This is a genomic window from Fulvivirga ligni (assembly GCF_021389935.1).
GTDB classification, from domain to species: domain Bacteria; phylum Bacteroidota; class Bacteroidia; order Cytophagales; family Cyclobacteriaceae; genus Fulvivirga; species Fulvivirga ligni.
The window spans coordinates 530,344-645,686 of record NZ_CP089979.1; the positions used below are offsets into that span (position 1 = coordinate 530,344).

General features: G+C 38.7%; 106 protein-coding genes and 2 tRNA genes (2 of these 108 only partly in view). 39 read left to right on the forward strand and 69 right to left on the reverse strand.

What is annotated here, in order from left to right; translation table 11 throughout:
- Positions 1–41, reverse strand: partial view of a TonB-dependent receptor gene (locus LVD16_RS02320; protein ID WP_233771973.1) — the start only. 2,707 nt of this gene lie to the left of the window's left edge; 41 of the gene's 2,748 nt are visible here — the first part of the coding sequence; its start codon is at positions 39–41; its stop codon lies beyond the left edge, outside the window.
- Between the two features lie 190 nt (positions 42–231).
- A complete protein-coding gene (locus LVD16_RS02325) occupies positions 232–1,224 on the reverse strand; it encodes an AAA family ATPase (RefSeq protein WP_233771974.1) in 993 nt (330 codons plus the stop codon).
- A gap of 142 nt (positions 1,225–1,366) precedes the next feature.
- Between LVD16_RS02325 and LVD16_RS02330 the strand changes: the two genes are divergently transcribed.
- Positions 1,367–2,059 (forward strand): metallophosphoesterase, encoded by a 693-nt coding sequence (locus LVD16_RS02330; protein WP_233771975.1) that lies wholly within the window; start codon positions 1,367–1,369, stop codon positions 2,057–2,059.
- On the opposite strand, the gene LVD16_RS02335 is transcribed toward LVD16_RS02330, so the two are convergent.
- Complete coding sequence (locus LVD16_RS02335; RefSeq protein ID WP_233771976.1) at positions 2,056–3,426, reverse strand: exonuclease domain-containing protein; 1,371 nt, start codon at positions 3,424–3,426, stop codon at positions 2,056–2,058. The two genes, LVD16_RS02330 and LVD16_RS02335, sit on opposite strands and share 4 nt — an antisense overlap.
- A 153-nt stretch (positions 3,427–3,579) precedes the next feature.
- Between LVD16_RS02335 and LVD16_RS02340 the strand changes: the two genes are divergently transcribed.
- From LVD16_RS02340 to LVD16_RS02360, 5 genes are all read left to right on the forward strand, one after another.
- The gene (locus LVD16_RS02340; protein WP_233771977.1) at positions 3,580–4,113 is read left to right on the forward strand and encodes a YkvA family protein; all 534 of its coding nucleotides are present in this window, start codon (positions 3,580–3,582) and stop codon (positions 4,111–4,113) included.
- Between the two features lie 11 nt (positions 4,114–4,124).
- Positions 4,125–4,334, forward strand: a complete 210-nt coding sequence (locus LVD16_RS02345; RefSeq protein WP_233771978.1) for a YtxH domain-containing protein — start codon at positions 4,125–4,127, stop codon at positions 4,332–4,334.
- Positions 4,334–4,678 (forward strand): phage holin family protein, encoded by a 345-nt coding sequence (locus LVD16_RS02350; protein WP_233771979.1) that lies wholly within the window; start codon positions 4,334–4,336, stop codon positions 4,676–4,678. Before LVD16_RS02345 ends, LVD16_RS02350 begins: the two co-directional genes overlap by 1 nt.
- Before the next feature lie 98 nt (positions 4,679–4,776).
- Positions 4,777–4,849, forward strand: a tRNA-Gly gene (locus LVD16_RS02355).
- 68 nt (positions 4,850–4,917) lie between these two features.
- Positions 4,918–5,002, forward strand: a tRNA-Leu gene (locus LVD16_RS02360).
- Between the two features lie 52 nt (positions 5,003–5,054).
- Here LVD16_RS02360 and LVD16_RS02365 read toward each other — a convergent pair.
- From LVD16_RS02365 to LVD16_RS02405, 9 genes are all read right to left on the reverse strand, one after another.
- On the reverse strand, positions 5,055–5,738 hold the full coding sequence (locus tag LVD16_RS02365) for a 3'-5' exonuclease (protein WP_233771980.1): 684 nt from the start codon (positions 5,736–5,738) through the stop codon (positions 5,055–5,057).
- Positions 5,739–7,631: a DUF294 nucleotidyltransferase-like domain-containing protein gene (locus LVD16_RS02370; RefSeq protein WP_233771981.1), complete on the reverse strand. Its 1,893-nt coding sequence runs from the start codon at positions 7,629–7,631 to the stop codon at positions 5,739–5,741.
- Positions 7,632–7,634: 3 nt separating this feature from the next.
- Complete coding sequence (locus LVD16_RS02375; RefSeq protein ID WP_233771982.1) at positions 7,635–7,994, reverse strand: response regulator transcription factor; 360 nt, start codon at positions 7,992–7,994, stop codon at positions 7,635–7,637.
- 6 nt (positions 7,995–8,000) lie between these two features.
- Complete coding sequence (locus LVD16_RS02380; protein WP_233771983.1) at positions 8,001–10,703, reverse strand: ATP-binding protein; 2,703 nt, start codon at positions 10,701–10,703, stop codon at positions 8,001–8,003.
- Entirely contained in the window at positions 10,690–10,902 is a 213-nt protein-coding gene (locus tag LVD16_RS02385) for a hypothetical protein (RefSeq protein WP_233771984.1), read from the reverse strand. Before LVD16_RS02385 ends, LVD16_RS02380 begins: the two co-directional genes overlap by 14 nt.
- A 101-nt stretch (positions 10,903–11,003) precedes the next feature.
- On the reverse strand, positions 11,004–12,698 hold the full coding sequence (locus LVD16_RS02390; RefSeq protein ID WP_233771985.1) for a sodium:solute symporter family protein: 1,695 nt from the start codon (positions 12,696–12,698) through the stop codon (positions 11,004–11,006).
- Positions 12,699–12,700: 2 nt separating this feature from the next.
- The gene (locus tag LVD16_RS02395; RefSeq protein ID WP_233771986.1) at positions 12,701–12,964 is read right to left on the reverse strand and encodes a DUF4212 domain-containing protein; all 264 of its coding nucleotides are present in this window, start codon (positions 12,962–12,964) and stop codon (positions 12,701–12,703) included.
- A 12-nt stretch (positions 12,965–12,976) separates the two neighbouring features.
- Positions 12,977–14,248, reverse strand: a complete 1,272-nt coding sequence (locus LVD16_RS02400; protein WP_233771987.1) for a porin — start codon at positions 14,246–14,248, stop codon at positions 12,977–12,979.
- A gap of 127 nt (positions 14,249–14,375) precedes the next feature.
- Positions 14,376–14,795 carry an IS1/IS1595 family N-terminal zinc-binding domain-containing protein gene (locus LVD16_RS02405; protein ID WP_233771988.1) on the reverse strand — a complete coding sequence of 140 codons (420 nt, stop codon included), beginning with the start codon at positions 14,793–14,795 and terminating at the stop codon, positions 14,376–14,378.
- 149 nt (positions 14,796–14,944) lie between these two features.
- On the opposite strand from LVD16_RS02405, the gene LVD16_RS02410 reads away from it, so the two are divergent.
- Entirely contained in the window at positions 14,945–15,925 is a 981-nt protein-coding gene (locus LVD16_RS02410; RefSeq protein ID WP_233771989.1) for a GlxA family transcriptional regulator, read from the forward strand.
- Here the strand turns inward: LVD16_RS02410 and LVD16_RS02415 are convergent.
- The 7 genes from LVD16_RS02415 to mutS all read right to left on the reverse strand — a co-directional run bounded on the left by LVD16_RS02415 (position 15,922) and on the right by mutS (position 24,212).
- Positions 15,922–16,575 carry a hypothetical protein gene (locus LVD16_RS02415; protein WP_233771990.1) on the reverse strand — a complete coding sequence of 218 codons (654 nt, stop codon included), beginning with the start codon at positions 16,573–16,575 and terminating at the stop codon, positions 15,922–15,924. The genes LVD16_RS02410 and LVD16_RS02415 overlap by 4 nt on opposite strands.
- 79 nt (positions 16,576–16,654) lie before the next feature.
- The gene (locus tag LVD16_RS02420) at positions 16,655–17,617 is read right to left on the reverse strand and encodes a beta galactosidase jelly roll domain-containing protein (RefSeq protein WP_233771991.1); all 963 of its coding nucleotides are present in this window, start codon (positions 17,615–17,617) and stop codon (positions 16,655–16,657) included.
- Positions 17,618–17,705: 88 nt separating this feature from the next.
- Positions 17,706–18,107, reverse strand: a complete 402-nt coding sequence (locus LVD16_RS02425; protein WP_233771992.1) for a hypothetical protein — start codon at positions 18,105–18,107, stop codon at positions 17,706–17,708.
- A gap of 121 nt (positions 18,108–18,228) precedes the next feature.
- Positions 18,229–18,906, reverse strand: a complete 678-nt coding sequence (locus tag LVD16_RS02430) for a response regulator transcription factor (RefSeq protein WP_233771993.1) — start codon at positions 18,904–18,906, stop codon at positions 18,229–18,231.
- 10 nt (positions 18,907–18,916) lie between these two features.
- Complete coding sequence (locus tag LVD16_RS02435) at positions 18,917–20,383, reverse strand: sensor histidine kinase (RefSeq protein WP_233771994.1); 1,467 nt, start codon at positions 20,381–20,383, stop codon at positions 18,917–18,919.
- A gap of 175 nt (positions 20,384–20,558) precedes the next feature.
- Positions 20,559–21,506 carry an acyl-CoA desaturase gene (locus tag LVD16_RS02440; protein ID WP_233771995.1) on the reverse strand — a complete coding sequence of 316 codons (948 nt, stop codon included), beginning with the start codon at positions 21,504–21,506 and terminating at the stop codon, positions 20,559–20,561.
- Between the two features lie 129 nt (positions 21,507–21,635).
- A complete protein-coding gene (mutS, locus tag LVD16_RS02445) occupies positions 21,636–24,212 on the reverse strand; it encodes a DNA mismatch repair protein MutS (protein WP_233771996.1) in 2,577 nt (858 codons plus the stop codon).
- Between the two features lie 155 nt (positions 24,213–24,367).
- Between mutS and LVD16_RS02450 the strand changes: the two genes are divergently transcribed.
- A complete protein-coding gene (locus LVD16_RS02450) occupies positions 24,368–24,895 on the forward strand; it encodes an RNA methyltransferase (protein WP_233771997.1) in 528 nt (175 codons plus the stop codon).
- Positions 24,896–24,980: 85 nt separating this feature from the next.
- Here the strand turns inward: LVD16_RS02450 and LVD16_RS02455 are convergent, their stop codons facing one another.
- The 4 genes from LVD16_RS02455 to LVD16_RS02470 form a co-directional block, all read right to left on the reverse strand.
- Entirely contained in the window at positions 24,981–26,483 is a 1,503-nt protein-coding gene (locus LVD16_RS02455) for a S8 family serine peptidase (RefSeq protein ID WP_233771998.1), read from the reverse strand.
- Between the two features lie 167 nt (positions 26,484–26,650).
- A complete protein-coding gene (locus tag LVD16_RS02460) occupies positions 26,651–27,397 on the reverse strand; it encodes a LytR/AlgR family response regulator transcription factor (protein WP_233771999.1) in 747 nt (248 codons plus the stop codon).
- Positions 27,394–28,446, reverse strand: coding sequence for a sensor histidine kinase (locus LVD16_RS02465; protein ID WP_233772000.1), 1,053 nt, complete (start codon positions 28,444–28,446; stop codon positions 27,394–27,396). Before LVD16_RS02465 ends, LVD16_RS02460 begins: the two co-directional genes overlap by 4 nt.
- Positions 28,447–28,453: 7 nt before the next feature.
- Positions 28,454–29,170: a LiaF transmembrane domain-containing protein gene (locus LVD16_RS02470; RefSeq protein WP_233772001.1), complete on the reverse strand. Its 717-nt coding sequence runs from the start codon at positions 29,168–29,170 to the stop codon at positions 28,454–28,456.
- Between the two features lie 215 nt (positions 29,171–29,385).
- On the opposite strand from LVD16_RS02470, the gene fumC reads away from it, so the two are divergent.
- The 5 genes from fumC to LVD16_RS02495 all read left to right on the forward strand — a co-directional run bounded on the left by fumC (position 29,386) and on the right by LVD16_RS02495 (position 35,698).
- Positions 29,386–30,786 carry a class II fumarate hydratase gene (fumC, locus tag LVD16_RS02475; RefSeq protein ID WP_233772002.1) on the forward strand — a complete coding sequence of 467 codons (1,401 nt, stop codon included), beginning with the start codon at positions 29,386–29,388 and terminating at the stop codon, positions 30,784–30,786.
- Positions 30,787–30,930: 144 nt separating this feature from the next.
- Positions 30,931–31,575 (forward strand): SPOR domain-containing protein, encoded by a 645-nt coding sequence (locus tag LVD16_RS02480; RefSeq protein WP_233772003.1) that lies wholly within the window; start codon positions 30,931–30,933, stop codon positions 31,573–31,575.
- Positions 31,576–31,653: 78 nt separating this feature from the next.
- Positions 31,654–33,360 carry a single-stranded-DNA-specific exonuclease RecJ gene (gene recJ / locus LVD16_RS02485; RefSeq protein ID WP_233772004.1) on the forward strand — a complete coding sequence of 569 codons (1,707 nt, stop codon included), beginning with the start codon at positions 31,654–31,656 and terminating at the stop codon, positions 33,358–33,360.
- 14 nt (positions 33,361–33,374) lie between these two features.
- The gene (gene lptB, locus LVD16_RS02490) at positions 33,375–34,106 is read left to right on the forward strand and encodes an LPS export ABC transporter ATP-binding protein (protein ID WP_233772005.1); all 732 of its coding nucleotides are present in this window, start codon (positions 33,375–33,377) and stop codon (positions 34,104–34,106) included.
- A 65-nt stretch (positions 34,107–34,171) separates the two neighbouring features.
- Complete coding sequence (locus tag LVD16_RS02495; RefSeq protein WP_502795553.1) at positions 34,172–35,698, forward strand: GH3 auxin-responsive promoter family protein; 1,527 nt, start codon at positions 34,172–34,174, stop codon at positions 35,696–35,698.
- 13 nt (positions 35,699–35,711) lie between these two features.
- Here LVD16_RS02495 and LVD16_RS02500 read toward each other — a convergent pair whose 3' ends face one another.
- The 10 genes from LVD16_RS02500 to mutY form a co-directional block, all read right to left on the reverse strand.
- On the reverse strand, positions 35,712–36,095 hold the full coding sequence (locus LVD16_RS02500) for a hypothetical protein (RefSeq protein ID WP_233772007.1): 384 nt from the start codon (positions 36,093–36,095) through the stop codon (positions 35,712–35,714).
- 96 nt (positions 36,096–36,191) lie between these two features.
- Positions 36,192–36,842, reverse strand: a complete 651-nt coding sequence (gene plsY / locus LVD16_RS02505) for a glycerol-3-phosphate 1-O-acyltransferase PlsY (RefSeq protein WP_233772008.1) — start codon at positions 36,840–36,842, stop codon at positions 36,192–36,194.
- Positions 36,843–36,935: 93 nt separating this feature from the next.
- The gene (locus tag LVD16_RS02510) at positions 36,936–41,777 is read right to left on the reverse strand and encodes a hypothetical protein (RefSeq protein ID WP_233772009.1); all 4,842 of its coding nucleotides are present in this window, start codon (positions 41,775–41,777) and stop codon (positions 36,936–36,938) included.
- Between the two features lie 166 nt (positions 41,778–41,943).
- On the reverse strand, positions 41,944–42,786 hold the full coding sequence (prmA, locus tag LVD16_RS02515; protein WP_233772010.1) for a 50S ribosomal protein L11 methyltransferase: 843 nt from the start codon (positions 42,784–42,786) through the stop codon (positions 41,944–41,946).
- Positions 42,787–43,548 carry a triose-phosphate isomerase gene (gene tpiA / locus LVD16_RS02520; protein ID WP_233772011.1) on the reverse strand — a complete coding sequence of 254 codons (762 nt, stop codon included), beginning with the start codon at positions 43,546–43,548 and terminating at the stop codon, positions 42,787–42,789.
- A gap of 55 nt (positions 43,549–43,603) precedes the next feature.
- Positions 43,604–45,697 carry an ATP-dependent DNA helicase RecG gene (recG, locus tag LVD16_RS02525; protein ID WP_233772012.1) on the reverse strand — a complete coding sequence of 698 codons (2,094 nt, stop codon included), beginning with the start codon at positions 45,695–45,697 and terminating at the stop codon, positions 43,604–43,606.
- Positions 45,698–45,756: 59 nt separating this feature from the next.
- Positions 45,757–46,362 carry a gliding motility lipoprotein GldD gene (gene gldD / locus LVD16_RS02530; protein WP_233772013.1) on the reverse strand — a complete coding sequence of 202 codons (606 nt, stop codon included), beginning with the start codon at positions 46,360–46,362 and terminating at the stop codon, positions 45,757–45,759.
- The gene (gldE, locus tag LVD16_RS02535) at positions 46,334–47,677 is read right to left on the reverse strand and encodes a gliding motility-associated protein GldE (RefSeq protein ID WP_233774563.1); all 1,344 of its coding nucleotides are present in this window, start codon (positions 47,675–47,677) and stop codon (positions 46,334–46,336) included. The genes gldD and gldE overlap by 29 nt, the downstream gene beginning before the upstream one ends.
- A 33-nt stretch (positions 47,678–47,710) precedes the next feature.
- Complete coding sequence (locus LVD16_RS02540) at positions 47,711–48,157, reverse strand: single-stranded DNA-binding protein (protein WP_233772014.1); 447 nt, start codon at positions 48,155–48,157, stop codon at positions 47,711–47,713.
- A gap of 48 nt (positions 48,158–48,205) precedes the next feature.
- Positions 48,206–49,279 carry an A/G-specific adenine glycosylase gene (gene mutY, locus LVD16_RS02545; RefSeq protein WP_233772015.1) on the reverse strand — a complete coding sequence of 358 codons (1,074 nt, stop codon included), beginning with the start codon at positions 49,277–49,279 and terminating at the stop codon, positions 48,206–48,208.
- Positions 49,280–49,418: 139 nt separating this feature from the next.
- Between mutY and LVD16_RS02550 the strand changes: the two genes are divergently transcribed.
- The 3 genes from LVD16_RS02550 to LVD16_RS02560 all read left to right on the forward strand — a co-directional run bounded on the left by LVD16_RS02550 (position 49,419) and on the right by LVD16_RS02560 (position 52,400).
- Complete coding sequence (locus tag LVD16_RS02550) at positions 49,419–49,721, forward strand: HU family DNA-binding protein (protein WP_233772016.1); 303 nt, start codon at positions 49,419–49,421, stop codon at positions 49,719–49,721.
- A gap of 59 nt (positions 49,722–49,780) precedes the next feature.
- On the forward strand, positions 49,781–50,623 hold the full coding sequence (locus LVD16_RS02555; protein WP_233772017.1) for a tetratricopeptide repeat protein: 843 nt from the start codon (positions 49,781–49,783) through the stop codon (positions 50,621–50,623).
- A gap of 220 nt (positions 50,624–50,843) precedes the next feature.
- Positions 50,844–52,400, forward strand: coding sequence for an Rne/Rng family ribonuclease (locus LVD16_RS02560; RefSeq protein WP_233772018.1), 1,557 nt, complete (start codon positions 50,844–50,846; stop codon positions 52,398–52,400).
- A gap of 367 nt (positions 52,401–52,767) precedes the next feature.
- Here LVD16_RS02560 and LVD16_RS02565 read toward each other — a convergent pair whose 3' ends face one another.
- From LVD16_RS02565 to LVD16_RS02575, 3 genes are all read right to left on the reverse strand, one after another.
- On the reverse strand, positions 52,768–54,273 hold the full coding sequence (locus tag LVD16_RS02565) for a Do family serine endopeptidase (protein WP_233772019.1): 1,506 nt from the start codon (positions 54,271–54,273) through the stop codon (positions 52,768–52,770).
- Positions 54,274–54,460: 187 nt separating this feature from the next.
- Positions 54,461–54,886: an Hsp20/alpha crystallin family protein gene (locus LVD16_RS02570; protein WP_233772020.1), complete on the reverse strand. Its 426-nt coding sequence runs from the start codon at positions 54,884–54,886 to the stop codon at positions 54,461–54,463.
- Positions 54,887–55,014: 128 nt separating this feature from the next.
- Positions 55,015–55,602: a toxin-antitoxin system YwqK family antitoxin gene (locus tag LVD16_RS02575; RefSeq protein ID WP_233772021.1), complete on the reverse strand. Its 588-nt coding sequence runs from the start codon at positions 55,600–55,602 to the stop codon at positions 55,015–55,017.
- Between the two features lie 256 nt (positions 55,603–55,858).
- Between LVD16_RS02575 and LVD16_RS02580 the strand changes: the two genes are divergently transcribed.
- Positions 55,859–56,845, forward strand: a complete 987-nt coding sequence (locus LVD16_RS02580) for an aldo/keto reductase (protein ID WP_233772022.1) — start codon at positions 55,859–55,861, stop codon at positions 56,843–56,845.
- Here LVD16_RS02580 and LVD16_RS02585 read toward each other — a convergent pair whose 3' ends face one another.
- From LVD16_RS02585 to LVD16_RS02630, 10 genes are all read right to left on the reverse strand, one after another.
- On the reverse strand, positions 56,846–57,289 hold the full coding sequence (locus tag LVD16_RS02585) for an SRPBCC family protein (RefSeq protein WP_233772023.1): 444 nt from the start codon (positions 57,287–57,289) through the stop codon (positions 56,846–56,848).
- Between the two features lie 55 nt (positions 57,290–57,344).
- The gene (locus LVD16_RS02590) at positions 57,345–58,016 is read right to left on the reverse strand and encodes a ClpP family protease (RefSeq protein ID WP_233772024.1); all 672 of its coding nucleotides are present in this window, start codon (positions 58,014–58,016) and stop codon (positions 57,345–57,347) included.
- On the reverse strand, positions 58,013–58,279 hold the full coding sequence (locus LVD16_RS02595; protein ID WP_233772025.1) for a hypothetical protein: 267 nt from the start codon (positions 58,277–58,279) through the stop codon (positions 58,013–58,015). The genes LVD16_RS02590 and LVD16_RS02595 overlap by 4 nt, the downstream gene beginning before the upstream one ends.
- Complete coding sequence (locus LVD16_RS02600) at positions 58,260–58,790, reverse strand: RNA polymerase sigma factor (protein WP_233772026.1); 531 nt, start codon at positions 58,788–58,790, stop codon at positions 58,260–58,262. Before LVD16_RS02600 ends, LVD16_RS02595 begins: the two co-directional genes overlap by 20 nt.
- Before the next feature lie 103 nt (positions 58,791–58,893).
- Entirely contained in the window at positions 58,894–59,208 is a 315-nt protein-coding gene (locus tag LVD16_RS02605) for a thioredoxin family protein (protein WP_233772027.1), read from the reverse strand.
- A 172-nt stretch (positions 59,209–59,380) separates the two neighbouring features.
- The gene (locus tag LVD16_RS02610; protein WP_233772028.1) at positions 59,381–60,727 is read right to left on the reverse strand and encodes an SPFH domain-containing protein; all 1,347 of its coding nucleotides are present in this window, start codon (positions 60,725–60,727) and stop codon (positions 59,381–59,383) included.
- Positions 60,728–61,212: 485 nt separating this feature from the next.
- Positions 61,213–61,914 carry an energy transducer TonB gene (locus tag LVD16_RS02615; RefSeq protein ID WP_233772029.1) on the reverse strand — a complete coding sequence of 234 codons (702 nt, stop codon included), beginning with the start codon at positions 61,912–61,914 and terminating at the stop codon, positions 61,213–61,215.
- Positions 61,901–62,170 (reverse strand): hypothetical protein, encoded by a 270-nt coding sequence (locus tag LVD16_RS02620; protein ID WP_233772030.1) that lies wholly within the window; start codon positions 62,168–62,170, stop codon positions 61,901–61,903. The genes LVD16_RS02615 and LVD16_RS02620 overlap by 14 nt, the downstream gene beginning before the upstream one ends.
- 35 nt (positions 62,171–62,205) lie before the next feature.
- The gene (locus tag LVD16_RS02625) at positions 62,206–62,565 is read right to left on the reverse strand and encodes an RNA polymerase sigma factor (RefSeq protein WP_233772031.1); all 360 of its coding nucleotides are present in this window, start codon (positions 62,563–62,565) and stop codon (positions 62,206–62,208) included.
- Positions 62,513–62,806, reverse strand: a complete 294-nt coding sequence (locus LVD16_RS02630; protein ID WP_233772032.1) for an RNA polymerase sigma factor — start codon at positions 62,804–62,806, stop codon at positions 62,513–62,515. Before LVD16_RS02630 ends, LVD16_RS02625 begins: the two co-directional genes overlap by 53 nt.
- Before the next feature lie 135 nt (positions 62,807–62,941).
- Between LVD16_RS02630 and LVD16_RS02635 the strand changes: the two genes are divergently transcribed.
- Positions 62,942–65,389: a zinc-dependent metalloprotease gene (locus LVD16_RS02635; protein ID WP_233772033.1), complete on the forward strand. Its 2,448-nt coding sequence runs from the start codon at positions 62,942–62,944 to the stop codon at positions 65,387–65,389.
- 4 nt (positions 65,390–65,393) lie between these two features.
- The gene (locus LVD16_RS02640; RefSeq protein ID WP_233772034.1) at positions 65,394–66,857 is read left to right on the forward strand and encodes an ATP-binding cassette domain-containing protein; all 1,464 of its coding nucleotides are present in this window, start codon (positions 65,394–65,396) and stop codon (positions 66,855–66,857) included.
- 1 nt (position 66,858) lies between these two features.
- Here LVD16_RS02640 and LVD16_RS02645 read toward each other — a convergent pair whose 3' ends face one another.
- A complete protein-coding gene (locus tag LVD16_RS02645) occupies positions 66,859–67,341 on the reverse strand; it encodes a hypothetical protein (RefSeq protein WP_233772035.1) in 483 nt (160 codons plus the stop codon).
- Positions 67,342–67,428: 87 nt separating this feature from the next.
- Between LVD16_RS02645 and LVD16_RS02650 the strand changes: the two genes are divergently transcribed.
- Entirely contained in the window at positions 67,429–68,451 is a 1,023-nt protein-coding gene (locus tag LVD16_RS02650; protein ID WP_233772036.1) for an RluA family pseudouridine synthase, read from the forward strand.
- 73 nt (positions 68,452–68,524) lie between these two features.
- On the opposite strand, the gene LVD16_RS02655 is transcribed toward LVD16_RS02650, so the two are convergent.
- The 5 genes from LVD16_RS02655 to LVD16_RS02675 all read right to left on the reverse strand — a co-directional run bounded on the left by LVD16_RS02655 (position 68,525) and on the right by LVD16_RS02675 (position 71,697).
- Positions 68,525–68,983, reverse strand: a complete 459-nt coding sequence (locus LVD16_RS02655; protein ID WP_233772037.1) for a response regulator — start codon at positions 68,981–68,983, stop codon at positions 68,525–68,527.
- 220 nt (positions 68,984–69,203) lie between these two features.
- Positions 69,204–69,851: a response regulator transcription factor gene (locus tag LVD16_RS02660; RefSeq protein ID WP_233772038.1), complete on the reverse strand. Its 648-nt coding sequence runs from the start codon at positions 69,849–69,851 to the stop codon at positions 69,204–69,206.
- Positions 69,852–70,640 carry a sensor histidine kinase gene (locus tag LVD16_RS02665; protein ID WP_233772039.1) on the reverse strand — a complete coding sequence of 263 codons (789 nt, stop codon included), beginning with the start codon at positions 70,638–70,640 and terminating at the stop codon, positions 69,852–69,854.
- Entirely contained in the window at positions 70,633–71,292 is a 660-nt protein-coding gene (locus LVD16_RS02670; protein WP_233772040.1) for a hypothetical protein, read from the reverse strand. The genes LVD16_RS02665 and LVD16_RS02670 overlap by 8 nt, the downstream gene beginning before the upstream one ends.
- 51 nt (positions 71,293–71,343) lie before the next feature.
- On the reverse strand, positions 71,344–71,697 hold the full coding sequence (locus tag LVD16_RS02675; protein ID WP_233772041.1) for a hypothetical protein: 354 nt from the start codon (positions 71,695–71,697) through the stop codon (positions 71,344–71,346).
- A gap of 150 nt (positions 71,698–71,847) precedes the next feature.
- On the opposite strand from LVD16_RS02675, the gene LVD16_RS02680 reads away from it, so the two are divergent.
- From LVD16_RS02680 to thrC, 7 genes are all read left to right on the forward strand, one after another.
- Positions 71,848–72,780: a hydrogen peroxide-inducible genes activator gene (locus tag LVD16_RS02680; protein WP_233772042.1), complete on the forward strand. Its 933-nt coding sequence runs from the start codon at positions 71,848–71,850 to the stop codon at positions 72,778–72,780.
- Position 72,781: 1 nt separating this feature from the next.
- Positions 72,782–73,924 (forward strand): trans-sulfuration enzyme family protein, encoded by a 1,143-nt coding sequence (locus LVD16_RS02685; RefSeq protein ID WP_233772043.1) that lies wholly within the window; start codon positions 72,782–72,784, stop codon positions 73,922–73,924.
- Positions 73,908–74,774 (forward strand): fructosamine kinase family protein, encoded by an 867-nt coding sequence (locus tag LVD16_RS02690; protein WP_233772044.1) that lies wholly within the window; start codon positions 73,908–73,910, stop codon positions 74,772–74,774. Before LVD16_RS02685 ends, LVD16_RS02690 begins: the two co-directional genes overlap by 17 nt.
- A gap of 127 nt (positions 74,775–74,901) precedes the next feature.
- Positions 74,902–75,645: an energy transducer TonB gene (locus tag LVD16_RS02695; RefSeq protein WP_233772045.1), complete on the forward strand. Its 744-nt coding sequence runs from the start codon at positions 74,902–74,904 to the stop codon at positions 75,643–75,645.
- A 365-nt stretch (positions 75,646–76,010) separates the two neighbouring features.
- Positions 76,011–78,461 carry a bifunctional aspartate kinase/homoserine dehydrogenase I gene (thrA, locus tag LVD16_RS02700; protein ID WP_233772046.1) on the forward strand — a complete coding sequence of 817 codons (2,451 nt, stop codon included), beginning with the start codon at positions 76,011–76,013 and terminating at the stop codon, positions 78,459–78,461.
- A 1-nt stretch (position 78,462) separates the two neighbouring features.
- Positions 78,463–79,386, forward strand: coding sequence for a homoserine kinase (locus LVD16_RS02705; protein ID WP_233772047.1), 924 nt, complete (start codon positions 78,463–78,465; stop codon positions 79,384–79,386).
- Position 79,387: 1 nt separating this feature from the next.
- A complete protein-coding gene (thrC, locus tag LVD16_RS02710; RefSeq protein WP_233772048.1) occupies positions 79,388–80,677 on the forward strand; it encodes a threonine synthase in 1,290 nt (429 codons plus the stop codon).
- A gap of 34 nt (positions 80,678–80,711) precedes the next feature.
- Here the strand turns inward: thrC and LVD16_RS02715 are convergent, their stop codons facing one another.
- The 8 genes from LVD16_RS02715 to LVD16_RS02750 form a co-directional block, all read right to left on the reverse strand.
- Positions 80,712–81,173: a nuclear transport factor 2 family protein gene (locus LVD16_RS02715; protein ID WP_233772049.1), complete on the reverse strand. Its 462-nt coding sequence runs from the start codon at positions 81,171–81,173 to the stop codon at positions 80,712–80,714.
- A 103-nt stretch (positions 81,174–81,276) separates the two neighbouring features.
- Positions 81,277–82,260 carry an ABC transporter ATP-binding protein gene (locus LVD16_RS02720; protein ID WP_233772050.1) on the reverse strand — a complete coding sequence of 328 codons (984 nt, stop codon included), beginning with the start codon at positions 82,258–82,260 and terminating at the stop codon, positions 81,277–81,279.
- 133 nt (positions 82,261–82,393) lie between these two features.
- Positions 82,394–84,292, reverse strand: coding sequence for an acetate--CoA ligase (gene acs, locus LVD16_RS02725; protein WP_233772051.1), 1,899 nt, complete (start codon positions 84,290–84,292; stop codon positions 82,394–82,396).
- A gap of 136 nt (positions 84,293–84,428) precedes the next feature.
- A complete protein-coding gene (locus LVD16_RS02730) occupies positions 84,429–85,454 on the reverse strand; it encodes a DUF4421 family protein (protein ID WP_233772052.1) in 1,026 nt (341 codons plus the stop codon).
- Positions 85,455–85,516: 62 nt separating this feature from the next.
- Positions 85,517–86,689: a glycosyltransferase family 4 protein gene (locus LVD16_RS02735; RefSeq protein ID WP_233772053.1), complete on the reverse strand. Its 1,173-nt coding sequence runs from the start codon at positions 86,687–86,689 to the stop codon at positions 85,517–85,519.
- A 5-nt stretch (positions 86,690–86,694) separates the two neighbouring features.
- Positions 86,695–87,345: an endonuclease III gene (nth, locus tag LVD16_RS02740; RefSeq protein WP_233772054.1), complete on the reverse strand. Its 651-nt coding sequence runs from the start codon at positions 87,343–87,345 to the stop codon at positions 86,695–86,697.
- A gap of 3 nt (positions 87,346–87,348) precedes the next feature.
- Positions 87,349–87,585: a hypothetical protein gene (locus LVD16_RS02745; protein ID WP_233772055.1), complete on the reverse strand. Its 237-nt coding sequence runs from the start codon at positions 87,583–87,585 to the stop codon at positions 87,349–87,351.
- The gene (locus tag LVD16_RS02750) at positions 87,560–88,159 is read right to left on the reverse strand and encodes an RNA polymerase sigma factor (RefSeq protein WP_233772056.1); all 600 of its coding nucleotides are present in this window, start codon (positions 88,157–88,159) and stop codon (positions 87,560–87,562) included. The genes LVD16_RS02745 and LVD16_RS02750 overlap by 26 nt, the downstream gene beginning before the upstream one ends.
- A 282-nt stretch (positions 88,160–88,441) precedes the next feature.
- Here LVD16_RS02750 and LVD16_RS02755 point away from each other — a divergent pair, with 282 nt between their 5' ends.
- The 9 genes from LVD16_RS02755 to LVD16_RS02795 all read left to right on the forward strand — a co-directional run bounded on the left by LVD16_RS02755 (position 88,442) and on the right by LVD16_RS02795 (position 100,742).
- Complete coding sequence (locus tag LVD16_RS02755) at positions 88,442–88,735, forward strand: hypothetical protein (protein WP_233772057.1); 294 nt, start codon at positions 88,442–88,444, stop codon at positions 88,733–88,735.
- 52 nt (positions 88,736–88,787) lie between these two features.
- Positions 88,788–91,604, forward strand: coding sequence for an excinuclease ABC subunit UvrA (gene uvrA / locus LVD16_RS02760; RefSeq protein ID WP_233772058.1), 2,817 nt, complete (start codon positions 88,788–88,790; stop codon positions 91,602–91,604).
- Positions 91,605–91,628: 24 nt separating this feature from the next.
- Positions 91,629–92,933, forward strand: coding sequence for a peptidoglycan DD-metalloendopeptidase family protein (locus LVD16_RS02765; RefSeq protein WP_233772059.1), 1,305 nt, complete (start codon positions 91,629–91,631; stop codon positions 92,931–92,933).
- A 34-nt stretch (positions 92,934–92,967) separates the two neighbouring features.
- Positions 92,968–94,317, forward strand: a complete 1,350-nt coding sequence (gdhA, locus tag LVD16_RS02770; protein ID WP_233772060.1) for an NADP-specific glutamate dehydrogenase — start codon at positions 92,968–92,970, stop codon at positions 94,315–94,317.
- Positions 94,318–94,436: 119 nt separating this feature from the next.
- A complete protein-coding gene (locus LVD16_RS02775; protein WP_233772061.1) occupies positions 94,437–97,103 on the forward strand; it encodes a triple tyrosine motif-containing protein in 2,667 nt (888 codons plus the stop codon).
- A complete protein-coding gene (locus tag LVD16_RS02780) occupies positions 97,096–97,905 on the forward strand; it encodes a hypothetical protein (RefSeq protein WP_233772062.1) in 810 nt (269 codons plus the stop codon). Before LVD16_RS02775 ends, LVD16_RS02780 begins: the two co-directional genes overlap by 8 nt.
- 1 nt (position 97,906) lies before the next feature.
- A complete protein-coding gene (locus LVD16_RS02785) occupies positions 97,907–98,488 on the forward strand; it encodes a TetR/AcrR family transcriptional regulator (RefSeq protein WP_233772063.1) in 582 nt (193 codons plus the stop codon).
- 2 nt (positions 98,489–98,490) lie between these two features.
- The gene (locus LVD16_RS02790) at positions 98,491–99,627 is read left to right on the forward strand and encodes an aminotransferase class V-fold PLP-dependent enzyme (RefSeq protein WP_233772064.1); all 1,137 of its coding nucleotides are present in this window, start codon (positions 98,491–98,493) and stop codon (positions 99,625–99,627) included.
- A 137-nt stretch (positions 99,628–99,764) separates the two neighbouring features.
- Positions 99,765–100,742: an acyloxyacyl hydrolase gene (locus LVD16_RS02795; RefSeq protein WP_233772065.1), complete on the forward strand. Its 978-nt coding sequence runs from the start codon at positions 99,765–99,767 to the stop codon at positions 100,740–100,742.
- Here the strand turns inward: LVD16_RS02795 and LVD16_RS02800 are convergent.
- From LVD16_RS02800 to LVD16_RS02815, 4 genes are all read right to left on the reverse strand, one after another.
- Positions 100,739–101,422 carry an OmpA family protein gene (locus LVD16_RS02800; RefSeq protein WP_233772066.1) on the reverse strand — a complete coding sequence of 228 codons (684 nt, stop codon included), beginning with the start codon at positions 101,420–101,422 and terminating at the stop codon, positions 100,739–100,741. The genes LVD16_RS02795 and LVD16_RS02800 overlap by 4 nt on opposite strands.
- A 21-nt stretch (positions 101,423–101,443) precedes the next feature.
- Positions 101,444–103,456, reverse strand: a complete 2,013-nt coding sequence (locus LVD16_RS02805; RefSeq protein ID WP_233772067.1) for an OmpA family protein — start codon at positions 103,454–103,456, stop codon at positions 101,444–101,446.
- Positions 103,457–103,641: 185 nt separating this feature from the next.
- The gene (locus LVD16_RS02810) at positions 103,642–105,945 is read right to left on the reverse strand and encodes a patatin-like phospholipase family protein (protein WP_233772068.1); all 2,304 of its coding nucleotides are present in this window, start codon (positions 105,943–105,945) and stop codon (positions 103,642–103,644) included.
- A gap of 88 nt (positions 105,946–106,033) precedes the next feature.
- Positions 106,034–107,326 carry a peptidoglycan DD-metalloendopeptidase family protein gene (locus LVD16_RS02815; protein ID WP_233772069.1) on the reverse strand — a complete coding sequence of 431 codons (1,293 nt, stop codon included), beginning with the start codon at positions 107,324–107,326 and terminating at the stop codon, positions 106,034–106,036.
- Positions 107,327–107,501: 175 nt separating this feature from the next.
- Here LVD16_RS02815 and LVD16_RS02820 point away from each other — a divergent pair, with 175 nt between their 5' ends.
- Positions 107,502–108,290: an SDR family oxidoreductase gene (locus tag LVD16_RS02820; protein ID WP_233772070.1), complete on the forward strand. Its 789-nt coding sequence runs from the start codon at positions 107,502–107,504 to the stop codon at positions 108,288–108,290.
- Here the strand turns inward: LVD16_RS02820 and LVD16_RS02825 are convergent, their stop codons facing one another.
- A complete protein-coding gene (locus LVD16_RS02825; RefSeq protein WP_233772071.1) occupies positions 108,291–110,993 on the reverse strand; it encodes an ABC transporter permease in 2,703 nt (900 codons plus the stop codon). It lies immediately after the preceding gene.
- Positions 110,994–110,996: 3 nt separating this feature from the next.
- Entirely contained in the window at positions 110,997–111,332 is a 336-nt protein-coding gene (locus LVD16_RS02830; protein WP_233772072.1) for a PadR family transcriptional regulator, read from the reverse strand.
- 250 nt (positions 111,333–111,582) lie between these two features.
- Between LVD16_RS02830 and LVD16_RS02835 the strand changes: the two genes are divergently transcribed.
- Entirely contained in the window at positions 111,583–112,239 is a 657-nt protein-coding gene (locus LVD16_RS02835) for an inorganic diphosphatase (protein WP_233772073.1), read from the forward strand.
- Complete coding sequence (locus LVD16_RS02840; RefSeq protein WP_233772074.1) at positions 112,236–113,099, forward strand: hypothetical protein; 864 nt, start codon at positions 112,236–112,238, stop codon at positions 113,097–113,099. Before LVD16_RS02835 ends, LVD16_RS02840 begins: the two co-directional genes overlap by 4 nt.
- Positions 113,100–113,104: 5 nt before the next feature.
- Here LVD16_RS02840 and hutF read toward each other — a convergent pair whose 3' ends face one another.
- The 3 genes in view from hutF to LVD16_RS02855 are tightly spaced (at most 5 nt apart) and all read right to left on the reverse strand, a layout consistent with a single transcriptional unit that may run on beyond the window.
- Entirely contained in the window at positions 113,105–114,469 is a 1,365-nt protein-coding gene (hutF, locus tag LVD16_RS02845; protein ID WP_233772075.1) for a formimidoylglutamate deiminase, read from the reverse strand.
- Positions 114,469–115,269: an N-formylglutamate amidohydrolase gene (locus tag LVD16_RS02850; protein ID WP_233772076.1), complete on the reverse strand. Its 801-nt coding sequence runs from the start codon at positions 115,267–115,269 to the stop codon at positions 114,469–114,471. Before LVD16_RS02850 ends, hutF begins: the two co-directional genes overlap by 1 nt.
- A gap of 5 nt (positions 115,270–115,274) precedes the next feature.
- Positions 115,275–115,343: the final stretch of a glycoside hydrolase family 3 protein gene (locus LVD16_RS02855; RefSeq protein ID WP_233772077.1), read on the reverse strand. 1,029 nt of this gene lie beyond the right edge of the window; 69 of the gene's 1,098 nt are visible here — the last part of the coding sequence; its start codon lies beyond the right edge, outside the window; the stop codon is at positions 115,275–115,277.

Below are 115,343 nucleotides of genomic sequence, written 5' to 3' on the forward strand. Positions count from 1 at the left end.
ATGCTCATTAGGGATAAAAACACGATTAATAAATTTTTCATTTTTGCAACCAAATTAAATTCGCTGCAAATGTGAGGTTTAATTGTTAAGTGAAGCCGACGCTGATATTAACTATTTGTTAAAGAAAGTAAAAGCTGGTTTACCCTAATATTAACAAAAAGCCACCCTTGTAATGAGTGGCTTCGCATTTTTTACGATTAGAAAGAAATAGCTAATATATTGCTATATTAACTAATTGTTAATTGGTATTTTATTCAATATTCTCTCTATAATTTTATGTGTGCTGATATTGTCTGCTTCAGCCTCATAATTAAGAATTATTCTGTGGTTAAGCACATCCGGCGCTACTTCTTTGATATCTTCTGGCAGTACATAATCTCTACCTTCAAAGTAAGCTATAGCCTTGGCTGCCAGGTTTAAATTAATTGTAGCCCTTGGCGATACTCCAAACTGAATGTAGTCAGCCTCATTATTTAAGCCATATGCTCTAGGGTCTCTGGTAGCATATACGAGCTCTACAATGTACTTCTCTAAAGATTCTGAAATAGAGGTCTGGTTTATCTCATTTCTAATAGCAAAAATATCTTCTTTGCTTAAGACTGTATTTACAGTGTAATCGAAAGTCATGTTAGAAATTCTACGCATTACTTCAAGCTCTTGCTCTTTCGTAGGATAGTCTACATGTACTTTCATCATAAATCTATCTACCTGGGCTTCTGGTAAAGGATAGGTTCCTTCCTGATCTACTGGGTTCTGGGTAGCTAGTACCAAGAAAGGCCTGTCTAACTGGAAGGTGGTTTCACCAATGGTCACCTGCTTCTCCTGCATTGCTTCTAGTAAGGCTGACTGCACCTTAGCTGGGGATCGGTTAATCTCATCAGCCAGGATCATGTTGGCAAATATAGGACCTTGCTTTACTTCAAAATTGGATTGCTTCTGATTATAGATCATAGTACCAATTAAATCTGCTGGTAATAGATCTGGGGTAAATTGTATTCTCTGAAAATCTAAATGTAATACTTTGGCTAGCGTGCTTACAGTAAGGGTCTTGGCTATACCAGGGACTCCTTCCAGCAAAATATGGCTCTGCGTAAATAAACCTATTAAAAGTCTATTGATCATGGCCTCCTGGCCCACTACCACTTTTCCTACTTCAGAAAATACTTGTTTTATTTTATCTTGATGCTCTCTCTTCTTATCTACTGTGGTTACTGATTCTTCCATTCCTAAGATTGGTTAAGTTTATGAGTACAACTGTAAAACTATTGCAATAATATATATTTAACGAAAATATTTTTACAAAGGGTTAGCTTAGATACTAACCGGTTAATTTTTAACATTTATTCATGTATCTTATAAGTAATTTATGAGACGTTTTGTTATTGGAGATATACACGGGGCCTATAAAGCCCTTTCGCAGTGCCTGGATAGAGCTGATTTTGACTATGAAGAAGATAGGCTGATCTGCCTGGGTGATGTGTGCGATGGCTGGCCAGAAACCAATCTGGCCATAGAGGAGCTGATGAAAGTTAAAAATTTAACCATGGTGAAGGGCAATCATGATTTTTGGGCTGAAGAATGGGCCCGAACAGATAAAGCCGATGAATTATGGCTCAATCAGGGAGGAGCCGCCACGGTAAATAGCTATTCTAACGAAATGCCAAAGAGCCATTATAATTTCTTAAAAAAGGCCTTTTTATATTATTTAGAAGATAATACTCTCTTTGTGCATGCTGGTATAGAAACGGGCATTCCTCTGGAGGCTCAAGGTTCTAATATATTCATGTGGGACCGCTCCTTATTTAAAACCGCCTACGAATCATACTTGAAAAATGACAACACCCAACTATCTGTGTATGATGAAATATATATAGGCCACACTCCTATTCATAATTATCAACACCTTAAACCTTTAAAAGCATGCGAAGTATGGTTTATGGATACTGGCGCCGGCTGGGACGGGGTGTTATCCCTAATGAATATAGATACCAAGGAAGTTTATAGCAGCGACAAGGTAGACACGCTTTACCCTAAAGGATCTGGCAGAATTAAATATTAATCAGCCACTTCTATAATCTGTGCATCAGAACTATTGGCATAGCTCTGAATATAATGGTCAATCTCCACCGTGGTTTTGTAGTTTTTCACAAAAGTTTTAACATCATCCAGGTTTGTGACCTGCATATCTTTACTGCAGAAACCAAAACCATGGTAGGCGCCTTTTTCCACCAATACCACGGCCTGTTCATCTTCAGTTCTGCCTGAGCCTAATATCACAAAGGACTTTTCTACATTATAAAAAGACTGAATGGCTTCCGCCACCTTCGCATTATAGACTTCAACAGATTCTTGCCCACCGCAAGCTCCTTTACATTTGCCTATGGGCACATCATAGCAAGCACCATCACTCTTTTGAATACCTGAAAGTTTCGGGCATAGTTCATATTCCTTCACCTTATCTATCACAAAATACCAGGCATCATTGTGGGCATGAAAAGTCATTAATGGCATAAGTCCTTTTACACTTTTACCTATGTTAAACCTTAGATAGCCATCTCTGTCTTCATATTTATAAATAGCCCAAGGGTTGCTTTTCACTTTCTGGGCTCTGTTGTATTTGGGCCACAGCCTCTTAATCTCCTGAGATTCAAGCAACAATGCCACCAGTTCGTTCCCTGTAAGTTCATAGCTGATGTGATGAATCTCATTTCTAATAAACTGATTCCTATTGTTTTTACTAGTGCCTGAGAAATGTCCTGTAATTCTTTTTTTAATATTAATGGCCTTACCCACATAAATAACATTGCCATGCTGGTCATGAAAATAATAGACTCCTGGCAGTTCAGGTAGGTTTTGAAATTCCTCCTTGGGTAAATTAGGAGGTAAGGTAGTTTCCTTAGAATTTCTTTTTAGTGCATCTGCAATTATCTCTGGAGATGACTTTACCATTTTATCAAACAAAATGACGGTAGCATGTGCATCTCCACCAGCTCTGTGCCTATTTTCTATATTAATATCCAGCTGAGCGCATAGATTGCCTAACCCATAGGACCTTAAGCCAGGGAATACTTTTCTACTCAAACGTACAGTGCACAATCGCTTCGGACTGAAAGAAAGGCCTACATCTTCGAATTCCTTTTTTAAGAAAGAATAATCAAAGTGTACATTATGGGCTACAAATATTTTATCAGCCAGCAACTCCTGTAGCTTCTCTGCCACCTCCCCAAAAACCGGAGCACTGTCTACCATCTGCTGGTCTATGCCCGTAAGACCAGAAATATATGCGGGTATAAATTGCTCAGGGTTGATAAGGGTTTCATAAGAATCAATCACCTTCTCCCCATCATGGATGAAAACGGCTACTTCTGTAATCTTTCCATTACCAGCAAAACCTCCGGTAGTCTCTATATCTACAATTGCGTACACTCTACTAAAATAAAAATTGTGGTGCTTTTTCCCTCATCCTGATTTAAACATCTACAGCCTGCCAGTGTTAAAATTGTAAAAACAGCCATAAACTGTGATTTACCAATTTTTTAATTAACTTAATTAAGGCACGGTATTTATAATAATATTATCATGGCGACAACTAAAACAACAACCAATAGTAAAAAAGGCACAAAGAAACCTTCAAATAAAAAGAAGACTTCTGAGCCCCAAAATAAACAAACGGAGACCACAGATAATTCCAAACTAACAGCAGTTTTGGAATCTAAGGCTTTTGCTCTTGCTATGAATATTGCTGAAAAGATATCATACAGTAAGAGTAAAATTTTTAGACTGTTACAGCATGCCTTCGAAAAACTAAAAGACGAAAGTAACAGAAATAATATTCAGCGTGATTTCAAGCATAAAACGGCTGTTCTCATTAGAATGGTTAAGGCTTATTACAAGCGCGAATACACCAAAATACCGACTGGTGCATTACTGAGAATTATTGCTGGTCTTGTATATTTTGTATGGGTACTGGATGTAATACCTGACTTTATTCCAATTCTAGGCTTAGCGGATGATATTGCCGTAATAGTTTGGGTTTACAATGGAATAAGCGATGAAATAGACGCCTTTGAGCACTGGGAGTCATCCAACGCAATTAAAATAGATAACGAATAAACACCAACACCATGGACAACGGAAACACAAAATTCTTAGCTGGCCTAGCTGCCGGTTTAGGAATAGGAACAGTATTAGGTATTTTATTAGCGCCTGAAAAAGGCAGCGAAACCTATAAAAAAATTGAAAGTACAGTAAAAGATGTAGCAAATGACCTCGTCGATTTCGGAGTTGAAAAGGCCAAGTCTCTTACTAAAGAAACAGAAAAAGCTGCCAAATAATGTCATTTCTGAGCCGCATAGCCCGTAAGCCCATAGATTTAGTAGAAAATAAAGTATCTAAGTTAAAGTCACAAGTAAAAGAGGAAATCGAAGAGGCAGTCTCTAAGATGGCCTTGGTGGCTGTGATGATGATCATGCTGTGCTTTGCAGTACTTTTCGCAAGTATTGCATTATCACTTTATCTGAATGAGGTGTTAGAGTCCTCACTTATGGGCTATTTAGTGGTTTCTCTGGTATATGTAGGAATCTTTTTAATCTTGTTTTTAGCCAGAAATAAGAATATTATCTTCCAAAAAATGAAGGAGTTTGCCTCCTATTTATTTGGTGGACAAAACTTCAATTAAAATTTTTTAATTTTTTTCTGCCTAACCCATTGCAAATTAAAAAGGCTTATATAAATTTGCACTCCACTTAGCGGAACAGCCACTAAGAAATACAAAAAGCGAGAATAGCTCAGCTGGTAGAGCACGACCTTGCCAAGGTCGGGGTCGCGGGTTCGAATCCCGTTTCTCGCTCAAAAAATCGACGCCTGCACACGAGCAGGCTTTATTTTTAACGACAATTTGGCTACGCTGTAGCTGACGCCCGGGTGGTGGAATTGGTAGACACGCAGGACTTAAAATCCTGTGACCATTGTAGTCGTGCGGGTTCAAGTCCCGCCCCGGGTACGCAAACCCCTGTTAATCTTTAGATTTTCAGGGGTTTTGTGTTTTTAGGGGTTTATAGAATATCTGCCAGTCGTTTAACTCCTCGCTGACTTAACCTTGGTAGTAATTTTTGCAGCAAGCATGCTGTGGTAAAAGCATCGCCCAATGCTGAATGTCTTTCCAGCGGCATTATCTTATATCTTTCTATTAAAGCATCTAATGTATACTTGCGGCGCAACACGACGGAGGCATCCATGCGTGGTTCTTCAAGCCTCATAGCTAGATGCATGGTGTCAACGATTGGATTTTTTATCTGAATGTTCTCATTATGTTTTTTGAAAAAAGCATTTATCATACGAACATCAAAGTCAGCATGATGGGCCACAAGAACCGCCTCCTCTAAATATTGAAGTATACTTTTTACAACGAGGTCTGCCGCAATTCCTGAAGCGCTCTGTCTCTTGGTAATTCCGTGAATCTCCACGTTCTCAGGCATATTTTCAGAACTGTCATCTACGAATATATGGCAGCCCGTATTCACTTGAATAGATCCATTCTGAAAACAAACCCCACCAAAGGACAAAAGACGAGCCCTTTTCACATCTAATGAGGTAGTCTCGGTATCAATTACTACAAATTTGAGCTTATCAAGAGCTGATTTTTTATCCAGGCTATCAAATGACGCATAGTACCTTTTGACATAATCCGGGAGATCACGTGACTTAGATGAGAGAAAAAGTTTAGAGAAGAAGTGCATCTATTGAAAGTAACTCAGCTGATATTTTAAACTCAACATTTTCTGCAGTTTATCTATGGGCTCAAATGTATTTCTTAATATTTGCCTGTCCAGCTTACCCAAACTATCAATAGGCACATATCTACCAGAATTGTTATGTTCAAATCCTGAAATGGCTCGAAATCTCATAAGATATTCATAAGCATCTGCAGCCTCCTCATAAAGCTCTCTTCTGGAGGGATCTTTTTCCGCCAAAACCTGATAACGGCCAATGGTGTTCTTTACATCCATGATTCCTGCATCTAAACTAAGAACACGCGCCATATCTACCAGCGGCATCATAGCTCTGGCCTTAATATCAAAATCATTTTTGTGCTCACCTGATCGCTCTATCATTAAGTTTTTAAAGAAACCCAGTGGCGCAGGGTTTTTAAGCGCATTTTTAGCGAGAAAATTTAAAAAGATCTTCTCACTACTAATCTCATCTTGTATAAACCGATTGAGCTCATCCAAAAGGTTCTCATCCCCATAAATAAATCTGTAATCAAAAAAGATTGTAGACAGCATCAGCGCCTTTTCCTGTGGCTTTCTTATCCAGCCGCTGAAATAATGCTCCCATTGAGAAAGTGGCTGACACCATTGAGAATTACCGGCCATCATATCTGCAGGACATTTCTTAAAACCCACCTGCTCCAGGGCGAAATTGACCTGAGTAGCAAGACCCAAGAAATATTGCTGAGTGTCCTCAGTCTCCGAATCAGCATATATCAGTGCATTATCCTGATCAGTCCTGAGCAGTTGCTCTCCACGACCCTCACTACCCATAGAAACCCAACAAAATGACACCGGTGCGGCACCATTTTCTTCTTGATACTTATCGAGCTTGAGCTTAATGATCCGTTGCATCAATACATCGTTCATATGTGTAACCAAAGATGATGTTACTTCCATGGACACATTCTGCTCGAGGTAAAAACGCACCAATCCATCTGCCTGGTTTCTCAATTTTGCCAGCTCTTCTATGGTTTTCGATTGTTCTAGGGCATAAACCAATGCCACTGGATGATTTTGCTGTGAGGCTAGCAAGTCCCGCTGACTCAATACACCCACAGGCTTATTACCATCCACTATACAGATATGCTTAATTTTATGACGAAGCATTTTAAGTAAATAGTCTGAAAGCGGAAGACCAAGAGGCATGGCCACCACCTGTGTAGACATGATTTTCGCCACGGGATCATCAATGCTCAAAATGCCAGTGGCTATTTTAGTTTTGAAATCGGTATCCGTTACTATGCCTGTAAGTGAACCATCAGGCTCACAAATTACCATAGAACCAATCCTCTTTTCAGTCATCATTTTTGCCACCTCTCGGATAATTACCGTCGACTTGCACCATATCAATTGGCTACACTGCCTCAACGGACTATTCCAATTCAGCAATGATCCAGACTCTTGAACCCTATTTTTGCTAGCCCCTGAAAATAAATGGGACTGTCCTCCTGCCAATCCAGAAGCAAAAAACATAGCCACTTGAGAATTTAACTCCATCAAAGACCTGAAATTTGTAATTGGTAAGGCATAAATCAGACACTCGTCTTCACAGCGAGCTTGAAACACATATGGGTTTCCACTAATCATAGCTCTAACACCAAAAAGATCTCCTTCATCACAAACATCTACCAAAGAAATTGTATCCGCCTCTTGCCTCTCTAGATGCACTACGCCCTCCTTCACCACAAATAGATAATCTCCACTTTTTTGGTCTTGCTTAAAAACATATTCGTCAGGCTGAAAATATTTCACCTCCGCTTCTTTGGCCAAACCAAGAATTTCTTCTTTACCTAAATATGAGAAAGGTGGATATTTGAATAAAAAATCAGCAATTCGAGTAGCTATGAGGTTCTTTTCCATAAATCAGGCCGTTAAATTCTGAACAGTTTTTACTACATGCTTAGTACTAAAAGGCTTGGTTATATAATGATCGGCTCCAGCATCGTAGCCCTTATTTATATCCTTCTCTGTACCCTTGGCAGTGAGTAAAATAATCTTAGTATTCAGCTCACTATTATTCTGAATATAACTACAGACCTCATATCCATCTACCTCCGGCATCATAATATCCAGAATAATAACATCTGGCTGATGCCGATCCAAAAGACCTATAGCTTCCCGTCCGTCTCTGGCAATAAAAACAGCATACCCATTCTTTTTCATCAGGAACTCCAATGACATAATGATATTTGGCTCATCATCTACTAACAATACTTTCTTCATATCATATTAAATTGCTGGCACTCTCAATACCACTACAGCACCCGGCTGCTTGTTATCATCCACCCAAATCTTACCATTATGTTTATCAATTATCTTTTTACAAATGGTAAGACCCAATCCACTACCCTCGGGCTTATCATTCTCTTGGCTTTTTGCCTGATAAAATGCCTCAAAAATCAATTTCCTCATCTCCACCGGAATACCCGGCCCGTTATCAATCACCTTCAGCTCCACTTCATTTCCCTTCATTGACGTTATCACATTTACCTGACCTTGTTCCTGGTTGCAATATTTAATAGCATTGGAAAGCAGGTTAAGCACCACCTGTGTAAGACCATCATTATTACCCCTTATTGCAGATAGATTAGGATCAAATGATGTGGTCATAGCAATATTTTTTTCCTTCGCCCATTGACTTACAGAACTAAGAGAAGTTTCAACCACCTCATTCAGATTCAAATAATCCAGCGGCATTTTCAACTCCCCAGAATCCAATTTTTCAAGGTTAAGCACCTGATTAATAAGCCTTTCCATGCGTTTTGTTTCTTCCACAATAATATTGAGAAAAGCTGAACGCTCGTCATCAGATATATCCTGGTGATCATTTAAAATTTCAGACATGGCCCTAATGGATGTTATAGGAGTCCTCATTTCATGGGTAACGGTAGAAATAAACTCATCTTTTATATGATCCATCTCCTTCAGTTTCTCATTGGCCTCCCTCAACTTTTGTCCCGCCTCTTCCAGCTGCTGAGATTTTATTTCTAACTGCTTGTTGTATGATATATATTGCTGCGCTTCACGAAGAATATCAAACACCTCCTTAATGTCTACTACATTCTCTTCTTTCACCACTGAGGCCATTAGCACCCGCGCAGATGTAGAGCCGATAGCACCGGAGAGCAGCTTTTCAGCGTAATTGACTATTCTATAATCTGCCTCCACACTCTTCTCTTCTATATTATTTTGAGTCATAAATTTTCTAAAGGCCCTCTCAGTTCTTGGCCCACCTAAAAACTGTGATATCAACCTTTTTAGATCTGAAATAAAGGCGCGCCCTTTCCAAAGTATGGAGCTTTCATAGCTAGAAGAATATTTAAAAATGTCTACAAATATTTCTGCCTGGTTGATTTCCTGCGTAGAGCGATGGGTGAGCGTAGAAACCACTAGAAAGGAGGAAACATTGAAAAACATGCTCCAAAAAAATCCACTAACAATATAATCCATTGAATCTAGGCCGAGAAAACCATGTGGGCTCAACCATGACCAATGAAAAGGTCCGTTTTCAACAAAATCCTCAGTAATTATACCAGGACTCACCATAGTAGGAACTACCAAAATATAAAACCAAACCATAAAACCTGCCAATAGCCCCACCAGAGCTCCTTTTCTATTGGCCATTTTCCAGTAGATGCCACCAATAATAGCCGGGGCAAGCTGAGCCACAGCCACAAAAGATATTAATCCTATTGAAACAAGGGAAAAACTATCACCCACAAACTTGAAATATAGATAGGCTAAAAACAACATCACCATTATGATCATCTGCCTACCGCGAAGTACAATGAGATCCAACCTCCCTTTAAAATATTGAGAAACCAGCCTGCTCTTAATGAGATTTGGCGTAATAATATGATTACTAACCATAATACTTAAAGCTGAGGTAGATACTATGATCATACTAGTAGCCGCGGAAAAGCCGCCTAAGAAAATAATCAGTGCCAGTAAGTTATTATCATACGCCAGTGGAATGGCCAGCACATAAGTATCTGCATTAACATTCTGATCCTGGAATATCATTTTGCCTCCCAGAGCTATCGGAATCACAAACAGATTAATCAATAGCAGATACAGTGGAAATAGCCATAGTGCCTTTTTTAAATGATTTTCATTTCTATTTTCTTTCACCGCCACATGAAACTGACGCGGCAAGAAAAGTAAAGCCAGGGCCGATAAAATATTCAAGGCCATCCAACTGCCGTATTGTGAGTCATCTATAGTGACCAAAGCATTAAACTGCTCCAAATCGGCGGCCTGCTGGAAGATATTTCCAAACCCGTCAAAAAGACCAAACGTAACATATAAACCAAGTGCTAAAAAAGCCAATAGCTTAAATACTGATTCAAAAGCTATGGTGGTAATTAGGCCTACATTTTTCTGATTGGCATCTATATTTCTAGCTCCAAAAAGAATTGTAAATACGGCAAGCACCACTGTAATATAGAAGGAAGTATCATCTAGAAAATATCCAGATGTTTTAGAAGAGCCCTCTGAAAGAATGAGATAACTATTAGAAATCGCTTTTAGCTGAATAGAAATATATGGCAGCACTCCCAAAAAGCAGAAAACCGTTATAATAGCACCCAAAGTAGCATTCTTTCCATATCTGGAAGCCACAAAATCTGCCATATTGGTAATTCGGTGCACTTTACTTATCCTGATGATCTTTCTTAGCACTATCCAGAATAACGGTGCCAGCATTACCGGACCTAGATAAGTAGTGAGAAAATCAAGTCCCTGGTGAGAGGCTCTGCCCACACTTCCATAATAAGTCCAGGCGGTGCAGTACACTGCCAATGAAAGTGAATAGATATAGGGTGAGTTTAGCCAGGATTTATCGGCATTCTTCTCCGCCCAGGAGGCTATCAGAAATAGAATGATGAGATAGCAAAATGAGAGGATAATAACCAGCCACTTAATTTCCATCATGCCCATCGTTAAATAATTTCTTGCTCAGCCACCATAAAACAATGATAAGTAGTATCCAGGAGGCCAACAGATAAAGGCTTAAGGCCGGGACTCCACCAATAGATATGTCCACATTAAAAATCCCAAGGATAGGAAAGTGAAGCATGGCAAAGAAAAACAAGAATACCAGTATAAATATCGATGTTGATCTATTCTGCAATGGACAAAGATTTAGGTGAGAAGTTAAAGCAAGCAGGCCATCTCATAACAGAACTGGCCTGCTTCAGCAATTATTACATATTTGATTTCATGTAATTTCCTTTAATGAGAATGTGCCTCACCCGCCCCTCTTGGGAACCTGATATTATCTACAATATCCTGTACATCTTCCGGTGGAGGTGAAGTCATGTGACATACCGTAAGTGACACCACAAAATTGATAATCATCCCCACGGTGCCGAATCCCTCTGGCGATATACCAAACCACCAATCTTTTGGTGTAGTTTCACCGCCAATCCAACCTAATTTATAGCGCATCATATAATACAAGGTGATGCCTAACCCTACAACCATCCCTGCTATGGCACCCTCTTTATTCATTCGCTTATAGAAAATGCCGAGTATAATGGCAGGGAAAAAGGATGCCGCCGCTAGTCCAAACGCCAGAGCGACCACGGCCGCGACAAAATCTGGTGGATTAATACCAAAATATCCTGCAACCATTACGGCCAACACAGCAGAACCACGAGCAATCCATAGCTCAGCGCTATCGCTGATATCCGGTGCTATTTGCTTTTTAACCAGGTCATGAGATACTGATGTAGATATTACCAAAAGAAGACCAGCGGCCGTAGAAAGTGCCGCCGCCAGACCACCAGCAGCCACTAAGGCCACCACCCAGTTAGGCAGGCTGGCAATCTCCGGATTCGCCAGCACCATGATATCTCTATCAATGGTTAATTCATTTTTTTCTGCGTCGGCTACATATTGAATAGTACCATCTCCATTTTTATCTTCAAATGTGAGAAGCCCTGTTTTTTCCCAATTAGAAAACCATGGCGGCATATCGCTGTAGCTCTCATTACTCACCGTTTCTATGAGGTTAGTTCTAGCAAAAGCAGCCACTGCAGGAGCTGTAGTGTATAAAATAGCTATGAAAACCAAAGCATAACCGGCTGATACCCGAGCATCTTTTACTCTTGGTACAGTAAAGAACCTAACTATCACATGCGGAAGACCGGCAGTACCAATCATAAGTGCAGCGGTTATAAAAAACACATCGATCATACTTTTCTTGCCGCTGGTATATTCTGCGAATCCCAACTCTTCATGCAGGCCGTTCAGTTTATCTAAAAGATATGTTTCACTCCCAGTTATTTTACCTCCAAAACCAAGTTGTGGTATAGGATTTCCGGTTAGCTGAATAGAGATAAAAATTGCAGGCACCATGAAAGCAAAGATCAATATCACATATTGGGCTACCTGCGTATAGGTGATACCTTTCATACCACCGAGTACCGCATATATAAACACGATGAACATGCCTATATACACCCCCACGTTGATGTCCACCTCTAGAAAGCGGCTAAAAACCACGCCAACACCTCTCATTTGCCCAGCCACATAAGTGAAGGACACAAAGAGAGCACAGATTACGGCCACTGTTCTTGCAGCATTAGAGTAATACCTGTCACCGATAAAATCAGGAACCGTAAATTTTCCGAATTTTCTTAAGTAAGGCGCTAATAATAAGGCCAATAGCACATATCCGCCTGTCCACCCCATGAGATAAACTGCTCCGTCATAGCCAGCAAAAGAAATGATACCAGCCATAGATATAAAAGAGGCCGCTGACATCCAGTCTGCAGCGGTAGCCATACCATTGGCCAATGGCGGCACACCACCGCCAGCCACATAAAAATCCTTAGTAGAACCAGCCCTGGAATAAATGGCTATACCTATGTAAATGGCAAAGGTTATTCCTACTAAAATGTAAGTCCATAGTTGTACGTCCATGATTATTCTTGTTTTTCGTCTACATCAAATTTTTTATCGAGCTTATTCATGAGTGATACATAGATAAATATCAGCACCACGAATACATAGATGGAACCTTGTTGGGCGAACCAAAAGCCCAGAGGAAAGCCTCCGATTTTAATAGAGTTCAAAGGTTCTACCAGAACTATGCTCAACAGATAGGACACAATGAACCAGACTATCAAGAGAACTGTAAGATAGAGCAGGTTCCTGCGCCAATAGAGCTTCATTTTTTCTTTGTCCATAATTGTTTAGAGTTAAAGGAAGATGTGAGTTTGCAGCACTAAGCCATCTATGCGGTCAGGCTTAGCGCCGGTATAGTTGATTAAATTTGAATTATATTCTATTGTGATTTTAGCATTATGCCCATTTAAGAAGGCATTCGCCCCCACCTGAAAAGTATTGCCTGCATTTTCAAAGGCCTCATAATCTCTGGTGCTATAAGCTAAATATGGCATAATACTCACCTTTTCAGAAAATTCAGGAATAAGGTAGCCTACCTGCCCATAAATGGAAGAGCCGGTACCATAGGTAGTGCCCAGCGCGTAGTTTTCACCATAATCGAAGTTATAATATACCAGATAAGCATTAAGAGCTCCCGTGCCCACCGGAGCATCATAGTAAGCATCAGCGGCAAAATGGAATACGTTATTTCCACTATGATTACCAACAGCATCGGTGGTAACAGTGCCATCTGCATGACTAAAGAAACCAGCACCAAGATTGAATACCTTTTTCTTTCCTAAGTAGGTACCCACCCGGTAAGGCAACTTGTTTGATTCTTTATCTAAAAACTGATAATCAAAATAACCTTCAATTATTTTACCTGCGTCTTTACCAAGTATTCTTCTGCCCGAATAAGTGACACTGTTAGGATTAGGATTATCCGAAGAGCCCAGGGCATTAGTAATTGGCGTATTCAAGGCCAGCGTATATCTAAAGCTGCCCAGCATACCTTTTCCGTAGACGCCCATATGGCGAGCAAACTGATCAGTAAGCCCCAAAGAAGCCCAGGCCTGCCGATAGTTATCCATGGTCATAAAATTTAGTGTACTTGCACTGGTAAGTCTGCTTAGACCATTCCAATAATGAAGTCCTGCACCCAGATAAAGTTGATCTCCAGTGCTGACTTTAAATTCAGTCCAGGCTGCATGTAAAAACAGCTGCGGACCATTTACAGTAGGATCGTTAGTAGCGCGATTGCCAATAGGATCTGCATTAGCTCCCGTTAGTGAATTAAGACCAATGTGAGTAAGAATGAGGAATCTTGGTGACATCTGGGCGTAAGCCAATAATCTGGATCTACGTATTCTCATATTAAAACCCTGATCATCATTACTTAAATTAGAGTTTTCTGCCCATATCTGGTGCCAAGTGATAAATCTGATATACTGCTGTCCACTTTCATCAAGTTTCACTGTTAGGGGTTTGTAAGTAGGTTGTTTAGCCTCTTCTTGCGCTATTACACTGCCTGAGAAAATCAAAGGCAATAGCAAGCCCATGAAGAGCCTGGATTTAATATTCTTCATGATTTTGAAATTTTAGTTATGGGTAATTGCGAATAAGACGGCCGTCTAAAATTTCAATCGATTGAAGTTTAAAAAAATTAAATCAAACCATGTTTAAATTACATATAGTTTTGCTAATAACATATATCTAATGCTTAAAACGTTCCCATTTTATTACCATGAACTTATCACCCAATTCAGTGACAAGCATACCTGATTCCTTCAAATTCATCGGATTTGTGACAAAATCAGTTAATTCGGTGTGGTTAAAAATTTGATAGGTAGGCCTATAATCGTACCGCTCCGGAGCCTTGATGTGATACTTTCTAACCCAGTTCATCACTGACACATGACTGACACCAAGCAGGCGCTCTATCTCCCTGAAGCTAACACCTTCCAGGTATAGCTGTAATGATTTAATCACATAGTAGTCATCAATACGCTTTCCTAATTTACTGACAGTGAAATAGTAAGCACAAGATTTACATTTAAATCGCTGTCTGTTGTTAATTACTCCGCTTTTGATAATGTGATTAGAATTACATTTAGGACATAGCGGCTTATTCATGCTATATTAATTTAGCATAAATATATCAATTTAGCAATATCATAAATTGGTTTATTACAAATTGAAAGATCCAATCAGCTGGCAGGTTATTGTAATAATCCCTCTTCAGGGTGTTGGTTGCGGCAGATCAAATAATTATATTTATTCCTATGAAATCAATCTCTATCCTAGTGCCTGAAAGCTCCGTAATGGAGTCTATTGGTGATCCTCAGTATTTATTCACAGTTATTAATCAGTTTTTAGAATCTGAAGGCAAGTCACCGGCCTTTGATGTACAATTGGTAGGAGCTACTAAAGAGGTTGTTTTAAAGCAAGGTCTTGTAACCATAAGACCACAGAAGCTGCTAGATGAGGTTAAAGAAACAGACCTGATTATAATTCCTGCATTGGCTATCAATATGAAAACTGCGATTGAGGCCAACCAGGAAATGATCCCCTGGATCATTAAACACTATAAAAAAGGCACCGAGGTGGCTTCTTTATGTGTAGGAGCATTTTTGCTAGGCTCCACTGGCCTGCTTGACGGCTATAAGTGCTCCACTCACTGGGCATTTGCCAACGAATTTCGAAGTATGTTTCCTGAGATCAATTTAGTTGATGGAGGCATAATTACAGAAGAAAATGGCATTTACACTAGCGGAGGGGCAAACTCGTATTGGAACCTTCTGCTCTATCTGGTGGAAAAATTCACTGACCGACATAAAGCAATTTTAGCATCGAAATATTTTGCCATAGATATTGATAGGGACAGCCAGGCCTCTTTCTCTCTATTCCAAGGGCAGAAAGAACATAATGACGAAGCTATAAAGTCTGCACAAACCTTTATAGAAGAGCATTATCAGGAAAAATTTAGTGTAGATGATTTAGCCGAGCAGCTGGCCCTTAGCAGAAGAAGCCTTGAAAGACGATTTAAAAAAGCCACCAACAATACCATCATTGAATACGCCCAACGTGTAAAAATAGAAGTAGCTAAAAGAAACTTTGAGCTAAGCCGAAAAAATATTTCGGAAGTAATGTATGATGTTGGCTATTCAGACACCAAGGCGTTTCGCACAGTTTTCAAGAAAATAACAGGCCTTACTCCTATTGAGTATAGAAACAAATACAATAAGCAGCCTGTATTAGCTTAATTACTTAGATTGGTTGTGATAGAGGCATCTGCCTCCGCTTCAATGGCTCTTACCTCCTCAGGCGAGATGTATAGGTTATCAATTCGCGCTCTGTAATCTTCAGGAAGATCATCTCTCATTAAAATATATTTCTTGGTTTTGATAAGATGTGTAGCAAAACCATGTTTAATCGCAAAAGTGTCGGCACGACGTTCAGCTCTTCTCAAGTAGTTTCTGGAAGTAAAATACCTCATTCCAAAACCTACCATATCCATGGAGCTTCTATTTAAATAATCGACTACATGACCCAACTCGTGTGCTACCCAACCTACAATAATGTCATGAGGTAAAGTTTCTAAAGGCTTAAGCGTATCATTTAAGGAAATAAGCTTTTGCATTTTAATCTTATAAACTCTTTTGTTCTTCTTTCTCAAAAGAGTTTTGATCCTTGGCTGAGCCTGCATTACCGCATGGTTAATATGATCGCGATAAACGAAATCAATGGCTATACCTCTTAATTCTGGATAATATGACAAGGCTTCTTTAATAGGAGCTTCCAAAGACGGGGGCATGTGCTGATTTCGGTAGTTATCGTTGGACACTTTTTCCTGTGCATGAAGGCAAAGAGGAAACAAAATCAGTACGGAAGCTAGATATTTAAGATATGTCAAAATATGTGTGTGTTTTTTCTTTTTTATGTGGTTATTTCTAATAAGGTAACCTAAATATGTTTGTTATAGTTTTAAAATGCTATTTAAAATAGTGATAATATCGAGTTTTTGTTGTAATACCAACCGGACCTTGCCAAATTCCTCCCGAAAGACCTAAATCTTCCACTTCTACGGTAATTATATTCATTTCACCCGGTACCAACAGGCCTTCTGGTATCTCATAAACTCTCATAATACTGTAAGATGAGCTTTCACCAAACCAGCGATTATCCTTTGTTTCGCCCAATAAGCGACCATTGAGATAAGTTTTATCAAAATCATCAATGCGCCCCATGAGTAGCACAAGGTTATCAGAATCTAAATTTGCTGGTGTTTTAAACACCTTTTTATAAGTAGCATAGCCATCATAGTTATCATAGCCCTGGCTCTCCCACGGTATTGGCACCATGATCTCATTCCAATTCAGGCCATTGCCATCCAGGTGAACTCCCTGCTTGAATGACCAAAGGCCATGTAAGTCCAGCAATAATGACGCCTTGTACGGCGAACTATAAATTCCAATGTTACCGGCTACTATACCACCAGTGCCTACCACATCAAAAATGCGAATAGCGATAAGGTTATCACCCTCATAGTTAATATACTGGCTTGGTAGAACATAAATCCTTTCGGCGTTATGTGCTGTTTTAAACTTTGGCGGAAAATAACCTGAGAAGCCAATCATTCTTCCATTAAAATAAACCTGATCTACGTCATCTACATATCCCAGGTGCAGATATAGATTCTCTCCCTTAGGAAGTTTAGTGCCATCAATACTTTTACGGTACCAGGCGTAGCCATCATAGCCATGAAAGCCTTGATCCTCCCAGTTACCTGGTACATTTAAATTTTCCCATAAATTATCATTGTAGGTTGGAGAAGACCAATCAGAACGATCGCCTATAGAAAATTTCCATGCTCCGGACATGTCCAAAATTCTATCCTGAGATAGTGCTGGCACTGTGACCAGAAAGAGCATGATGATGATAATTATCTGACGCAATCTATTTTTACTTTGGTTATAAAGTTAAGGGGTTCTTAACTCTTTTCAGAATCTTGAACCCCAAACCTCACATGTATTCTTAAGAAAATCAGTTCTTTACTATAGCCTGACCCACAGGAAGATAGTCGTTCCAGTAATCGACCCATATTTTGGAATCTGTCATTGAAAAATCATAAGCAATAGTGCTGTATTTATCTGTAAACTCAATTTTGTAGTTGCCGTCTTTCAGTTTTTTAAGATCAAAATGCTTTACAAAGCCCTTTTTAAACCTGCTATCTCTCAGAGTTTCTTTGTACAATAACCCGAATTGATCGGAGATCTTAATTTCCACCTTTTTAGCATTAGGGTTATAGTAGAACACCTTCATAACGGCGTCCTGATCATAAGGTAAAACTTTGGCCGCAGTTTCCTGAGCCGATGACATAGTTACTGCTGCACAAGTAAAGAATACTGCAGCCAGTATGATTTTTAGTGTGTTGTTAGTCTTCATGGTTATTTATGTTATTGACCTAAATGTGTGTATAAGAGCAATAACGGCACTTTTTAACCTGAAGATGTCACACCTTAGTAAAGTGATGTAAAAGAATGTAACAAGATGTGAAGGTTGGTTTTTATAAGATCATTTTGTAACCTGATCCATGTACTGTGAGTACAATCCGAGGATTATTGGGGTTGTCTTCTACCTTCTGTCTGATCCTTACCATGAAATTATCAACCGTGCGGGTGGTGGGTTGTTCTTCATAACCCCACACATTTTCTAGTAGCTCATACCTACTCACCAGCTGATTTCTATGACTATATAAATAATGAAGTACTTCAAATTCCTTATGCGAAATCTTCACTTCCTCATCTCCATCAAAAGCCTGATAGTTCTCAAAATTCACCTTCAGTTTACCAATAAATATATTCTGGCCGGTTTGGGTACTTACGTTACGTCTAAGGATAGCCTTTACCCGAGCTAATAATTCGCGAACGCTAAAAGGTTTGGTAACATAGTCATCAGCCCCCAATTCAAGTCCAAGAACTTTATCTATCTCCTCACCCTTGGCCGTAAGTAAAATTATTGGAGTAGTAATGTTTTGTTTCCTAACACTTTTACAGATGTCAAGGCCTGAGATTTTCGGCAGCATTATATCTAATATCACCAGATCATAAACACCTGAAGTAAGCTTATCATAGCCTTCCTGACCATCTTTGGCCATATCTACCTGATAGCCTTCAAACTCCAGATTATCTTTAAGACCCAAGCGCATATCGGGTTCATCTTCTATGATTAAAATAGATGACATTGGCTGAATATTACTGTTTTAATGGTAAATATACAGTGAATAGCGCTCCTTTTTTCAACTCACTTTTCACGTCTATTTTACCTTTATGTTTATCTACAATTTGTTTAACTAGCGATAACCCTAAACCCGTACCCTTGCTTTTGGCAATATCACCAGAGGGCACTCTGTAAAACTTGTCAAAAATATACTTTTGATCTTTTTTAGAAATGCCATTACCATAGTCCTGGACACTTAAAAAGGCATACGATCCTGAAGTGCCTGTGGTTATATCTATTCGCTTGCTTTCGCCACTATATTTTACTGCATTATCTATCAGATTACCAATCACTTCTATCATGGCCTCTTTATCTGCCTCAATAAATAAATTATCTTCAGGGTGAAACCTGCAGTCAAAGTCATTACTTTCCAAATGGTAGTGATATGTTTCTATCACCTCTCTCACGGCTACATTCAGATCCATTTTATTGAAATGAAGATCCGCCTTCTTAGCTTCAAGCCTGGAAAAATTAAGTATTTTATTCACAATACCTGAAAGTCTACCTGTTTCACGACTTATGATTCTATAATATTCATTCCGCTTCTCTTCACTAGTGACCCTGCCAAGCTCCAGCGTTTCCGCAAACATACTTATCAAAGAAAGCGGCGTTCTGATCTCATGAGATACATTTGAAATAAAATCCGATTTAGTCTCCGCTAACCTGATCTCTTTTTTCACATATCTAAAGACTATCCACACCGCGAGTATTAAAACCAGATCTAGGGTAAGTATAAGAAAGAGGTTAAAGTCGGTTCTTTCTTTTACGATCTTATCTATAGATTTTCCCTTGAGGCTAATGCCTAGATAGTATTCTGGAAATATCCAGAAGTCATTGGTTACGGCTCTGGCAGTTTTTTGAACATTGGCCAATGTATCAATTGTAGTATAAATAATTCGGTTATTTTCTTTCTTGAAGGCTGTAATCAAAAACCTATCTTCTGCCACCGTTTGAATTTTTGGCCGCAGCATATTGATGATAAAATCCTCTGGATTTATCACCACGCCACAAACAGATTTTCCATGCAGTGGCTTATCTAATATGAAAAGTAAAATAGCTAGATTTTCAAAATTAGGAAGTCTTGCATCCAAAGGTTCTATCTTTTGAAAACCCACCTCCTTGTAACGCTTGAGCCGATCTATTTCTGCTGTATGTTCTCTGATGAGAGCGTCAATATTCGCGCTGAGATCGGAATTACCCAGAGGCATATCAGCTATTATTTTGGGTGCTTCGCCACCCGCGCTATCTACAAAGAAGATGAATGATATACTTGTAGAATGTAATATTTCCTCAAAGCCCAGACTATCCAGCACATCCTGTTGAGATTCTATTTTGGAAATCCAGCTGCTGGTTACATCATCAGAATACTGGTTTACGGAAAATAATATTGCGTCTAGCTGCTTCTGATATATTTGATTAATTACCTCCTCATCTTTGGTCATAGAGGAGATTTCATACACTGAGTAAAACAGTGCTGGTATTAGGAATACCAATAACAATATAAGGCCGGCTTTTCGTGTAGGGTTCAAATGAAAACTGCTAAACTCTCCATATAAATATAGAAAGTTTAGCAGTATTTTAAGTTTTTAATCGGCTAATAGCCAAATAATGTGTGTTTTATGCAGATTTCTGAATCGGTTCTTCTTTTTCTGCACCTTGATATTTCATTCTAAGCTCTTTAGCATGATCCATATTTTTGGAATGCAGAATGTGCTTAGGCACACCTCTTAGATCCCAGATAAGACCTAACCAGCTAAAAAGTTTTAAGCCATAATAGGTAATGTCTATTTCCCACCAGAAAAATCCGTTTCTGGCTGATACTTGATAGTAATGGTGGTTATTATGCCATCCTTCACCAAGTGTTAATAAAGCTAACCAAAGGCTGTTCTTTGACTCATCGCCTGACTCATATCTTTGTTTGCCAAACTTGTGCATGATAGAGTTAATCGAGAAAGTACCGTGATAAAGAATAACTGTACTTAAGAAAAAGCCTATAAATAAGGTAGATAAGCCGTAATGCGTGAACAATAACCAAGGGCTACCACCATTCACCCAGGCACCTGTCATGGTTACACCTAAAGCTAATAATAATGGTGGAATGAAATGATACTTGTTCAACCATACCAACTCAGGGTATTTAGCATAATCACCTATGGTTTTAAAATCAGTTTCTTTATAATCAGGGCCGATAATCCAACCAATGTGAGAGTACCAGAAACCATATAACTTCATTGAGTGCGGATCTGCCGGAGTATCACTATGTCTGTGGTGATGTCTGTGGTGAGCCGCCCACCATAAAGCTCCTTTTTGAGCAGAAGTTTGTGCCATAAAGGCAATTACAAACTGAAACCAGCGCGATGTTTTATATGATTTATGAGAAAAATATCTATGATAGCCTCCCGTGATCCAAAACATGCGGAAGAAATACAATACTGCACATACTATCCAATCAAACAACGTTGCTCCTGTAAATATTGCTGCTAATGGCAACAAATGAACAAGGGCAAAAGAAAGCTCCTGCTTCAGGATAGGTTTACTTCTTTTTTCTAAAACTACTTCTGACATCTTTTGTCAATTAAAATGGATTGCAAAATTAAGCATTAAAATTATATACTCATTTGAACATGATAATAATCATAAATTATGAGCACATGCATAACCAAAAACAGAAGCTAAAAATAAACGTTCCTTTGGTTAATTATTTTTTTCTAAAACTGTCTTTAACTCATTGAGTTTGAGCAAGGCTTCTACCGGAGAAATGGTATTGATATCCAGCATTTCAAGCATACCCTTTATTTCTTTAAAACGAGGATCAGCCTCAAACAAGTTCATTTGGAAGTTAGCTTTTGGCACCTCTTCCAGTTTTTTCCTTGTATCGTTCTTATGTTTATCCTTTTCCAGGAAGTGCATAATCTCATTGGCGCGAATTACTACCTGATTAGGCATACCCGCAAGCTGAGCCACATGAATACCAAAACTATGCTCACTACCACCTTCTTTCAGCTTTCGCATGAAGATGATTTTATCACCCACCTCTTTTACAGAGACATTAAAATTTTTAATTCGTGGAAAATCCTCTTCCAGCTGATTCAGCTCATGATAGTGGGTAGCGAATAATGTTTTTACACGGCTATCCGGATGATTATGCAGGAACTCCACGATAGACCAGGCTATGGAAACACCATCGTAAGTACTTGTACCTCTACCAATCTCATCCATCAGCACCAAACTACGGTCACTGAGGTTATTTAGGATACTGGCCGTTTCCGTCATCTCCACCATAAATGTAGACTCACCTTTTGACAGGTTATCTGACGCTCCAACTCTGGTAAATACCTTATCTACAATACCAATAGATGCACTTTTAGCCGGAACATAGGCTCCCATCTGAGCCATTAGGGTAATCAAGGCTGTCTGCCTCAAGAGGGCTGACTTACCCGCCATGTTAGGACCGGTGATGATAATGATTTGTTGATTATCATTATCAATAAAGACATCATTCGGAACATAAGATTCACCTATGGGTAATTGCCTTTCTATAACCGGGTGTCTTCCTTCTTTAATATCCAGAGTAGTGGAATCATTAACCTCTGGCTTCACATATTTATTGGCCTTGGCCACCTCAGCGAAAGAAGAAAGACAATCTACTACTGCCAAAATTCTAGCATTTTGCTGAATTTGAGTTACATATTCAGCAGCTGTTAAAACCAGCTCGTTAAATATGCGCTGCTCTATTACAAAAAGCTTATCCTCAGCATGTAAGATCTTTTCTTCATACACCTTCAGCTCTTCGGTGATATATCTCTCGGCATTTACAAGGGTCTGCTTTCTGATCCATTCACCAGGTACTTTATCTTTATGAGCATTGCTCACTTCCAGATAATATCCGAATACTTTATTATAAGCTATTTTCAAAGATGGAATGCCAGTACGCTGACTCTCTCTCTGCTGTATTTGAACCAGGTAATCTTTACCTGAGTAAGCAATGCCTCTTAGCTCATCTAATTCTTCGTCGATTCCATCTCTAATGATATTTCCTACCGAAGCATTTAAAGGCACCTCCTCCTTCAACTCCTTTTCTATTTTTTCAAGCAGGAATTCACAAGGATTAATTTGGTCCGCGAGTTTCTTCAGCTCATCATATTCACTGGCCTGGAGAGTGGCTTGAATAGGCAAAGTGTTTTGCATCGCCTTCTTCAATTGATTCATCTCCCGTGGGTTTATCCGGCCAACGGCCACTTTTGAGATCAATCTTTCCAGATCACCAATATTTTTAAGATTATGCTGCACATCATCTAACAGGTCAGATGACTGGTGAAATGCTTCTACTATCTTTAGCCTTTGATTGATGGCTGTGATTTCCTTTAAAGGCAATACCATCCATTTTTTCAGCTGCCTTGAGCCCATCGGAGTAATGGTGCAGTCTAAAATATCAATTAAAGGTACACCGCCATCGTGCTGCGGGAAAATCAGCTCAAGGTTACGAATGGTGAACTTATCCAGCCATACGTATTTATCTTCATCTATCCTGGAAATAGCAGAAATGTGCTTTACTTCATTATGCTCCGTTTCCTCAAGGTAATGCAAAATAGCACCGGCGGCTATCACTGCACTATCCATACCCTCTATACCAAAACCTTTTAATGAAGAGGTTTGAAAATGATTTGTGAGCTTTTCATATCCAAAATCAAATCCATAGATCCATTCATCCAGATGGAAAGTGATGTAATCATCCTGCAGCAAGTCTTCAGCTTGCTTTTTAGCCGCCTTACAATAAATTACTTCTGAAGGCGAAAACCCCTGGAACAGCTTTGATACATAATCTACTGAGCCCTGGGCGCACATAAACTCTCCTGTAGAAAGGTCAAGAAAAGCTACACCAGCATCATGTTTTGTAAAATGTACGGAGGCCAGGAAATTATTAGCCTTCTTTTCCAGGACGTTATCATTAAAAGATAAGCCTGGCGTTACTAACTCTGTAACCCCTCTTTTTACGATGCCTTTTACTGACTTAGGGTCTTCTAACTGATCACAGATGGCCACCCTGTTTCCTGCCCTTACCAGCTTGGGAAGATAAGTATCTAAAGAGTGATGGGGGAAGCCTGCCAATTCTATGTGAGAGGCAGAACCATTGGCCCTTTTCGTAAGTACTATATCCAGCACTTTACTAGCCTTTACTGCATCTTCACCAAAAGTTTCATAAAAATCACCTACTCTAAAAAGCAACAAAGCACCTGGATATCGGCCTTTTATTGCATTATACTGTTTCATTAAAGGTGTTTCTTTCGCTTCTTTTTTTCTTGGCCATGGGGCAGGGTTAATTTTCCACAAAGATTAACTATTTTGAAGGTTTAAGCAACTTATATTACATTTCACAAAATGAATTAACATTATTATAAGCCCATAAAATACTGCAATTTTGCACCATGAGAAAGTTAGCAAACGAAGAGCTGGACCGAAAAACGGTAGAAGAGTTTAAAGAATCTGACAAGTTACCCATTGTTATTTTACTAGATAACATCAGGAGCATGAACAATGTAGGTTCTGCATTTAGAACCTCAGATGCGTTTTTAATAAGTAAAATCTATCTGGGAGGTATCACTGCTACTCCGCCACACCGTGAGATTACAAAAACAGCACTTGGAGCAACCGAATCAGTAGAATGGGAACATGCCGAAGACACCGGCAAACTGGTTCAACAATTAAAAGAAGAAGGCTATACTATTATCGCTATTGAGCAAGTAGATAAAAGCATCAGCCTTGACAGCTTCACGCCGGATAAAAACAAAAAATATTGCCTTGTATTTGGTAATGAGGTATTTGGCGTAAGCGAGGAAGTGATCAAACATTCAGATATGTGCATAGAAATTCCTCAACACGGCACTAAACATTCGCTGAACATCTCCGTGAGCCTGGGGATAACCATTTGGGATTTTTATAATAAGCTACTATAAAAAAATAGGCCCGAATGACTAATTCGGGCCCCACTAAAAACATGGCCGGTAAACTACTCCGTCCACAAATCAAACCAGAGAAAACTTAATTAACAGCAGCCAGGGCATCTAAAGTACCCCATCCATAATTTGAATTTCTATTAGGATATAAATCAGCTGTTTGCTTAAGCTTATTCAGTACTTGATCTCTACTCCAGGTAGGATGCTTAGACCACACCAGCGCAGCAATACCCGCGGCAGTAGCTGTAGCCACTGAACTACCTCCTACAGTAGATGGCTGATCTCCGCTCATAGCCAGAGATAAACCATGGCGATCATTATTAGCTTTTTCCATTACCACGGTAAAATCCACCTCGCTACCAGAATGGCACACGTCACATCTGGTATAGCTTCCTTCTTTTACCCCTGTAATTGCCACTGTTTCGCTCATAGTAGCAGGGAATATTACTCCGTACCAGTTAGTAAAGGATGTAGAAGTACCTGCGGCAGCGAATATTAATTTGCCCTTGCCATAAGCATATCTCACAGCATCAGCCACTTTAGAGTTAGTGAATACATCACCAATAGACATGCTTATTATTTTAACATCACTTCTGTTTCCCAGGAATACAAGTGCATTTGAAACACCAGTTTTTTCTTTTCCGCCGTTAACTACAACATCTCCAGTACCTCTGGTAGCTACCAGGTTAACATTATAAGCTACACCCACTGAGCTTCCACTATTACTTCTTGGAGCTGCAATAACTCCTGCCATAGCGGTACCATGTCCACATCTGTCATCCGGGCCATCAGGATTAGTGTCCCATGGCCACCAAGAGTCATTATAAAAGCCGTATTTGTTTACATACCTGCCGCTGGAATAACCAGAATTAAATTGGCCATTGAGTTTATTTTGGTTAGGCGATATACCCGTATCAATTAAACCAACAGCTATGCCTGCACCTGTAGAATAATTCCATGCCTGGGGAATATTCATATAGCTGTAGTTCCATGACATTTTAGCATTTGGAGCTATTGTGGTATAATCACCGGCATCAAAGCTATTTTCTGGATCATTGGAACAGCCGCTATCACTGGCTTCTCTTCCGTTAGGATTAGCTTCTCGGAAATTTACCTCATACCCCAGAGGCTCCACATACCTTACCTCAGGCATCTTTCTCAGCTGAGTAATGGTGTTGAGGTCAGCGATTTTAATTTCTATAAATGGAAGTACTTCATGCACATTCACATTCAGGTCAGCTTTTCTAAAAGTTTTGCCTTGTGCTTCAATAGTAACTTCTACCTGTTCCAAAATAGTAGCGCGCGCCTGTGCCCACGCTTTATCATTAATATTAATGGATGAAATTCTGGAGCCAATGTTAGTTTCTCCCTGTGGCTGATAGCCAATAGTGAGAATAGTATCGCTATGCATCAGCGCGCTAAAGAGTACTTCATCAGACGCCTGCTTCCAATTATACTCGTTGGTTTGCCTTAAAGATTCAATGATCTGATTGTCAATTTGTTCTCTCGAAATGAGATCCGGTTGCTGATCCAATTCCTGGACCATTTCTTCAGAATTATCACTACATCTGAAAAAGACAAGTGACATGAAAAGGATGATTAGATGGGAATTTTTCATTTTTATGGTTATAGGTTGATTGATATAAAAATTGCAATCGATTTCTATTTTCAATATGTAAAATTCTTATTGAAAATACAACCTATCCAAATGAAGATATTGTTAAAACAACTTTTAAACTTAGATGCGCTGGAAATTTAAAAATGAAGAATGTTTTTCAAGGTAGAATAACCTGAACGACTGACAGATATTTTTGTACCATCTTTCAAAAAAGCCACATAACTGTCTTTAGTGTAAGGCTCCAATCTATCAATAGTATTTACCCTAACGATATATGAGCGATGTACCCGAACAAACTCATCACTGGGCAGTGATTGCTCCAGATATTTCATAGTGATTTGTTTCAGGTACTTTTTTCCTTCACTGTGCAACGCCACGTAATCATCCTGCGCTTCCACATAGTCAAGCCTTTCTGCAGGAATTATCACAATTTTGCTGCCTGCACGTACTACAATCCTGTTTAGCTCCTCAGCTTCTTCCTCTTTTACAGATAAAATTTTAGATACTGTATGAGCATCTCCCACTTTATTCCCCAGCTTATGCCTGGCCTTATCAATGGCCTCTGAAAATCTGGTTTTAGAATATGGCTTTAATAAATAATCAGCCGCACTTTTTTCAAAAGCTTTTAAAGCGTACTCATCAAAAGCAGTACTAAAGATAACGGCCGGCACCTCCTCTAGCAGCTCCAACATTTCAAAACCTGTTAGCTTAGGCATCTGAACATCTAAAAAGATCAGGTCAGGCTTATGCTCCTGGATCATTTTCACCCCTTCGAAGCCATTAGCGCATTCTCCAATTATCTCAATATCTGAGTGATCTTTTAAATAAGCACCTATTACATCTCTGGCTAGCTTCTCATCATCGATAATTATGGTCCTGATCATGATTTTAAGTTTTGAGGAATTAAAAGTTGTACGGTGAAAAGTTTTCTTTCTTTCTGAATAGTGACCAGCCCGGGAATACCATATATAAGTTCAAGTCTATTTCTAACATTTCTTAAACCTATTCCTTTCCCTTTTTGAGGCACGCTTTCTGAATCATAATTATTGGCAATAGAGATTTTTAAATTGCCATCCTCGCAAGAGCAAGATGTAACAATATTCACAGATTCCAGCTGTTCATATACACCATATTTAATGGCATTTTCATACAAAGGCTGCAAAATCATGTTGGGCAGGGTCATTCCCTTGCACTTATCTTCAATTTCATTTTGCACACACAGCCTGTCTCCAAAGCGAATCTTTTCTATATCCAGATAGAGGTTCATCTGTTCTAGCTCCTCTTTTAAATTATGACTTTCCGGCGCATCTTTTCCTAATGATGATCTTAAAAAATCAGATAATTTAATGACCATGTCTCTGGCCTTTTCTGGATCTGTAATGGTAAGTGAACTAATTGAGTTTAAGCTATTAAAAATAAAGTGCGGATTGATCTGAAACTTAAGCATCTCCAACTCGGAGTGCTTTAGCAACTCTTGCATCTGTACTTCCTTCGCCTCTTGCTGATCAAGCTCGTAATTATAATTGAGTAGATAATAAACCATGATAATCACAAGCAGATAGAGTACACCTATGACTAATCGCCAAGGGAAAGTTTCTGATAATAGATTCAAATAAATGGTATAAGAAGCAAATAGATGCTTTAAAGCAGTAAATGCTATAAAATCCACTATTGAAACTGCAATAAGTAATGAAACGCCAAGGCTAATTACACTGGTAGTAAGGCCTTGATTTGCGGGAGAAATAAACTTGATAACAAACCAATAGCTTACGCCAAGACCTCCCAGGAGAATGTTAAAAATAAGGCTATCAGCCACGGATGCAAGTTGGCTGATCTCATAGTGAAAGTGGAGTATAGCAGCGTGGGCAATACCAATGATTGCCCACACTATTAAATAGATTATTATATTTTTATTAATGAGCGGGTGTTTCATCGAAGACTTATCTAGTAAGTTTTACATCACCACCACCAAACATTACAAAACCTTTTATAATCAAAGTTCTGCTGGTATCTGGTACTACCTTCAATGTAGAGATACGCTTATCATTAAAGCCTCCTAAAACTGCCGCTACATCTACGTGCACTGCCCAGTCTGGCGGCACTATTATGGAACTTCCTCCAAACATGGCAAATACATCTATTACTGTAGTTCCCTCTGCAAGATTCGCATTCCGAAGATCTATAGTAGACCCACCAAAAACCGCTGTGACTTTTCCGCCTGAAAAATTCTGTGAATCTATAATCACCTCGCGGCCACCAAATATGGCAAAATCATCAAAGTAGTCTATTCCGTTTTTTTTTTCGGGATCGTTAAAGTTAGAATAATTGCCTCGTATGCTGCGGCGTGATATTAGTGAGAAACCGATCACCAATATTATAGCCGGCCAGAATAGTTTCCACATATTAAAGTGATAAATCCAGCCGAAATCCCGGGCTAACATTATACCTCCTATCACTATAAATACTGCTCCCGCTTCAGGTTTTTTCCTACCTACAATTAAATAAATACCTACCAGAATGAATAAGGTTTTCACTGATACTAAATAATCAGGAATGTAATAAGGTATAATATTTAAGTTATCTAAAAGAAGAGTACCTCCTATTAATACCAGAAAGATACCCAACCAAAATCTACTGTCGTTTGTACGCTCGCTCATAACTTTTAATGTTTATTTACATTCAATTTTACTGGTAAAGTGGTGCATCAGTTGGGACTAATCGGCAAATGGCAGCCAATTACCGGTTAATGACGAAGATTTGCAAGTAGACAGGGCAGAAAAAAGATGCGATACAGCATATTAGCTGATATGATATATCATTCCACAACAAATATTTTCTATTTTTGCCCCGAACCAAAAAACCTCTTTATTTCATGGAATATCGCATAGAAAAAGATACAATGGGCGAGGTAAAAGTACCTGCCGATAAATACTGGGGAGCCCAGACAGAAAGATCTAGAAATAACTTCAAAATTGGCGCCGCAGCCAGTATGCCTTTAGAAATAGTATATGGTTTCGCTTACTTAAAGAAAGCTGCTGCCCATACTAACCACGCTTTAGGTGTTTTAGATGAAGAAAAGAGAAACCTGATTTCTCAGGTATGTGATGAAATTCTTGAAGGAAAACATGATGATCAATTTCCTCTGGTAGTTTGGCAAACTGGTTCTGGTACACAGTCGAACATGAACACCAATGAGGTAATCGCTAACCGTGCGCATGTACTTCACGGTGGTACTCTAGAAGATGCGAAGAAGTTTATTCACCCAAATGATGATGTAAACAAGTCTCAGTCATCTAACGACACTTTCCCTACAGGAATGCACATTGCCTGTTATAAAATGGTCATTGAAACTACTATTCCTGGTGTAGAGCTATTGAGAGATACTTTAAAAAAGAAATCTGAGGAGTTTAAAGATGTGGTTAAAATTGGTAGAACGCACCTGATGGACGCTACTCCTTTAACTTTAGGTCAGGAATTCTCAGGATATGTTTCTCAGTTAAACCATGGAATTAAAGCCTTAAAAAACACATTAGAGCACTTATCTGAACTTGCTTTAGGTGGAACTGCCGTAGGTACTGGTATTAACACACCTGAAGGATATGCCGAGCACGTAGCTGGTAAAATCGCAGAATTTACAGGTCTTCCTTTTGTAAGTGCTGAAAATAAATTTGAAGCACTGGCAGCTCATGATGCCATTGTAGAATCTCACGGTGCACTAAAGCAGCTGGCGGTATCTCTTAATAAAATTGGTAATGACATCAGATTATTAGCTTCAGGACCAAGAGCTGGTATTGGTGAAATCAATATCCCTGCTAACGAGCCAGGATCATCAATTATGCCTGGTAAGGTAAACCCTACTCAGTGTGAAGCTTTAACCATGGTTTGTGCTCAGGTAATGGGTAACGATGTGGCTATTACTATAGGAGGAACACAAGGTCACTATGAGCTGAACGTTTTCAAACCTGTATTAGCTGCTAACTTCTTACAATCAGCCAGGTTAATTGGAGATGCTTGTGTTTCATTTAATGAAAATTGCGCCATAGGTATTGAGCCTAACCATAAGAACATTAAGCAGCACTTAAACAATAGCTTAATGCTAGTTACTGCCTTAAACACGCATATCGGTTATGAAAAGGCCGCTAAGATTGCTAAGGCTGCTCATGAAAACGGCACCACTTTGAAAGAAGAGGCTGTGAAGTCTGGTTTCCTTACAGAGCAAGAGTTTGCCGAGTGGGTTAAACCTGAAGATATGGTAGGTAGCTTAAAAAACTAATTTTCATTATTTTAAATATATTGACTATATTTTCGAATATTTTTTAAATGCATTTAAACTAACTTGTTGGAGAGATTAAAAAATTAGGACCAATTCTCTGACATGGGGCTCATTTTTTAGGCCTAAATAATAAATTTTAGACATATGAAAAAACTAACCGCATTACTTACATTGGTTTTGGCTGTTGTTCTCGTAACTCGTTCGCATGCCCAACTTTCTAAGGACGAGGCCAAAGAATGGAAGAATAAAGCAAAGGAATATAAGAAGAACCCAGCTGAACTTAAGCAGTTGGTAGAAGATAAGCAGAATGCTGAGGCAGAAGTAAGTACACTTAAGACAGAAAAAACAAGCCTAGAATCAAGATTAAGTGATCAAAATGCTAAAGTAAGTGAACTCCAAGATGATCTAAGCAAACTAAGAAGTGACTTAGCAAGTGCCAGAGCTGAATTAAATGCAGCTAAAGCATCACCATCTTCTGCTTCTTCAGCAGGCGGAAAAATGGTAGACGGCGTTGTATTTAAAGTGCAAGTAGGCGCTTTCAGAAACAAAGATCTTTCTAAGTACTTTGATAACAATGAAAACTTCAGCGGCGAGAACGAAGATGGAATGCAAAAGATCACTTTAGGTCAGTTTAGAGACTACTGGGAGGCAGATACCTTTAAAAAGTATCTTCGCGAAATGGGTGTGAAGGACGCATGGATCGTACCTTACAAAGATGGTACTAGAGTTGACATTAAAGACGTACTTGAAGGAGTTATCGCTTCTGACGGCCCATCAGATTCTGAATAAGATTACATCATATATTATATGAAAGAAAAGCAGTGCATTTGTACTGCTTTTTTTATTTGAGCTAGTTAATTTCGCAATATGGTGGAGAAAAGATGGGTATTAAAAGAAGAACCAAACCAAGATCAGGTAGATAAGCTTAGCTCAGCAATAAATGTGAGTGAGCCACTGGCCAAGATACTGATACACAGAGGTGTCACTGATTTTGACGCTGCTAAAACCTTCTTCCGCCCATCGCTAGACATGCTGCATGATCCTTTTCTTATGCAAGATATGCACATTGCCGTAGAGCGCATAGAACTAGCTATAGCCAATAATGAAAAAATCCTGGTCTACGGAGATTATGATGTAGATGGCACTACTTCCGTGGCTCTATTTTATGGCTTTCTCAATTCCTTTTATTTTAACTGCGACTTCTATATTCCTGACAGGTATAAGGAAGGCTACGGTGTATCTTCACAAGCCATAGATTGGGCTAATGAAAATGACTTTTCTCTAATTGTCACTTTAGACTGCGGTATAAAATCAGTTGAACTCATTGAAAAGGCAGCCAATCTTGGGATAGATTTTATTGTTTGTGATCACCATCGCCCAGGTGAGGTGCTTCCACCGGCAGTGGCCGTTTTAGATCCTAAAAGGGATGATTGCCATTATCCTTATGATGAGCTTCCCGGCTGTGGCATTGGATTTAAGTTAATGCAAGCGCTGGTAAGCAAAAATCCCAGCTGGTATGAAAATCCGCTGGACTTCCTGGATTTAGTAGTGGTTAGCATCGCTTCGGATATTGTTCCCATTACTGGTGAAAACAGAGTTCTGGCTTATTATGGCCTCAAAAAACTGAACACTTCTCCCAGCCCTGGGCTCTCAGCGCTCATGACCTTGGCAGGCGTAAAGGGTGATATCAATATTACAGGTGTAGTCTTTGGAATGGCACCACGCATAAATGCTGCAGGAAGAATCTCGCATGCTGAGATGGCTGTGAATCTGCTGCTGGCGGCTTCGGAGGATGACGCTTATCATTACGCTGAAAAGCTGAATATCAAGAATAAGAAGCGTAAAGATTATGATAGCAGCATCACTGATGAAGCCATAAAAATGATCGAGAGCGATACCATATTACAGACCTCTAAAACCACCGTCCTATTCAAAAATGATTGGCACAAAGGAGTTATAGGGATAGTTGCCTCTCGCTGCATAGAGCACTATCACAGGCCTACCATCATACTTACAGAGTCTAATAACAAAGCTACCGGTTCAGCCAGATCAGTACCCGGCTTTGATGTTTATAATGCCATTTCTAATTGCAGTGATCTACTGGAGCAGTTTGGCGGACATAAATATGCGGCAGGTCTGACTTTAGACCTTAATAATATTGCGGCTTTTCAGCAAAAATTCGAAGAAGAAGTGGCCAATACTATACCCGAAGAGCTCCTTATCCCCCTCATAAATATTGATGATAATATTAGCTTTGATGACATTACACCGAAGTTTTTAAATATCATTAATCAAATGGCCCCTTTCGGTCCGGAAAATCTACGTCCCACTTTTATGGCCGAGAACGTAACTGTGGCAAGCTCTTTGAGGATACTGAAAAACCAACATTTGAAATTCATAGCTAAACAAGAGGGAAATAGTAAGCAGTTTGATGCTATTGGCTTTAATATGGCGGTATACGAAAAAGACATAAAACAAGGACGCCCGTTTAAAATCGCCTTCGGAATAGAAGAAAATAATTATATGGGCCGCCAGTCTATCCAGCTAAAACTAAAGGATATAAAGTTTGATTAATTACTTTTGTACATATGATACTACGCGCAGACAACCTAATCAAGAAATACAAGAAAAGAACAGTAGTGAATGATGTCTCCGTTCAAGTGGAACAAGGGGAGATTGTAGGTCTTCTCGGACCCAATGGAGCCGGAAAAACTACTACTTTCTATATGATTGTAGGTCTTATTAAGCCTAACGAGGGTGAGATTTTTCTTGAAGGAGAGAATATTACCAGTCTGCCCATGTACAGACGAGCCAAATTAGGGCTTGGTTATTTAGCGCAGGAAGCCTCTGTGTTTAGAAAGCTTTCGGTAGAAGAAAATATCATGGCCGTTTTAGAGATGAGAAAAATGTCTAAGGCGGATCAAAAAGAAAAGTGCGAAGCATTATTAGAAGAATTTAGCTTAACTCACGTTAGGAAAAACCTCGGAATGGTACTTTCTGGTGGTGAGAGAAGAAGAACAGAGATAGCCAGAGCCCTGGCCGTAGATCCAAAATTCGTTTTACTAGATGAGCCTTTTGCCGGTGTAGACCCAATTGCCGTAGAAGAGATTCAAACCATTGTGGCCAAGCTTAAGAAAAAGAACATAGGCATTCTCATCACTGACCACAACGTAAACGAAACACTTTCCATTACAGATCGAGCATATCTAATGTTTGAAGGTAAGCTTTTAAAGTCAGGATCAGCTGAAGACCTGGCAGCGGACGAACAAGTGCGTAGAGTTTATCTAGGTCAACATTTTGAGTTAAAAAGAAAAATCTAACCTACCGTAATTCGGTTCTAATTTAGTATTTTTAAGTTCTGACTCAACTGTAACTACTGTAGCTGGTGGATATATTAAACTCTATATTAACCTGGGTGATGAAGAAGCGTATTCATGATATTGAATTGTTCTTCAAGTACCCTAATGAAGTACAAAGGGAAATGCTGAAAAAGCTTCTTTATGAAGCTAAAAACACTGAATTCGGCAAAGAATATGGCTTTAAGGATATAGAAAGCTATGAAGACTTCAAGAATAGAGTTCCTATCCATTCCTATGAAAATATATTTCCTTATATAGAAAGACTTATGAGAGGCGAGCAGAATATCCTGTGGCCTTCTGAAATCACCTGGTTTGCAAAATCTTCAGGCACTACAAACGCAAGAAGCAAGTTTATCCCTGTTTCGCAGGAAGCATTAGATGATTGTCATTTTAAAGGCGGTAAAGACCTCATATCATTCTATGTAAATAGTAATCCTGAGACTCGTATGTTCACCGGGAAGGGACTTACTATAGGAGGAAGCCATCAGATCAATGAATTTAATCCTAACTCCAATTCTTACTACGGAGACGTTTCTGCGGTAATTATGCAGAACCTTCCTTTATGGGCTCAATTTATCCGAACACCAAAACTGGAAGTAGCGCTCATGGATAAATGGGAAGAGAAGATAGAGAAGATGGCCAAGATCACCTCTGAGGAAAACGTTACAAATCTGGTAGGCGTACCTACCTGGACTATTCTGCTCATTCAGAATGTACTGGAGCTCAAGAACACTGATAATATTTTAGATGTCTGGCCTAACCTGGAAGTTTTCTTTCATGGTGCTGTTTCTTTCACACCTTATCGTGAGCTATTCAAAAAGCTGATTCCATCAGCTGATATGAATTATTTTGAAACTTATAATGCCTCTGAAGGCTTCTTTGGCATTCAGGATCAAAGAGGAAGTGATGAAATGCTTCTTATGCTGGATTATGGCATTTTCTACGAATTCATACCCTTCGAGGAATTTGAAAGTGAGCACCCAAGAACACTTTCATTAGATCAGGTGGAAGTGGGTAAAAACTACGAGATGGTAATAACCACTAATGCAGGACTATGGAGGTATAGAATTGGTGATACCATAAAATTCACTAGCATTTCACCTTACAGAATTAAAATTTCAGGGCGTACGAAGCATTTCATCAATGCCTTTGGTGAGGAAGTTATCATTGAAAATGCTGAAAAAGCTATCGCTGAGGCTTGTGAAAAAACCGGGGCGATAATAGATAACTTTACAGCCGCTCCTGTTTATTTCGACGAAGGCAGCAAGGGTGGTCATGAATGGGTCATAGAATTTAAAAGCCGTCCATCTAACCTGGAAGAGTTTACTCATCTGCTTGATGAGAAACTGCGAGCCATCAATTCTGATTATGATGCTAAGAGGTATAAAGACATGGCTTTAGTACTTCCTATAGTTCATGATGTACCAGAAGGTACTTTCTATAACTGGATGAAGAAAAGAGGCAAATTAGGTGGTCAGAATAAGGTGCCACGACTTTCTAATAACCGTGAACACCTGGACAGCCTTCTTGAAATGATTAGTGCGAAAGCATAGGACAATCTCACTGTCATTCGCTAGCTTTAGCACCTTCAGAGCAGTTTTCATGCTCCAATATTGAGTCGACCAGGACTTTGTATTGAGATATGATTTTCCAACTCTGTCGGTTAGCCTTCATGAAAGTCACAGTTTCACAGGCCTTGGCACTATTATCATCAAAAGATTTTTTTAGCCAAAATTCTATGGTAGATGAACTCTCACCAGATTCTGCATAAGCAATAGCCAACTGTAAGAAATCCGCATAATTCCTTTCACTCGCAGGAGTATTCTTCACCTCAAGTATAATAGCTTCTTGTTTAGAGCCATTGGGAACGTAAATATCAAGCTCTTCAGTTTCTTGGCAAGCGCTGATTCCAAAAAGAAGGCAGATAAATAGACTGTAAATAATTTTCATGGATTAATGTTTGAATGATTAATACATCAACCAAAACAAATACCAATCCAAAATATTATTTGAATAATCAAGTACAGCAAAGAGGAAATTCCGGCTTTAATCTTCTTTCCTTGAAGATTTAAGAAGGTAAGTTTTATTCTCATGTCCTTCCATCATTCTTCTGATATTCTTATGGTGTGTCCATACAATCACTATGAATAGGAAGAATCCGAAAATCACTAACAATGGCTCATTAGTTTGAAACCTGGGCACAAACAAAAGCATTGTAGGAAATGATAATGTGCCAATAATGGAGGAAAGAGAAACGTACTTTGAGATCAGTAGTGTAACTAAAAATACAACGATACAAAGTAGAGCCACTTCATAGTGAATAGCTATCATCATACCTAGTAATGTAGCTACCCCTTTGCCTCCCTTAAAATTGAGAAACAAAGAAAATATGTGTCCTATAACACCTATCACACCAAGGATAAGCTTAAAGGTCACTAAATTCTTTTCATCGATAAACTGCAGGTTCATCAGGATAACTGCTACTGAAGCAGCAGCCATACCCTTAACTATATCAGCAAGCATAACAATAGTCCCAGCTTTCTTCCCTAGTACTCTAAATGTGTTAGTTGCTCCGGGGTTTCCACTACCGTGCTCTCGCACATCGATACCATACAAAGCTTTACCAAACCATACTGCTGATGGAATGGATCCAAGTAGATAAGAAAGTATTATTGCTATGATTATTGCTGCTACCATAAATTACAGTTTAGATAAAAAAAGTAAGTTCCATAAAACTTACTTTAGTTGCTATTAGTTCAAATATAACGAATTTTAAGCTTCATTAAAAGGCTAAAAGCCGTCATCGTCATCTTCGAATCCATCATCTTCATTGGTACCGCCAAAGCCATCCTGCCCTTGATCAGTAGCCTCCTGCTCCTCTACCTCAGAATCTAAATCATATAATTCATCGATCCCGTAATATTGAAGTCTAAATCTGTTAATAAAGTTCAATGTTTCAGCTTTATCTGCAGGTGCAAATACCAGCTCCCCAATTTTGGCCTTAGCTCCATTACTCTTTTTACTGATCACGTCATTCATTAAATTATTACTGGAATGAATGAGCAATTGATCATCTTCATAACTGAAATAAAACCATGAAGCAGGTGATGCTTTAATGAAAATATTCAGAATTGGGCCTCCTCCTTCATTTTTACTGATTTCAATGAAGCCATCAAAAGCTCCGTTGATATCTGTACTATTGATGTTACTAAGACCAATCTTACCTTCGCTGTAGAAAGCATTATAATCGTTCGACCATTTTAAATCTACATTGGATAAAGACAATGGCACCGATGTTTCTCTGGAGTATGTACTTAAAGGCACATATTCTTCTTGAGACAATTTCTCGTACTGCTTAGTAGGTCTTTCTCCAATGATCTCAACCAGTTTATAAAGTAGCTGTGTATGATCTCCTAAACCTTCCGGCGCACCCAGGTTCACAATAACATCTTTAATATCTCTTGCCATGATGTCAAAAGCTTGTGCAGGCACCGTGGCAAAATCTATAGCTAAATAGGAGTTCAGCTTATATTCATTTGTTTCCATGTTACCAGATGCCAATACAGCAGCTTTAAACTTAAAGTCCTCATTTGACCTCATGAAGGTAACTGGACCTTCAAAACGCATCTGTTTTGTATCCTGATTAAATCGATAGACTTTCCCCTTAAAGCTCTTACCTGAAGCTTTTAGTGTATCTTCTATAGCAAACTCGTTATTGTCTTTATCATAGTATAGCATTCCTGATGCTGCAAAGAAGGCTTCATCATCGATAGAACGGCGTGGCTTAATGAAGTTGTTATACAAGCTATTGTCTTCAATATTGAAATATAAACCGGCTTCCAGTCTTCTCCCCTCTTCAGTAACACCATTATCAAAGTCAATCATCACCTCTTTCTGCTCTCCTGTACTCTTCTGCTCGATCCAGGTATCATAATCAGGCTCATTAATATCTAGCTTAATGTACCCATCCAGCTCCATGGTAGGTCGGTTAGCATAAAGGATCATATCCCCTTTATAGAACATCCCTGGGGAAATCAAAATGTTCTGATCTGCACTTACTGAACCGTTAGCCACCGTGTGCATCACATATGTATCCTTCTTTCTTGCATCAGGCACTTCGAACTTTTCAAGGTGGAAGTTTTCCATCTTCACAGGTACCGTGTCATTAAGTGCATTTACAAAGCTATAAGTGGCATAACCTGTAAATTCATTTCGTGAAATAATATCAATAACCCCTTCTGTAAGTCTGTGGTACTCATTTAAAGTATCCATAACGATGGTTGTATTGGTCAATCTGCCAATCTTGGAGTTTTCCAAAATAAGCACCTCGTTATTTTCAGGGGTAATCTTAGCATCTGCCACCACGATATATGGAATACCTGTTACTTTTAATTCAGAAGTATTAATGTCGTATTCAGCACCTGAAGCATTAAAACTCAATGAATCCAAATCCTCTCTTGTAGTATAGAAGTAAGAACTTTCCAAAGGCACATCTTCAGGCTTGGTCATCGTTACTTTATCCTCATTCAGGTCCCATCGGGCTTCAGTAATTGAAGTCTTAAACTGCGCGAAAGGGAATTCTATGGCAGCCTCACCTTCTATTTCAGGGCTTATTACTGCATAGTTCTCATCAAGGTTAAACCTTAATCTTACATCATCACCAGCAAGAGCGGGTTTATCAGGGTTGTCAGATTGCAGCTCAAAGTCTGCATGCCTGGCAGAGAACTTATTATCTTCGAACTTGATATTTTTAGAACGGGATTCAGAACCTCTCGTATTAAGGATACCACCACCATACATACCTTTCTTAGTCAAGACAGCTGTACCATCCAGCGATGCAGTACCATTGTAAAAACTAATAGGAGCATCAGACTGGTTTTTGATGTACATTCTATCCTGCTTGGGCATCCATTTCACACTGTAGTCCGTTACTGATGCCTGTGGATAAGTGTAACCATTAAACTCAGACTCTTGTAAGTTCACTGCTCCTCCGGAACCAACTACTGAATCTGGGTAAAATATAAAGTTATCTGATCTTAAATTGGCCGACAAAAACTGTATCTCACCATTTCCTTGAAGACCTTTTTTATTAAGCGTAACATGGTTAAAATATCTGGCTTCAGGGTCATTGTAAATCATGTAGCCTTCGTTGGGCACATCATGTTCAAAACCTAGGGTATTATCTGGCATAATGACCAGCTTTTCTTCAAAGTCAGGGAAAATACCTCCGGATTTAAACCCTCCCTCAAACTCAATGGAGGATGGATCTTCACCACTTAAACTATCTATATCAAAAGGCGGCACCTCGAATTTCAAAGACCGATCATAAACACCCCCTAAAATTTCTTCTCTGTCAAAATACACCATCGCTCCCTGGCCGGCATTAAATTTTGGATAGTTGGTGTATGTGACCTTCCCAGACTTGTTTCCAGGTTTGTTAATATATAAGGTACCCAAAGTAGCTCCTTGATCAGGATTATTTTCATCGGCTACAGCTACCATGTTATTGTCTACCTTTTTCCTACCATGGCCTCCTCTTGAGTTTTCATCCTGCACATAAAACTGAATAGAATAAATCTTATTCATACTAATCAGGAAGCTGTCATAATTGAAGTAGAACTCCTCCCCAATATACTCGAAATTACCTGCCATGATTTTACCATTGAATTTAATATCACGGTTTTTCATAATGGTAATTTCACTGCTATCGGGTTCAATAATTACATTTAATGAATCACTTACCTTAAAGCTTTCTACTCCCCTTACTTGCATATAGTTTTTTGGGAAGTTTATGGTGGCATTCGGTTCGTAGTGTATTACTGAAGAGATAATTATGTTATCATAATCCTTCCGGCCAAAGTGAGACATATATAAATGCTTAGCCTTTTCCTTTACAGTTACTTTCCCTCTGTTGCTATCATAACCTATCAAGCCCTTTTGAGAGAGAAAAGTCATCGCCCCTTTCATCACATCCACATCCTTCTTGTATTTCTTAGCCAGCTGGTCTACATAGAATTCATCAAGATTTTCAGTGTTGCTAAAGGCCACAACCATCGCCAATGGGTTGAAAGGATATATTTTATCCCCCAGGCTCCTATAATCTTCATAAGAAAAATGATCTGCAGACTCAATGTTTAGAGGTACTATTCGCCTGGCTTCCATAATTGAAGCATCCAAACTATCGGCCTTTAAATCCCACCTTATAAGGTCTGCGGTAAAATCTAAATTGAAATAGCTACTAACATAAGGTGTGTTCCTATATCCACCTTTATCTTTTTGTAAAACCAGATTTTGGTTTAAGTAATCATAACTTAATCGTACTGCGGGATGATAAATGGAATCATTGTATTGATATATTACCACCGCCGAACGTCTGGAGGTAATAACAGAATCTTCGAATTGAAATATTTTGGATTTGGCTTTAAACTTCCTTTCTCCTTCTTCTGCCACCTCAATGGTAGACATATCACCCATAATGGAAGAACTATTTATTTTAGCTCCGTCCAATGAAAAACCACCGTGATAAGTAACACCTTCACCTATACCTTCAACAGGAATATCACTGTAATATGAAATAAAACGCGGGTATCTGGAATTAGTAGAATCATGTCGAACACTTTTATATTCAAAAACACCTTCAACGGGCGTCTTAACCTTACCCACATAAGTAAGCTTGGCTGATTCTACTTTTAAAGCCTGGCTTCGGGTATTAAAACTATACTCAGGGAAAGTACAGTAAACCGAGTCTGAACTTAGACCGGCAATTGTCCAGTCGAACTTACCTCCGCTGCCGACAAACTGATCTTTCATCAACATAAAAGATCCAGATGTGTTTTCTAAAAATACTGAATCGTAAGGAGTTACTATATTCAGGTTAGTACTTTCAAATTTAATGATTGGTCCTTCTAAAACCGGCATTATGGCACTGCTTCCACGGATAGCATCAATCATTTCCTGGCTTTCAGCATCATCTGACTGTTCCTCGTACTCGTCTACCCATTCAGTATCCCAATCCTCTTCCTCAGGTTCATCATCCCAGTCATCAAAATATTCATCATCTTCCTGATAGTCATCTTCGTAGTTATCAGAATCCTCTACATCATCATTATACTCTGGCTCTTCTACAACAGGTTCTTCAGGTAATGCTGTTTCTATAAACTCAAAATGGTAGTCACCATCAGCATATAATTTATTTGATCTATAATAATAGAGCGCTTTATACTCAAAAAAACGATCGGCAGCATTCAGGTATCCCAATATTTGCTTTGACTGATAGTTGTCAAATACCTTTGAGGTTACATCAAGAAATTCGGAAATCTTTGTGGTATTAGAAGTCTCGTCATGAACACATTTAGAGAGTACAGAAAAATATTTCTCCTTTACCTCTCTGGTGATTTTACTATTATTCATGATGCCCACCAGCTGGTCAATTACTTTTTCCTTTTGCTCACCATTCATTTTCAAATAAGCCATTTGAAAATCATCGCTGATGCCGAGCACCTGCTTTGCTCTAGATTCATCCAGCAATTGCTTCACTGAATCTTGCTGCATAGAAGAGCCACCATCCTGAGCTAAAGCATTCAGGCTAAAACAGGTGAAAGCCAATAAGAGATAAAGTACTTTTTTGCACATAATCTAAATACCAAGGTAAAGTGAATTGCCTTTTAAGGTAATTACTAAAAAATGTTCACTTCTTGTAAACTTTAAATCTGCATAAAAAGATTCCTCTTTTATGCAGATTTAAAGCAGGTGTCTGCTCTGAACATTAAGAACATCACAGCGCTAAAAAATATATGACTTAGTTTTTATGAAAAACTACAGCCATCCAATTGTTTCTTTCCTTTTTGCTCACGAATGTTAATCCGTTTTCCTGAGCTTTAGAAACTATATCTTCAACATCATAATCATAGAAACCACTGAGCACCAATGTATTCCCACTTTTTAAGTAACGACTATAAGACCCCATTTCGTCTAAAAGCACATTCTTATTAATATTAGCCAAAATAATATCAAAAGAACCTTCAAGACCAAGTGTATCTATTGTTCCTTCCATTACTGTAATTGTCTTACAATTATTCAGGTCTACATTTTCTGGAGCATTCTCTGTGCTCCAGCTGTTGTTATCATACGCAATCACTTCAGTAGCACCTAGCTTTTCGGCCATTATGGCCAAAATTGCGGTACCACAACCAGCATCCAACACTCTTTTACCAGAATGATCTAGTTCCATCTGCGTTTTCAGCATAAGATAAGTCGTGGCATGATGGCCTGTGCCAAATGACATGCGTGGATTGATAATTATCTCCTGCTTGAATGACGGATCTGGCTCATGAAATGTAGCCCTAACTCTGCATAGATCCTCCACAGTGATGGGATCATAATTCTTCTCCCATTCTTCGTTCCAATTTCTTGAAACCATTTCTTCCACCTCGAAAGTAATTTCTGTAAGATCAGCATATTTGGCCACTAAAGCCTTAATATCTTCTTCACTAAAATTTTCTTTCTCAATATACCCTTCTACACCAGAATCTGTTTCCATCATAGAATTGTAGCCAAACTCTCCTAGTTCAGCTACAACTATTTCAATGAAAGCCTCTTCACAAAAAAGCTTTACACAAATAAAATCTATGCCTTTAGACATTTAGAATGATTTAATAATGTCAACAAAATCTCTAGACTTCAAAGAAGCTCCTCCGATAAGGCCTCCATCTACATCTTTACATGCAAAAAGTTCAGGCGCATTTCCTGGCTTACAGCTTCCACCGTACAATATAGAAATTTCTTCCGCTATTTCAGCGCCATATCTTTCTGCCAAAAGCTCTCTTATGCTAGCATGCATTTCCTGAGCTTGTTCTGTAGAGGCAGTTTTACCAGTTCCAATAGCCCAGATAGGCTCATAAGCGATCACCACTTTTTTAAGCTCATCTTCACCTAGGTGAAATAAACTCTCTTCGATCTGATTGCTCACAAACTCTTTAAATAAGCCATTTTCTCTTACTTCCAGAGACTCTCCACAACAGAAGATCGGCTTCAAATTATTTTTTAAAGCTAGATCAATTTTCTTCGCCAACTGCTCATTAGTCTCTTCAAAATACTCTCTTCTTTCGCTATGGCCTAATATCACATATTCAGTGCCTATAGATGCTAGCATAGAAGCGGCCACCTCACCTGTATAAGCACCGCTTTCGTTATCATTACAGTTCTGAGCTGATAAAGAAATCTTATCCGCATCTTTTATTAATCCCTTCACTTGAGTTAAGTACACAAAAGGAGGAGCTAAAATCACTTTTACATCAGTGTTAACTTCGTCACTTACCATATTCACTATTTCAGAAGTAAGTTTTAGTCCCTCGTCAAGGGTATTATTCATTTTCCAGTTTCCGGCTACAATTTTTTGTCGCATAGTTGATGTTAATTTTATTAACTGTAAAGATATAATTTATATGTTGATTATTTTTTTAGCTTATTCGGCTCCAGTTTATGGCTGTTTTTTTCATTGATTTAATTTGCTGACTAATTACTGCATTCTCCTCTGATTTCAATTCAGGATCTTTATCTGTAACGCTCAGTGCTGCTGCTCTGGCATTTTGAAGAATAGTACCATCCTTTCCTAAATCAGCAATTAGAAGATCTAAAACGCCACTTTGCTGAGTACCCATTAAATCACCAGGGCCTCTTAACTGCAAGTCTGTATCTGCTATTTCAAAACCATTATTGGTTCTCACCATGGTTTCTATTCTTACACGTCCTTCTTTGCTGAGCTTATAATTAGTAATAAGAATACAATAAGACTGCTCCGCTCCCCTACCTACTCTACCTCTAAGCTGGTGCAGCTGGGCCAACCCGAAGCGTTCAGCATTTTCTATGACCATAACACTGGCATTTGGCACGTTCACACCAACCTCAATTACTGTGGTGGCAACCATTATTTTAGTTTCACCCTTCACAAAGCGCTGCATTTCGTAGTCTTTGTCATCCGGCTTCATTTTGCCGTGAACTATGCTTATTGGCACGTCTGGAAATGCCCGACACGCACTTTCATAGCCATCCATAAGATCTTTAAGCTCCAACTTATCAGATTCTTCTATTAAAGGATATACGATATAAATTTGGCGCCCAAGCTCCATCTGCTCCTTAATGAAGCCATTGACTTTAAGTCGGTTAGCATCATATCTATGAACTGTCTTAATGGGCTTTCTGCCGGCGGGTAATTGATCAATAACGGAAACATCCAGATCCCCATAAAGCGTCATGGCCAATGTCCTTGGTATGGGAGTAGCCGTCATCACCAAAACATGCGGGTATAGATGTTTATTCTTTTGCCAAAGCTTAGATCTCTGGGCCACGCCGAATCGATGCTGTTCATCCACCACGGCCAAACCAAGGTTCTTGAACTGAACAATGTCTTCAAGTAAGGCGTGGGTTCCTACTAGAATATTAAGGTCTCCGCTTAATAAATATTGGTGAATAATTTTGCGTTCACTCTGTTTGGTAGACCCAGTGAGCAGGGCTATTTTCAAACCCATGCTTTCTGCAAACTCTTTTAAACCTTGATAATGCTGTATGGCCAGGATTTCAGTGGGAGCCATAAGCGCCGCCTGACTTCCAGATCCCACTACCAACAGCATGCATATAAAAGCCACGATGGTCTTACCACTCCCCACGTCACCCTGAAGAAGTCTGTTCATCTGTTGGCCCGAGCGCATATCTTTATAAATCTCCTTGATTACTCGCTTTTGGGCATCTGTAAGTTCAAATGGAAGATGATCGTTATAAAAACGAGTAAGCAGATCAGTGTCATGAAAAACGGCACCTCTAAATTTATCAATCCTCGCCAACTTCAATTTTAACAGGCGCAGTTGAATATAAAACAGCTCTTCAAATTTCAGCCTAAACTGTGCCTTCTGTAAATAATTCTGATCTTTAGGAAAGTGGATGTTATTCAGAGCAGCTCTTTTATTTATTAAGGAATAGTCCTGAATAATATTGGCTGGTAATGTCTCTCGAATTTTACTCTGAGCTTGTTGTAGGAGAAGCAGCTGCAACTTTCCTATGGCCTTACTGTCTAAGAATTTTCGCTTTAATACTTCTGTAGTATTGTACACTGGTTGCAAAAAACTCACATCCTGATTCTGACGTGTCATCACATCAATTTCTGGGTGCGCCATATTTAATTTACTACCAAATGCTGTAGGCTTTCCAAAGACCAGGTATTCAACACCAGGTTGTATTTTCTTCATGGCCCACTGAATACCTTTAAACCAGACTAGCTCTATCTCGCCGGTTTCATCTGCTAGTTGTACTACCAGCCTTCTCTTTCTGGCGGTTCCTATAGTTTGAATGCTACGCACCTTTCCCTTAATCTGCACTTGAGACATGGAGCCATTGAGCATATTAATAGGATAAAACTGGGTTCTATCTTCGTACCTAAATGGGTAATACTGAATTAGATCTCCATATGTAAAGATTTTCAACTCTTTATTTAAAAGAGTGGCCTTCTGCGGCCCTACACCTTTGAGGAATTCTATTTTGGTATCGAAGAAGCCTTGCATGAATGTCCTTTCTGTGGAGGCTCTATATTAGGATTAAAATTAAAGAATAGCCATTACGCCTATTTCACCTCTACCTTATCATTCCAGGTAAAGCTGTTCATCATTTTCACGATATCGATTTTCACATATTCTATGGCTGGCATCAAAGAGTCGTTATGAACTTTGGTATCAAAGTAAAGTGCCCCTCTGAAGAAGTTTTTGGTAGAGTCTGTAGTGAAGAACTGAAACTGACTTGGCACTTCTCCGTCTAGCTCAGCATATACTACTGTTTTACCTGTTGCCGTTTTGGCTATAGTCTCATCTATACCAGAAGCTTTAATCTGATGCTTGGCTGTAAGAAAATAGGCATCATCCAAATATCCTTTCAGGGAATCCTGATTATCTACTACTTTATAAGTAATATTAATGTCCGCCTTAAACTGAGGATAATATATTTCAACCCAAAATCGATCAGAAATCCAGGAAGAATCTCTTAATAACCGGGCGTGTTTAGAATATTCAAAACTATATGGGAAAGTATCCGGTAAAGCCTGATACTCATGAGGTGGAAGTACAAATCTGTTGTATCCTTTAGGTTTTGGAGCATAATCAGAAGAACACCCAATAATCAAAACAACAAAAACCACTACAAACAGACTATTTAATCTTCTCACTTTCCTCTTCATTGGATTTCAGAAAAACTCTAACCTTTTTTATTCTTTTGTTATCTACAGCTACTACTGTGAAAATATATTTATCGTAATAAATCTTCTCACCAGCAGAAGGCAATTTAGTATTAATTTCTAATAGTAGACCACCCAGAGACTCACTTTCTCCTTTTATTTTGTCAAACGTGGAGGCATTAATTTCAAGAATTTTACAGAAGTCGTTTAATGTGGTCTTACCCTCAAAAACATAAGTGTACTCGTCCATTTGGCTATACACTACATCATCGTCGTCAAACTCATCATTAATCTCACCAACTATTTCTTCAATAATATCTTCAAGAGTGATCAAACCGGAGGTTCCTCCGTACTCATCAACCACTATGGCCATATGAACCCTTTTCTCCTGGAAGTCTTTGAGCAAGGTATCGATCTTCTTATTTTCTGGCACATAAAAACCTTGTCTGAGCAGTTTCTGCCATTCAAAGTTTTCATCTTGATCGAGATATGGAAGAAGATCTTTTATATAAAGTATGCCGTCAATATTATCAATGGTCTCAGTATAAACCGGAATTCGAGAAAAGCCCGATTTATTGATTTTATCCATTAACTCATGAAAGTCCAGTTCCGAGTCGAAGGCGGTGATATCCATTCGGCTACGCATAACCTGCTTTACGGAAAGCGTACCAAAATTTACAATGCCTTTTAGAATATCCTTTTCCTCTTCTGTGGTCTCTTCATTTGTAGTGGTAAGTTCAAGTGCATGATGCAGCTCTTCCACAGATATATCGTATCCTTTTTTCTCAAACCTCTTTTCTATGACATTACTGATAGTAAGTAAGAAGAAGGAAATAGGTCTGAATACATAATTACTCGCTTTGAGTAAGCCTGATGTAAGCCGGGCAAATTGCAGATTATTTGGCGTAGCATACACCTTAGGCATAATCTCACCAAAAAATACGATGGCAATAGTAGTTATTACTGTTAGGATAAAAACATCTCTACCTTCTGTGCTTTTGGTGCCCAGTATCTCCCACATTACAAATGTAGAGAGCGTAACTATGGCTACGTTTACAAAGTTGTTAACAATTAAAATTGTAGCTAACAGCCGCTGTGGATTTTTAATCAGTGCCACTATTCGAGCATCGGCTGGGCGGTCACTTTCTTTGCACTCAGAAATATCTTTCGCGGTAAGCGAAAAAAAGGCTACTTCTGAGCCACTAATTAATGCGGACATGGTGAGTAGCAATAGCAGGGCTAGTCCACTAAGCACATATATTAATGCACTTTCACTTAAAATCCCTGCTAGCAAAATCTCACTCGGAGGTTCGTCTATACTTTCCAATATTAAAATTTTATGTAGACTCTATTAGAAGGGCAAATCATCTGTATCATCATCTGCAGATATATCAGCCGCTGGTTGTGAGGGAGCCTGATAGGATGATCCACCACCGCTATTTGACATTCCGCCACCTTCATTACTATTTTTAGCTCCTAGCATGGTCATATTATCACCAACTATTTCGGTGGTGTATCTCGTAATACCATCCTTTTCCCAAGATCTGGTTCTAAGTTTACCTTCTATGTAAACCATGTCTCCTTTATTTAGATATTTTTCTGAAATATCGGCCAGACCTCTCCAAAGCACCACATTATGCCATTCTGTTTGCTCTTTTCTTTCGCCAGTGTTTCTATCTTTATAAGTCTCAGAAGTAGCTACAGGAAAGTTTGCCACAGAAGCACCGCTTTCCAAATGTCTCACCTCTGGGTCTTTCCCCAATCTACCTACTATTATCACTTTATTTACTCCAGACATAATTTAGTTTAGTTTTAACGCAAAAATAGCAATGTTTTATAAATCTAACTAAAAAATAACATCATTCAAATAACGTGAAACCAAAACCGGTTTTGGTAAATCTTCTACCTCTTTTTCTGTAAAAACGTGAAGATTATTACGTTTAAGCAGATTTATTAATGATGTAGAATGATCTAAATGTATTGTAAAAAACCTGGCGAATATCCTTCTATGGGTCAGTATATGCTTGTAGTCTTCACTAACATCCACTGAATGAATAGATTCTTTTATTTCTTTTAGTAGATCATATCTGCCCTTCACATCATCAATTGAAAGAAATGACTCTGCTTCTAGAAGTGGAAAATCATAGAGCCCCTGCCAAATATCTCCTTCCAACCTTTTATTTAGCACCATGCTGCCATTAATATTGAGCACCACATAATTAAAATACCTGTTAGTCACCTTAACTTTCTTACTTTTCACCGGCAGGGTGCCTTGTAAGTTTTGCTGTCTGGCTACACATTCTACATTAAAGATACAATCTTCGCAAAGAGGCGTTTTGGGAGTACAATGCATAGCACCGAATTCCATAATGGCCTGATTATAAATATCCGGCGATTCTCCGGGGATCAATTGCCATGCAAGTTTTTCAAATTCTTTATGTCCTTTGCCGGATGCTATATCATCTGATAAACCAAAAACCCTGGCTAAAACCCTGTACACATTTCCATCTATTACTGGCACTTTCTCTTTAAAAGAAAAAGACGCTATGGCAGCGGCGGTATATTTGCCAATTCCGGGTAGTTTTAGTAGCGATTTATAGTCAGTAGGAAAAAAATTATTGAAATTTTCATGAATTTCCCTTGCACACTTATGTAAGTTTCTGGCTCTTGAGTAATATCCCAGTCCTTGCCAAAGGCGCAAAACAGACTGCTCATCAGCCTGTGCTAATTTGGAAACGTTTTCAAAAGCATCTATGAATTTATTGTAATAAGGAAGGCCCTGAACTACGCGCGTTTGCTGTAAAATAATCTCAGAAAGCCAGATTTTATACGGATCAGCGGTTTCTCGCCAAGGTAATTCTCTAGCGTTCTTTTTATACCATTGAATTAATCTTTGAGCGAAAGCTGTGTTATTTACCATCAAAAAATTTTATAAAAAAGCCAGAAATCAGGGTGTTAGATTTTTTACATATTTAATTTTTATATCCCACCACGCAGTCTAAATTTGCTGACAATAACTCTACTTAACTAATTTTTAATCAAATCTAAAGATATAATACGTGACTAAAGCAGAAGTAATAACAGAAATATCAGACAAGACTGGCATAGACAAATCAGATGTGTCTGTTACCGTAGAAGCATTCTTTAATATTGTAAAAAATGCAATGTCAGAAGGTAATAACATATATGTTAGAGGCTTTGGAAGTTTTGTTAACAAAAAGCGCAAGAAGAAAATCGCGAGAAACATCTCTAAGAATACTGCGATAGTAATTGACGAGCATTTCGTGCCGAGCTTCAAGCCCTCTAAAGTATTCGTTGAAAAAATTAAATCAAGCAATAAGGTAAAAGCGGCCAACGATTAAAATAGGCTCTTTTATTAATTAAAATTATCCTTGTACTTTTGCCACCTAACGAATAGGATATGCTTAAGACAAGGATAATTTTAATAGCTGTTGCGGCTATTTTAGTAGCCATAATATTTACACTCCCAAAGGTAGTTGTTGATAACGACGAAGAGTCTGTAACTACAGAGACATCTTCCAATACTCCCCACAGTTCAGAGTCTGACCATAATGATGCCCCAATGGCGGCACATGGTCAGGAGGTACCAGCTACTGTACAGAAAAAAATCGACAATTTAAAGATTGAATACATAAATGGTAGTAATAAAGAAAAAAATACTATCTTTGCAGACTCTTTAGCCCAGCTGTATCTGAGCATTAATAAATATGACAGTGCAGCTAAGTTCATTGAAATAATAGCTGAGAATATTCCAAGTGAGGAAAACTGGGAAAGGGCCGGAAACGCTTATTATGATGCTTTTGGTTTTGCCATGGAAGCAGAAAAAAGAGCTAATCTGGGCGGAAAAGCCAGAGAATATTTCACTAAGGTATTAGAAAAGTCTCCGGATAATTTAGATGTAAAAAATAAATTAGCCATGACTTATCTTTCTACATCAAACCCTATGCAGGGTATAATGATGCTTAGAGAAATATTGGAACAAGATCCTTCTAATGAGAAGGCCATGTTCAATTTAGGTGTTCTTTCTATGCAGTCTGGCCAGTATGATAAAGCGGTAGAGCGATTCAGTAAGCTGGTAGATGTTTATCCTAATAATATGCAGGCTCAGTTTTTTCTGGGCGTGAGCTACTTGGAAACCGGCAATAAATCAAAGGCTAAAGAACAATTTGAGCTTGTAAAAAAACTAGATAAGGACCCTGAGGTACAAGCCACAGTAGATTCGTATCTGGAAGATATAAAATAAAAGATTGTTAAACCTCACTCTCTGAGTGACAAAAATTTTACGATTATGCCTTGCGGTAAGAAAAGAAAAAGACACAAGATTGCGACTCATAAGAGAAAGAAAAGATTAAGAAAGAACAGACATAAGAAGAAGTAATGTCTATTCAATAGTCGGCCAATAATCAATATTGACCGACTATTGTACTATACACATCTTATTTTTTAAATCAAATGAATGAGTTTTGAGTAACGAATTAATAATCAATTCGACTCAGAATGGATGTCGTATAGCCCTTTTAAAAAATAAAAGCCTGGTTGAGTTCCATCATGATGAGGATGGCAACCAATTTAATGTAGGAGATATATATCTGGGCACTGTTAGGAAAGTGGTTCAGGGGCTCAATGCCGCATTTATAGACATTGGGTATGAAAAAGATGCATTTTTGCATTACCTTGATCTCGGTCCTAAGTTCAGTTCGCTGCATGATTTCACTAAGCGCGCTGTATCCCGAAAGAACACATCCAGTAAGCTTGAGAAGTTTAGTCTTAAGCCCGATATAGATAAGCATGGAAAAATTAGTAGTGTTCTTTCCAAGAATCAGCAAATCCTCGTTCAAGTAGTAAAGGAACCCATCTCAACCAAAGGGCCGCGATTATCCTGTGAGTTGTCAATTGCAGGAAGATATTTGGTGCTTGTACCTTTCTCAAACACCGTAAATATTTCAAAAAAAATAGCCAGCAGCGACGAGCGCAAAAGGCTAGTACGTTTAGTCTCATCCATTAAGCCTGATAACTACGGAGTTATCATACGCACAGTAGCTCAAGGCAAGGATGTAAGAGAACTAGACCTCGACTTAAGAAACCTTCTTAACATATGGCATGAAGGAGTAAAGACGCTTAAGAAAGCGAAACCTCGTGAAAAAGTGATCGGGGAAATGAGCAAAGCTTCTGCCATTTTAAGAGACGTTCTAAATGAATCATTCGATAATATATTTATTGATGATAAAGAGATTTTAGACGAGGTTCAAAGCTATATTAAAACTATAGCACCTGATAAAGAGAAGATAGTAAAGCCTTATACTGGTAAGGCAAAGATCTTTGAACATTTTGGTATTGAAAGGCAGATTAAATCCGCTTTTGGTCAATCAGTAAGTTTAAAAGGTGGGGGTTACCTCATCATAGAACACACTGAGGCATTACATGTAATAGATGTAAACAGCGGAAATAAATCTAACCGAGAGGAAGATCAGGAAGCCACGGCATTATCTGTGAATACAGAGGCCGCGAAAGAAATAGCAAGACAGCTTCGATTAAGAGATATGGGTGGAATCATAGTGGTTGATTTCATCGATATGAAAAGGGCAGAAAACAAGAAGCTGATCTATAAGACGATGAAGGATGAAATGGTTAACGACCGTTCAAAATTCACCATTCTGCCATTATCTAAGTTTGGTCTTATGCAAATAACGCGTCAGCGAGTAAGACCAGAGATGAATATTACCACTAAGGAATTATGCCCTACTTGTAATGGTACGGGTAAAATCAGTGCCTCAATTTTGGTGTCAGACCAAATTGAAAGGTCCATTGATTATTTAATGACAAAACAGAATGATAAGGACATAACTGTAGTAGTTCATCCTTTCATTTATGCCTATTTCACTAAAGGAACCATGTCTAGAAGACTAAAATGGTTTATGAAGTATTTCAAATGGGTGAAGATGGTACAAGATTCTTCTCTTGGAGTAACTGAGTTTCAGTTTCTAAACAAATTTGGAGAGGAAATAGCCATTAACGAATAGTTTAAAACTAATTCGGCTTAAAAGTAATGAGGCTGCTTCGGATGAGGCAGCCTCTTTTGTTTAACTTGCTTTTAATAAATTGTCCTGTTTCAAGGTGTACCTCCTGATTTCCTTTTTTTCTAAATCAAACCAGGCACATTCTACTAGGTAAGAGCTCTTATCTTTTATGTAGTGCAAAACCTCCATCACTTTCCCGTCTCTGTGGCTTTTTACTCGCTCTCCCTTTTTAAAGAGTCTTTTCATAGGCTTCTTCCAACTATTGGGTTAAGATCGTTCTTACCTTAATAATACGAATTTTTTGGAAGAACGATCATGATTAAAGCATAAAAAGAACGACGCTTAATCGATTTTTTATGCCTTGTTCATATTATGATAACCCCAAACCGTAGTAAAAAGATCCGGACTGACCTTCATAAACTCCTTCAATTAATACGCCACCATCTTTACCTTCCAAAACCTTCACTACATCTTCTTTAGAACGAACATCCTTGCCATCAATCTTGGTAATAATAAAGCCCTCTCTCATTTGAGTATCCTTTCTTAACTTACCAGCTCTAAGTGCAGTAACTCTTACTCCAGACTTTAATCCTAAAGATTTTAGAGTAGAAGCATCAACATCAGCCAGCTCTGCACCAAGTACGGTCAGAATCTCTTCTCTCTCTTTCTTCACTACTTCAGTATTACCTTGACGGTTCTTCAACACAACATCATATTCTTTAATGCTGCCGTTTCTATTCACCTTTAAGGCCACCTTATCACCAGGTCTCTTACTTCCAATATAACCTATTAGTTGAGCCGTGTTTTGGATGGCTCTTCCATCTACACCCGTAATAACATCACCCTCTTGAACGCCTGCATCTCTGGCTCCACTTTTTGGATCTATGCCGGCTACATAAACTCCTGAGTACAGATCTATATTATTCTTTTGAGCGAACTCTCCGTTTACATTTTGAATCTGAACCCCAAGCCAGCCTCTCTGCACCGTTCCGTAAGCAATTAGATCTTCTACCACCTTGCTCACAATATTTGCAGGTACGGCAAAAGAATAGCCTGAATAAGAACCCGTTGGACTAGCAATAGCAGTGTTAATTCCTACAAGGTCTCCTTTAAGGTTTACAAGGGCACCTCCACTGTTTCCAGGATTCACGGCAGCATCTGTCTGAATGAATGATTCTATAGCAGTATTTAAACTGTCTCTGATATTTTTCTCAGCCAAAATACCAATGCTTCGACCCTTAGCACTGACTATACCGGCTGTTACGGTAGAATTTAAATTATATGGATTGCCAACTGCCATTACCCACTGGCCCACTCTAACATCATCAGAATTAGCTAGAGACAAAAATGGCAGACCTTCCTCTTCAATTTTGATTAGAGCTATATCTGTAGTAGGATCAGCTCCAATTACTTTAGCCTTATAGCTTCTATTATCATACAAGGTTACATCCAAATCATCGGCATCCGCTATCACGTGATTATTAGTAACGATGTAGCCTTCTTTATTAATAATTACCCCACTACCTGTTCCAACTCTTGGCTGTGATTGACCTCTTTCCTGATCTCTAAAAAACGGACCGAAGAAATCACGAAATTGCTCCGGCACTTGCTGTCCACGGGAAGTATAATTACCCCCTGTGCTGGTGGACCGGATATTAACTACTGCATCCATAGTCTTTTCTGCAGCTGCAGTAAAATCAATACCTATAATTTCACCTGAGGCATTAGTTGAGAATGCAGTCTGAACAGCAGGAGCACCATCTACATGCTCTACTTTAATAGTTTTTCCATTATTCAGATCAAAAATCTGTAAAGACCCTATGGTCAGTGCACTACCAAGAATGGCAGCCACCATCAATGAACTAAACTTCTTCATACTTTGAGATTTAACTTTTAAAAATTCTTGCAAACTAGATTTGATAACAATACGCAAGTTCTAATTGATGAAACTGTTTCTTATTTACGCCAGAAAACGTTTGTTAGTTTATCTTATTAGTTAAAAGATGTTAAAGCGTAAAAAAAGGTCATTTGAAGCTAGAACGTCAAATGACCGTTTATTAGTATTATGAAATTTTAATGGACTTACCTTTTGAGATTAGTTTTTCATCTTTATCGATATCTAATCTTAAAATACCGTTAGTATATTCTGCTTTAATCTTTTCAAGATTAGCGGTTTTAGGCAAGGTGAATGATCTGTGAAAAGATTCATAGCTAAATTCACGCTGGGTGAATTCACTGTTAGGCCGCTTATCCTCAGCGTGCTTCTTCTTTTCATATGAAATGGTCAGATAATGATCTTCCACCTCAATTTGGAAGTCAGACTTATCCATACCTGGAGCCGCCAGCTCTATTTCAAAATTATTTGTGCCCTCTTTTATGTTTACAGCAGGCATTGTGTTATTAATTCCTGCTGATGCGAACCAGTTTTTGGCCATGAAATCATCAAAGAAAGCAGGAAACAAGTCATTAGATCTTTTAACAAGTGTCATAATTACCTCCTTTATTTAAATTTCTGTTTGTTTACAACTATCTATAAACAACTGAAATGCCAGTTTCAATTTAGGTCAAAATGGCACTTTTAAAATAAAGTGAATAATTATTTCATGTCAGGATGACATTATTGCTTAGCTAGCTGACCATCCTTATATTCATACTCAATAGAAACGTTACCCTCTTGGTCATACCATTTTGATAGTCCGTTTCTTTTACCTCCTGTATATGGGCTTTCCTCCATGATAGTACCATTATCATAATATGCCTTGGCCACACCTTCAAGCTCACCCGCGGCGTAGTGCTTTTCTTCCTTTACCCTATTTTGATTATAAACAATATAATCTCCGTCCAGCACCCCATTGTGATAATAACTTCTAAGCTGAATTTGGCCCATTTCATTCATTTCCACATGAATACCCTGCTTAAATCCATCAATATAGCTTGTCATACTCTTCACCACGCCATTATAATGGTACTCTGTCCAGACACCGGTCTTTTTACCATCCAGCATATCTCCTTGCTCTGCTATCTCACCATTCTCATTTTTAATAGTGATTTTTACTAGATTGGGATTATCCTCATAGGGTTCTTTAACTGCATCCTGTGGCACAGCACTTAAGCCTTCTATTGTGGAAGCACTATACGTTTCGTCATTAGATTTACAGGAATAGATGCTTATTACAATTAATAGAAATGCTAGTTTCTTTATCATGGCTAAGGTTAGGTTGTTTATTACTATTTGAATGTTAAACATAGAATTTAGTGCAAAAAATTTTTAAATCTAAGCGTAAAGCATATTTAAATTAAAATTAGCGTGGTTTTGAGTAGTCAATTATTAAACCAGAACTTTGCCAAAAATGCAAGGCGCGGCAAATCTATATAGTCTATAGCTTATATTCTATTTTAATCTTACATCTTATAAACTATTAGACTTTGAGGAAGTTCCGTCAATACATTACTTTAACGTTATGAAATATAGAAAGCTAGGTAAAACCGGATTAGAGATCTCAGAAATATCATTAGGAACATGGCAAGTTGGGGGTAAATGGGGCTCTAAGTTCGATAACAAAAGCGCAGACCAAATCATCAACACGGCCATTGATAACGGCGTGAATTTCATAGATACTGCCGACGTATATGAGGACGGACTCAGTGAACAGGCCGTTGGCCGCGTAGTAAATTCTCGAAAGGAAAAAATATATGTAGCCTCTAAATGTGGAAGGCAAATTGATCCGCATACCGCTGAAAATTACACTCCAGAAAAGCTCGTTAAATTTGTAGAAGATAGCCTGAAACGTACTGGATTAGAAACTTTGGATCTAATACAGCTACACTGCCCTCCTACTGATGTTTTTTATAGACCGGAAATATTTGAAACATTTGATAAGCTTAAGGAGCAAGGAAAAATTCAAAACCTAGGTGTGAGTGTTGAGAAGGTGGAAGAAGCGCTGAAGGCCATAGAGTATGATAATGTAGCCACTGTTCAAATTATCTTCAACCTATTCAGACAGAGGCCCTCTGAGTTATTCTTTAGAGAGGCTGAGCGAAAAAAGATTGGAATAATAGCTCGGGTTCCATTAGCCAGCGGCCTCTTAACCGGGAAGTTTTCAAGCGATACTAAGTTTGAAAAAGATGATCATAGAAATTTTAATAGAGATGGAAAGGCCTTTGATAAAGGGGAAACTTTTAGTGGCATAGATTATAACCTAGGCCTTAAAGCTGTAGATGAATTAAAGGCAATATTTCCTGATACCACTAATCTGGCACCAATTGCACTTCAATGGATTTTGGAATACAACCCAGTAAGCTGCATTATACCCGGAGCTTCAAAGATGGAACATGTAGTCTCTAACCTATCTGTTTATGAGCAGCCTTCATTATCTTTTGATCAAATAAGCAAGATGAATGATGTCTATGAGAAGTACATTAAAAAAGAAGTGCATCAAAAGTGGTGATCATTCACGATCCTGGAAGGGCACAATGCTGCCCTTCTCTACATAATCTTTTAATCCTTTTAGAAGAATAGCCCAGCAGTAAGATGAACGCCTGAAGTGCTCATTACAACTTGGCCACCCGGTATGCTGGAATTTAACTAACGCACCTCCTTTCTCTTCTTCTAGCTCGAAACCAAAAGTAGTCGGATTCCAATCGGCATCAGCCTTTGTCATTTTAATGAAAAATGATTTTCCCAATTCATAATGAGCCACTTTACCAAACCAGTTATACTCTGAAGAGAAATGAAAATTATATTCCGCCCCCATTTCTGGCACGCCTGAGCTGGATTTTGGCCACCAATTATTTAAATGATCTGGCTCAGTAATAGCTTCAAACACCTCGCTTATGGATGCACTAATTACTAAATCATGATAAATATTATGATCTGATATTGATTGTGACATGATAGATACTTTATGCCACTGAATTTATTAAAAGCTGAGCTCTTTTGAAATTGAGTTACTTCTTTTTCTTGTCTGAAAATAGCTCTACATCAAAATGCATGTTTTTTAAAGCCACCACATCAGTTACATCACCAAGTACCTCATCAACAAGACCGAATTCTTTGGCTTCTGGGGCGCTGAGAAACCTATCTCTTAGGAAGAACTCCTCAATTTCTTCTCTTGACTTACCAGTATTGGCTCCCATAATATGAAACAACTGGGCCTGAAGCCGCTCCTGCTCTCTGGTAGCTATACGCACATCTTCAGTATAACCTCTGCTTCCCCCAGATGTAGGATGCATATGAACCGTTGCGTGCGACAGCGCCAGGCGCCTCCCCTTATGACCTGATGTAAGCAAAGCTGTAGCCATGCTGCCCGTAAAGCCAACAGATACTGTAGACACTGGTGCCGTGATCATTTTCATGGTATCATAAATAGCCATACCTGCATAAACGCTACCTCCTGGACTCTGAATATACATATTAATAAGCTTTTCTGGATCCTGGCTATTTAAGTAAAGTAATTGAGCCACAACTACATTAGCTAACTGATCATCAATGGCCGATCCCAGGAAAATAATTCTTTCTTTGAGCAATAAGCTATAAATATCGTAAGCTCTTCCGCCTGGCCCATTGTTATCAAGCACCATGGGCACTACGCTGGCAATTGGATTTATATTTTGTATCATTTTGACTTGGTAAAAAGGTTCATAATTCTTTCACGGAAACCTGCCTTCGACATTTTCTTCTGGAACGTATCTTCAAGCTCATTTTTCAGATCTGCCCGGCCCTTGGCCGTGATGACATCATATGCTTTCTGCTGCCATATGACCTCCTCTTTAAGCTGAGGGTTCAACACCTGACGAGCATCCCATAAAATGTTGTCTTCAGGTGGCAGTTGCCCGTGGATATATTTTTCTATCTTCTGAATTTTAAGCAACGAAGTCCTCATACTGCAAAGATTTTTCTTTCAATTCATTTCTTACTTTCTCAAGACACTTGTATTTCTGCACGGTGGCGGATCTCTCACTAGAAAAACCAAAGGATTCTGCGAGCTCAGACATACTGAATTTATCATAGTAAAATGCCTTTAACATATCCAGACATCTCTGCCCGGTGGCCTGTAAATAACTCAGTATTTCATGCTGTGATGAGTCCGTAGAATCTTGAATAATGTCAAAGGTTTCTGAGACAGGATGGCTGATACTCTTCTTCTTGTTTTGCTGATACCAGAGATTTTTACAAGCTCCCATTATATAAGCCTGCGTATTCAGTGGGTTGAAATCAGCATCAGACATTAATCTTTCATAATATGATATGATGGCATCATGAAAAATGTCTTTAGTATCGTGTAGCTCGCCTCCACGCTTGGCAATGTAGCTGGCCACAGCAGGAAAGCACTGATCATATAATGAAGAGAAAAAAGCTTCCCGGGCCTCTTTTGATTTTAGATTGGGCTGCATATTTCGTTTTTACCTTATGTGTATTGAAGATACGAAATATCACCCTGGAAGCTTAAATTTATTTTGGGACAACGGCAGAAGACATCTTCCGCCGTTTTAGATTTTATAGGTTATTTAGGATTGCTTCTACTTTTTCGGATTTATCCGAAGTTACTTTTTCCTTCAGCTCACCATTTTCAAACGTAGCGAAAAAAGGCAAGCCATATACTCCAGCCTTAAGACGCGTTTTAGGAGTATGCTCTACTGACACTTCTACAAATGTCACATTACCATACTTTTCATCTGATGCCATCCTTTTATAAATAGGCGCAAACCTTTTACAAACCCCACACCAATCAGCATAAAACTTCACCATCACTTTTTCATTCGAGCCGATCACTTCTTCGAACTCCTCATCAGTTGATATCTTTCTTTCCATAGACATTTTTTTGGAGGTAAATATCTCCTAAGGAATCGATTGTAACCTGCAAGAAACGCTTTTAATTTACTGGAATGAGGCTTTTTGAGGTATTCTAACCAAATTTCAAAACCGATAAGTACAAACAAAAAAAGCTATCCTTATATGGGATAGCTTTGAGCTAAAAATTAGCTTATTTATCTGCTTTGATTTTTATATCCAGATCTTTGGCCATATTAGCCGTAGCAATGTTTATAAAATCCATCGCATTTGGAGCTCCTTTTCCGTCACCTCCTCCAATGTATGTGGTAGGCACCAGCTGAGTTCCCGTGATGGCCTGCGCATAAGCCTGATGCACTCTTTCAAAAGCCTGAAGCTTCATTTCTAACGCACCATCAGCCTGCATCACTTTTTTCTTTTGATAAGCTTCAGCATCAGCGAGAACCTTTACCTCCTCGGCTTTCAAGCGAGCAGATTGCAATTCTAATCTATGCTTCTCAACATTTACCTGCTCACGCTTTTTCTCGGTTTCCATGGTAATTAAAGCGGTAATCTGCTCTTTTTCCATGTTTACCTTTATCGAAGCTTTTTCGGCCTCACCTTCAGCTATAATTCTCTGCTTCTGGTACTCTGCCTGCTTAGCCTTTTCCTTTTCAATAGAAGCCTGAGCGGCTGCATCTCGTTGTTTTCCTAGCATTTCCTTAAATCTAAGTTCAGGGTTTACGTCTTCCACAGTAGCTTGAGACACTATGATTCCATATTCTGCTATGGGATGCTTCTTTCTCATAATGCTTCCATCAGGATTCCACCTTTTACTCACTTCAAACCTGATTAAGGTTCTATTTTCAATGGTTCTGTTATTATCCAAAGCTGCAATCGTGTCTGGCTCAGTAGGTTTAATTTCCTGAGCATCAAGAATATACATACCATTTTCTAATTGCTCTAAAACTGCACTTTCAAGCTCTCCACCACGACCAGCTATATATTCCTGTGCTGAAATAAGTCTGGCCGAGTTTTTAGCAATTTCCATACAGGAAGGAATTAAAGAACCATTCACCAGATTATCCTGATTTCTAAATTCCAATGCCATTTTCAGAAACAGATTAGCATCTTCTGGTAATCTAAATCTAGCAGATAGAGCAATATCTGCCTTTACAGCATCATTAAAACGTACCGGAATAACATTTCTATTTCCGCTATACTTTTGCCCGTCCTGCTCCTTTTCCTCATCAGAAACGAACTTCACAGTAACTACCTTCTTCCAAGGCACTACTTCACCCCACCATTTTAAATGGTATCCCGGAGTCATTTCTGCAATTTGTTTACCATTCGGATACTGCACTAGATAGCTGTAACCAGCTTCAGAGTAAAAGAATAGACCATTCATAAATATGAGCAGCATTCCTGCCGCCACCATAATTATTGAATGCTTCAACTTCCAACCCCCAACTTTGTCGCCAAAGGGGGTTTTCCTGGCCGCTACCAGTAGCAATGCCACCAGTACCAGCATAATTCCTAATAAAATTGTGATAGTTTTCATAGGTTAAAAAATTTAAAGTTCAACATAGACAAGGGTATATTATCCCTCTTATTGATTCAGAGTATGAACTCCTCAACTAACTGTGGCGTAAGAACAGCCCACATAATCCACCACTTGTTTACCAAAAGCACAAGCTTCCTTTGATAGGTTACTCATTGAATTCGGTTATTTTCCTGGTAGCTATGGGCCAAATGGGTCATTGGACCAGAGGGGAAAGAAAAAATAACTTTCTGAGAAAATTGCATCACAACCCATAATGATTGCAAAGTCTCTTTTCTCAATGAGTCAAAGCAAATAATTGATTAGCTCAATCATTTCTGCATCAACTATTATTATATACGCAGCTAGTATATTCGTGGTTACGAATATTTAATAAAATTTCATAAGGAGGCAGTTTGAATAATCGCTTTAGCGAATATAAGTGACTTAAAAGCAAAAAAGCCAGTTTCAAAGTATGAAACTGGCTTTCTTAGAAATATTCTTTGTCAATAGTTCAGAATAAATTTTACAGGAATCATTTGTCTTACCTTTACAGGAACTCCACGCTGCTTGCCAGGATTCCATTTTGGAGGATTCTTTTCAAAGATTCTTAAAACCTCCTCATCACAGCCTGCACCTATACCCTTAGCAATTTCTATATCTACCATTTTACCATCTCTATCTACTACAAAACTCAAAAATACAGTTCCTTGCACTCCTATTCTTCTAGCCTGGCTAGGATAGCGTAATTTTTTATTAATAAATGCATATAAGGCTTCGTTTCCTCCTACTGGTGTGGGCATTTGCTCCACGATGCTAAAAGGAACATCAGTTGTCTCCTCAGGTTCATCAACAATATCAACTACTATATCGCCAGGATTTACAGTGACAGGTACTTCATCAATAGGCATCACATCCTTCAAGTCCTTTTGAATAGCTTCAGGCTCAGGATCAGCCACAGGGTTCATCATTTTTGTTTTTGGAGATGGCGGCTTCACTGGCTGCTTTCTTTCCTCATGTACTGTTGGCAGAATAGTTTCAATTACATTCACCTCATCCGGCAGCACAATAGGACCATGATCCTCATCCACGGCTGTTCGATATTCAAATGCACTAACTACTAACATAAGAGCTGCTAAAAGCCCCACCTGAAAGAATAAGCCCGAAAGCCTTCTCACATCTTTTTCTGGATTTTTACGTTTTTCCATTGTTTGAAATGTTTAGTGTAACATGTATTGATTCATCCGGCCGGGATGTATTTTCCTTTATTTCAATTTTTGCCTCTTTCTTACTCTCATTCCTTTTCTCTACTGTTTTAACAGCAAAATAAGCTATCAAAAGAAGGCCCATAAGAATAATAATGTACATGATTAGCTTCACCAATTTCTTGCCCCAGCTATTTTTCTCATGCTTTTTCAAGACATCATAGTAGTTCTTATGGCTTTCGATGCGTCTCGAAGTCATCCTCTGTCTACGTAACCTTATTTCATGTCTTCCCATTATTGCTTCCAGTTGACTTTAAAATGCTTTTTTAATTTTTCTACAGCCCTATATAGACGCATTTTAGCTCCACTTTCTCCTATATTTAATATAAAAGCGATCTCTTTAAAACTTCTTTCTTCAAAAAACCTTAACTCTAATACTTCAATGGTTTCGGTAGGAAGCTCCTTCAGAGTTGCGAGTAATAACATAATTTGCTCTTCAGAGAAATCACTGTCAGTTCGCTCAAAAAGTTCGAAAACCCTGTCTTCCTCCACGCTGAATATTTTGTTTCTCTTACTCTTATTAAAGTGTTTATTCACTTCATTACTGGCTATACGATATAGCCATGCTGAGAAAGGCAATCCCTCTAAACTCATATCCTTTTAAGTTTTGAAGTGCCTTTAAAAAAGTCTGAGAACATAAATCAGCAGTCAGATCCTCTTCATCCGTTCTTCTATATATAAAGTTAAAAATACCTTCATAATAGCGATCATAGATAGCCCCAAATGCTCGGGCATCTTTCTTTGATGCCTCAATTATTTGTTGCTCATCTGCAATTTCCTCTTCGGTCATATGTTTGGCCGTGTTCAAGCTATTTATGGTAATGGTTTTGATCATATAACCGAGCTTTTAAAAAAGGTCACAGGTAATTTAAAATTTTTTTTAACATTTATAATTTGTCAATTATTAGTAATTGGTTGTTATACACATTGCCAATCAATAGATTTAAAGAATTGATAAACCGAAATAGCCATGACCTACCGAATCTACCAGCTCTTTTTCCTACTTCCAATTTTGCTAATAGGCTGTGCCGCATCAGCTCCAAGCTCTTCATCTGCTACGGGAAGTATAGACAGCAAAACAGCAGGAATGACCAAATATGAAGGTTTTTTCACGTTTTATTACGATAAGAAATCGGATAAAATCATGCTGGTGGTTGATAAGTTTGATCAGGAATTTCTATATGTAAATTCTCTAGCAGCTGGAGTTGGCTCTAATGACATTGGTCTGGACCGGAACCAGTTAGGCAATGACAGGATTGTAAAATTTGAAAGACGAGGTCCGAAAATTTTATTAATTGAACCTAACTATAAATATAGAGCCGTTAGCGATAATGAGGATGAGGTCAATTCGGTAAGAGATGCTTTTGCGCAATCTGTAATTCACGGTTTTCAGCTAATTACAGAGCAGGATGGGAAAGTTTTAGTAGATGCCACAGACTTTTTTATTTCTGATTCACACGGCGTCGCAAACTCTTTAAGGCGCTCAAATCAAGGTAGTTATTCTTTAGATAAATCAAGATCTGCCATCTATCTACCCAGAACTAAGGCCTTCCCGGAAAACAGTGAATTTGAAGCTACCGTAACTTTTACCGGTCAGGCACAAGGCGCCTATATAAGAAGTGTTACTCCCAATTCATCAGCTATTACGGTTAGAGTTCATCATTCATTTGTGCAGCTTCCAGATAATAATTATACACCCAGGGTCTTTGATCCCAGAGCAGGTTATATCTCGACCAGCTATTTTGACTACGCCACTCCTATCGGTGAACCGCTGGAGAAAATATTCATCACGAGACATCGCTTAAATAAGAAAGACCCTTCTGCCGCTCAGAGTGAACCTGAAGAACCTATTATATACTATTTAGACAGAGGAACGCCAGAACCAGTAAGATCTGCGCTCATGGAAGGAGCTAGCTGGTGGAATCAGGCCTTTGAAGCTGCAGGTTATATTAATGCCTTTCAAGTGAAGATGCTGCCAGAAGAGGCTGATCCTATGGATGTTAGGTATAATGTTATTCACTGGGTCCATCGATCTACCAGGGGCTGGTCTTATGGCACTTCGGTACTTGATCCAAGAACAGGAGAAATTATAAAAGGTAACGTTTTATTGGGCTCGCTGAGAGTTCGCCAAGATTATTTAATAGCCGAAGGTCTTCTTGCTCCTTACAAGAAGGGTGAAAAATCCTCTGACACTATGGAAGAAATGGCCCTTGCCAGACTCAGGCAACTTGCTGCTCATGAGGTAGGACATACCTTAGGTCTTGCTCATAGCTATTCTTCCAGCTCTGAAGAAAGAGCTTCAGTGATGGATTATCCACATCCAAAAATAAAATTAAACAGCGAGGGAGAAATAGATCTTTCTGATGCTTATGATGATAAAATAGGGACTTGGGATAAAGTGGCCATTAAGTTTGGTTATCAGGATTTTCCTGAAGGAAAGAATGAGAAAGAAGAATTAAATACCATCATTGATCAGTCTTTGACAGATGGTCTAACTTTTATATCAGACCAGGATGCACGACCAAAAGGTGGGGCACATCCTTATGCACACCTTTGGGATAACGGAAAAAGTGCTGTGGACGAGCTCAATCATATTTTAGAAGTACGTAGAGTTGCCCTTAGCAACTTCGGAGAAGACAATATTAAAGAAGGCATGCCTTATGCCACCCTTGAAGAAGTTTTAGTACCTATATATTATCTTCACCGCTATCAAACTGAAGCGGTAGCCAAATTAATAGGAGGCTTAAACTACAGATATGCTTTAAAGGGAGATGGGCAGCTCATCACAGGCCTCATTGATCCCAATGAGCAGAAACTGGCACTTGGTGCTTTATTAGCTACAATAACCCCTGAAAGACTCATGCTGACGGAGGATCTGCTAGCAATAATCCCACCCAGGCCTATGGGTTACAGCAGAGGAAGAGAGCTAATTGATATAAGAACCGACTTAACTTTTGATCCACTTGCTGCAGCCGAAAGCGCGGCTAATATGAGCATTAGTTTGCTTTTCAACAGTGCTAGAGCCCAGAGGCTGGTAGAACACCACGCTCGCGACCCTAAGCAACCAGGTTTAGAAGCGATTATTGACCAAGCTTTGGCTTTTACATGGGAGCAGAAACCCTCAAGTAATGGCTATAAGGCAGAAATTCAAAGGACAGTAGATGATGTGGTACTTACACAGCTAATGAACTTGGCAGTCAATAAACATTCAAGCGAACAGGTGAAAGCGGTGGCTTATTACAAAATCATAGAACTAAAAGACTGGTTGCAGTCAGTGCTTCCAAAATCAGAAGAGCTGCAGAAAGCTCATTTTACTTATGCTATTCATAAAATTGAAGAGTTTATAAAAACACCAGAAAAATTTAAGCTGCCTGAACCTTTAGGCACGCCGGATGGTTCGCCGATAGGGATGGATTGATTATATGGATAAACTACTACTGAAATTTGAAAAAGCTATTGCCGGCTATGGAATAGCGCATGCCGTTCCTCCAATAGATTTAGAAATTTCCACCGGCGAACATGTGGCGCTGGTAGGCGAAAATGAGAAGAGAAAAACAGAATTTTTGGAGGCTGTAGCGGGTAAAATAGCCATTCCTAAAGGCAGACTACATTGCTATTTTACTGATGAATATCTAAAGCACGACTTGCATAAGCCTATAGCCATGGTTTTTGCCAGGCACGAATTTAAAAGCTTAGGCGCCGGCCAAAAATTTTATTATCAACAACGATATAATTCCACTGATTCAGAAAACTCTGAAACGGTATCGAAATACCTTTCCAAAATAAAATCATTTAGGAAAAAACCTTATTGGACCATACCGAAAGTAGTAAAAAGGCTGAACTTAAAACCTTTGGAAGACAAAAAGCTGATAAAGCTTTCTAATGGAGAAACCAGGAAAGTTCTATTAGCAGCGGCCTTACTAAGGAACCCGGCAATATTACTATTGGATCATCCCATGGCGGGGTTAGATGCTGATAGCCGAGCCTTTTTTGGTTCATTGATTCCTGATATATCATTCTCAGGCATTACTATCATTATGAACACTTCATATGGAGAAATTCCTGAAGAAATTAACAAGTACATTGTCTTCAAGAATAAAAAACCCATAATAAAAGTTGATGCCGATCATCACCAAAAGCATCAGGAAAGCCTGGTAAGCCATCTTCCTGAAATTAATTTAACCCATTTATTATCCAGCTCAGAGCTAGCCTACCGACACATTATTAAAATGAATAATGTGAACGTTAATTATAAAGGAAAGCAAATTTTAAGTAAGATTAATTGGACTGTTCTACAGGGGCAAAGATGGTCGCTTACTGGCAAAAACGGAGCAGGCAAATCTACCTTACTCAGTTTGATTAATGGTGACAATCCTCAGGCTTATGCTAATGACATTTACTTGTTCGATAGAAAGCGAGGCAGCGGGGAAAGTATTTGGGACCTTAAATCAAACATTGGATATGTTTCTCCAGAATTGTTTCAGTATTTTCCTGTGAACATGGTTTGTCACCAGGTTATAGCTACAGCCTTTGATCAACGGCTTACTTCTAATCATAAGATTAGTGAAGAAAGCAAAAATAGGATTGTGGAATGGATGAAGATAATGGGCATTGAAAATTACTATAATAGCCAATTTTCAAATGTATCTACTAATGTGCAGAGGTTGTGCTTATTAGCAAGGGCTTTAATTAATAACCCTACGCTTCTTATTTTGGATGAACCATTTCAAGGTTTCTCAGAGGAGCAGATTGTTTTTCAAAAGCATATCATTGATACAGCCTGCAAAAAGACCAACCTTACCTTGATATTTGTGAGCCATCATGAAGAAGAAATACCTGATAGTATTACTCATACTATCAGGCTTGAAAATGGCAAACAGATTTAGCTTATAGCTTCGGCCATTTTATAGTTTCATCATCTATAAACTGAGGAGAAAGTTGCACTTCATCAAGCACATCTTTACTAAACCAAAAGTTAATAGACAAAGCATCAGACTCAAGTAAGATGTGCCTAGGACTTTCTTCAGAAGACCAATCTTCTTCCTGCACGTCATTAATACCTTCCTGATCAAAAATTTCTTCAAGAAAAGCTCGTCCTTCGCCAACAATAGCTTCTCCTTTAAACAAGTAATAATCTGAGTATACAGTGATTAGTACAAGTTTCCAATCATCTTCTTCATCAAAATTCAGGGAAATACCCAATTCCAGATATTCCCAGGATTCTGTCATTTCTGATTCAGTTTCTGAGTATGAAAAAGTTTCTTTTTCATCTGGTTCGCCTATAAGTGCCAATACCATATTTCTGGTCATGCCAAACTTCAGGGCTCCCAATCCTTCGCCGGGGATTATCTCTCTAATTTTAGCTTTCATATTATGTGGTTTTTACTGCCTCAAAACTACTGATAATTCAAATGAATAATATTTATAAATTTGCATTTTAATCAGGGTTATAGAAATATGGAGGAAAACGAATTAATAGATGACGATGAACTATACGAACATCATCGTATAGTGGCAGATCCAAAGCAGCAATTATTAAGAATAGACAAGTTTTTAATGGATCGCCTGCCTAATGTAACCCGCAACAAACTGCAAGCGGCTATAAAAGATGGCTTTGTAAAAGTAAATGAGCTAGAGGTGAAACCTAACTATAAGGTAAGACCTGAAGATATCATTACCATAGCTTTACCAGAACCGCCGCGTGAAACGGAGGTAATCCCTCAAGATATCCCTTTAAATATAGTTTATGAGGACAAGGACCTGCTCGTGGTAAATAAAGAAGCAGGCATGGTGGTACATCCTGCCTACCAAAACTGGGAAGGCACTTTGGTAAATGCATTGTCATACCATTTTCAAAATTTACCAGAAATGGAAGGCAATGAGGGCAGACCTGGCTTAGTGCATCGTATTGATAAGGATACTTCTGGTTTACTGGTAATCGCAAAAACAGAACAGGCGATGAACGGCTTGGCCAAGCAGTTTTATGACCACTCAATAGAGCGTACGTATTATGCCCTGGTTTGGGGGGTTCCTGAGCCAGACCACGGTACCGTAAATATAAACCTGGGTCGAAGCTTAAAAGATAGAAGAATTACAGTGCCCTATGAAGATGAAACTATTGGGAAACACGCCATTACTCATTATAAGCTGCTGGAAGACCTAAGATATGTAGGTCTCATCCAATGTAATCTGGAAACGGGCAGAACCCATCAGATCAGAGCGCACATGAAGCACATAGGACATACTTTATTTAATGATAGTACCTATGGAGGCGATAAGATTCTTAAAGGCACACCTTTCTCTAAATACAAAAGTTTTGTGGAGAACTGTTTTAAAATTTTACCCAGACAAGCTCTTCACGCTAAATCTCTAGGCTTTGTGCACCCAATAACCAAAGAATACATGCAGTTTGATAGTGAACTGCCCGCAGACTTTTCTGAGGTATTAGAAAAGTGGAGACACTACGTACAGTACACTTAACTATAAAATAAAAAAGCTACCTTCTTTTCGGAAGGTAGCTTTAATGAGTAGTTAAAACCAAACCAATAATGTTTTAAGCGTAGCCAATCTCAGCAAGGTGCTGAGTTTTACACTCGTCATAAGTTAAAGCTCTTCGCTGCTTATTTACACTTAAGTCACTCTCTCCTAATGCTTTCTTAATAGCATAGATCAAAGTGTTGTCTAAATAAGGCTTGATTAAAAAGGCACTGGCTTCTAAATTTCTGGCCGTTCTTATATAATCAAGGTTTAATTCTGAGTGCAAAAATATGGTCTTAATATGCTGAGTAGTTTTTTCATTTCTTAGCATACTTACCATGTCTAAACCGTCCAGAACTGCAATGTCAATACAGGTAATAAGAAGATCAGGACTGACTTCTTTTGCGCCATAGATGCCGTGAAGGCCATCATTGGCGTAGGTGAGCTGAAAATCAAAATGCGACAGGATACTGTGCATCTTTCTTCTTGCTTGCTCATCAGGATGAATAATCATGATGCTTTTACGTTCCATCATTAACGTCAGTTTGGGTCGATTAATGATAGCAAGTTAGTTAGTATGGAAATGTTATATTTTTAACAATTCTGAGATTTAATTAAACATCAGAACTATTCGGCCATAACTAATTGATAGACAGTATTTTACAATGGGGTGGATAAAAGCTTGGTTGGAACATTTGGGTAAATTACCCTATGAAATTAGGTAAATTTACCTAACGTATATTACGTAAGGTTTTTTAGTCAAGTAAACCTATTTCATATGCGTACTTTACCAGACCTACCGTATTTCGCACACCCGTCTTGTCCATAATTCGGGCTCTATGGTTATGTATAGTCTTTTCAGAAAGTGACAATTTCTCACTTATTTCCTTCATTGTCAATTCTCTACAGATAAGTAAAAGAATTTCTTTTTCGCGGTCGGTTAAACTGATGGTATTATTAAAAACGGGTCTGGTCTCGGCCTTTTTGCGGTCTTTTGCACCTTTTCTCAAAGCATTAACAACGATCTCATTTTGATAGAAATCATTCTTAACTACTGCAACAATAGCGTCTTGCACTTCTTCTGGTTCAGCATTTTTTAGCAAAAATGCATGAGCCCCAATTTCCATTAAATAAAAGATATGCTGCTGAGTATCATGCATAGATAGGATAATTACTTTGATATCCGGATAGCGGCTCAGCACCTTCTCCGTAGCTTCAATACCATCCATTACCGGCATTTCCAGATCCATTAGAATCACCTGTGGAGGATCTTCTTTCACTAAATCTAAAAGTTCCTTACCATTCTGAGCCTCTTTTACCTCAGTAACATTTGGAAATGTTTTCACCAATCTACTCATCCCCTTTCTGAAAAGGGTCTGATCATCTGCAATATATACCTTCATTTAGCCTCCTATAACAATACTGATGCGAGTACCTTCATTCACTGCACTATCGAACTTCACCTCGCCATTTAATAAACTCACCCTATTTTCTATGTTATACAACCCTATTCCTCTCTTTACATCCTCCTTTGTTTTCAGCAAATCGAAGCCTTTACCGTCATCACTCACCACCACTTCAATAGGATAATTCCAATTAATACTTACTTTAACCGATGAGGCTTGCGCATGTTTAAGCGCATTGTTGATTAATTCTTGAATTATTCTGTAAAGTAGAAGTTCGTCCTCTGCATTTAATTTAACTTTTTCTCCAATCTCATAAAAATTTATAGGTGTTTCTCGTGTAGATAATTTTTCACATAACTCACTTAAAGCCTTGCTCAAACCAAAGATTTCCAGGGAGGCCGGAAGTAAATCTTTAGATATTCTTCTTACAGTTTCAATGGTATCATCCAGCATTTCTTTAGCATCTACCATGGCCAGATCGAGTTCCTCCATGGGGATGGTTCCATTCTTCATCATATTGATACAGAGCTTAGTAGCGGAAAGCATGGCCCCCACACCATCATGAAGTTCCGTGGCTATTCTTCTTCTTTCTTTTTCCTGAGACTCAAGGGTTGATTTTAGGAGTTCCTTCTGATACTCAGCCTCTAATTGTTGAGTATGAATTTTATTTTGAAGCATTTTCTTTTGATAATAAACCACAAAGAAAATAATGCCACCTGCCAGAATCAGCATGCCCGCAGTGCCAAGCACTAGAATAAGTATAAGATTGGTAGATTCGCTATCCATTTTTAAAATTGTAAACGCTCCTTCTACATAAAATGAACCCGTAAGAAAGTCCCAGATTTTTCACCACTCCTAGAAAATTATGAAAGTCATAGGAAAGTATGGCCGAAGCTTGCTGTTGTTTTACTAAAGGGTCAAAGATCATGAAAACAAATAAGCTACCACTAAAGTAAAGTAAAAGGCTGGAGTTAAACCAGAAGGAAGGAACTTGTAAAGGGTCCTCAGCTACTTGCTTTCGAATAAACTGAATAAAATATAGAATGCCGTAAGCACTGAATATAACATTAGACAATGTTTTAATCTTATTCACATCAACAGCATTAGTTCCAAATTGAAACGTCAGCAATAGAAATATTAGTATCACTACTATTATTTGAATGACCCTTTTAGAACTCTTATTATCAAGCAGATAATAGTAGAAAAAAGAAACTAGAAGTATTTCCGCTACATTATATAACGGAGTAGATAAAGAGAGATAGTACCCAAAAAAATCCAATAATATCCTAAAACTGCCATCCGCCAAAAAGGAACAAGCAAGCAGGAATTTTAGTGAAGGATAGAACTTAAAGGGAGCTCGTAGCGAAATGAAAAATGCTACCCCTGAGCTTACTAATAGCAGATAGGAAAAGGTCTTATAAACTATATAGAAATCCATTATAGTTCAATAATAAAAAAAATACCCGAATGCCCGGGTATTTAATTTTAATCATCCACCTAAAGGATCACCAGGAGGAGGGCAATCTGGAGGACAACAATGTCCATTATCCAAAATAGGATCATCAGCACCACTCTGACTTACAGAGGTTGCTAGAATGTTACTTTGATTAGCAGTAGCAGGCACTAATATTAGTTTAGGGTTGCCATCATCGTCTATTGCAAAATAGATTCTGATTCCCATAGCAGCACCATCCGTGCTACTTTCAGCCAAAAGCTGCTGTATGCGATCCTTTCCAAAAAAGATTGCCTTAATTTCACCGGGGTTTTTATCCCGATAATTTTGTGTCCAGCGTGTAGCTGTAGACAAGGAGATAGGTCTCCCTTCCGTTCCGTTAAAAGCCATAACTATAAGTTTTTTAGTTAATATTAATTAGTAATATATTTATATTTTATTTTAAATCCAAATTTGACGATCTCAATTAAGTAATAGAAGTTACAATCTGCCCTATCGTATTTAGGCATTAATTGGTTAATTTGGCTTCAAACTTTTACTATGACTTTAATTCAATTCGAATATATAATTGCCGTTGATAATTACAGACATTTTGGGAAAGCTGCTGAGTCGTGCTTTGTTACACAGCCGACTTTAAGTATGCAGATTCAAAAACTGGAAGATCAATTAGGTGTATTAATATTTGATAGAAGTAAGCAGCCAGTAGCACCCACTGATTTAGGTAAGAGAATTATTGAGCAAGCAAGACTTGCACTCCATGAATCAAAAAAAATACAGGAACTTGTAGCTGAGGAAAAAGGCGAAGTAGCTGGTGAAGTGAGGATTGGGATAATACCAACATTAAGTCCTTATCTATTACCGCTATTTATTAACAGCTTTATTGAAAACTATCCGAATGTTAGGATTAAGGTAGAAGAGCTTAAAACACAAGAGGTAGTAAAAAAACTGAATAATAGCCAGCTAGATATTGGAGTAATAGTAACACCACTGAATGATCCTAACCTGGTGACTAAACCAATATTCTATGAGGAGTTTTACGGTTACGTCTCGCACAGGAGCAGTTTATTTAATGAAAAAACACTTCATGTAGAAGCCTTACCAGCTAATGAAATCTGGCTTCTAAATGAAGGCCATTGTTTTAGAGATCAAGTACTAAACCTCTGCCATTCTTATCAGGATAAAGACACCCAATTTAAGTATGAAAGCGGCTCTTTAGAAGCCCTCAAAAAAATTGTGGATAAGAACGGTGGTTTCACATTACTACCAGAATTGGCCACCCTAGATTTTGACAAGGCCAGTAAGAATAAACTGAGGAATTTTGAAGATCCGAAACCTGTGAGAGAAGTATCTTTAGTAATGCATAAGAGCTATTTAAAAAGAAAACTAGTAGAGGCGCTACATAAAGAAATTTTAGACGCCATACCAGATTATATAAACATACAAAAGCACGGTGAAGTAATTAAATGGAAATAAAATGAGTAAACAATCTAAATCTACTATCTGCGTACATGCCGGAACAAAAGTTGATCCCGCCACCAAAGGAATGAATACCCCCATCTACACCTCCACCGCTTATGATTATGTAGATGTAGATTTGTATGCATATCCTCGTTATTTCAACACTCCTAATCAGAGAGCAGTAGCAGAGAAAGTAGCACAGCTGGAAAACGGTGAAGCTGCTACCATATTCAGTTCAGGAATGGCAGCTATTTCCACGGCCTTATTCGCTCAGCTGAAAACCGGTGATCATGCTATTTTTCAGAATGACCTTTATGGTGGCACTCATAATGCCATTACAACGGAGTTAACCCGCTATGGGATAGAATTTACCCTGGTAGATAGTCTGGAGCCTGAAGCTTATGCTAAAGCCATAAAGAGCAATACAAAAGTCATTTACATTGAAACACCGTCCAATCCACTATTAAAAATTGTGGACATAAAAGCGATTGCTGACATAGGGAAAAGCCACAATGTAATTACTCTGATAGACAATACCTTCGCCTCACCTATCAATCAAAACCCTATTGATTTAGGAATAGACATAGTGCTTCATAGCGGCACCAAGTATCTGGGAGGCCATAGTGACCTGAGCTGCGGCGTGGTGGTTGCCAGCAAATCAATCAATGACAAGCTATGGGATTCTGCCATTCATTTTGGAGGTAGCCTTGAGCCTCAGTCATGCTATTTGCTAGAAAGAAGCATGAAGACCTTGGCGCTAAGAGTGAAGCAGCAAAATGAAAATGCGCTTAAAATAGCGCAACATTTGGAACAGCATAAACTTATTAATAATGTCTACTACCCAGGTCTAACTAACCATCCACAACATGATTTAGCCAAAAGCCAAATGAAAGGCTTTGGAGGCATGCTATCATTTGAGGTTCCTGGTAATCCGGATAAGTTTGTGAAAAGTCTTTCTTTAATAAAATCGGCCATGAGTCTTGGAGGGGTAGAATCTACCATTACATCTCCTTCACAGACTTCTCATTCTAAAATATCTAAGGAGGAAAGAGAAAAAGTGGGTATTTCTGATCAATTGTTAAGGTTCTCTGTTGGTATAGAAGAGGCCGATGACCTTATCAATGATTTAGAAAAAGCACTTCATGCAAATTCCAAATGAGATATTAGAATATTGTAAACAAACCATAGGAGTTCCTTCAGGATTTAGCCCTGCCTCCGGCGGCTGTATAAATAATGGAGGCACGGTAAAAACAGCTCAAGGAATGTTTTTCATCAAATGGAATGATGCGAAGAGATTCCCAAACATGTTTACAGTGGAAAGTAAAGGTCTTGGGCTGCTAGCACAAACCAAGGCCATTAAAATTCCCGAGGTGATGTCTGTCTACGAAGGTGAGAGCTATTCCTGCCTCATCCTGGAAAATATTCAAGCTTCCTTGAAAACTTCGGATTATAATAGCAAACTGGGAGAGGGATTAGCCGATATTCACCATCACTCTAATGAAACATATGGCCTGGAACATACGAATTACATTGGTTCACTTTTTCAATATAACCACCCCTCTGAAAACTGGCCAGAGTTCTTTTATCATCAGCGAATAAAACCCCAGGTTGACTTGGCTCTTAGCAACAAGCAACTTTCCCAAGCAGATGCAGATCAATTTCATCTATTAAAAGAAAAACTGTCACAACTTTTACCTTCGGAAAAGCCCAGCCTCATTCATGGTGATCTTTGGGGAGGTAATGTAATGACTGACTCGCAGGGAGAGCCTGTGCTAATAGACCCGGCAGTAGCATACTCACACAGGGAAATGGACATCGCTATGACCAGACTTTTCGGAAGTTTCGACCAGGAGTTTTATGATGCATACCACAGCAGTTATCCGCTAGTTTCCGGATTTGAAGATCGCCTGGACTTATACAACCTATACCCAGTGCTAGTGCATGTCAATCTATTCGGTGGTAGTTATAGAAACCAAGCCATGCGTATTGTATTAAAATATACTAAATGAGGAATGATTTCCACATCTAGACCAATATTATAACCACATTTGTTTTTATAAAACCCTCATTATCAAATATTTATAATATTGGTATTATTTTCATATAGATGAATTACAACTAATGTAAACTGAAATTATGAAAAACATCAATAAGTTCGATATCAACATGTATACAGTGCTTTTTATAGGAGCATTAGCATTCATGATCTTTATAGCTGGCTGTGATTCACCTAAAAGCCACGATGAAGACGAGACTGATTCTACTGAAATGTCTTTAGATGAAAATGACATGGATGTAAACCCAACTACCACCAATAATTCTGCTAACGCCTCTACTCCAGATGCAACTATGCAGTCTTATGTAGATAGATATCCAAATATGGAGTATTCTTACATTCAAACAGAAGATGGAAACATTGCAACGCTGAAAGGAAACTATCAGGTTAAAGTAGATGGTATTGATAATGATGATGATATGGATGAATTCATCAAGTTTGTGGAGCAAAACTATGCTAACAAAGAATTATCAAGAAAAGAGTATAATAAGAATATAGAAGAAGAAGCTGAGCCAAAAAATGGTTTTGATGCTTACTATAGAGCTTTGAAAAACAACATTGAGTATCCTGAAGATGCTTTAGATGAAGAGGTTGGTGGTACTGTATTCGTTGAATTTATTGTAGACGAAAATGGTAAAGTAACTAACGTTACTCCAATGGAAGCCATGTATTATACTAAGAACAAAAAGTATATGGAAGAATTTGATCAGGCTGCTGTTGAAGCCATCAAAAAAACAGATTGGAACTGGACTCCTGCCAAGCAAGGTGATAAACCCGTAAAAATGAAGCTAGAGATTCCAATTACCTTTGCTGCTAATAGCTAAGAACAAAATTTTATTTTTAAATAAACAAGAAAGCTCATCCTGATCAGGATGAGCTTTTTTATTTTACAAAATTATAATTGGGATAATGTTAAATTCACGATAAAAAAATAATTATTAATTTTTCTATTTAAAATTAAACATTACCTTTGGCGCACCAATAAGTAATAACAGACCTGTGAATAACCTTTTCACACATATCGCCAACTCGATAACATCCTCATTCAGGATGGGCACTACTATTATTACAACAATTATTACCCCCTCGAGGGGTTAATCATACTATATTGCCTATTAGGGACTGGGTCCCGAACTGCTCAAAGCACATAATTCTTCTCATAATTTAATTCACTTAATTTCATCTGTTTATGCAGGTTTTAAAATTCGGTGGTACTTCAGTAGCATCAGCCAAAAACATAGCCCTCGTTAAAGATATACTCCTGGAAAAGAAAGAGAACGGAAACCTAGTTGCTGTGGTTTCTGCACTTGGTGGTGTAACTACTCTACTAGTAAACGCTTCCATCATGGCTTCCAATGGAGATACAGAATATTTAAAATTACTTTCTGAAGTAGAAAAGAAACATATCAAGACCACCCAGGAGCTTATCTCAGTTAAGAATCAAGGAAAGACATTAGGCAAGGTTAAAATATTCCTCAATGACCTGGAAGATATTTGCAGAGGAGTTTTCCTTATTCAGGAGCTATCATCCAAAACCAGTGATAAAATATTAGGGTTTGGTGAAAGGCTTTCTTCCACCATTATCACTGACTACCTGACCGATGGTGGACTTTCAGCCACTCTGGCCAACCCGCATGAATTTATCATTACTGATAATAATTACGGAAGAGCCAATGTAGATTTTAACATTACCAGCCCGAAAGTTCAAGAATATTTCAGCAGCAATAATTCAATTTATATTTGCCCGGGGTTCATTGCCTCTTCAAGAGATAACCAATCTACCACATTAGGAAGAGGTGGATCGGACTATACTGCAGCTATTCTGGCTTCATCGCTTGGCGCACCTGAATTAGAAATCTGGACTGATGTAAGTGGTATGATGACTGCGGACCCCAGGCTGGTAAGATCTGCATATGTGATAAAAGACATTTCATATGATGAAGCCATGGAGCTCTCTCATTTTGGTGCCAAGGTAATCTATCCACCAACCATCCAGCCTGCTTTGGAAAAAGGCATTCCTATAAGGATAAAAAACACTTTTAAAAAGGAAGATGAGGGCACACTTATCTCTGCCAAAGCATCCACTAATGGTAAGCTAATCAAAGGATTATCTTGCATCCAAAACATTGCACTATTGAACTTATCAGGAAGCGGCATGGTAGGAATACCAGATTTTTCGCATCGTTTATTTAGGGCTTTGAGTAATGCCAAAGTAAATGTAGTGCTTATAACTCAAGCGTCATCAGAGCACACTATATGTGTAGGAATAGATGCTGCAGATGCATCTCGCTCACAAGGTGCTATTGAGAATGAGTTTGCCTTCGAACTAGCTTCTCGTAAGATTAACCCAATTGAATTTGAGAAAGATCTGGCCATTATTGCTTTGGTAGGTTCTAATATGAAAGAGCAAGTTGGTGTTAGCGGAAACATGTTCAGCGTATTAGGTCAAAACGGAGTGAATATCAAGGCAATAGCTCAAGGATCTTCTGAAAAGAATATTTCTGTAGTGGTTAATGCTGTAGAAGTTAAAAAAGCATTGAACAGCTTACACGAAAGCTTCTTCCTCTCCGAGAAAAAAGTGATTAATGTGTTTATGATTGGGGTAGGAAATGTTGGTTCAGCATTGATAGAGCAGCTTAGAAAACAAAAAGCCTATTTATCACAACATCATCATATAGATTTGAGAGTAGTGGCTCTGGCCAACAGCCGAAAGATGTATTTCCAGGAGCGTGGCATAGATCTCAAGGAATGGAAAGAAAAGCTGGATGCTGAAGGCGAGGCCATGTCTACCAATGTATTCTTAAAGCAAATGGCTGACCTTAATCTAAGAAACAGCATCTTCATTGATAACACAGCAAATTCTGACATTGCTTCTGTATATCAAGGAGTACTCAAAGAAAGTATTTCTATTGTAACACCAAATAAAATAGCTTGTACCAATTCTTATCAAGAGTATCTAGACCTAAAGCAGACGGCACTAAAGTATAAAGCCAAGTTTCTCTTTGAGACCAATGTTGGAGCAGGCCTTCCGGTTATCAACACCTTAAATGATTTAATCAAAAGTGGTGATGAGATCATAAAAATTCAGGCCGTTTTATCTGGAAGTTTGAACTTCATCTTCAATAATTTCAACGAGAGCACCAAGTTCGCTGACATTGTAAAACAAGCACAAGTAGAAGGCTACACCGAGCCGGATCCAAGAATAGATCTAAGTGGTGTGGACGTAAAAAGAAAAATACTTATTCTCATAAGAGAAAGCGGTTTGAATATGGAAATTGATGATATCCCTTCCCGACCATTTATACCTGAAGATTGCATGCAGGCTCCAACTATCGACGGATTCTTTAGCAAACTGGAAGAGCATGAGGCTACGTTTCAGAAAATGATAGCTGACGCTAAAAAGGCCGGTAAGAAGATAAAATATGTAGCCACTTTCAATAAGGGTAAAGCCGAAACAGGTGTTCAACTCATTGAAAGTTCTCATCCGCTGTACAATCTGGAGGGCAAGGACAATATTGTACTTTTCACTACAAAAAGGTATCCTGAACAGCCATTGGTAGTAAAAGGAGCCGGTGCCGGAGCAGAAGTTACAGCTAGTGGAATATTTGCAGACATTATGAGAATAGCCAACGCCACCTGATATGAAAACAATAAAAGTTTTTGCTCCCGCCACGGTAGCTAATGTAGGTCCGGGCTTTGATGTTTTGGGTTTAGCCTTAGATGGCATCGGCGATGAATTGGAAGTAACGCTAAATGACAGCAAGGAAATCACCATTCATCCGATAGCTGGCTTTGAAGATTTGCCTGTAGATCCTAAAAAAAATGTAGTTGGTGTGGCCATCCAAGCTTTGCTGGACGATCTGGACGCTACCCATGGCTTTGATATTAAAATAAGCAAAAGAGTAATGCCAGGCAGTGGCCTGGGCTCAAGTGCTTCAAGCTCTGCCGCGGCCGCTTTTGCCGCTAACGAACTTCTAGGTCAGCCTTTTTCAAAAAAGCAACTGGTTAAATTTGCCATGGAAGGAGAACGCTGCGCTTCAGGAAAGGCCCATGCAGACAACGTAACTCCGGCCATCCTAGGAGGGTTTACCATAGTCAGAAGCTATACACCACTGGACGTGGTGAACGTTCCCTTCCCAGATGAGCTGTTTGTGGTGGTAGTTCACCCTCAGATAGAAGTCAAAACTTCTGACTCTAAGCGAATTCTCAAAAAGGATGTGAGTCTGGAAACTGCCATCGGACAGTGGGGCAATGTAGCAGGATTAATTGCAGGGCTAGCCTCTAGCGACTACGATCTTATTGGTCGATCTCTCGAAGACTATATTGTAGAGCCCATTCGCTCCGTTCTCATTCCGGGTTACGACGGTGCCAAATCACTGGCGCTAGAGCATGGCGCACTCGGGTGCAGCATCTCCGGTTCTGGCCCATCAATATTTGCCCTTACTAAAGGAAAAGAGGTCGCAGAAAAGATAGGTGAGCGGTTTAAAGAATACTATTCAAAATTAGAAATTGATCATAAAGTGTACGTTTCAGCCATTAATGCTGAAGGCGCTAAAGTAATATAACATGCAGTATTATAGCACAAAAAGAGAAGTAGCCCCAGTTAGCTTTAGAGAAGCTGTAATAAAAGGACTTCCTGATGACAACGGACTTTACATGCCTGAGTCAATACACAAATTACCTCAAGAGTTTTTCAACAACCTTCGTTCTAAATCCTTAGCTGAAATAGGTTTAACAGTGGCTGCACCCCTGGTGAGTGAAGACATTCCTCAGGCGGAGTTAGAACAAATAATTTCAGACACACTAAACTTTGACATTCCAGCTAATAAGGTAAAAGATAATATTTACGCCTTAGAGCTATTTCATGGACCTACTCTGGCTTTTAAGGATGTGGGGGCCAGATTCCTTGCAAGGTGCTTAAGTTATTTTTCAAAGGATGAATCCCAGAAAGTAACAGTAATTGTAGCCACCTCAGGAGACACAGGTAGCGCCGTTGCCCATGGATTTTTAGGTGTAGAAAATGTTGATGTAGTTATTTTATACCCGAAAGGAAAAGTGAGCTACCTGCAAGAAAAACAGCTTACTACACTAGGACAAAACATAACCGCACTGGAAATAGAAGGCACCTTTGACGATTGCCAGCGACTGGTTAAATCTGCGTTTTTAGATAAAGAGCTCAATCAAAAAATGAAGCTCACATCTGCCAATTCTATTAATATAGCCAGATTAATTCCTCAATCATTTTATTACTACTGGGCACAAGCACAACTATCTGGTCAAGATTTAGTTTTTTCTGTTCCAAGCGGCAACTACGGTAATCTTACTGCTGGCCTATTAGCTAAAAAAATGGGTCTGGCTATAAAAGGCTTCGTGGCATCCTCTAACGCTAATGACATAGTGCCAAAATATTTAAAAACTGGAAACTATGCTCCTACAGCATCAGTATCAACCATTTCTAATGCTATGGATGTGGGTAATCCGAGTAACTTTTATAGACTGCAGGAAATTTATGGCCATAGCTGGGATAATGTGATAAAAGACATAAAAGGTTACAGCTTTACTGATGCTGAGACAAAAGAAGCTATGAAGGCTGTTCATGATGAAACCGGGTACGTTCTAGATCCCCATGGAGCTGTAGGATACCTTGGACTTCAAAAATATCTATCAAATAATAAGAATGTGACTGGAGTATTTTTAGAAACAGCACATCCATCAAAATTCAAGGACACTGTAGAAGAAGTGATTGGAACAGTGGATATTCCTGAACGACTAGCAAAGTACGCCTCTCTAGAAAAGAAAAGTAAAGAAATGTCAGCTGACTTTAATGAATTTAAATCCTATTTGATGGGGAGATAAGAAAAGGCTGCCTGGGTGGCAGCCTTTCGTTTTATTATTTGGGTAAAATTTGAGCCGCAAAGGTCTGGCGCATGATCATTCCATCCTGCACCACAAAAGTATCAGTACCCAATGGCACATCTATATCACTGGTTTCTGCATGCCACACCACATAGCCTATTTCTTCCTGAACAGTAAGAATGTCTATATCTAAGGTAGTATCATCAATTGGAAAATTGGGAAGTAAGTTCTTATAATAGGTTTCTATCTCTTCCAAACCGATAAATGACCCATCAGGAGTTACAAGAATCGATTCTTCGGTATAATCTTCCATGATCACATCGACATCCCTCATACCGAATCCTGTGAAATGGTGATTCACAACAGCGGCAGTAACATCGGCGTCAACTACTGGACCACATGGAGGATTCTCACCCGGCCCTTCATCGTCATCATTACAGGAAAACAGACAAAGACTTAGAAATAAAAGGAGCAATTTATATGAGTAAGCTTTCATAGGTACAGATTGGTTGGTTTATCCTATGAAGCTGAGAAATATCAGATGTATTTAAAAAGTAGAAGCCGGTAAAATAGTACGTTCAGTATAAAACCGATTAAAATTAATTTAATCTATGCTTAAGTTGCTCAAAATCAGCGGCTAGACAAACCGTCATCTTATCTTTTAAGGCTTCAAAGTGATTAAAAAAGACTTTATTCCCTTCATAAACCGATTCAATGAGATAATAGCTGCCGCAAAAATAGGAACCAGACACTACTACCTGAAAATCAGAAGCTTTCGCTAAGTACAACTCATGAGGGTAAAGAATTATATCTTTTGAAGCAGCTTTTCCAGGCCAAATTGCAGAGGCAGGGAGTTTACTTACCTCGCCAAATAATGTTGCTACATATAATGACTGAGGGTTATTGTATAAATTTTGTGGTGTGTCCTTTTGCAAAACCTCACCATCCTTCATTACTAAAGTTTTATCAGAATAAGAAAGCACCTCCGTTGGGTCATGTGTTGCCACTATGCAGGTGATGTTTTTCTCTTTCAAATAATTGAAAATATTCCTCCTCAAGGCATTCTTTCTGTACTGATCGATATGGCTAAAAGGCTCATCGAGCAATAATAATTCAGGTTCCTCTGCTAAAGCTTGTACCAAAGCAATACGCTGCTGCTGTCCACCACTTAAAAATTTGGCCTTTGTATCAGCATAATCCTCCATCTCCACCATGGCCAGAAGTTCTTGTATTCTCTCCTCCTTTTCATCATAAGGCATAGATTTCAAATGCTTTCCTACATTTTCATAGGCAGTATGAAAGGGATAAAGATCAAAGGATTGAGAAACATATTTGATAAAGGGCTCTCCAGGAACAAGGCGCTCCTCAGGGCCTTTTAATTTTTCACCCAGCCATTTAATTTCTCCCTGAAATATATGTAAGCCATAAATGATTTCAAGCAAGGTTGTTTTTCCGCATCCACTAGCTCCAATAATACTCAAATGATTTCCCTCTTCCAGATGAAAGCTCATTGACTTTACAACCGTCTCATCTTCGTAAGCAAAGGAAACATTTTCAAGCTCCAGCCTATTTACTTTTTTCATAATTCAAGCTAAGCTAGGCCTGTTTAATTTAATTTACCAGTATGAACTAATTATTCACATGGCTTATAGATAGAAAAGGCCTGCTTCATTTCTGAACAGGCCTTAATATTTAAATTCAAATATAATACTTGGGTCACTCTACCACATTAGATTTTATTGATTCAACAATCTCCGGATTTAATAACGTAGATGTATCTCCTAAATTAGAGGTGTCGCCACTAGCAATTTTACGCAGAATTCGTCGCATGATTTTACCTGACCTTGTTTTAGGAAGTCCAGGAACAATTTGAATTTTATCCGGCTTGGCAATTGGCCCAATGATTTTATTAACGGTCTGTCTTATTTCTTGCTTAAGGTTATCCTCAGATCTACCTTCCATATCACAGATAACGTAGGCATAGATTCCTTGACCTTTAATATCATGCGGATATCCTACTACGGCAGACTCTACAACTTTCGGGTGCTCGTTAATGGCATTTTCCACTTCAGCAGTACCCATTCTGTGCCCCGATACATTGATCACATCATCTACTCTACCAAGAATTCTATAGTATCCATCTTCATCTCTTTTTACACCATCACCAGTAAAATAATAGCCTTTAAAGCTTGAGAAATAAGTTTGCTTACACCTTTCATGGTCTCCATAGGTAGTTCTTAATATGGATGGCCAAGGAAATTTCACACAAAGATTTCCTTCTACACTATTTCCCTTTAATTCATTTCCATCATTATCTAAAATAGCCAGCTGAACTCCTGGAAGCGGTAAAGTAGCATAAGATGGTTTAGTTGGCGTTACCCCAGCAATAGGGGATACCAAAATACCTCCGGTCTCCGTCTGCCACCATGTATCCACTATAGGACATCTGCCTTTACCCACATGGTCGTGATACCAGTGCCAGGCTTCCTCGTTAATGGGCTCACCCACAGATCCGATTACCCTTAATGAATCTAGTTTATAAGGCTCTAAAGGCTCAGTTCCATAAGCCTGCAATGCTCTAATAGCAGTTGGAGCGGTATAAAATTGATTAACCTGATACTTATCACATATCTCCCAGAACCTACCTGGATCCGGATAAGTAGGCACACCTTCATACATTAATGTAGTAGCTCCTGCCAGTAAAGGGCCGTAAACTATATAGGAATGTCCTGTAATCCAACCCACATCGGCGGTACACCAATAGACATCCCCTGTATTATATTGAAATACATTTTGGAAAGAATAGCAGGTATAAACCATATAACCTCCGCAAGTGTGAACTACACCTTTAGGCTTGCCAGTAGAACCTGAGGTATATAGAATAAACAGCATATCTTCAGAGTCCATAATTTCAGCTTTGTTTTCTGTAGATACTCCCTCAATAGCATCGTGCCACCAGATATCGCGGTCAGCATTCATTTCCACATCCTGACCCGTTCTTTTGTATACTATTACTTTTTCTATGGTAGACGTATTGGCAACGGCTTCATCAACCACAGCTTTTACAGGTATTTTTTTATCCCCTCTGAAGTTACCATCAGAAGTAAGTACCATCTTTGCTTGGCAATCATCAATCCTATCAGCTAGTGATTTAGCAGAAAAACCAGCGAAAACCACCGAATGGACGGCCCCAACCCGAGCACAGGCCAGCATAGCCACAGCTGCCTCCGGTACCATTGGCATGTATATTATTACTCTATCACCTTTTTCTATACCATTCTTTTTCAGCGTATTAGCAAATTGGCAAACCATTTCATGGAGCTGCTTGTAGGTGATCGTTCTGTTCTTTTCGTTAGGCTCATTAGGCTCCCATATAATAGCAGGCTTATCTCCTAATAAGAAAAGATGACGTTCGAGAATGTTTTCTGTAATATTTAGTTTGGCATCGGTAAACCATTTGATATCAGGCTTCTTAAAATTCCAATCTACAACCTTATCCCACCTCTTATGCCAATAGAAGGAATCGGCCACGCGTGACCAAAAATGTTCTGGATCTTGGACACTCTTTTGGTAGTCATAGAAGTACCCACTTAATGTCTGTATTTTGTTAATCATAGGTTTTAATATTGATTAGTTAAAGATCACCCCTGCTCTTTCCCTAAATTGCAAAAAAACCCTCAAATGGCGAAATGATCAATCGCAAACGTTGTCAAAAAGATATATTCTCTGATTTGCAGACTAAAATGAAAGGCTATAACCCTACTCTATCTAACACTTCTCGAATACTATGCTTTAAAAAGCCAAATTCCTCGAAGCGATAGCCGATGAACACCTTATAATTACCTGTGGCACTTCTAATCTTCGAGTCTTGCAGCTGCATATTTCCATTATCATAAATGGCGGTAGCTCCGAAGAAGAAATTATCATGATCGTAACCCAGTGAGGCTCTGAAATTAACTTTACTCTCCAGCACAATATCACTCTCAGATTCTTCATCTATCTGATATTCTTGAAACTGAAGTCCCACGCCAGCGGTAGCGTTGATATTAAAGTAGAAATATTTTTTCACGAATGTGTAGCCATAGCCCGGCAGAAATGAGAGTGCATTAAAGTTTCCATTTTCAAAACCAATGTCATTACCAAAGCCCTGACCAACCTCCATTGGAAGGATGGCTGAATCCGCTGATATCTTAGTACGATTAAAAGAAGTGAGCAACAACACGGAACCAGCACTTTTAAGCTGCCTTTCTGATTGGTTATAACCGGCTCTGAAAGAATATTTATCATGATTGAAAATATGGATTCCATTCAAAATAATTTTCCTTACTGAAAGATCACCTCTAAATGGGTATACTCCTGTTTTATCGAAATCTGGATAAACCCTGTCAGCATTATTTATATAGAAGCCTTGGTACTTTTGATAAGTAACATCAAAGCACCATTTCCTACCATATATATTACCTTGGAAATCTTTGAAATCTGTAGAACCAAACTGTGCTTCATCTTTTTGTAGAAAATCAGGAACTTTCACTGACATTTCAAAGCCTATGTCAAACATATAGACTCCAACTCCTAAAAAACCCTGATTGTTAGGAAAATAGTTGACCCTATCCTTACGATTAGATTGGCTAATCAGATCTAGAGAAAGAAGCTTATCGCTCCCTAATAATTTAGCGTTGAATTTATCAGGAAATCTCTTGACGTAAGTAGAGTAAATAGAATCAGACTGCACCTCATCCTGGCCATGCACCAGCACAGGTTTTAGCCCAGCAGCCATTATCAGCAACATACAATAAACACCACTTATTCTCATCTGATATTCAGACCTTTACTATAATTTCACAAATTAAGAAATTCTCTTAGTTTACCTAGCTGTTTCTCTTTGGAAAAATAATTCTCCGCTAAGATCCTGGAATTCTGCTGTGCCATTTCAAGATGATTCTCATCTTCTAAATAAGGCATGATCAAACGCTTAAAATCACCCGGCTTTATAGGATCACAATAAAACCCACAAGAATGTTTTACAATTAGCTCTTTTATCCACCCTTTAAAATTGATAATTACCAATTTGCCTGCCGCTATGCCATCAAAAAACTTATTAGGACTCCCTGAGGAAAGCACCGGAACATTAGTGAAAGATACATATATGGCGTCAGAAATATTTAACACTTCTTTTACGCCCTCCTTATCAGTAAAACTTATAAAGGAGAGGTTGGTCAAGTTTTGTTGGTTGCCTTTTTCTTTAATACTCCTGAGCCGTGCTCCATCGCCAGCTATTATAAAATGAAATCGACTGTCCTCTTTAACTGCGTAAGCTATATCAAGTAAGTATTCTAAATGGTTGGCCATGCCCACCGTGCCGGCATAGGTGATTACAAACTTCCCCTCTACCCCGTACTTCGCAATTAATGACGCATCTTTAGGATTTCGTTTGAAAAAATCAACATCAGCCATATTGGTTACTACCTCAATATCTTTACTCTTTACCTTAGTCTGGATATATTCCTTAATATCTGGAGACAAGGCAACTAACTTATCCGCCCCTTGATAACTTTTCTTTTCTAACCAGAATGCCGCTCTTTTTAACAATTGATTTTTTAAAACACCCAATTCTATGGGAGCATCCGGCCACATGTCACCCACCTCAAATATGTAAGGATTTTTAAATCTCCATTTTACATAAAGACCAATTATACCTGTGGTAAGTGGCGTAGTAATTACATAATTAAAATCTATAGGCTGAAGTTTCTTCAATACTCGACGAGACATGAGCACAAACCGAGCAAAAGCATGGACTCTGCTCCAGAAACTTAAATGATTGGTATAATAGACGGGAAGATAATGGATATTTATTCCATCGATATTTTTAAAATGAGCAGACTCATTATTATAAGCAGTGATCACATGCACTTCGTGCCCCAACTGCTTTAGGTATTTTGCAATATAATAGGAACGAATGCCTCCACCTTCGGCTGGAGTTTTAAAATACTGATGAATAAGAACAATGCGCATAATGGCTAAATTATGCCCTGATTCTTTTCATAGTACCTACAGAAATGAGTGATATTGCATTTCTCACACTGAGGTCTTCTTGCTAAGCACACGTATCGGCCATGTAAAATAAGCCAATGGTGTGCTCTTGCAATAAACTCATCTGGAATTTGCTTGATGAGCTGTTTCTCTACCTCTAATGGAGTTTTTAGATTTTGATTTACCAGTCCTAACCTTTTAGACACCCTAAAAACATGAGTGTCTACCGCCATAGTAGGCTGGTTATAGATTACTGAAGCAATTACATTAGCAGTTTTCCTTCCAACACCTGGCAGCTTCTGCAATGTTTTCACGTCCTCTGGAATAACACTATCAAACTCCTCCACCAACATTTTCGCCATTCCAAGTAAGTGCTTGGTTTTGTTATTTGGGTATGATACGGATCTTATATAAGGAAAAAGCTCGTTGAAGTGACTTGCCGCCAAATGTTCTGGCGTAGGAAAATCACGAAAGAGAGCTGGCGTTACCTGATTAATACGTTTATCAGTACACTGAGCACTTAAAATAACAGCCACAAGAAGCTCATACGGATTACTGTACAAAAGTTCCGTTTCAGCATCAGGCTGATGAGTAGTGAAGTAGTTTACAAATTCTTTAAATCGCTCTTTTCTTTGCATTCCCTATTTTTTGGGTTGCAAATTTAAGGATTTTGAATAACTAATAATATTAGAAACTACACGATCCGAAGGATCTTTCATACTCTTATCTAACTGACCACGTGTGGTCATCATCTCTTTGTATTCTTCTTGTAGCTCAGCATCGCAAAGCATAGCTTGCTTTAGCTCATGGCTTTCAGTAGCAGTCGTTTCATTGTAAATGAACCTGATTACATCATCTTGGGTAAATGTTTTGGTCATAGGCAATATTATATTGTTTCATTTTCTTCCTTAGGTTGATCAGCGCATAACGCATTCTACCTAAAGCTGTATTTATACTAACACCAGTTTGTTCTGCAATCTCCTGGAAACTCATTTCCATGTAGTGTCTCATGATTAATACCTCTCTTTGGCTATCTGGTAACTCCTGTATTAAATCACGAACTTTGGAATACGTATCCTTCCTTATCTGGTCTGATTCCACAGACTCTTCAGCAAACTCCAAAGTATTAAATACTTTGCTACCGTCTTCCAAAATCATGGTAGGATAACGCTTCTCTTTTCTAAAATAATCGATAGAAAGATTATGAGCAATCCTTGTAATCCACGGTAAAAACTTTCCTTCTTCATTGTATCTGCCTCCCTTGATAGTATTGATAGCTTTTACAAAGGTCTCCTGCAAAAGATCTTCAGCAATGTAATGATCCTTTACAATAAGGTAAATAGTGGTATATATACGCGACTTGTGCCTATGTAGCAACTGCTCGAAAGCCTCTTCGTTACCCTGTTTGTAAAGTGACACTAGTTTGCTGTCACTAATCCTATACTTCTCCATTAAGTTTACAGTTTTAAGTTAACGTAGAGGTCTATATCATATTGTCGCCGGGGGGATTTTGATTAAAAATTATTTCGAGTCAGAAAATCAAATGTAAGTAAAATAGCAAATAACATGCAAAAAAATAACAAAGAATTTTTTGCACCTCTGGTTACACCCCAAACTTTTTTATCATTAAGGAGAAACTTTTCATAATATTATTTTATGGTTAGGAAAATCTTTTACTACATTTCCACCATAATTTAAAAACCACATGATTTACCAATTAGGTTAGGACTCAAAATGGAGAAAAAACGAGTAATTAAAAGTCTGGAAAATCTAGACTCTGACTTAAAATCACTACTTAAAAAAAGGTACCCGGATGGATTCGAGAACAATCTTATGAGGCTTACCAATGCTAAGAATGAACCTTTTTTTGTAGTTCCGTTAGAAACTGAAGATACTATGTTCTTAGTCAAAATTGCTGTGACCAAAAACAGTGATGGAGAATATGATCTGGATATAGATGATGATGACGATGGAGATGATGATGATATTGATGTAGGCGATGAATATGATCCTGATTTTGAAGGGTAATCTTTAATCATAACATTCATTATCCACTCATTGTGTAGTATCTTTGTAACTTATGCAAGATACTACAGCCACTCTCGAAGAAAAATTGGAATCTCTTGATCCCAAGCAGCATATAATAATAAAAAGGGCACGCGTAAACAATCTAAAAAACCTTAGCGTAGCCATTCCAAGAAATAAATTAGTTGTGATTACCGGACTCTCCGGGTCTGGTAAATCTTCTCTGGCTTTTGACACTCTTTTTGCCGAAGGACAAAGGATGTATGTAGAAAGCTTAAGCTCATACGCACGTCAATTCCTTGGCCGTATGGAAAAACCAGAGGTAGATTACATTAAAGGGGTCTCTCCTGCCATTGCGATAGAGCAAAAGGTAAATACCAGAAACCCAAGATCTACCGTAGGTACCACCACAGAAATTTATGACTATTTAAAGCTCTTATTCGCTAGAATAGGCGTTACTTATTCCCCTATTTCAGGTAAAAGAGTTTCTAAAGATAGCGTTACTGATGTAGTTAACTTCATTAATTCATATGAGGAAGGAACCAAAGTAATGGTAAGCTGCCCTCTGAAGAAGAATGCTGAAAGAACTACGGAGCAGGAGCTAAACATTCTCCTTAGTAAAGGCTATACCAGAATCATTGTAGGTGATGATGTGCTTTTTATAGAAGATTTGCTTCAAGATTCCGGCGCACTTAAGAAAGACGCTGCCATAGAGATTTTGATAGACCGCGCCGTGGTAAAGCCAGATGATGAAGACACCCAATATCGCTTGTCCGATTCTGTTCAAACTGCCTATTTTGAGGGTATTGGCGACTGTTACATTCATATCATGGGTAAAGAAACTCGCCATTTCTCTGACAGATTTGAGGAAGATGGAATGAAGTTTCAAGAGCCTAATGTAAACTTCTTCAGCTTTAACAATCCATATGGAGCTTGTAGAACTTGCGAAGGTTTTGGAAAAGTATTGGGCATTGATCCTGACCTGGTAATTCCTGATAAAAGCCTTTCAATATACGAGGGGGCAATTGCTCCATGGAGAAGTGAAACCATGAAAAAATGGCTTAATCCGCTTCTTAAAGATGGAATAAGATTTGATTTTCCAATTCACAGACCCTACATAGAACTTACTGACGAGCAAAAGCAATTGCTTTGGGAAGGAAATAAGTATTTCGATGGCCTGAATTCATTTTTTAAATTCATTGAATCTAAAACTCACAAGATCCAATATAGGGTTTTATTATCAAGATATAGAGGTAGAACAGTTTGCCCTGACTGCCGCGGCACCCGATTGAGAAAAGATGCTTCTTACGTGAAAATTGGAGGCAAATCAATCACTGATATAGTTCTTCTTCCAATCGGTAAAGTCATTAATTATTTTGATCAATTAGAACTTAATGACAATGATAAAAGTATTGCTCGCAGACTTTTAAAGGAAATTAATAACAGGCTTTCATACATTGAAAGAGTGGGCTTGGGCTATCTTACGCTCAACAGAATGACCTCTACGCTCTCTGGCGGTGAGTTTCAAAGAATAAAATTAGCTACCTCACTCGGAAGTGCATTGGTGGGAAGTATGTATATTCTGGATGAACCTAGTATTGGTCTTCATCCGAGAGATACAGAGAGATTGGTTGGGGTGTTAAAATCCCTTCGCGACATGGGAAACACTGTAATAGTGGTAGAACATGAAGAAGAAGTAATGACAGCCGCTGATCAAATCATAGATATAGGACCAGATGCCGGGGTACACGGTGGCGAATTAATGTTCCAGGGCACTGTAGATGAGTTAGAAGGCTCTGATTCTCATACCGCTGATTATCTATTGGGTAGAGAAAGAATTGTAGTGCCAACCAGCAGACGCAAATGGAAGGATTCCATTTCCATCTTCGGAGCTAGCGAAAATAACTTGAAGAACATCGATGTTAAGTTTCCACTTGATGTACTTACTGTAGTTACAGGAGTAAGTGGATCAGGAAAGTCTACATTGGTTAAAAAGATACTTTATCCTGGTGTTGGGAAAATTTTAGGAACCGTTTCTGAAGCTACCGGTAAGTTTGATAAGCTGGAAGGTGACTATGAGAAAATAACCCAGATTGAGTTTGTTGATCAAAACCCAATTGGTAAATCTTCTCGTTCTAATCCTGTAACTTATGTGAAAGCTTATGATGCCATAAGACAGCTATTCGCTGATCAGCCGTTATCTAAGCAAAGAGGCTATAAACCATCTCATTTTTCATTTAACGTGGATGGTGGCCGCTGTGAAACCTGTCAGGGAGAGGGTGTAGTTAAAATTGAAATGCAGTTTATGGCTGACATCTTCCTCACTTGTGAGAGCTGCAAAGGAAAAAGATTTAAGCAGGAAATTCTGGATGTAGAATATCAGGGAAAGAGCATAGCTGATGTGCTAGACCTGACGGTAGAGGAAAGTCTTGAGTTTTTTGATGGCAAAACCGCTATTCTTAATAAAATTCAGCCCCTTTTTGATGTTGGCTTAGGTTATATTGGTCTTGGTCAATCCTCTAATTCACTTAGTGGTGGGGAAGCACAACGTGTAAAACTCGCTTTCTACTTAGGCAAAAATAGCAGGGATAATAAAGACCATATTCTGTTCATCTTTGATGAACCTACTACAGGTTTGCATTTCCATGACATCACCCAGCTACTAAATTCTATCAATGCTTTAGTGGAACAGGGTAACAGCGTGATCATCATTGAGCATAACATGGAAATAATTAAGTCAGCAGACTGGATTATTGATCTTGGTCCTGAAGGTGGGGAAAACGGTGGAAATATTTGTTACGAAGGTACACCTGAAGACATGGTTAAGCTAAAAGACAACCATACCGCCAGGTTCTTGAAAGATAAACTTTAAGATAAAATGTGCTGTTAAATCAGCATGAAAAATCTTTTGATTGTACTTATTGCAGGAGCGTTATTCAGCTCCTGCAATGGTCTAAAATCCATCAAGGAAGCTTTCAGTGATCAGCCACCTTACGAAACCTACCTTAAAAGCCTAAAATCTGCTGGCTTGGAAAACACTACCCTCATGAATAAGTGGGTAGAGGCAGGAAAGTCAGCCCTGACAGATTCTATCTTCATCGATTTACCTTACAAGGAAAAAGGCTACTTTTCAGATAGTGAGCCCGACGCCAGATCTTATAGATTTCAAGCCAAAGAAGGGAAGCTTCTTCAAATAGACAGCGATGTACAATCAGAGCAAAATGGCCAGCTGTTTCTTGATCTATTTTTTTATAAAGAAAGTCAATGGAAAGCCATTGCACACAGCGATAGTGCTGCCATATTAAAGTACGAAGTAGAAGATGATGGTTATTATCTATTAAGAATTCAGCCCTCTTTGCTTAACAGCGCTTATTATAATCTTACCATCAACAGTAATCCGATCCTTATCAATCCCGTGCAAGGTGCTACCAATCGATCAATCGGTAGCTTTTATGGAGCGCCCAGAGATGCTGGGGCACGTTCACATGAAGGGCTGGATATTTTCGCTAAGCGAGGCACACCAGTAGTTGCTCCTACCGATGGGTATGTGAGCAGAGTAGGAACTAACAACCTGGGAGGAAATGTGGTCTGGCTGAGAGACAACAAGAGAGGCCAATCTTATTATTTTGCACATTTGGATCAGCAACTAGTATCATCAGGTGAAAGAGTAAAACAGGGCGATACCCTTGGGCTTGTCGGTAATACAGGAAATGCAAAAAACACACCTCCCCACCTCCACTTTGGCATATATTCATCAGGCAGTAAAGATCCTCTTGCCTGGGTGAAGGTTGCCGAGAAAATGATAGACGATTTTAAAATTGATAGTGTGCAATTTTCGAGCTTATTTGTAACTACCTCCAAAACATTAAACTTGCGAAGTGGACCAGGCACCAATTTCACCCCCATCGACCAACTTGCCAATAACACCATTTTAAAAATTATAGGCCAGTTTCAAGACTGGTTCAGAATAGAACTACCAAATAATCAGCAAGGATTTGTCTTTAAAAACTTAATTAAGCCCACAGGATCTGGTGAGCCTTTGACCATCAAAAAAGACCAAACTCTGTTGTCTCAAGCCTCTGCTGATTCCATTCCTATAACCCAGCTTTTAGCTAATAGTAAGGTCTCCGTTCTAGGCCGCTATAACCAATTTCAATTTGTAAGAACATTAGACGGTCAGAGTGGTTGGATAAGTGAATAAATGAATTAAAAATCGCTTAAAAATCGTTGAATAAATGTCTGACATACTGGAAAATGTAAAGAAAAGAGATCCTCATGAGCCGGAGTTTCACCAGGCCGCTGAAGAGGTTATAGATTCTATAGGACCTGTTTTAGAAAAGCACCCTGAATTCAGAAAACACAAAGTACTTGAACGTTTATTGGAGCCAGAAAGACAAATATCTTTTAAAGTAAGTTGGGTAGATGACCAGGGTGAAGTGCAAGTTAACCGTGGCTACAGAGTTCAAATGAATAGTGCCATTGGTCCTTATAAAGGAGGTTTGAGGTTTCACCCATCGGTATATCCGGGCATACTGAAATTTCTAGCCTTTGAGCAGACCTTTAAAAATGCGCTGACAGGCCTTCCTATGGGTGGAGGTAAAGGCGGATCTGACTTCAACCCCAAAGGAAAATCTGATGGCGAGGTGATGCGTTTTTGTCAAAACTTTTTTATGGAATTAAATCGCCATGTAGGTCACCGCATAGATGTACCGGCTGGCGATATAGGTGTAGGCTCAAGAGAAATTGGGTATATGTTCGGCACCTACAAGAAGCTTTCTAATGAGTTTACAGGAGTGCTTACCGGCAAAGGTGTTGGTTGGGGTGGTAGTTTGCTGAGAACCGAAGCCACCGGTTATGGATTGGTATATTTTTCTGAAAATATGCTTAACCACATCAATGATTCGGTAAAAGGGAAGACCTGCCTAGTGTCGGGTTCGGGAAATGTGGCCCAGCACACGGTTGAGAAATTGCTTCATATGGGTGCTAAGCCAATATCTGTTTCTGATTCATCCGGCTTTATTTATGATGAAGAAGGGATTGATGAAGATAAACTGGCTTACATTAAAGAGCTTAAAAATGTAAAAAGAGGCCGAATAAAAGAATATGCCGAAAAGTATAGCTCTGCAAAATATTTCGCTTCTGAAAAGGATCAAAGCAGCAATCCACTTTGGGACATTAAAGCTGATTGTGCATTTCCTTGCGCCACCCAGAATGAAGTGAATGCCAAAGACGCTGAAAATCTAGTAAAAAATAAAGTTGTTCTAATTGGTGAAGGTGCCAATATGCCCCTGGAGGCTGATGCGGCCAAAATAGTGATAGATTCAGATATTTTGTATTCACCTGGAAAAGCCAGCAATGCAGGAGGTGTGGCCACTTCTGGCATAGAAATGATGCAAAACTATATGGGTAGCTACTGGTCTAAAGAGCAAGTAGATAAAAAGCTACAAGAAATAATGAAAGAGATACATACTAACTGTTTACAAGCTTCAGAAGAGTACGGTTTTAAAAACGACTACGTAAAAGGAGCCAATATCTATTCTTTCAAAAAAGTAGCCCGGGCCACTATAGCTCAGGGAATCATATAATTAAAAGAAGTGGCCGTCTTAAAAATTACTTGTGACGGCCTCTTTTATTTAAATAATTCATTTTTAGCCCGTTCCATATTCTTTTCGTAATTTACAGCCAAATCTGGAAATCTGCATACGTGAAACATGCGCTACTAATCGTCTACTCGGCTTTATTTATATTTGCGCCAAATGTCATTTTTGCCCAGCAGGGAAACTACTATCTAAGGCATTTTAGTTCAGCCGGCAATAATTCTGACAATATCAATTTTGACATTCTTCAAGATAAGGATGGCATTATAAATATTGCCAACAGACAAGGCTTATGGCAATTTGATGGCAAAAACTGGAGTCAGATCGAAACACCATCGGCGATATTCTCATTAGCATTAGATTCAGAAAACAATATCTATTTGGGTGGTGCAGCAGGATTTGGAATCCTCTCTAGAGATGAACAGTTTAACCTGAAATATAAGTCTCTTTCTTCACAGGTAGAATCGGCAACTAACATCACTAAAATACTTTACGAGCACAATTCTCTTTACGCAATCAATGACGAAAACCTTTACGTTCACCACAAAGATAGCGTAAAAACTATTAGCTCCGGTTTTAGCGGAGCGTTCCTGGATCTTATAGAGTACAATGGCCAAGTTTATGTAAACACATCCAACAGTGGACTCCAGCAAATTGAAGGCAATCATCTTCAAGCGCCTCAAAACCTAAGTTTTGATAAGGAAAGCACTACATTCATAGCGCGCCTTAAAGAGTCGTCAAAGTATATTATTGGTACAGATGATAATGAGCTCATTTATCTGAATGGCTCGAGGGCCAAAAAACTAAGCTTTAAAAAGGATGGCGACTACCTACTTAACAGTGGCATAGAAACCGGCATATTTTTATCAGACACTCTGGCAGTACTGTCATCATTAAAAGGTGGTGTGATTTTCATAAATCCACTTAAATCTGAAATTGTTAAGATCATCAACTACCAATCTGGCTTACCGGATAATGAGGTATATGCCTTGGCCACTGATGATAATTATGGAGTCTGGGTTGCTCATAGTGAGGGACTTACCAGAATAGCACCCGATCTACCTTTTAAAAGCTTTAGCCAGTACGCTGGCCTTAAGGGCAATGTCCTATCGGCCGTTGAGCACGAGGGGCAGCTATTTGTAGGCACGAGTACCGGCGTTTACTATTTGGAGGAGGTAAAGAGCTTTGATGAAACCATTAGGATTATTAAGAAACCCACCATCCAAGAGAAAACCGTAATCAGAGATGATAAAAAGAAGAAGGGAGGCTTATTCGGTTTCTTAAAGAAAAAAAATAAAGAGTCGTCAGAAGAAGAGCCCCCTAAAGGTGCCCAACCTCAGTATAAAAGGTTAGTAGAAAAAGAGCTGAAATCCATCACTTATGAGTATAAACCCATCAATAATATTGGCTCCAAAACTTCTCTTTTTGAAACCGACGGCAATAGACTATTCTGCGGAGGATTAGATGGATTATATGAAATTAAAGACAAAAAGGCCTTTAAAATAAGTGATGAGGCCATACGGTATTTTACCATTTCACCTAATAAGAAAAAGATATTCGCCAGCACTTATAATCATGAACTTAAAGTGTACGATTACCGTGAAGATTTTCATGAACTTAACATTTTCAGCCAGTTTAGAGATGATGTTCATTATATCTTCGAAGATCATATGGGCAAAATATGGTATTGCAGCATGGAAGAGATTTATTGTATCACTTTCAACAATGATGAAATTGCTGACACTGAAGAATATAATCTGGAAAACCCTTATTATGATGAGACTTACGGTGTAGCCCAAAATGACACCATCTTCTTTATAAACACAAAAGGCATATTTTTTCTCAATAAGAAGACTAATGATCTTGAATTATTGAAAAAAGGGGAAGACATTCAGGATTACTTCCACGGGAATGGCAAAAGCATATGGTTGTCATCAAAAAATGCCTGGAAAAAGTTAGGTTCCCATGCTAGTAATAAAAATTTCACGCTGCTCAATCTTTTCCATGACATTAAATACATTAAATCTAACCCACAATCCAATGAATTTTGGGTGATAACTGAGGGCAATGATCTATACCAGGTATCAGCCAAAAAGCAGAATTTCAAAACTAAAAACTACAAACTGCTACTGAAGAAGATTCAGTCTGGTACTACGTCTTACGGCTTGGGGCCGGAGCTTAAATTTGACCAGCAAAATAATAAATTGGCCTTTGAGTTCATTGAACCCGAGTATTCTGGCATTTTAGATATTCAATATCAGTATAAACTAGAAGGGCTGAATAGAGAATGGTCAGACTGGTCGCCTGATCATAATGTAATAGACTTCCCCTATTTACCTGATGGAAAATACACGCTGCACGTGAGGTCTAAGGATATTCTAGGAACCATTAGTGAAGCTGATCCTATTTCATTCCAAATAAAACCTCCTTACTGGAAACGTCCTTGGTTCTATGTGTTAGAATTTTTAGGCCTGGCACTCTTACTTTTTGCCTCCATAAATGTTAAAAAACTAGGAGATAAGTATCATCTGGTGAGTCAGCTTTTAGCTGTGCTTGCCTTAGTTATTATCATTGAATTTATCCAAACCATAGCCGAAAGTAAATTTACGCTCAGCTCACCTGTAATTGATTTTATCATTCAGGTAATTATAGCCATTATAATTTTACCTATAGAGAGGCTGCTGAGAAGATATATTTTCAGAGAGAAAGAGGTGAAGGTTTTGGAATTTGTTAACTTGAAAAAAAGAAAATCTGAACCCGAATCAAATGACTAGAAATATACTATTCGCATTCATTGCCTGTGCAATATTGGCCGCCTGCGGCCCTCAAAGTGAAAATCAAGAGCAGCCTGAAACTACTGAAAATACCGTAACTGAGGTTAATCCAGCGGCAGATGGTTTCAATGCAGCGGAATCTGATGACAAAGCCATTGCAATAGCAGATAGTGTGATGGCCGCCATGGGTGGCAGAAAAAATTATGATGCCATAAGATATATCTCATGGAATTTCTTTGGTGCAAGAGATTTAATCTGGGATAAGCATACTAGCAGAGTAAGAATAGATTTTCCTTCCAAACAAACCACCTATTTAGTGAACGTAGCATCTGGAGAAGGCAAAGTAAAAGTAGGCGATAAGGAAATTTCTAATCCGGATACATTAAAAAATTATCTGGCAGAGGCCAAAAGCATTTGGATAAATGATTCTTACTGGCTTGTAATGCCATTTAAACTAAAAGATAGCGGTGTTACGCTAAAATATTCTCGTGAAGATTCCCTATCTAACGGCGACCTTGCGGATGTACTTACCATGACCTTTGAAAATGTGGGAGACACCCCTAATAACAAATATGAAGTGTATGTAGATAAAGCAGATCACCTGGTAAAACAATGGGCATACTTCCAGCAGGCTTCTCAAGATAGTGCCTCTGCTGTCTGGCCGTTTGATAACTATCAAACCCATGAAGGTGTTAAGTTTTCATACGATCGATCCGATGACAAAGGACCTCACAAGGTAGTCGTATACGATTCATTGCCAGACGAGGTATTTACTTCCTTTGAGGCACCTAAAATAGACTAAAATGCCGAGCCCAACCTTCGTAAACCTACCTGATGCTAAAAAGGAAAGGTTTATTCAAGAGGCTTTGAAAGAGTTCTCTGAAAAATCCTATGAACAAGCATCGGTTTCCAAAATAGTACGAAGGCTGAATATTGCGAAAGGTAGTGTTTATCAATATTTCACAGACAAATCCGATCTCTACCAATATTTAGTAAATACTGCTCGGAAGAGAAAAACTGATATATTTCTCAGCATCTACAATCAACCTGATCAGGATTTTGACATATGGTTCACCAGACTTTGTCTTGCAGAGATTAAATTTTCAGCAGAATTTTCAGAAATGCATAATTTACTTGAAAACGAAGCACTCATTAATCCATCAGCCTCTTCAGAACAATTATTTCTGCTAAGAAAAGAAGTTGATCACTTCGGCCATCAAATGAGACCAGGCGTTGATCATGGCAAACTGGCCTTTATTCTCAAAGCAACTAAAGATGCTCTTGTTTCTCAAAAATGGCCACACCAGGGTGTTAGCGATTATGAGATATTGGATAATATAAGTGAGGTGGTAAATTTACTCTTCAGTAAGTTCTCAAAGCAATAGTCATGAACAATTCCATTATACATCTAAACAATGCCGGTGCCTCTTTGGTATCCGAAAAGGTGCTTTCTGCTCAACTTGAGTACTTACAAATAGAAGCACAAAATGGAGGTTATGAAACCGCTGAGAAGTTTGATAGCCAGCTGGAAGAGTTCTATTCTGAGGCTGCAAAATTCATCAATGCCCGTGCGGATGAGATAGCATTTACAGAAAGTGCTACGGTAGCCTGGCAGCGTTCTTTCTTCTCTATTCCCTTTGAGGATGGCGACATCATTTTAACTTCCAAGATTGAATACGCCAGTAATTTTATTGCTTTCCTCAATCTTCAGAAAGAAAAGAAAATTAATATTAAGGTCATCCCTAGCACAGGAACCGGCGAAGTTGACCTAAAAGAGCTAGAAAATCTTATTAGTCCCCAAGTTAAACTTATAGCTATCACTCATATTCCTACCAATGGTGGAATTGTTAATCCTGCAGAAGAAGTTGGGAAAATAGCGAGTGCACACAACATTTTGTATCTACTGGATTCGTGCCAATCAGTAGGCCAATATCCATTAGATGTTAAAAAAATTCAATGTGACTTCCTTACTGCCACCGGTAGGAAGTTTTTAAGAGGCCCCAGAGGCACTGGTTTTTTGTTTATAAAAAAAGCTACCATTGAAAGGTTAAGGCCTCAAAATCTTGACCTACATTCAGCCGAATGGACTTCGATAAATAGTTATGAACAAAGGCAGGATGGCAGAGCCTTTGAAACCTGGGAAACTAATCTAGCAGCCAAGCTTGGACTTACAATTGCCTTGAAAGCAGCAAATGAGATGGGTTCGACAGAAATTTGGAAGCAAATAACAGCTCTGAGCAACTACATGAGAGAACAGCTATCTGCCATCAATAACATAGATGTGCATGATTTAGGGATTGTTAAATCTGGTATTATCACATTAACTAGTCATATACCAGCTGATGAAATTCAATCTGAATTGGCCAAAGCTAACATCAACGTATCTTTGACCTCCAAAAATGGTACTCTCCTGGACATGGAGGAAAGACATTTGGATAAGATGATTAGAGCTTCCGTTCATTATTACAACACCAAAGAAGAAATAGATACATTCATAAAAACATTAAAAAGCATAGTCTCTTGAAGCTAAAACCTATTATTTTTTGCCTACTAATATGTAGCGCGGTATCCATTCATTTTTTACGTGCTCAAGACAAAAAACCAGCCTGGTCTTATGGTGCTAATCCTTATTATGGTGCGGTATTTCGTTATAAGACGGGCATGAAGAAGTTAGAATATACAAACCTTCACGGCATTGAACTTTACGCCACTAAGCATACAAATGGAAAACGTGCCTGGGAAAAGCTTTATAACTACCCACGTATTGGTTTCGGAGCGGGTTATTATAACTACATGGAACCGGAAGAACTTGGAAAGGCCTTTACTGCCACAAGCTCTATTGATGTTACCACCAATAGAAATAGTAAGAAAAATCAGTGGCGTTTAAACATTGGTACTGGCTTCGTATACTCCACTAAACGATTTGATGCTGAAACGAATCCGAATAATAAAGCAATAAGCAGCAAGGTAAGTTATGTGCTACGCGGAACTGTATACAGAGAGTTTTACCTCAACGAAAACCTATACCTGAATGCCAATCTATCATTCCGCCACTTTTCAAATGGCCGATTAAACATCCCAAATAATGGCATGAATTTCCCTATTGTAGGTGTGGGCCTCAGGTATTTACCAAAACCAGCGGAAATTTTGACAGATTCTCCTTCCCCAGATATTGATCGTAAAATACATTTTAACCTAATGGCAGCCCGAGCCTGGAGAGAAGTGCTACAGGAAGATCATAAGCACTATGCTTACGCCCTAAGTTTCTATGCACAAAAGCAAATTAGTACTTACAACACTCTGTTGCTTGGGATGGATGCCTTCAAGTATGATGAAGAGTCTGTTGTTTTTGCCACCAATGTCCATAACTATCAAAAAGGTATTGAAGACGATAACCCAAATAGTGATGGCAGACAACTTGCCCTTACAATTGGCACAGAAATATTATTAGGAAAGCTACATATTATTTATCAGGCAGGAATTTACTTGTATAAACCTCAAGTATTCTATGAATCAAGTTGGTATCAGCGGTATGGCTTGAAATATCAAATCATTGATAAAGCCTTCATTAACACCTCATTAAAAACACATAGCCGAACAGCCGATATGGTTGAATTTGGACTGGGTGTAAGGATTTAATTTTCTAGGATACGAACCTCTACTCTTCTGTTACTACTTCTGGCAGCAGCATCGGTACCTCTGCTCATAGGTTGTGTTCCGCCAAAAGCTTTGGTTCGTATTCTTTTTTTAGAGATGCCTTTATCAATGAGATATTCTTTTACGGCATCTACTCTTCTTTGAGAGAGTTTCATGTTTTGCCTAGGGTTTCCTCTAAAATCCGTATGCCCTTCTAGCTGAATAATCATGTTTGGATTACCGTTAAGCATATTGGCAAGCTCATTTAATTCTTCATGAGAAGCATCAGTAATCTCGGCATTTCCAAGCGCAAAAATCAGTTTATCCAATCGGATAAGGTCCTGAAATGTATTAGGCTTGAGCTCTATGATCTTTTCGATCCTACCATTCTCCGCTTCTTCTACCTTGATGGTGGCCTCATATGGAAAATACCCTTCGGCAGACACCTTTAACTGATAATCCTTCTGGTTCTCCATGTTAAACGTAAAAGAATCTCCAGACATTACTCCTATTTTACTGCCGTAAGGTATACTTTCATACTTAACATGAGCCGCCAGAGGCTCTTTGGTAGAAGCATTAATCACCTTGCCGTTCACCAACGTTACAGTGGTATCAAGCGTTTGGCACCAGGCAAGTTCACCCAGTGAAATAGATATTAAAGTCAGTATAATCTTTACGTTCATAGACAACGGTGTTATATCTGGTTACTCTTTCATGATCTGGAACTCTACCCTTCTATTTTTACCTCTGCCTTCTGGTGTATCATTAGTAGCAACAGGCTTAGTTTCACCGAAGTATTTTACCTCCATTCTGCTTTTCTTTACACCTTTATCAGCTAAGTACTTGTACACAGCCGTAGCTCTATCTTTGGATAGGTTCATATTATATTTACTCTCTCCGGTGTTATCCGTATGACCTGTTATTGCCACCTCTAAAGAAGGTCTATCCTGCATAAGCTTAACCAATCTGTTTAGTTCTGGGTAAGATTCAGGCTTAACCGTGGCTTTATCAAAGTCAAAGAAAACATTGTTAAGCGTAACAAAAGACTCCTTTTCTATCGGAACAAGGAAGATATTCTTATCATTCACCTCAGTAGCATCACCTTCTTTAAAATTTCTCAGGTCAATGTTTTCGCTTTGAGGAATATAGCCATCAGCATCAGCTCTTACACCATACAACTCCCCAGCAGGCAGTAAAAGTTCGTAGTTACCTGTTTCTGCATTGGTTTCGTGCATTCCTATCTCCTTACCATCAGATAATCTCTCATAAACAACTTTTGCGCCAACTGGCTCTTTAGTTTTAGAATTTAAGAGTTTTCCTCTAACAGCGATAACCGGCTCAGGCTTTTTAAATACCGGCATGGCTACTCTGAAAATATCAAGGTCATCATCACTAACACCCTGAGAGTAGTAAGCAAAATCGCTGTTTCCTGGTATGTTAAAGAAAAGATCTTCATACTGAGAGTTAATGGTTGGACCAAGGTTTTCAGGCTCTGACCAGTTTGTCCAGGTATCATCCAGTCTCTTTGTTACGAATATGTCACTACCACCAAAACCACTGTATCCGTTAGATGAGAAATAAAGCGTAACATCATCCGCTGCTAAGAAAGGTGAGCTTTCCTCACCGGCTGTGTTCACTTTATTAGAAATGTTTAAAGGCTCAGTCCAGGTGCTGTCTGCTTTTATGAATGACACATATATATCTCTGTCGCCATAAGAGTCATCTCTCATCACTGACATTAAAAGTACCTTTCTATTGTTTGCCAAAAAGAAGTTAGCCTTTTCAGCATAATTATAATCTTCAGCTATGATCAAAGAAGATGGTTTAGACCAAGAACCGCTGGCATTAGAACTCACAGATACACCTGCGGCCATTTTTCCATTTTCAAGATATTGGTTTCCTAGAACAAGTAATACTGATTTACCATCAGGCGTTACGGAGCTCACAAAGTTAGGGCCACTGTTATTTAAAGTTGGTCCTGCATTTTGAGCCAGTTTCCACTCTCCATTTTCATCTAACTCAGAATACCAGATATCCTCTTCATCTTTAACACCACCCATGTTTTCCGGGTGATTCTTTCTTGAGAAGTAAAGCGTTTTACCGTCAGGTGAAAGCAATGGCTTGTATTCTTTGTATTTACTATTTACATTTTCACTTAGTCTTTCCTTTTCTATATCAGGGTTGATAAATTCAGGAATAGTTATTTCAGGAATAATAGGAAGGTCTGAATCAGATATAGCTACCGCATCTATACTGTAATATTCTGGAACCGCTGCACCATCAAATTCTATTTTTACAGATTTAACTTTATAAGGAGTCAGCTCCACAAACAGGTTAAGCATTCTACCTTTCAATGGCACTGTTTTCGGGCTGAAAGTATTAATTAAATACTCCTTATTTTCCTCATCAATGGCATATACTTTATAGATAGCACTTGGATTATAAGACTCTGCTATTGCAATCTGCCTGATCTGAATAGGATCAGCGAAACCTACAATGATATATTCCTTCTTATTCGCTCTTTCCGGCGTCCAGGCATTTGGGTTCTCACCTCCTGCCGGCAACACGTTTGGCTTTCCTAATATTTGATTAGCAGAGTATTGAACGGGCGTCAACTCTGATGAAAAATCGATCACTTCAGAAGCCCAGTGCACGGTTTGCGAGTAGGCCGAAATGCTAATAAATAGTAATAAAAGTAGCGGTAAAAATTTTTTCATAAATCTAGCAGGTTTAGTGTTCCCGAGGTAAACATAGACAATTTTTTGGATTGAATCCAAGCACAACGGAGTTAATAACTATTTACGTAAATTTAATTAAAACTTACACCTTACTAAAACGGTTTTATGTGATTTTTCCTATAATTTATTGATAAAACTAAGGTCTTTGTGCATTCAGGATAATTTTACTCAGTTGACCTTTTGTTAAACAGCAAAAAGCCTACATGCAACAAAACACCAAATTGGTTTTCCTTGTCATCATAGTAATTGGCTGATAATGAAATAGGTCCGATAGGACTATGAAGCACAAACATGCCTGATCCTGCGAAACTTACTCGATCTAATTCTGTATTAGGGAAATCAAAGTCAGTTTTATCCTTAAATAAATTGAACCCTTTAAAGGCGTATCCTTCAAGCCTAAAATCCAAATTAGGCCTTATATTAAATACATTCCTCCAACCGACTGCCAGATAATTGTAGGCCCTAAAGTTTTCAAGCATTAATGTCTTACTATCCTGCAAGGGGTAAAAGCCAGGGGCATTGATTACAGAACCATAATAATTTTCAAAAGTAGGCTGATTACTCAGAACCGCCTCTGCAATATATCCTGAGCTATATAATCCCTTTTTAACATATTGCTGCATAGTGGCTTTTACTCTAAACCAGTCATAATTGCCCTTAGAGCTGGTTGATGAAGGCTCAGCTGTAGTTCCAGGACTGTAGACCTCTTTTACATTAAAATAGTTCACACTGAATTCAAACGACTTTCCCTGATCCGGATATTGCTTTCGGTTCAGATCATTCCTCATGAAATACATGCCTATTTTAGCGCCTTTCATACCTAACTCATCTAAAGTATCTACAGAGGTTATAGAGGTTGAATTGGCAAAAAGGTCTTTATTATTAATGTAAGACCCACTGATTATTCCTTTAAGGTTAGGGCCTGCCGGGAAACCAATATTAAGTCCATATTTCCTATCCGTCCTTTGCAGAAACGTGGGTTTCTCTCCTTTAGCCAGAATATCATCTGAATCTATATAATCCCAGTTATTGTAGGTGAACTCAGGCTCAATATATAATTGATTAAATATTGGAAGGATTAACCTGGACTTCACCTGAGCACTTTTATAGAAGCTACCAGTGTAGAAGTTGGCCATATTCTTCAGCAAATAGTTATCGAAGTAATAATATTCGAGTCCAAGAAAGATTTGGCTTACATTTCTGGTGGCAATAGTTCCACCAATATCTACATTGAAGTTATTCCGCGGACGACCGTAGATTTCTAAACTGTAAGATTCTGACTCCTCATCAAAAGTGATGTCTGGGTAAATAGTCTGGAAAAAATTTTCTGAAACTAACTTAAAATAGCCCTCCTTTATATTCTCCAGATAAAGTGAGTTATACTTTTTTAGCTTAAACACACGGTCAATATATTTTCGCTGCTTGGAATTAAAACCATGGTAGTTTATGCCACTAAATTGCATAGGCCTATTCTTGCTAGTAAAAGTATTTCTTCTACTGGTGATAGACTCACATGACTCCCTTCGCTGAACTTTTGCCTTAATTTCATCCATGTGTTTCATAGCCCAGACATATCCGCTGTCTATCAGCGCCTCGGCTCTATTAAAATCAAAAGCAGTGTAGCCTTTTAAGTCAGGCTCTATGTATACACCTGATTCAGGAATAATTCGTGGGTCAGACTTATCCAGCAACATGAAAAGTAGAGAATTATTCAACAACTTTTCATCGCTGTCATAAGGGTAATCATTAAAAATTTTTGAGGAAACATTTACACCAATTACTACATCTGGTTCAAATTCTTTCAGGGCAACATCTACCGGAAAGTTGTTATAAATACCTCCATCAAATAAATATTTGCCATTAATTCTAATAGGCTTATAAAAGAATGGAACCGATAAGGTGGCTCGTAATGACTGGCTCAAAGAGCCCTTATCCATCACCACCTCATTTTGAGTAAATATATCTGCAGCCACTATTCTTGCTGGTACAAAAAGACTATCATATTTATATTTTGAATTAGCAGATGGTTGGGCAAAAAGCTCTGCGAGGGCAAAGTTCAAAGCCAGATCGCTGGCCAGGCTAGAACTGATGGACGCATTAAAGGTAGAATCTAAGGATAATTTTAAAGACAGAAATGAGGCATCAGGATCATCCCGATTAAAGTAATAGTTATAGCCTTTTTCCAATTCTCCATTCACCCAGTTACTGAAGGTGTGTGAAGTCATAATATCCTCTATTTCATCTGCAGAAAGACCTGCGGCGTAGGAACCAGAAACTATCCCTCCCATAGAGGTACCTACTACATAATCTATGGGTATGTTATTTTCCTCAAGCGCCTTAATCACTCCTACATGCGCAATTCCTTTTGCACCACCTCCACTCAGAACCAAAGCTACTTTTTGAGCACTACAGAAGTTCGCATGTATTAGAATGGCTACACACAGAAGCCAGAAGATATTACTACGCATACATAAGATCTAAATTCCCCTTTAAATCTAACAAAAAAAGCAAGACAAATATTGTCTTGCTTTACCATTATTAAGGATTGAAAAGTAGTTATTTGATTGTAGCCAGAACCGGTTCTTTCTCAGTAAATTGAATCAAATCCAATTTATTTTTCCATTCAGCCTTCTCAGTGTCATATCTTGCCATCATTTCCTTTTCTATAGGTTCTGATGGTGGAAGGTCTACTTGTAACGCATCTATTTGCACACCATTTTTCCAGAATCTGTAGCATAGGTGATTTCCAGTAGCTAAACCAGTGCTTCCTACATAACCTATAGTTTGATTCTGTCTTACTTTCATGCCAGGCTTAATACCAGAAGCAATTTTAGACATGTGCAGATATTGAGTGGTATAAGTAGAGTTATGTCTTATTTTAACGTAGTTTCCGTTATATTTTTTAAACTGAGCTTCTACAATAATTCCATCTCCCACAGATCTGATTGGTGTTCCTTTTGGAGCTGCGAAATCAGTTCCTCTGTGAGCCTTCCATCTTTTCTGTACTGGGTGATATCTGTTTCCAGAATACCTGGAGCTAATTCTTGAAAACTCAAGTGGATATCTTAATAAAGCTTTTCTTAAGCTATTACCATTTTCGTCAAAGTAGTCAACACCTTCACCCTGATCAAAGGCATAGGCATAATAGTCGTTTCCAAAATGCTCAAAGTAGATGGCTTTAATATCACCAATTCCTACTGACTGTCCGTCAACCAATTTGTCTTCGTATATTACCTTAAACTTATCTCCTCTTTGTAATCTGAAGAAGTCAAGCTGCCATGCAAATACGTCTACAAAGTCATTGGTTAGTTGTACAGGTAGGCCAAGTTCACTCATAGTTACAGAAAGGCTTGACTGGATAGTACCAGAAACTCCCTTTTCCATAATTTGAACTTCCTTCTGATGCTTTTGAATAGAGATTGAATCTCTTAGATTAAAAACCACATACTCGATTGGGCTTTGCTCATATACAAATGCCTTAGCAGTTTTAAGAGAATCCTGATCACAAATAAGTGTGTACTTCTTGTTAGCAGCAAGTTTTCTCACATCGAAGATATCACGAGACATAGCAGCTAATTTGAAAATAGCTTCTGTTGGCACGTTGTGAGCGGCTAAGATTTCAGAGATATTTTGGTTTCTCTTGATCTTGTCTTCAATTACTAACATTGAATCCACAGGCATACCGTACAAAAGGGTTGGCTCTGGAATTATCTCAGCCACCATTGTGGTAGTGTCACTGATGCTAGTAAGTTGGTTATTATCTTGTTGATCATTGATGGTAGGTACAATAAAATAAAGACCTACGGAAACTACGGCTAATGCAATTAGCCCGATATACTTCTTTGACATGTTGGTTTTAAAAGTTTAAAAAATTTGGCTAATGGAAACAATCAAAACACAAATTTGTGCATTTGATTTTTAATATTACAGAATAAGTAAGAAAATTGCCACTATTCATAAAATATTTTAATGTTTTACTTTCAACATCAGGGTTTAACTGCCTGATTTTAAATATAATCTACTAATGAATACCTCTATAAGTGTTCTTGGGTGTGGCTGGTTAGGGTTACCCCTGAGTAAGGAATTAGTTCAAAAAGGGTATTCCGTAAATGGATCGACCACCTCAGAAGGCAAAATTGATATAGTTTCAGCCACTGGCGCCACTCCATTTCTGCTAGACCTGTCCTCACCAGACTTACCAGAACAGTTTTTTTCTTCAGATATATTCATAGTTACGGTGCCTCCATCGTCAGGCAATTATGAATCTAATATGAAAAGGCTGGTAACGAGGCTGGAAAAGAAGAAGTTCCCTAAAATTATATTTATTAGCTCTAGCTCAGTTTACCCAAACACTAACCAATTAGTTAGGGAAAATGATGCGAAGGCTATCAAGTCATCTCACTCTGGAGTAACGTTGTTAGAAATAGAAAGGCTCTTCAATAAACCCGAATTTGACACAACCATCATCAGGTTCGCAGGATTATATGGACCTGACAGGCACCCAGGCCGATTCTTAAAACGCAAGTCACAGCTAACCAATGGAGGCAATCCTGTAAATCTGATTCACCTGGATGATTGCATTGCCATTATCTTGAAGATCATAGAAAGTAATAAATGGAACGAGGTGTTCAACGCCTGTGCTGATGAACACCCCTCCCGAAAAGAATTTTATACTAAGGCAAGCCAGAGTTTAGGGTTTGATATCCCCGAATTTACTGATGAGCAAGGTGATTATAAGATAGTAGATGCCTCGCATCTAAAAGAATCACTCGGCTACAGCTTTATTCACCCTGATCCAATGAACGATCTTTAGCTATTCACTTCTTAAAGAGTTAACAGGATTAGAAACTGCCGCCTTAAAGGCAATGTAGCCTACTGTAATACAGGCAACTACAAAAGACAAAATGCCTGCACTGAAATAAAGCAATGGGCCAATTTCAACCTTATAACTATAGGTAGCCAGCCATTTAGTTATGCCCCACCAGGCCAATGGGGCTGCTATTACAAAGGCTATGGCGATCAGCTTTCCGAATTCCTTAGAAAGCATCATCATTATGCCACTGACAGAGGCGCCAAGCACCTTTCTTATGCCTATTTCTTTAGTACGCTGATCAGCCATAAATGCGGCCAATGCTAGCAGGCCAAGGCAGCCAATAAAAATGGCTAAACCCGAAAAGATGGTGAAGATTTTGGCCAATCGCTCTTCTGATCGGTACATTCTGTCGTAGTCTTCATTTAAAAAAGAATAGTTTAGAGCAGATTCGGGGTTAAACCTGCTCCAGGTTTCTGATATAGATTCTAGTGAAGAGCTCAATTCTTCAGGCTTTAAGTTTACAGCAATAGTTTCTTTGCTATCACCTAACCGAAGGCCGGCAGGAGCTATATTATCCCGCAAAGATTCAAAATGAAAATCCTCTACCACACCTACTACATGGTAAGTAGTTACTTGATCTTTATTTACGCCACCCGTTTTAGGATCATAATCATAGGTGCTCACAGCTGCATCTTCCAGACTGGTAAAGCCATATTTTTTAAAGGCCGATTCGTTTAATATAATATTAGAAGAATCAGAAGTGTAGTTAGCCTTTAGGTTTCTGCCCATGATCATATTGATTTCCATGGTTGGAATGTAATGATCATCTACATTCCAAATTTGCATACTCACCAAGTTATCTTCCGTTGGCTCCTGCCCTTCTGGCCAAAAGGCATTATCTACCCTGTTATATCCTCTCACCGGCAAATAGCTGGATATCGTAACATTATTAACACCTTTCTGATCCAACAATTCATTTCTAAAAGACTGCTCCTTACCTTCAAGTAAGTGAGCATCATGAATGATTATGATCTGATCTTTATTGTAACCCAATTTCTTATGATGAATAAAGTTCAGCTGCTTATATACTGCTGCCGTGGCAATAATGAGTAAAATGCTTACAAAAAACTGAAACACAACTAGCGCACTTCTAAATCCACCTTGTGCAGCACCCTTACTCCACTTACCTTTTAACACCTGAGATGGCTTGAATGCACTTAATACAAAAGCCGGGTAAAGACCTGCGGCCACACCAATCATCAACATACCCGAGATGGTAATCACCCAAAACCAAATGCTTTGGAAGGGTATCACCATCTGCTTGGCCGCTATATAATTAAAGAATGGTAAAGAGGCTCCGGCCATGGCAAGCGCAATCATAAAAGCCACCAGGCACATTAAAATAGTTTCAGTAAGGAACTGCTTCATCAAATGCCCCTTCAAGGAGCCCAGTACCTTTCGTACCCCAACTTCTTTAGCACGATTGGCTGACCTTGCTGTAGACAGGTTCATGAAATTAATGCAAGCTATAATTAAGATGAAAATAGCTACTGCAGAAAAGAGATATACATAAGTAATATTACCTGTTGGGCCAATATCGAACAAGAAATTAGAGTGCAAGTATACTTGATCTAGAGGCTGAGTGTTCACATGAATAACACCACCTTCTGCCCTAAACTCCGCCAATGATTTACTCAAGTAATGTTCTATTTCTGGCTCTAAGTGTTTATCCAATAATCGGTTGATACCTGCTTCAATACTTTCCTGATCTACATCTGGCCTTACTAAAACATAGGTGAAAAAGTTATTACTAAACCACAGGTTGTTTTTGCTTGCCTCCAGAGAAGGCATAGAAAGGAAAAAGTCTGAAGATAGGTGGCTACTGGAAGGTATATCCTGGAACACTGCGGTAACAGCATATTCCTCACGGGGTCCGTCTCCGTTTTTAAACTTCAATATTTTACCAATGGGTGATTGACTCCCGAAATATTTAGAAGCAGCACTCTCACTTATTGCCACTTCGTTGGGCTTAGTCAACGGAGTTTGCGCATTACCTCTTGAAATAGATATAGTAAACACATCAAACAGCTGATTATCAGCATAGAGCACATCACCTTCACTGAATACTTCCTGGTCGTTAGCACTTACCATAAAATGCCCCAGGGATCTAAAACGAACTGCACTTTCAACTTCTGGCAGTTCTTCCATAAGTGCAGGCCCTAAAGGTGCAGGTAGCACGGGATAATGAAACTCTTGCTCCGCAAAATTCACATATCTACTTAGGCGGTAGATCCTATCCTTATTTACATGATGGCTATCATAGCTTAATTCTGAGGATACAAATAAGGCTATGATAAGACAGCAAGCTAAACCTACACTAAGGCCGAGAATATTTACTACTGAGTAAAATCTGTACTTAGCCAGATTCCTCAAGGCGATTTTAAGATGATTTTTAAACATGATGTTGTTGCTATTATTATTTATTTGCAGAGTTTGATGCTGGACCTTGAGGAGACTTTCTTCATGACCAAAGTTCTTGAGTGCCTGCTGGTAAGCTTCAATAAAACGGAGACCCTGATCCATTTTTTGCTCTACCAGGATACATATATGATCAATGAGTTCATCATCCAGACCATCTAAAACCACCCCTCTGTACCGTAAGTCTGAAATGATGTAGTTTATATGTTCATCATTCAGTTGCATAATCTATAACTGTGGTGAAATTTGCAGCACATTAAACATGGTATTGATGAAAGCCTCGAACTCTTGCACTTTCTCTACTACGGAAGATTTACCCGTAGCAGTAAGGCTGTAATATTTTCGAACTCGCTTCCCAAATGATTTCTTCTCTGTGGTCAGAAGTCCTTCTGCTTCCATTTTATGCAATGTGGGATAAAGAGCACCTTCGGTGAGAACCATTTTGCCATCAGATAACTCCTTTACTTTCTGTGTAATCTCGTAACCATACATGGTATCGTTATCTGCCAGTAATTTCAAAATGATGGTCTGTAATGTACCTTTTACCAGTTCAGTGCTATGCATAATTTTCTAATACATTAGATTCTTAGGTATTAATACACGTGCATTTATCTGAAAGGTTGTATTTGCTGAGAATTATTTTGGAATGGGCATAAAAAAACTGACTGCCAAACTATTATGCAGCCTACATAATAATCCGGCAGTCAGTTGTATGCTTAAAGTCGAGATGAAACAATTAACAACCTTAAACTTTTCTAAAAGTATGAAATTTTTGGAACTATAGCCTAACATTCACGTAATAATTTACTGCTTTATGACAGAATTTAAGAATAAAATCACTCTAATCGTTTTAGGAAAGTCTTTTCGTAGTTTTTTCAAGCATTTTAAGCATTTCAAACCTTTGCTAATACTGCTTTCGGCTATTATTCTCTATAGTTGTGATACAAATCACTATAATGCCTCTGTTTTTTCCTATAATGGCCACGTGCAAATGGTAGTAGAGATACCCGCCGGCACCAATGTGAAATATGAATTTAATCTACAATCAAAAACATTTGAAACAGATACTGTAGATGGTCTTCAAAGAACCGTACGTTTTCTACCCTATCCGGGTAATTACGGCTTTATCCCTTCTACGTTGATGGATTCTGCTAAAGGTGGTGATGGAGACGCGCTAGATGTACTTTTATTATCATCAGCCGCTGAGCAGGGGAAATTAATTGAAATTATACCGGTGGCGGTGTTAAAGCTTCTGGATCATGGTGAAAAGGACGATAAAATCATAGCAATTCCGGCTGATGAGAAGCTAAGAATGATTGACTGTGAAACCCTTACCTGTTTTCAGGAAGCTCATCCTAATGCTATTAAAATTATCAACTTATGGTTTACGGGGTATAAGGAAGATATGAAATTTGTAGGCTGGGGTGATGAAAGAGAAGCAATGGAAACTATTAATAACTGGAAGAAATGAGAAAAACTATAGTTGGCTTACTATTAGTATTATGTGCGTGTCATCAGAAAGATCATCTTAACACAGAAATTTTTGAGAAAGGTGTAGTTGGTAAAAAAATTGAAAACCCCAGAATAAATGAGGCTTCCGGGTTGGCAGCTTCTCGCAATCATCCAACCTACATTTGGACACACAATGATAGTGGGGACACTTCTAGAATTTATTTGACTAACCCTGATGGAGAAGACATTGCCACTTTTTACCTAGCCAATAAAAGTAACAGAGATTGGGAAGATATAGCCAGCGGTCCCGGACCGGAGACCGGTGTAAATTATCTATATGTAGGTGAAATTGGAGACAACTTTGGAAAAAATGATTTCAAATATATTTTCAGATTACCTGAACCACAGGTTGGAGACAGTACCGTGGTGAAGCAGGTAGAAACCATCGCCTTCAGGTATCCTGACAGGAACCGTGATGCCGAGTGCTTGCTGGTGGATCCGCTGACCAAAGACTTTTATGTTATCTCAAAAAGGGAACCGAATGTGATAGTTTATAAAGGGGCTTATCCTCAGCCAACAACTGAACCTTTTACTGTGGAAAAGCTTGGCCGCATACCCTATGATCATGTGGTCGGTGGTGACATTTCCCCTGATGGAATGGAGATATTGCTAAAAACCTATCAAAAGGTATTATACTGGAAGCGACAAAAGGGTGAAAGTGTATTTGATGCACTACAAAGACCGGCACAGGTAATACCCTATCTGGAGCAACCACAAGGAGAGGCCATAGCATGGTCAGCCGATGGCTCAGGATTTTATACAGTAAGTGAAGAAGCTCCCAACATTGAAGCTTCTATTCATTCTTATGCTCGCAAATAAATGAATTAACGAATATCCAGCCTCCTCAAAGTAGCTATAAAATTACTATAAATGGCTTCTCTATCAGGCTGATGTGAATATGATTTACCATCGACATAGGTATCTAAAACATGGCTGGAATCGGTAGAATAAATCAAAGTGGCCAACAAATTATCATCAGCGGTAGCAGCTAGCAATGGATTTTTAGCATTATAAACTACGGCATCGAAAGGCTTACCTACTTCAAAAAAGTTTTCAGAAGATTTTCCCATAGCGCGTCGGCCATTCATGATGAACTGTTCCAAAGCATACATAGAGCTGTCTTGGTTAGCATCTCCTAAAAATGTGCTTCTCTCATGAGAAATAAGTCTTTGACCATAATCCAACAGTCGTAATTCTTCCAATGGATTAAGGCTAATATGGCTATCTGTTCCAATAGACCATTTCCCCCTCAGCTTCTGATAATCTTTTAACCTGAATATACCATCACCCAGATTGCCTTCTGTGGTGGGACACAAAACCACGTTGGCACCGGAAGCGGCCACTCCATTAACTTCTTTATCATCCAGGTGCGTGGCGTGAACCAAATGATAGCTCTCATTAACATCCGAATTATCCAGCAGCCATTGAACTGGTCTGGTGCCCAGATACTCTTCCGCCCCGCTGATCTCCTGAAGCTGTTCTGACACATGAATATGAAAGGGCATTGATTCAGGCCGCTGATTCAAAGTTTGAATCACATCCTCAGGCTGCACTGCTCTTAGCGAATGAATGCCTATTCCCAGAGAAGCATGAGCATATTTATCGGTTACGGATCTACTCGCTTCTAACAGCTTTTGATAATCATCTATTGTGTTACTGATGAATCGGCGCTGCCTTTCTTGCGGCTCCATACCAAAACCACCCTTTTGATAGAACATGGGAACCAAAGTGATTTTGATGCCTGCCCTTTGTGCCGCTGAGACCAATCTTTCGCCAAGCTCTGCTAGATTGCCATAAGGCTTTCCATTTTTATCATGATGCACATAATGAAACTCTGCCACCTCCGAATAACCATGCCTCACCATCTCAGAATAGAGCATCGCGGCAATGTTCTCCAAATCTTCAGGGTCCATAGTGAGTGCTATCTTATACATAGTCTCTCGCCAAGCCCAGAAATCGTCGTTTGTACCTTGGGTAAATTTCTCAGCCAACCCCACCATGGCATATTGGAATGCATGACTATGGGCATTTTGAAAAGCAGGAAGTACCAATCCATCTATAAACTCAGCGGCGGAATTATTGGAATCAGCAGTAATAGATTTGATAATTCCATCATCATCTAACTCGATAAGTGGATTATTCACCCAGCCATCTCTTTGCAGAAGGCCTTTAAACCGAAGGGCTTTCATTAATTTTTCAGTGCTTTTATAAGTGCTTCAAAATTAGATTTTAGCAGAGTGCGCACATGCGAAGCTCTATCCATATCATAGTTAAGCTCTTTGTTATCCATGTAGTTTATCTTGCTCATCTCAAGCTGTAAGGCATGCTGGTTTTGATCAGGCTTACCAAAGTAACGTGTAAGATGGCCTCCTCTAAATGGGTAGTTATGCTCTAACTTAAATCTACCTGCGCGAAGCGCTCCTAATGAAGCCTCAATATATTCAGGAGCGGCGGTAACTTCATTGTTATCCCCTAATATGAGGTCGGGAAATACTTCTTTTCTTATTAAAGGCACGTACTGACGGATAGAATGTGCGTCCCAAAACAACACCTTTCCGAATTTAGATTTTAGATCATTTAATATCTCTTCTATCTTCCTGTAATAAGGCCAATAGTACTCCTGAAGCCTTCTGTCGATTTCCTTTGCATGAGGCATGTGCCCCTCTTTGTAAATGGGCTCTCCCGAGAAAGTGGTAGTAGGACAAAGGTCCGTAATTATGCGACCATCGTCATATAACGGTGCACTTTCCGGATCACGGTTTAGGTCTATAACCCATCGACTGTAGTTAGACGAAATCATGGTAATACCCATACCTGGAGCAAAATCATAAAGCTTATCAACAAACCAATCCGTATCATCCGGTGCCTTAATTAAATCCTGATTATAATGGTCTTTAATTTCTTCCGGAAATGCCGTGCCGCTGTGGGGCACGCTTATTAAAATGGGTACTTGTTCTTTGGTTGGATCTTGTATGTTGTATAAACTCATGAAAACTATTCTACTCCTTTTATTCTCTCTCTTTTAAGTTTAAGAATCCTTCTGTAAGATTCGTCTATTCTTGC

Coding starts and splice junctions, on each gene's coding strand:
- LVD16_RS02785 (WP_233772063.1), top strand. CDS start 97,907: ATGCCGAGCCCAACCTTCGTAAACCTACCTGATGCTAAAAAGGAAAGG.
- LVD16_RS02730 (WP_233772052.1), bottom strand. CDS start 85,454: ATGGCTGCTGGGCTAAAACCTGTGCTGGTGCATGGCCAGGATGAGGTG.
- LVD16_RS02350 (WP_233771979.1), top strand. CDS start 4,334: ATGTCATTTCTGAGCCGCATAGCCCGTAAGCCCATAGATTTAGTAGAA.
- LVD16_RS02850 (WP_233772076.1), bottom strand. CDS start 115,269: ATGAGTTTATACAACATACAAGATCCAACCAAAGAACAAGTACCCATT.
- LVD16_RS02625 (WP_233772031.1), bottom strand. CDS start 62,565: ATGAGTTTAGAGGGATTGCCTTTCTCAGCATGGCTATATCGTATAGCC.
- LVD16_RS02805 (WP_233772067.1), bottom strand. CDS start 103,456: ATGAAAAAATTTTTACCGCTACTTTTATTACTATTTATTAGCATTTCG.
- LVD16_RS02370 (WP_233771981.1), bottom strand. CDS start 7,631: ATGGAAAAGAACCTCATAGCTACTCGAATTGCTGATTTTTTATTCAAA.
- thrA (WP_233772046.1), top strand. CDS start 76,011: ATGCAGGTTTTAAAATTCGGTGGTACTTCAGTAGCATCAGCCAAAAAC.
- recG (WP_233772012.1), bottom strand. CDS start 45,697: ATGCAAGGCTTCTTCGATACCAAAATAGAATTCCTCAAAGGTGTAGGG.
- LVD16_RS02455 (WP_233771998.1), bottom strand. CDS start 26,483: ATGTCACTTGTCTTTTTCAGATGTAGTGATAATTCTGAAGAAATGGTC.
- nth (WP_233772054.1), bottom strand. CDS start 87,345: ATGCAAAGAAAAGAGCGATTTAAAGAATTTGTAAACTACTTCACTACT.
- LVD16_RS02680 (WP_233772042.1), top strand. CDS start 71,848: ATGACTTTAATTCAATTCGAATATATAATTGCCGTTGATAATTACAGA.
- fumC (WP_233772002.1), top strand. CDS start 29,386: ATGGAATATCGCATAGAAAAAGATACAATGGGCGAGGTAAAAGTACCT.
- plsY (WP_233772008.1), bottom strand. CDS start 36,842: ATGGTAGCAGCAATAATCATAGCAATAATACTTTCTTATCTACTTGGA.
- LVD16_RS02580 (WP_233772022.1), top strand. CDS start 55,859: ATGAAATATAGAAAGCTAGGTAAAACCGGATTAGAGATCTCAGAAATA.
- LVD16_RS02675 (WP_233772041.1), bottom strand. CDS start 71,697: ATGGCTTTTAACGGAACGGAAGGGAGACCTATCTCCTTGTCTACAGCT.
- LVD16_RS02765 (WP_233772059.1), top strand. CDS start 91,629: ATGAAAAATCTTTTGATTGTACTTATTGCAGGAGCGTTATTCAGCTCC.
- LVD16_RS02665 (WP_233772039.1), bottom strand. CDS start 70,640: ATGGATAGCGAATCTACCAATCTTATACTTATTCTAGTGCTTGGCACT.
- LVD16_RS02585 (WP_233772023.1), bottom strand. CDS start 57,289: ATGTCACAATCAATATCAGATCATAATATTTATCATGATTTAGTAATT.
- LVD16_RS02630 (WP_233772032.1), bottom strand. CDS start 62,806: ATGATCAAAACCATTACCATAAATAGCTTGAACACGGCCAAACATATG.
- LVD16_RS02790 (WP_233772064.1), top strand. CDS start 98,491: ATGAACAATTCCATTATACATCTAAACAATGCCGGTGCCTCTTTGGTA.
- LVD16_RS02510 (WP_233772009.1), bottom strand. CDS start 41,777: ATGTGCAAAAAAGTACTTTATCTCTTATTGGCTTTCACCTGTTTTAGC.
- LVD16_RS02430 (WP_233771993.1), bottom strand. CDS start 18,906: ATGTCATCTATTTTAATCATAGAAGATGAACCCGATATGCGCTTGGGT.
- LVD16_RS02830 (WP_233772072.1), bottom strand. CDS start 111,332: ATGCATAGCACTGAACTGGTAAAAGGTACATTACAGACCATCATTTTG.
- LVD16_RS02660 (WP_233772038.1), bottom strand. CDS start 69,851: ATGAAGGTATATATTGCAGATGATCAGACCCTTTTCAGAAAGGGGATG.
- LVD16_RS02670 (WP_233772040.1), bottom strand. CDS start 71,292: ATGGATTTCTATATAGTTTATAAGACCTTTTCCTATCTGCTATTAGTA.
- LVD16_RS02595 (WP_233772025.1), bottom strand. CDS start 58,279: ATGAGGACTTCGTTGCTTAAAATTCAGAAGATAGAAAAATATATCCAC.
- LVD16_RS02825 (WP_233772071.1), bottom strand. CDS start 110,993: ATGCAACTGAATGATGAACATATAAACTACATCATTTCAGACTTACGG.
- LVD16_RS02470 (WP_233772001.1), bottom strand. CDS start 29,170: ATGAGCGAGCGTACAAACGACAGTAGATTTTGGTTGGGTATCTTTCTG.
- LVD16_RS02325 (WP_233771974.1), bottom strand. CDS start 1,224: ATGGAAGAATCAGTAACCACAGTAGATAAGAAGAGAGAGCATCAAGAT.
- LVD16_RS02425 (WP_233771992.1), bottom strand. CDS start 18,107: ATGAAGACTAACAACACACTAAAAATCATACTGGCTGCAGTATTCTTT.
- recJ (WP_233772004.1), top strand. CDS start 31,654: ATGGTGGAGAAAAGATGGGTATTAAAAGAAGAACCAAACCAAGATCAG.
- LVD16_RS02835 (WP_233772073.1), top strand. CDS start 111,583: ATGACAGAATTTAAGAATAAAATCACTCTAATCGTTTTAGGAAAGTCT.
- LVD16_RS02695 (WP_233772045.1), top strand. CDS start 74,902: ATGAAAAACATCAATAAGTTCGATATCAACATGTATACAGTGCTTTTT.
- LVD16_RS02780 (WP_233772062.1), top strand. CDS start 97,096: ATGACTAGAAATATACTATTCGCATTCATTGCCTGTGCAATATTGGCC.
- LVD16_RS02815 (WP_233772069.1), bottom strand. CDS start 107,326: ATGTCAAAGAAGTATATCGGGCTAATTGCATTAGCCGTAGTTTCCGTA.
- LVD16_RS02440 (WP_233771995.1), bottom strand. CDS start 21,506: ATGTCAGAAGTAGTTTTAGAAAAAAGAAGTAAACCTATCCTGAAGCAG.
- LVD16_RS02345 (WP_233771978.1), top strand. CDS start 4,125: ATGGACAACGGAAACACAAAATTCTTAGCTGGCCTAGCTGCCGGTTTA.
- LVD16_RS02715 (WP_233772049.1), bottom strand. CDS start 81,173: ATGAAAGCTTACTCATATAAATTGCTCCTTTTATTTCTAAGTCTTTGT.
- LVD16_RS02395 (WP_233771986.1), bottom strand. CDS start 12,964: ATGGACAAAGAAAAAATGAAGCTCTATTGGCGCAGGAACCTGCTCTAT.
- LVD16_RS02820 (WP_233772070.1), top strand. CDS start 107,502: ATGAATACCTCTATAAGTGTTCTTGGGTGTGGCTGGTTAGGGTTACCC.
- LVD16_RS02575 (WP_233772021.1), bottom strand. CDS start 55,602: ATGATAAAGAAACTAGCATTTCTATTAATTGTAATAAGCATCTATTCC.
- LVD16_RS02635 (WP_233772033.1), top strand. CDS start 62,942: ATGACCTACCGAATCTACCAGCTCTTTTTCCTACTTCCAATTTTGCTA.
- LVD16_RS02620 (WP_233772030.1), bottom strand. CDS start 62,170: ATGACTTCGAGACGCATCGAAAGCCATAAGAACTACTATGATGTCTTG.
- LVD16_RS02375 (WP_233771982.1), bottom strand. CDS start 7,994: ATGAAGAAAGTATTGTTAGTAGATGATGAGCCAAATATCATTATGTCA.
- LVD16_RS02610 (WP_233772028.1), bottom strand. CDS start 60,727: ATGAAAACTATCACAATTTTATTAGGAATTATGCTGGTACTGGTGGCA.
- LVD16_RS02605 (WP_233772027.1), bottom strand. CDS start 59,208: ATGGAAAGAAAGATATCAACTGATGAGGAGTTCGAAGAAGTGATCGGC.
- LVD16_RS02540 (WP_233772014.1), bottom strand. CDS start 48,157: ATGTCTGGAGTAAATAAAGTGATAATAGTAGGTAGATTGGGGAAAGAC.
- LVD16_RS02330 (WP_233771975.1), top strand. CDS start 1,367: ATGAGACGTTTTGTTATTGGAGATATACACGGGGCCTATAAAGCCCTT.
- LVD16_RS02640 (WP_233772034.1), top strand. CDS start 65,394: ATGGATAAACTACTACTGAAATTTGAAAAAGCTATTGCCGGCTATGGA.
- LVD16_RS02480 (WP_233772003.1), top strand. CDS start 30,931: ATGAAAAAACTAACCGCATTACTTACATTGGTTTTGGCTGTTGTTCTC.
- gdhA (WP_233772060.1), top strand. CDS start 92,968: ATGTCTGACATACTGGAAAATGTAAAGAAAAGAGATCCTCATGAGCCG.
- LVD16_RS02645 (WP_233772035.1), bottom strand. CDS start 67,341: ATGAAAGCTAAAATTAGAGAGATAATCCCCGGCGAAGGATTGGGAGCC.
- LVD16_RS02745 (WP_233772055.1), bottom strand. CDS start 87,585: ATGACCAAAACATTTACCCAAGATGATGTAATCAGGTTCATTTACAAT.
- mutS (WP_233771996.1), bottom strand. CDS start 24,212: ATGAAACAGTATAATGCAATAAAAGGCCGATATCCAGGTGCTTTGTTG.
- LVD16_RS02720 (WP_233772050.1), bottom strand. CDS start 82,260: ATGAAAAAAGTAAATAGGCTGGAGCTTGAAAATGTTTCCTTTGCTTAC.
- tpiA (WP_233772011.1), bottom strand. CDS start 43,548: ATGCGACAAAAAATTGTAGCCGGAAACTGGAAAATGAATAATACCCTT.
- LVD16_RS02555 (WP_233772017.1), top strand. CDS start 49,781: ATGCTTAAGACAAGGATAATTTTAATAGCTGTTGCGGCTATTTTAGTA.
- LVD16_RS02755 (WP_233772057.1), top strand. CDS start 88,442: ATGGAGAAAAAACGAGTAATTAAAAGTCTGGAAAATCTAGACTCTGAC.
- LVD16_RS02380 (WP_233771983.1), bottom strand. CDS start 10,703: ATGATGGAAATTAAGTGGCTGGTTATTATCCTCTCATTTTGCTATCTC.
- LVD16_RS02405 (WP_233771988.1), bottom strand. CDS start 14,795: ATGAATAAGCCGCTATGTCCTAAATGTAATTCTAATCACATTATCAAA.
- LVD16_RS02435 (WP_233771994.1), bottom strand. CDS start 20,383: ATGACCAAAGATGAGGAGGTAATTAATCAAATATATCAGAAGCAGCTA.
- LVD16_RS02570 (WP_233772020.1), bottom strand. CDS start 54,886: ATGACACTTGTTAAAAGATCTAATGACTTGTTTCCTGCTTTCTTTGAT.
- LVD16_RS02615 (WP_233772029.1), bottom strand. CDS start 61,914: ATGGAAAAACGTAAAAATCCAGAAAAAGATGTGAGAAGGCTTTCGGGC.
- LVD16_RS02840 (WP_233772074.1), top strand. CDS start 112,236: ATGAGAAAAACTATAGTTGGCTTACTATTAGTATTATGTGCGTGTCAT.
- acs (WP_233772051.1), bottom strand. CDS start 84,292: ATGATTAACAAAATACAGACATTAAGTGGGTACTTCTATGACTACCAA.
- LVD16_RS02450 (WP_233771997.1), top strand. CDS start 24,368: ATGAGAAAGTTAGCAAACGAAGAGCTGGACCGAAAAACGGTAGAAGAG.
- LVD16_RS02800 (WP_233772066.1), bottom strand. CDS start 101,422: ATGAACGTAAAGATTATACTGACTTTAATATCTATTTCACTGGGTGAA.
- LVD16_RS02460 (WP_233771999.1), bottom strand. CDS start 27,397: ATGATCAGGACCATAATTATCGATGATGAGAAGCTAGCCAGAGATGTA.
- hutF (WP_233772075.1), bottom strand. CDS start 114,469: ATGAAAGCCCTTCGGTTTAAAGGCCTTCTGCAAAGAGATGGCTGGGTG.
- LVD16_RS02565 (WP_233772019.1), bottom strand. CDS start 54,273: ATGAAGAAGTTTAGTTCATTGATGGTGGCTGCCATTCTTGGTAGTGCA.
- LVD16_RS02735 (WP_233772053.1), bottom strand. CDS start 86,689: ATGCGCATTGTTCTTATTCATCAGTATTTTAAAACTCCAGCCGAAGGT.
- LVD16_RS02590 (WP_233772024.1), bottom strand. CDS start 58,016: ATGATACAAAATATAAATCCAATTGCCAGCGTAGTGCCCATGGTGCTT.
- LVD16_RS02650 (WP_233772036.1), top strand. CDS start 67,429: ATGGAGGAAAACGAATTAATAGATGACGATGAACTATACGAACATCAT.
- LVD16_RS02365 (WP_233771980.1), bottom strand. CDS start 5,738: ATGCACTTCTTCTCTAAACTTTTTCTCTCATCTAAGTCACGTGATCTC.
- prmA (WP_233772010.1), bottom strand. CDS start 42,786: ATGTCTAAAGGCATAGATTTTATTTGTGTAAAGCTTTTTTGTGAAGAG.
- LVD16_RS02390 (WP_233771985.1), bottom strand. CDS start 12,698: ATGGACGTACAACTATGGACTTACATTTTAGTAGGAATAACCTTTGCC.
- LVD16_RS02400 (WP_233771987.1), bottom strand. CDS start 14,248: ATGAAGAATATTAAATCCAGGCTCTTCATGGGCTTGCTATTGCCTTTG.
- lptB (WP_233772005.1), top strand. CDS start 33,375: ATGATACTACGCGCAGACAACCTAATCAAGAAATACAAGAAAAGAACA.
- LVD16_RS02465 (WP_233772000.1), bottom strand. CDS start 28,446: ATGAAACACCCGCTCATTAATAAAAATATAATAATCTATTTAATAGTG.
- gldD (WP_233772013.1), bottom strand. CDS start 46,362: ATGAAGAGGAAAGTGAGAAGATTAAATAGTCTGTTTGTAGTGGTTTTT.
- LVD16_RS02340 (WP_233771977.1), top strand. CDS start 3,580: ATGGCGACAACTAAAACAACAACCAATAGTAAAAAAGGCACAAAGAAA.
- LVD16_RS02500 (WP_233772007.1), bottom strand. CDS start 36,095: ATGAAAATTATTTACAGTCTATTTATCTGCCTTCTTTTTGGAATCAGC.
- LVD16_RS02685 (WP_233772043.1), top strand. CDS start 72,782: ATGAGTAAACAATCTAAATCTACTATCTGCGTACATGCCGGAACAAAA.
- LVD16_RS02410 (WP_233771989.1), top strand. CDS start 14,945: ATGAAATCAATCTCTATCCTAGTGCCTGAAAGCTCCGTAATGGAGTCT.
- LVD16_RS02750 (WP_233772056.1), bottom strand. CDS start 88,159: ATGGAGAAGTATAGGATTAGTGACAGCAAACTAGTGTCACTTTACAAA.
- uvrA (WP_233772058.1), top strand. CDS start 88,788: ATGCAAGATACTACAGCCACTCTCGAAGAAAAATTGGAATCTCTTGAT.
- LVD16_RS02795 (WP_233772065.1), top strand. CDS start 99,765: ATGAAGAAGTTAGAATATACAAACCTTCACGGCATTGAACTTTACGCC.
- LVD16_RS02810 (WP_233772068.1), bottom strand. CDS start 105,945: ATGCGTAGTAATATCTTCTGGCTTCTGTGTGTAGCCATTCTAATACAT.
- LVD16_RS02655 (WP_233772037.1), bottom strand. CDS start 68,983: ATGATGGAACGTAAAAGCATCATGATTATTCATCCTGATGAGCAAGCA.
- LVD16_RS02705 (WP_233772047.1), top strand. CDS start 78,463: ATGAAAACAATAAAAGTTTTTGCTCCCGCCACGGTAGCTAATGTAGGT.
- LVD16_RS02600 (WP_233772026.1), bottom strand. CDS start 58,790: ATGCAGCCCAATCTAAAATCAAAAGAGGCCCGGGAAGCTTTTTTCTCT.
- thrC (WP_233772048.1), top strand. CDS start 79,388: ATGCAGTATTATAGCACAAAAAGAGAAGTAGCCCCAGTTAGCTTTAGA.
- mutY (WP_233772015.1), bottom strand. CDS start 49,279: ATGGTAAATAACACAGCTTTCGCTCAAAGATTAATTCAATGGTATAAA.
- LVD16_RS02690 (WP_233772044.1), top strand. CDS start 73,908: ATGCAAATTCCAAATGAGATATTAGAATATTGTAAACAAACCATAGGA.